The sequence below is a fragment of the Streptomyces sp. NPDC058619 genome, from assembly GCF_042717785.1.
Classification (GTDB): Bacteria; Actinomycetota; Actinomycetes; order Streptomycetales; family Streptomycetaceae; genus Streptomyces.
Map to the genome: position 1 here is coordinate 56185 of NZ_JBHXQN010000013.1, position 111664 is coordinate 167848.

110 protein-coding genes, 1 tRNA gene and 1 pseudogene (2 of these 112 running past the window's edge) are annotated in these 111664 nt (G+C 71.9%); 74 read left to right on the top strand and 38 right to left on the bottom strand.

Going from position 1 to position 111664, the window contains the following annotated elements:
- Positions 1-4: the 5' portion of an ATP-binding protein gene (locus ACFWTC_RS15455; protein ID WP_384026861.1), read on the bottom strand. The gene continues 1106 nt to the left of window position 1, outside the view; only the first 4 of its 1110 coding nucleotides appear in the window; the start codon lies at positions 2-4; its stop codon lies off the left edge, out of view.
- Positions 1-741: a response regulator transcription factor gene (locus ACFWTC_RS15460; RefSeq protein WP_351271439.1), complete on the bottom strand. Its 741-nt coding sequence runs from the start codon at positions 739-741 to the stop codon at positions 1-3. Before ACFWTC_RS15460 ends, ACFWTC_RS15455 begins: the two co-directional genes overlap by 4 nt.
- Before the next feature lie 66 nt (positions 742-807).
- Entirely contained in the window at positions 808-1551 is a 744-nt protein-coding gene (locus ACFWTC_RS15465) for a hypothetical protein (protein ID WP_384026859.1), read from the bottom strand.
- Positions 1552-1588: 37 nt separating this feature from the next.
- Between ACFWTC_RS15465 and ACFWTC_RS15470 the strand changes: the two genes are divergently transcribed.
- Positions 1589-3052 carry a hypothetical protein gene (locus ACFWTC_RS15470; protein ID WP_384026856.1) on the top strand — a complete coding sequence of 488 codons (1464 nt, stop codon included), beginning with the start codon at positions 1589-1591 and terminating at the stop codon, positions 3050-3052.
- Positions 3053-3158: 106 nt separating this feature from the next.
- Positions 3159-3911, top strand: coding sequence for a DUF4097 domain-containing protein (locus ACFWTC_RS15475; protein WP_383917475.1), 753 nt, complete (start codon positions 3159-3161; stop codon positions 3909-3911).
- An 18-nt stretch (positions 3912-3929) separates the two neighbouring features.
- On the opposite strand, the gene ACFWTC_RS15480 is transcribed toward ACFWTC_RS15475, so the two are convergent.
- Positions 3930-4736, bottom strand: coding sequence for an SGNH/GDSL hydrolase family protein (locus ACFWTC_RS15480; RefSeq protein ID WP_384026853.1), 807 nt, complete (start codon positions 4734-4736; stop codon positions 3930-3932).
- Positions 4723-5292, bottom strand: a complete 570-nt coding sequence (locus tag ACFWTC_RS15485) for a PadR family transcriptional regulator (RefSeq protein WP_384026850.1) — start codon at positions 5290-5292, stop codon at positions 4723-4725. Before ACFWTC_RS15485 ends, ACFWTC_RS15480 begins: the two co-directional genes overlap by 14 nt.
- Before the next feature lie 86 nt (positions 5293-5378).
- Here ACFWTC_RS15485 and ACFWTC_RS15490 point away from each other — a divergent pair, with 86 nt between their 5' ends.
- From ACFWTC_RS15490 to ACFWTC_RS15500, 3 genes are all read left to right on the top strand, one after another.
- The gene (locus ACFWTC_RS15490) at positions 5379-5807 is read left to right on the top strand and encodes a nuclear transport factor 2 family protein (protein ID WP_384026847.1); all 429 of its coding nucleotides are present in this window, start codon (positions 5379-5381) and stop codon (positions 5805-5807) included.
- A gap of 146 nt (positions 5808-5953) precedes the next feature.
- On the top strand, positions 5954-8365 hold the full coding sequence (lon, locus tag ACFWTC_RS15495) for an endopeptidase La (RefSeq protein WP_383917466.1): 2412 nt from the start codon (positions 5954-5956) through the stop codon (positions 8363-8365).
- Between the two features lie 159 nt (positions 8366-8524).
- On the top strand, positions 8525-8965 hold the full coding sequence (locus ACFWTC_RS15500) for a MarR family winged helix-turn-helix transcriptional regulator (protein ID WP_267717866.1): 441 nt from the start codon (positions 8525-8527) through the stop codon (positions 8963-8965).
- Between the two features lie 101 nt (positions 8966-9066).
- Here the strand turns inward: ACFWTC_RS15500 and ACFWTC_RS15505 are convergent, their stop codons facing one another.
- Positions 9067-9840 (bottom strand): hypothetical protein, encoded by a 774-nt coding sequence (locus ACFWTC_RS15505; RefSeq protein WP_384026844.1) that lies wholly within the window; start codon positions 9838-9840, stop codon positions 9067-9069.
- Positions 9841-10239: 399 nt separating this feature from the next.
- On the opposite strand from ACFWTC_RS15505, the gene ACFWTC_RS15510 reads away from it, so the two are divergent.
- Genes ACFWTC_RS15510 through ACFWTC_RS15530 form a run of 5 tightly spaced genes read left to right on the top strand, consistent with a single transcriptional unit; the run spans position 10240 to position 16227 of the window.
- On the top strand, positions 10240-13386 hold the full coding sequence (locus ACFWTC_RS15510) for a nitrate- and nitrite sensing domain-containing protein (protein WP_384026841.1): 3147 nt from the start codon (positions 10240-10242) through the stop codon (positions 13384-13386).
- Complete coding sequence (locus ACFWTC_RS15515; protein ID WP_383917458.1) at positions 13383-13856, top strand: roadblock/LC7 domain-containing protein; 474 nt, start codon at positions 13383-13385, stop codon at positions 13854-13856. Before ACFWTC_RS15510 ends, ACFWTC_RS15515 begins: the two co-directional genes overlap by 4 nt.
- The gene (locus ACFWTC_RS15520) at positions 13853-14257 is read left to right on the top strand and encodes a DUF742 domain-containing protein (protein ID WP_383917456.1); all 405 of its coding nucleotides are present in this window, start codon (positions 13853-13855) and stop codon (positions 14255-14257) included. The genes ACFWTC_RS15515 and ACFWTC_RS15520 overlap by 4 nt, the downstream gene beginning before the upstream one ends.
- On the top strand, positions 14238-14858 hold the full coding sequence (locus ACFWTC_RS15525) for an ATP/GTP-binding protein (RefSeq protein ID WP_383917453.1): 621 nt from the start codon (positions 14238-14240) through the stop codon (positions 14856-14858). The genes ACFWTC_RS15520 and ACFWTC_RS15525 overlap by 20 nt, the downstream gene beginning before the upstream one ends.
- Positions 14859-14886: 28 nt before the next feature.
- Positions 14887-16227: a styrene monooxygenase/indole monooxygenase family protein gene (locus tag ACFWTC_RS15530; RefSeq protein ID WP_384026838.1), complete on the top strand. Its 1341-nt coding sequence runs from the start codon at positions 14887-14889 to the stop codon at positions 16225-16227.
- On the opposite strand, the pseudogene ACFWTC_RS15535 reads toward ACFWTC_RS15530, so the two are convergent.
- Positions 16203-17330 (bottom strand): annotated as a pseudogene (locus ACFWTC_RS15535) (NlpC/P60 family protein); the annotation flags it as partial. The gene ACFWTC_RS15530 and the pseudogene ACFWTC_RS15535 sit on opposite strands and share 25 nt — an antisense overlap.
- 288 nt (positions 17331-17618) lie before the next feature.
- Here ACFWTC_RS15535 and ACFWTC_RS15540 point away from each other — a divergent pair.
- On the top strand, positions 17619-18983 hold the full coding sequence (locus ACFWTC_RS15540) for an FtsW/RodA/SpoVE family cell cycle protein (RefSeq protein ID WP_384026835.1): 1365 nt from the start codon (positions 17619-17621) through the stop codon (positions 18981-18983).
- Positions 18980-20482: a penicillin-binding transpeptidase domain-containing protein gene (locus ACFWTC_RS15545; RefSeq protein WP_384026832.1), complete on the top strand. Its 1503-nt coding sequence runs from the start codon at positions 18980-18982 to the stop codon at positions 20480-20482. The genes ACFWTC_RS15540 and ACFWTC_RS15545 overlap by 4 nt, the downstream gene beginning before the upstream one ends.
- 77 nt (positions 20483-20559) lie before the next feature.
- On the opposite strand, the gene ACFWTC_RS15550 is transcribed toward ACFWTC_RS15545, so the two are convergent.
- Positions 20560-21666 (bottom strand): ferritin-like domain-containing protein, encoded by a 1107-nt coding sequence (locus ACFWTC_RS15550; protein WP_384026825.1) that lies wholly within the window; start codon positions 21664-21666, stop codon positions 20560-20562.
- A 169-nt stretch (positions 21667-21835) separates the two neighbouring features.
- Between ACFWTC_RS15550 and ACFWTC_RS15555 the strand changes: the two genes are divergently transcribed.
- From ACFWTC_RS15555 to ACFWTC_RS15565, 3 genes are read left to right on the top strand one after another with little or no spacing between them, the layout of a single operon-like run.
- Positions 21836-22765 carry a diiron oxygenase gene (locus ACFWTC_RS15555; protein WP_383917438.1) on the top strand — a complete coding sequence of 310 codons (930 nt, stop codon included), beginning with the start codon at positions 21836-21838 and terminating at the stop codon, positions 22763-22765.
- A gap of 29 nt (positions 22766-22794) precedes the next feature.
- A complete protein-coding gene (locus tag ACFWTC_RS15560) occupies positions 22795-23508 on the top strand; it encodes a TetR/AcrR family transcriptional regulator (RefSeq protein WP_383917435.1) in 714 nt (237 codons plus the stop codon).
- Positions 23509-23518: 10 nt separating this feature from the next.
- Positions 23519-23791 carry a hypothetical protein gene (locus ACFWTC_RS15565; RefSeq protein WP_383917433.1) on the top strand — a complete coding sequence of 91 codons (273 nt, stop codon included), beginning with the start codon at positions 23519-23521 and terminating at the stop codon, positions 23789-23791.
- Between the two features lie 132 nt (positions 23792-23923).
- Here ACFWTC_RS15565 and ACFWTC_RS15570 read toward each other — a convergent pair whose 3' ends face one another.
- From ACFWTC_RS15570 to ACFWTC_RS15580, 3 genes are all read right to left on the bottom strand, one after another.
- Entirely contained in the window at positions 23924-25162 is a 1239-nt protein-coding gene (locus ACFWTC_RS15570) for an ATP-binding protein (RefSeq protein ID WP_384026822.1), read from the bottom strand.
- A complete protein-coding gene (locus ACFWTC_RS15575; protein WP_383917427.1) occupies positions 25159-26037 on the bottom strand; it encodes a hypothetical protein in 879 nt (292 codons plus the stop codon). Before ACFWTC_RS15575 ends, ACFWTC_RS15570 begins: the two co-directional genes overlap by 4 nt.
- A 143-nt stretch (positions 26038-26180) precedes the next feature.
- Complete coding sequence (locus tag ACFWTC_RS15580) at positions 26181-26873, bottom strand: hypothetical protein (RefSeq protein WP_383917424.1); 693 nt, start codon at positions 26871-26873, stop codon at positions 26181-26183.
- Between the two features lie 185 nt (positions 26874-27058).
- Between ACFWTC_RS15580 and ACFWTC_RS15585 the strand changes: the two genes are divergently transcribed.
- Positions 27059-28294 (top strand): nuclease-related domain-containing protein, encoded by a 1236-nt coding sequence (locus ACFWTC_RS15585; RefSeq protein WP_383917421.1) that lies wholly within the window; start codon positions 27059-27061, stop codon positions 28292-28294.
- A 525-nt stretch (positions 28295-28819) separates the two neighbouring features.
- Here the strand turns inward: ACFWTC_RS15585 and ACFWTC_RS15590 are convergent.
- The gene (locus ACFWTC_RS15590) at positions 28820-29980 is read right to left on the bottom strand and encodes a Ku protein (protein WP_384026818.1); all 1161 of its coding nucleotides are present in this window, start codon (positions 29978-29980) and stop codon (positions 28820-28822) included.
- A 31-nt stretch (positions 29981-30011) separates the two neighbouring features.
- Here ACFWTC_RS15590 and ligD point away from each other — a divergent pair, with 31 nt between their 5' ends.
- The gene (gene ligD, locus ACFWTC_RS15595; protein WP_383917415.1) at positions 30012-30923 is read left to right on the top strand and encodes a non-homologous end-joining DNA ligase; all 912 of its coding nucleotides are present in this window, start codon (positions 30012-30014) and stop codon (positions 30921-30923) included.
- On the top strand, positions 30923-31840 hold the full coding sequence (locus ACFWTC_RS15600) for an ATP-dependent DNA ligase (RefSeq protein ID WP_383917538.1): 918 nt from the start codon (positions 30923-30925) through the stop codon (positions 31838-31840). The genes ligD and ACFWTC_RS15600 overlap by 1 nt, the downstream gene beginning before the upstream one ends.
- 63 nt (positions 31841-31903) lie before the next feature.
- Here ACFWTC_RS15600 and ACFWTC_RS15605 read toward each other — a convergent pair whose 3' ends face one another.
- On the bottom strand, positions 31904-32299 hold the full coding sequence (locus ACFWTC_RS15605; RefSeq protein WP_383917412.1) for a DUF6479 family protein: 396 nt from the start codon (positions 32297-32299) through the stop codon (positions 31904-31906).
- A 137-nt stretch (positions 32300-32436) separates the two neighbouring features.
- On the opposite strand from ACFWTC_RS15605, the gene ACFWTC_RS15610 reads away from it, so the two are divergent.
- Positions 32437-32763, top strand: coding sequence for a plasmid stabilization protein (locus tag ACFWTC_RS15610; RefSeq protein ID WP_383917409.1), 327 nt, complete (start codon positions 32437-32439; stop codon positions 32761-32763).
- Positions 32764-32861: 98 nt separating this feature from the next.
- On the opposite strand, the gene ACFWTC_RS15615 is transcribed toward ACFWTC_RS15610, so the two are convergent.
- Positions 32862-33845 (bottom strand): XdhC family protein, encoded by a 984-nt coding sequence (locus tag ACFWTC_RS15615; protein WP_384026815.1) that lies wholly within the window; start codon positions 33843-33845, stop codon positions 32862-32864.
- 499 nt (positions 33846-34344) lie between these two features.
- Between ACFWTC_RS15615 and ACFWTC_RS15620 the strand changes: the two genes are divergently transcribed.
- A complete protein-coding gene (locus ACFWTC_RS15620) occupies positions 34345-36825 on the top strand; it encodes a helicase-associated domain-containing protein (protein WP_384026812.1) in 2481 nt (826 codons plus the stop codon).
- Here the strand turns inward: ACFWTC_RS15620 and ACFWTC_RS15625 are convergent.
- On the bottom strand, positions 36809-37012 hold the full coding sequence (locus tag ACFWTC_RS15625; protein WP_383917402.1) for a DUF397 domain-containing protein: 204 nt from the start codon (positions 37010-37012) through the stop codon (positions 36809-36811). The genes ACFWTC_RS15620 and ACFWTC_RS15625 overlap by 17 nt on opposite strands.
- The gene (locus ACFWTC_RS15630) at positions 37009-37881 is read right to left on the bottom strand and encodes a helix-turn-helix transcriptional regulator (RefSeq protein ID WP_214943192.1); all 873 of its coding nucleotides are present in this window, start codon (positions 37879-37881) and stop codon (positions 37009-37011) included. The genes ACFWTC_RS15625 and ACFWTC_RS15630 overlap by 4 nt, the downstream gene beginning before the upstream one ends.
- Before the next feature lie 184 nt (positions 37882-38065).
- Between ACFWTC_RS15630 and ACFWTC_RS15635 the strand changes: the two genes are divergently transcribed.
- Together ACFWTC_RS15635 and ACFWTC_RS15640 are read left to right on the top strand one after the other, a co-directional pair.
- Positions 38066-38680 (top strand): ATP-binding protein, encoded by a 615-nt coding sequence (locus tag ACFWTC_RS15635; protein ID WP_383917400.1) that lies wholly within the window; start codon positions 38066-38068, stop codon positions 38678-38680.
- Between the two features lie 81 nt (positions 38681-38761).
- Positions 38762-39355 carry a Uma2 family endonuclease gene (locus ACFWTC_RS15640; RefSeq protein WP_383917397.1) on the top strand — a complete coding sequence of 198 codons (594 nt, stop codon included), beginning with the start codon at positions 38762-38764 and terminating at the stop codon, positions 39353-39355.
- Positions 39356-39822: 467 nt separating this feature from the next.
- Here ACFWTC_RS15640 and ACFWTC_RS15645 read toward each other — a convergent pair whose 3' ends face one another.
- Together ACFWTC_RS15645 and ACFWTC_RS15650 are read right to left on the bottom strand one after the other, a co-directional pair.
- The gene (locus tag ACFWTC_RS15645; RefSeq protein ID WP_384026809.1) at positions 39823-41679 is read right to left on the bottom strand and encodes a serine protease; all 1857 of its coding nucleotides are present in this window, start codon (positions 41677-41679) and stop codon (positions 39823-39825) included.
- Positions 41680-41703: 24 nt separating this feature from the next.
- Positions 41704-42018: a trypco2 family protein gene (locus tag ACFWTC_RS15650; protein WP_384026806.1), complete on the bottom strand. Its 315-nt coding sequence runs from the start codon at positions 42016-42018 to the stop codon at positions 41704-41706.
- Positions 42019-42263: 245 nt separating this feature from the next.
- Here ACFWTC_RS15650 and ACFWTC_RS15655 point away from each other — a divergent pair, with 245 nt between their 5' ends.
- Both ACFWTC_RS15655 and ACFWTC_RS15660 read left to right on the top strand, forming a co-directional pair.
- Positions 42264-42710: a GntR family transcriptional regulator gene (locus ACFWTC_RS15655; RefSeq protein ID WP_384026803.1), complete on the top strand. Its 447-nt coding sequence runs from the start codon at positions 42264-42266 to the stop codon at positions 42708-42710.
- A gap of 11 nt (positions 42711-42721) precedes the next feature.
- Positions 42722-43291, top strand: a complete 570-nt coding sequence (locus ACFWTC_RS15660) for an HD domain-containing protein (RefSeq protein WP_384026800.1) — start codon at positions 42722-42724, stop codon at positions 43289-43291.
- Here the strand turns inward: ACFWTC_RS15660 and ACFWTC_RS15665 are convergent.
- Both ACFWTC_RS15665 and ACFWTC_RS15670 read right to left on the bottom strand, forming a co-directional pair.
- Positions 43279-43752, bottom strand: coding sequence for an NUDIX hydrolase (locus tag ACFWTC_RS15665; RefSeq protein ID WP_266970533.1), 474 nt, complete (start codon positions 43750-43752; stop codon positions 43279-43281). The two genes, ACFWTC_RS15660 and ACFWTC_RS15665, sit on opposite strands and share 13 nt — an antisense overlap.
- Positions 43749-44519 (bottom strand): helix-turn-helix domain-containing protein, encoded by a 771-nt coding sequence (locus tag ACFWTC_RS15670; RefSeq protein WP_384026797.1) that lies wholly within the window; start codon positions 44517-44519, stop codon positions 43749-43751. Before ACFWTC_RS15670 ends, ACFWTC_RS15665 begins: the two co-directional genes overlap by 4 nt.
- 563 nt (positions 44520-45082) lie before the next feature.
- Here ACFWTC_RS15670 and ACFWTC_RS15675 point away from each other — a divergent pair.
- The 17 genes from ACFWTC_RS15675 to ACFWTC_RS15755 all read left to right on the top strand — a co-directional run bounded on the left by ACFWTC_RS15675 (position 45083) and on the right by ACFWTC_RS15755 (position 57381).
- Entirely contained in the window at positions 45083-45553 is a 471-nt protein-coding gene (locus tag ACFWTC_RS15675; protein ID WP_384026794.1) for a transcriptional regulator, read from the top strand.
- An 81-nt stretch (positions 45554-45634) separates the two neighbouring features.
- A complete protein-coding gene (locus ACFWTC_RS15680) occupies positions 45635-45955 on the top strand; it encodes a hypothetical protein (protein WP_384026791.1) in 321 nt (106 codons plus the stop codon).
- Positions 45952-46596 carry a GGDEF domain-containing protein gene (locus ACFWTC_RS15685; protein WP_384026788.1) on the top strand — a complete coding sequence of 215 codons (645 nt, stop codon included), beginning with the start codon at positions 45952-45954 and terminating at the stop codon, positions 46594-46596. Before ACFWTC_RS15680 ends, ACFWTC_RS15685 begins: the two co-directional genes overlap by 4 nt.
- Positions 46596-47696: a conjugal transfer protein gene (locus tag ACFWTC_RS15690; protein WP_384026786.1), complete on the top strand. Its 1101-nt coding sequence runs from the start codon at positions 46596-46598 to the stop codon at positions 47694-47696. The genes ACFWTC_RS15685 and ACFWTC_RS15690 overlap by 1 nt, the downstream gene beginning before the upstream one ends.
- Positions 47693-48082: an RRQRL motif-containing zinc-binding protein gene (locus ACFWTC_RS15695; protein ID WP_384026783.1), complete on the top strand. Its 390-nt coding sequence runs from the start codon at positions 47693-47695 to the stop codon at positions 48080-48082. The genes ACFWTC_RS15690 and ACFWTC_RS15695 overlap by 4 nt, the downstream gene beginning before the upstream one ends.
- Before the next feature lie 101 nt (positions 48083-48183).
- Positions 48184-50370: a cell division protein FtsK gene (locus ACFWTC_RS15700; RefSeq protein WP_384026780.1), complete on the top strand. Its 2187-nt coding sequence runs from the start codon at positions 48184-48186 to the stop codon at positions 50368-50370.
- A gap of 140 nt (positions 50371-50510) precedes the next feature.
- Complete coding sequence (locus tag ACFWTC_RS15705) at positions 50511-50762, top strand: hypothetical protein (RefSeq protein WP_384026777.1); 252 nt, start codon at positions 50511-50513, stop codon at positions 50760-50762.
- A 25-nt stretch (positions 50763-50787) separates the two neighbouring features.
- Positions 50788-50988 (top strand): hypothetical protein, encoded by a 201-nt coding sequence (locus tag ACFWTC_RS15710; protein WP_384026775.1) that lies wholly within the window; start codon positions 50788-50790, stop codon positions 50986-50988.
- Entirely contained in the window at positions 50985-51590 is a 606-nt protein-coding gene (locus ACFWTC_RS15715; protein ID WP_384026773.1) for a hypothetical protein, read from the top strand. The genes ACFWTC_RS15710 and ACFWTC_RS15715 overlap by 4 nt, the downstream gene beginning before the upstream one ends.
- Positions 51587-51811 carry a hypothetical protein gene (locus ACFWTC_RS15720; protein ID WP_384026770.1) on the top strand — a complete coding sequence of 75 codons (225 nt, stop codon included), beginning with the start codon at positions 51587-51589 and terminating at the stop codon, positions 51809-51811. Before ACFWTC_RS15715 ends, ACFWTC_RS15720 begins: the two co-directional genes overlap by 4 nt.
- Before the next feature lie 8 nt (positions 51812-51819).
- The gene (locus ACFWTC_RS15725; RefSeq protein ID WP_384026767.1) at positions 51820-52122 is read left to right on the top strand and encodes a hypothetical protein; all 303 of its coding nucleotides are present in this window, start codon (positions 51820-51822) and stop codon (positions 52120-52122) included.
- Positions 52123-52134: 12 nt separating this feature from the next.
- Positions 52135-52425: a hypothetical protein gene (locus ACFWTC_RS15730; protein WP_384026764.1), complete on the top strand. Its 291-nt coding sequence runs from the start codon at positions 52135-52137 to the stop codon at positions 52423-52425.
- 87 nt (positions 52426-52512) lie between these two features.
- Entirely contained in the window at positions 52513-53442 is a 930-nt protein-coding gene (locus ACFWTC_RS15735; protein WP_384026762.1) for a bifunctional DNA primase/polymerase, read from the top strand.
- Positions 53439-54986: a YfjI family protein gene (locus ACFWTC_RS15740; RefSeq protein ID WP_384026759.1), complete on the top strand. Its 1548-nt coding sequence runs from the start codon at positions 53439-53441 to the stop codon at positions 54984-54986. The genes ACFWTC_RS15735 and ACFWTC_RS15740 overlap by 4 nt, the downstream gene beginning before the upstream one ends.
- A gap of 344 nt (positions 54987-55330) precedes the next feature.
- Complete coding sequence (locus ACFWTC_RS15745; protein ID WP_384026957.1) at positions 55331-55501, top strand: helix-turn-helix transcriptional regulator; 171 nt, start codon at positions 55331-55333, stop codon at positions 55499-55501.
- Positions 55502-55521: 20 nt separating this feature from the next.
- On the top strand, positions 55522-56964 hold the full coding sequence (locus ACFWTC_RS15750; RefSeq protein ID WP_384026955.1) for a tyrosine-type recombinase/integrase: 1443 nt from the start codon (positions 55522-55524) through the stop codon (positions 56962-56964).
- Positions 56965-57033: 69 nt separating this feature from the next.
- Complete coding sequence (locus tag ACFWTC_RS15755) at positions 57034-57381, top strand: hypothetical protein (protein ID WP_384026757.1); 348 nt, start codon at positions 57034-57036, stop codon at positions 57379-57381.
- Positions 57382-57542: 161 nt separating this feature from the next.
- Here the strand turns inward: ACFWTC_RS15755 and ACFWTC_RS15760 are convergent.
- Positions 57543-57614: transfer RNA gene (locus tag ACFWTC_RS15760), tRNA-Arg, on the bottom strand.
- 106 nt (positions 57615-57720) lie between these two features.
- Here ACFWTC_RS15760 and ACFWTC_RS15765 point away from each other — a divergent pair.
- The 25 genes from ACFWTC_RS15765 to ACFWTC_RS15885 all read left to right on the top strand — a co-directional run bounded on the left by ACFWTC_RS15765 (position 57721) and on the right by ACFWTC_RS15885 (position 83934).
- Positions 57721-58194, top strand: coding sequence for a PleD family two-component system response regulator (locus tag ACFWTC_RS15765; protein WP_383917392.1), 474 nt, complete (start codon positions 57721-57723; stop codon positions 58192-58194).
- 94 nt (positions 58195-58288) lie between these two features.
- Positions 58289-59260 (top strand): ArgS-related anticodon-binding protein NrtL, encoded by a 972-nt coding sequence (nrtL, locus tag ACFWTC_RS15770; RefSeq protein ID WP_383917389.1) that lies wholly within the window; start codon positions 58289-58291, stop codon positions 59258-59260.
- 19 nt (positions 59261-59279) lie between these two features.
- On the top strand, positions 59280-60671 hold the full coding sequence (gene lysA, locus ACFWTC_RS15775; protein WP_383917386.1) for a diaminopimelate decarboxylase: 1392 nt from the start codon (positions 59280-59282) through the stop codon (positions 60669-60671).
- 127 nt (positions 60672-60798) lie between these two features.
- Positions 60799-62100 (top strand): homoserine dehydrogenase, encoded by a 1302-nt coding sequence (locus ACFWTC_RS15780; RefSeq protein WP_383917533.1) that lies wholly within the window; start codon positions 60799-60801, stop codon positions 62098-62100.
- Positions 62101-62106: 6 nt separating this feature from the next.
- The gene (thrC, locus tag ACFWTC_RS15785; protein WP_383917383.1) at positions 62107-63177 is read left to right on the top strand and encodes a threonine synthase; all 1071 of its coding nucleotides are present in this window, start codon (positions 62107-62109) and stop codon (positions 63175-63177) included.
- A gap of 286 nt (positions 63178-63463) precedes the next feature.
- Positions 63464-64390, top strand: a complete 927-nt coding sequence (thrB, locus tag ACFWTC_RS15790) for a homoserine kinase (protein WP_383917380.1) — start codon at positions 63464-63466, stop codon at positions 64388-64390.
- A gap of 436 nt (positions 64391-64826) precedes the next feature.
- Positions 64827-67001, top strand: coding sequence for a transcription termination factor Rho (gene rho / locus ACFWTC_RS15795; RefSeq protein WP_383917377.1), 2175 nt, complete (start codon positions 64827-64829; stop codon positions 66999-67001).
- Between the two features lie 341 nt (positions 67002-67342).
- Entirely contained in the window at positions 67343-68443 is a 1101-nt protein-coding gene (locus ACFWTC_RS15800; RefSeq protein ID WP_383917374.1) for an LCP family protein, read from the top strand.
- Between the two features lie 237 nt (positions 68444-68680).
- On the top strand, positions 68681-68899 hold the full coding sequence (gene rpmE, locus ACFWTC_RS15805; RefSeq protein ID WP_267717831.1) for a 50S ribosomal protein L31: 219 nt from the start codon (positions 68681-68683) through the stop codon (positions 68897-68899).
- Between the two features lie 133 nt (positions 68900-69032).
- Positions 69033-70112, top strand: a complete 1080-nt coding sequence (gene prfA, locus ACFWTC_RS15810; protein WP_383917371.1) for a peptide chain release factor 1 — start codon at positions 69033-69035, stop codon at positions 70110-70112.
- A gap of 53 nt (positions 70113-70165) precedes the next feature.
- On the top strand, positions 70166-71011 hold the full coding sequence (gene prmC, locus ACFWTC_RS15815; protein WP_383917368.1) for a peptide chain release factor N(5)-glutamine methyltransferase: 846 nt from the start codon (positions 70166-70168) through the stop codon (positions 71009-71011).
- A 61-nt stretch (positions 71012-71072) separates the two neighbouring features.
- On the top strand, positions 71073-71720 hold the full coding sequence (locus ACFWTC_RS15820; RefSeq protein ID WP_351271317.1) for an L-threonylcarbamoyladenylate synthase: 648 nt from the start codon (positions 71073-71075) through the stop codon (positions 71718-71720).
- Positions 71717-72400, top strand: a complete 684-nt coding sequence (locus tag ACFWTC_RS15825; protein WP_383917365.1) for a protein-tyrosine-phosphatase — start codon at positions 71717-71719, stop codon at positions 72398-72400. The genes ACFWTC_RS15820 and ACFWTC_RS15825 overlap by 4 nt, the downstream gene beginning before the upstream one ends.
- 148 nt (positions 72401-72548) lie before the next feature.
- Complete coding sequence (glyA, locus tag ACFWTC_RS15830; RefSeq protein ID WP_383917363.1) at positions 72549-73781, top strand: serine hydroxymethyltransferase; 1233 nt, start codon at positions 72549-72551, stop codon at positions 73779-73781.
- Between the two features lie 116 nt (positions 73782-73897).
- The gene (locus tag ACFWTC_RS15835) at positions 73898-75232 is read left to right on the top strand and encodes an MraY family glycosyltransferase (protein WP_383917359.1); all 1335 of its coding nucleotides are present in this window, start codon (positions 73898-73900) and stop codon (positions 75230-75232) included.
- 275 nt (positions 75233-75507) lie between these two features.
- On the top strand, positions 75508-75945 hold the full coding sequence (locus ACFWTC_RS15840) for a hypothetical protein (protein WP_384026754.1): 438 nt from the start codon (positions 75508-75510) through the stop codon (positions 75943-75945).
- Positions 75946-76186: 241 nt separating this feature from the next.
- Complete coding sequence (atpB, locus tag ACFWTC_RS15845) at positions 76187-76996, top strand: F0F1 ATP synthase subunit A (protein WP_384026952.1); 810 nt, start codon at positions 76187-76189, stop codon at positions 76994-76996.
- A gap of 79 nt (positions 76997-77075) precedes the next feature.
- A complete protein-coding gene (atpE, locus tag ACFWTC_RS15850; RefSeq protein ID WP_030386954.1) occupies positions 77076-77303 on the top strand; it encodes an ATP synthase F0 subunit C in 228 nt (75 codons plus the stop codon).
- Between the two features lie 40 nt (positions 77304-77343).
- Complete coding sequence (locus ACFWTC_RS15855; RefSeq protein WP_384026750.1) at positions 77344-77895, top strand: F0F1 ATP synthase subunit B; 552 nt, start codon at positions 77344-77346, stop codon at positions 77893-77895.
- Entirely contained in the window at positions 77892-78707 is an 816-nt protein-coding gene (locus tag ACFWTC_RS15860) for a F0F1 ATP synthase subunit delta (RefSeq protein ID WP_384026748.1), read from the top strand. Before ACFWTC_RS15855 ends, ACFWTC_RS15860 begins: the two co-directional genes overlap by 4 nt.
- A 129-nt stretch (positions 78708-78836) precedes the next feature.
- The gene (atpA, locus tag ACFWTC_RS15865; protein ID WP_267717820.1) at positions 78837-80432 is read left to right on the top strand and encodes a F0F1 ATP synthase subunit alpha; all 1596 of its coding nucleotides are present in this window, start codon (positions 78837-78839) and stop codon (positions 80430-80432) included.
- Between the two features lie 20 nt (positions 80433-80452).
- A complete protein-coding gene (locus tag ACFWTC_RS15870; protein ID WP_383917349.1) occupies positions 80453-81370 on the top strand; it encodes a F0F1 ATP synthase subunit gamma in 918 nt (305 codons plus the stop codon).
- Positions 81370-82812, top strand: coding sequence for a F0F1 ATP synthase subunit beta (gene atpD / locus ACFWTC_RS15875; RefSeq protein ID WP_383917346.1), 1443 nt, complete (start codon positions 81370-81372; stop codon positions 82810-82812). The genes ACFWTC_RS15870 and atpD overlap by 1 nt, the downstream gene beginning before the upstream one ends.
- Positions 82813-82952: 140 nt before the next feature.
- Entirely contained in the window at positions 82953-83324 is a 372-nt protein-coding gene (locus ACFWTC_RS15880; protein ID WP_351271292.1) for a F0F1 ATP synthase subunit epsilon, read from the top strand.
- 163 nt (positions 83325-83487) lie between these two features.
- The gene (locus ACFWTC_RS15885) at positions 83488-83934 is read left to right on the top strand and encodes a DUF2550 domain-containing protein (RefSeq protein WP_267717815.1); all 447 of its coding nucleotides are present in this window, start codon (positions 83488-83490) and stop codon (positions 83932-83934) included.
- A gap of 91 nt (positions 83935-84025) precedes the next feature.
- On the opposite strand, the gene ACFWTC_RS15890 is transcribed toward ACFWTC_RS15885, so the two are convergent.
- The 3 genes from ACFWTC_RS15890 to ACFWTC_RS15900 form a co-directional block, all read right to left on the bottom strand.
- On the bottom strand, positions 84026-85930 hold the full coding sequence (locus ACFWTC_RS15890; protein WP_384026745.1) for a glycosyl hydrolase family 18 protein: 1905 nt from the start codon (positions 85928-85930) through the stop codon (positions 84026-84028).
- Positions 85931-86043: 113 nt separating this feature from the next.
- Positions 86044-86697, bottom strand: coding sequence for a response regulator (locus tag ACFWTC_RS15895; protein ID WP_383917340.1), 654 nt, complete (start codon positions 86695-86697; stop codon positions 86044-86046).
- Positions 86694-87878 carry a sensor histidine kinase gene (locus tag ACFWTC_RS15900; RefSeq protein ID WP_383917337.1) on the bottom strand — a complete coding sequence of 395 codons (1185 nt, stop codon included), beginning with the start codon at positions 87876-87878 and terminating at the stop codon, positions 86694-86696. Before ACFWTC_RS15900 ends, ACFWTC_RS15895 begins: the two co-directional genes overlap by 4 nt.
- Positions 87879-88044: 166 nt before the next feature.
- Between ACFWTC_RS15900 and ACFWTC_RS15905 the strand changes: the two genes are divergently transcribed.
- Entirely contained in the window at positions 88045-88617 is a 573-nt protein-coding gene (locus ACFWTC_RS15905) for a hypothetical protein (protein WP_383917334.1), read from the top strand.
- A 24-nt stretch (positions 88618-88641) separates the two neighbouring features.
- On the opposite strand, the gene ACFWTC_RS15910 is transcribed toward ACFWTC_RS15905, so the two are convergent.
- Complete coding sequence (locus ACFWTC_RS15910; protein ID WP_383917331.1) at positions 88642-89214, bottom strand: cob(I)yrinic acid a,c-diamide adenosyltransferase; 573 nt, start codon at positions 89212-89214, stop codon at positions 88642-88644.
- Between the two features lie 247 nt (positions 89215-89461).
- Between ACFWTC_RS15910 and ACFWTC_RS15915 the strand changes: the two genes are divergently transcribed.
- The 3 genes from ACFWTC_RS15915 (at position 89462) to ACFWTC_RS15925 (ending at position 93724) form a co-directional block, all read left to right on the top strand.
- Entirely contained in the window at positions 89462-90310 is an 849-nt protein-coding gene (locus ACFWTC_RS15915) for a 3-hydroxyacyl-CoA dehydrogenase family protein (protein WP_384026742.1), read from the top strand.
- Positions 90311-90483: 173 nt separating this feature from the next.
- Positions 90484-90807: an STAS domain-containing protein gene (locus ACFWTC_RS15920; RefSeq protein WP_267717808.1), complete on the top strand. Its 324-nt coding sequence runs from the start codon at positions 90484-90486 to the stop codon at positions 90805-90807.
- Between the two features lie 184 nt (positions 90808-90991).
- A complete protein-coding gene (locus ACFWTC_RS15925) occupies positions 90992-93724 on the top strand; it encodes an ATP-binding protein (RefSeq protein ID WP_384026739.1) in 2733 nt (910 codons plus the stop codon).
- Positions 93725-93781: 57 nt separating this feature from the next.
- Here ACFWTC_RS15925 and nucS read toward each other — a convergent pair whose 3' ends face one another.
- Positions 93782-94453 carry an endonuclease NucS gene (gene nucS / locus ACFWTC_RS15930; RefSeq protein WP_031150502.1) on the bottom strand — a complete coding sequence of 224 codons (672 nt, stop codon included), beginning with the start codon at positions 94451-94453 and terminating at the stop codon, positions 93782-93784.
- Positions 94454-94673: 220 nt separating this feature from the next.
- On the opposite strand from nucS, the gene ACFWTC_RS15935 reads away from it, so the two are divergent.
- Entirely contained in the window at positions 94674-95066 is a 393-nt protein-coding gene (locus ACFWTC_RS15935) for an SCO5389 family protein (protein WP_243336246.1), read from the top strand.
- 44 nt (positions 95067-95110) lie between these two features.
- Here the strand turns inward: ACFWTC_RS15935 and ACFWTC_RS15940 are convergent, their stop codons facing one another.
- Positions 95111-96142 (bottom strand): LLM class flavin-dependent oxidoreductase, encoded by a 1032-nt coding sequence (locus ACFWTC_RS15940; protein ID WP_383928701.1) that lies wholly within the window; start codon positions 96140-96142, stop codon positions 95111-95113.
- 230 nt (positions 96143-96372) lie between these two features.
- On the opposite strand from ACFWTC_RS15940, the gene ACFWTC_RS15945 reads away from it, so the two are divergent.
- Positions 96373-96699 carry an ATP/GTP-binding protein gene (locus ACFWTC_RS15945; protein WP_383928698.1) on the top strand — a complete coding sequence of 109 codons (327 nt, stop codon included), beginning with the start codon at positions 96373-96375 and terminating at the stop codon, positions 96697-96699.
- Between the two features lie 44 nt (positions 96700-96743).
- On the opposite strand, the gene ACFWTC_RS15950 is transcribed toward ACFWTC_RS15945, so the two are convergent.
- The 7 genes from ACFWTC_RS15950 to mce all read right to left on the bottom strand — a co-directional run bounded on the left by ACFWTC_RS15950 (position 96744) and on the right by mce (position 106992).
- The gene (locus ACFWTC_RS15950; RefSeq protein WP_384026736.1) at positions 96744-97625 is read right to left on the bottom strand and encodes an ABC transporter permease; all 882 of its coding nucleotides are present in this window, start codon (positions 97623-97625) and stop codon (positions 96744-96746) included.
- The gene (locus tag ACFWTC_RS15955; protein ID WP_384026733.1) at positions 97622-98737 is read right to left on the bottom strand and encodes an ABC transporter ATP-binding protein; all 1116 of its coding nucleotides are present in this window, start codon (positions 98735-98737) and stop codon (positions 97622-97624) included. Before ACFWTC_RS15955 ends, ACFWTC_RS15950 begins: the two co-directional genes overlap by 4 nt.
- A gap of 152 nt (positions 98738-98889) precedes the next feature.
- The gene (locus ACFWTC_RS15960) at positions 98890-99669 is read right to left on the bottom strand and encodes an ABC transporter permease (RefSeq protein ID WP_384026949.1); all 780 of its coding nucleotides are present in this window, start codon (positions 99667-99669) and stop codon (positions 98890-98892) included.
- A gap of 2 nt (positions 99670-99671) precedes the next feature.
- Complete coding sequence (locus tag ACFWTC_RS15965; RefSeq protein ID WP_383928689.1) at positions 99672-100700, bottom strand: ABC transporter ATP-binding protein; 1029 nt, start codon at positions 100698-100700, stop codon at positions 99672-99674.
- Between the two features lie 113 nt (positions 100701-100813).
- Positions 100814-101752: a cellulose-binding protein gene (locus ACFWTC_RS15970; protein WP_267838814.1), complete on the bottom strand. Its 939-nt coding sequence runs from the start codon at positions 101750-101752 to the stop codon at positions 100814-100816.
- A gap of 194 nt (positions 101753-101946) precedes the next feature.
- Positions 101947-106383, bottom strand: a complete 4437-nt coding sequence (scy, locus tag ACFWTC_RS15975; protein ID WP_384026730.1) for a polarized growth protein Scy — start codon at positions 106381-106383, stop codon at positions 101947-101949.
- A 180-nt stretch (positions 106384-106563) separates the two neighbouring features.
- Positions 106564-106992 (bottom strand): methylmalonyl-CoA epimerase, encoded by a 429-nt coding sequence (gene mce / locus ACFWTC_RS15980; RefSeq protein WP_267717796.1) that lies wholly within the window; start codon positions 106990-106992, stop codon positions 106564-106566.
- 137 nt (positions 106993-107129) lie between these two features.
- Between mce and ACFWTC_RS15985 the strand changes: the two genes are divergently transcribed.
- Complete coding sequence (locus ACFWTC_RS15985; RefSeq protein WP_383928683.1) at positions 107130-108329, top strand: acetyl-CoA C-acetyltransferase; 1200 nt, start codon at positions 107130-107132, stop codon at positions 108327-108329.
- A 105-nt stretch (positions 108330-108434) separates the two neighbouring features.
- Positions 108435-109397, top strand: coding sequence for a methylmalonyl Co-A mutase-associated GTPase MeaB (gene meaB, locus ACFWTC_RS15990; protein WP_383928680.1), 963 nt, complete (start codon positions 108435-108437; stop codon positions 109395-109397).
- Positions 109398-109528: 131 nt separating this feature from the next.
- On the opposite strand, the gene ACFWTC_RS15995 is transcribed toward meaB, so the two are convergent.
- From ACFWTC_RS15995 to ACFWTC_RS16010, 4 genes are all read right to left on the bottom strand, one after another.
- Positions 109529-110089 (bottom strand): PepSY domain-containing protein, encoded by a 561-nt coding sequence (locus tag ACFWTC_RS15995; RefSeq protein ID WP_383928677.1) that lies wholly within the window; start codon positions 110087-110089, stop codon positions 109529-109531.
- A gap of 139 nt (positions 110090-110228) precedes the next feature.
- On the bottom strand, positions 110229-110732 hold the full coding sequence (locus ACFWTC_RS16000) for a MarR family winged helix-turn-helix transcriptional regulator (protein WP_383928707.1): 504 nt from the start codon (positions 110730-110732) through the stop codon (positions 110229-110231).
- 75 nt (positions 110733-110807) lie between these two features.
- Complete coding sequence (locus ACFWTC_RS16005) at positions 110808-111611, bottom strand: AIM24 family protein (protein ID WP_384026946.1); 804 nt, start codon at positions 111609-111611, stop codon at positions 110808-110810.
- Positions 111612-111622: 11 nt separating this feature from the next.
- Positions 111623-111664, bottom strand: the final stretch of a protein-coding gene (locus tag ACFWTC_RS16010; RefSeq protein WP_384026727.1) for an AIM24 family protein. The gene runs 609 nt beyond the window's last position; the window shows 42 of its 651 coding nt (coding positions 610-651); the start codon falls outside the window, past its right edge; its stop codon occupies positions 111623-111625.

Genomic DNA, 111664 nt, shown 5'->3' on the forward strand with positions numbered 1-111664 from the left:
TCACGCCTGCGCCGGGGTCTCCAGGGCGTACCCGACGCCGTGGACCGTACGGATGCGCTCCGCGCCGATCTTGCGGCGCAGGGCCTTGATGTGGCTGTCGACCGTACGGGTCCCGGACGCGTCGGCCCAGTCCCAGACCTCCGCCAGCAGCTGCTCCCGCGAGAGCACCGCGCGCGGGGTCCCGGCCAGGCACACCAGCAGGTCGAACTCGGTCGGCGTCAGGTGTACGTCCTCGGCCTGCACCCGGACCCGGCGCTGCGCGTGGTCGATCTCCAGGTCGCCCAGGCGCAGGGTGGCCCCGCGCGGGGCGTGCGCGGCGAGTGTGGCGCGTTCCACGCGGCGCAGCAGGACGTGGACGCGCGCGGCGAGCTCGCGCATCGAGAACGGCTTGGTCATGTAGTCGTCCGCGCCGACCCCGAGCCCGACCAGCAGGTCGGTCTCGTCGTCCCGGGCGGTGAGCATCAGCACCGGCACAGGCCGCTGGGCCTGGACCCGGCGGCAGACCTCCAGCCCGTCGAAGCCGGGCAGCATGATGTCCAGGACCAGCAGCTCGGGCAGCCAGCTCTCGGCCGCGGCGACGGCGGCCGGACCGTCCGCGGCCGTCTGCACCTGGAAGCCCTCGGCCCGCAGCCGGGCCGCGATGGCCTCCGCGATGGTGCGGTCGTCCTCGACGACGAGTACGCGCCGCTGGGCGCCGGGTGTCGCCGATGCGCCGTTGTGGGTGGTGTGCGTCTGTTCCATGTCCCGGTCCCGCCCCGTGAAGATCTGCGTGGTGGGGTGCAGCGTAGAGGAGCCACAGGGCTGCGGCTATGCGGGGTTCGGACAGGGCATTTGTGCGGAAAACCCTGGTCGGAGGAGGAATGTGCCGGGTGGGGACGTCCCCGCGGGACCGGCCGGCGGACGGCTGCGTTCCGCTCGTGCGGGCGGCAGGCGGGGCCCCGGCGGGACGGACTGACGCGCCTCCTCCGCGGTGAACGGGGGCAGCGCGTCCAGCACTCTGGCGAGGGCCGGGGGCTCGGCCCCCTGCACGGCGGCCACCTCGTGGCCGCCGTGCACGACGGCGTGGACGAACCCGTCGTAGACCGTGGTCGCGTTCTTCGAAAACCGCGGCAGCCGGGCGAAGTCCGCCTCGCGCAGCGCGGCGGACAGGGCGGCGAGCCGGTCCGGCGCCAGTCGGCCGGAGCCCTCGGGGTTCGCCCTGCCGTCCAGCCGGGTCCAGGATCCGTCGCCCTTGACGATCAGGGTGTGGGTCTGGCCGGCGAAACCGCCGGACCGCGTGGCCCGCACGAGGGTCTCGCCGGCGGGGACGGTACGGCCGGGAACCGGCGCGGGACTCGCGCTCGCGGCCGGGTCCGGCGTGGCGCCCGGGGGCGCGCCGGTGGCCGGGGAGGAGGAGGCGGCCGCGGTCGCGGAACCGGTCGCGCCGGTCGGGGAACCGGGCCCGCCGGAGGGGGCGTCGGGCGCGGCCGGCCCGGAGGGGCCGCACCCGCCCAGGAGCACCGCGCCCAGCAGCGCGGCGGCCGTCACCGGCACCGTTCCCCGTGCTCGCATGCCCCACCTCCGCGGGTACTCGGGCCGAACCCCGAGTATGGAGTGCCCGCACCCGATCCGACAGCTCCCGGAGGCCGCCATCCGCAGCATCGCGCCCTGGCGCGTCGTACCCGCGCTGACCGCCCTGCTCCTCGGCCTCTGGGGCCTGGAGCGCGGCGGCAGCCTGTGGCGCGACGAGTCCGTCACCTGGCAGGTGGCCCACCGGCCGCTGGGCGGGCTCTGGGAGCTGCTGGGCCAGGTGGACGCCGTGCACGGGCTGTACTACCTGCTCATGCACGGCGTCTTCCTCGCCTGGGACGGCGGCCTGTGGGCCCTGCGGCTGCCCTCCGTCGCCGCCACGGCCCTCGCGGCCGCCGGGGTGGCCGCGCTCGCCCGCCGGCTCGCGGGGGAGCGGGCCGCGCTGATCGCCGGGGTGGTGTACGCCGTGCTCCCGCCGGTGCAGATGTACGCGCAGGAGGGGCGCTCGTACGCCCTGGTCGCGGCCGCGGTGGTGTGGGCGACGTACCTGATGCTGCGCGAGCGGTGGACGGCCTACGCGGCGGTGCTGCTGCTCGGCTGCTGGCTGCACGAGTTCGCCGTACTGGCGCTGCCCGCCCACGCCTTCACCGCCTGGCGCTCGCGCGGCTGGCGGCTCGCGGCCGGGGCCGTCGCGGCCCTGCTGCTGCCGCTGGCGCTAATCAGCGCGCGGCAGGCCGGGCAGCAGCTCGGCTGGCTCGGGCGGCCGACCTGGCAGGACTGGACGGCGTACGGGGTGCTCGCGGGCGCGGTGCTGCTGCTCGCCCGCGGCGCCGCGGAGCGGGACCTCGTACGGGTGGCCGTGCCGCTGGCGCTGCTGCCGCCCGGGGTGCTGATGGCGGTGTCGCTGGTGAACCCCTGGTACGTGGACCGGTACGTGCTCTACTCCCTGGCCGGACTCGCCCTGCTGGCCGGGGCCCGGCTGGCGGCGGTCCGGCCTGGGGCGCTCGGGGCGGGGGTGGTCCGGGCGGGGGCCGTGCGGGGCCGGTGGACGGCCGTGCGGGGCCGGTGGCCCCGGCCGGTGGTGGCCGTGATCGCCGTGCTCCTGGTGCCCTGTGCGCTCTGGTCGGTGTGGCTGCGGACGCCCGAGAGCCGCAAGGACGACGCCCTCGCGGTGGCCGCGGCCGTCCGCGAGGCGGCCCGGCCGGGCGACGCGGTGGTGTTCCTCCCGTCGCGGCGGCGCGAGTGGCTGCTCTCCTCGCCGCGGACGTACGCCGGACTGCGCGACGTGGCCCTGGACCGCTCACCGGCGGCCTCGCGCAGCCTCCAGGGCACCGAACTGCCCTCGGCGGAGCTCCGCGCGGCGCTCATCGCGTCGCCCCGGGTGATCGCGCTGCTGGACCCGGCCGAGGAGCCGCTGGACCCGTACCCGCGGGAGGCGGTGAAGCGGCAGACGCTGGCCGCCTGGTTCGACCTGTGCTCGGTCACCGCGGTGCGGGGCGCCCGCGTCGCGGTGTACGCGGCCCCGGGCACCTGCGGGCCCTGACGGGCGGGGGGCGGCGGGCAACCGGCGGCAGGCGGGGGTTAACCCCACCCGGGGTCCGGGTACCGGCACCATCGGCCCGGGGCGCCGCGGCGCCGAGCATGGGGACATGACCCTTCACGCCGCGTCAGTCCGCCCCGCCCCCGCCGCAGCCGCCGTCCTCGGCGCGGCGCTCCTGCTCGCCGGATGCACCTTCGGAGAGGCGGTCCGCACGTCGGTCGCCGCCGACGCCACGGTCACCGAGGCCGTCACGGCGGTCCGGCTGACGGGGGTCCGGTCCGGGTCGGTCGAGGTCACCACCGGGACGGGGCCGGGGGTCGCCGTGCGGCGCACCGTCCACTACCGCGGGGCCACCGCCCCGGAGGTCGGCCAGCGGGTGACTGGCGGCGTCCTGACCTTCACCTCCGGCTGCTCACGCGACTGCTCGGTCGACTACCGCCTGGAAGTGCCGGCCTCGGCCGCGGTCACGGTCGAGGGCGACAGCGGCCGCGTCACCGTGACGGGCGTGGCCGCCGCCGACGTGGAGTCCGACTCGGGCGACGTGCGGGCCGACGCGATCACCGGCCCGCTGAAGGTCCGTACGTCCTCGGGCGACATCACCGCCACCGGGCTGGCCGGGCCGAGCGCCGAGGTCCGCTCGGTCTCCGGTGACGCCCGCCTGGACTACACCCGGGCCCCGGGCTCGGTCAGCGCCGAGAGCACCTCGGGCAACGTCGCCCTCACGGTCCCCGCCGGTCCCTACCGGGTCGCCGTGTCCACCACCTCGGGCGACCGAGACGTCACCGTTCCCGACGACCCCTCGGCCACCGCCGGCCTCGCGGCGAAGACCACCTCGGGCGACGTCCGCATCCACACCCCTTGACCATCCGGTCCGGGGGTGTCACACCTCCCGGCCGGTCCCCGGCGGGACCACGGGCAGGAGCAGCGGGCGCTTCGCCGACCGGCCGTCTCCGCTGGAGCGGCCGCGCAGGCGGCGGACGGCCCAGGGGCCCAGGAACCCGGCCGCCCAGCGCAGTTCGGCCGCCACGGCCGCCGGCGCCCCGGGGAGCGGGCGGACCGGCAGCGGGTGCGTCCAGGCGTCGCTGCTGCCGGGTACGCCCAACGCGTGCGCGGCGGCTGCGGCGATCCGCTCGTGGCCCTGGGGACCGGCGTGCAGCCGGTCGGCCGTCCACAGCCGCGGGTCGGTGCTGACGGCGTGCCCGCCGGTCTCGACGACCGTCACCCCGTGCCGGGCCGCCGCGGCGCGGACGCGGGCGTTGAGGTCGGCCACGCGGGGCGCGAGGGGGCGGGCCATGGGGGCGATCCGGCCGATGTCGGGGAAGGCGAGGGTGGCCACGCGGGCCCCGGAGGCCGTGAGCGCGGCGAACACCGCCTCCAGCTCCCCGGCCACCTCCGCCGGGTCGAACCGGGGCCGGAGCAGGTCGTTGAACCCGGCGACGACGGTGGCCAGATCGGGCCGCAGGGCCAGGGCGGGCGCCAGCTGTTCGGCGCGGACCTGCCGGGCGAGGCGGCCGCGCACGGCGAGGTTCGCGTACCGGAGCCCGGGGTCGGCGGCGGCGAGGTGCTCCGCGAGCCGGTCGGCCCAGCCGCGCAGGCCGGCGGCGTCGTCGCCGTCGCCGACCCCCTCGGTCTGGCTGTCGCCGAGGGCCACGTAGCGCCCGTACCCGGGGTATTCAGTGCTCGGCACGGGGCACCTGCCTCTCCCGCAGGACCGCGGCGGTGCTCCGGCACCAGTCCCGGTGCTCCTCCTCGAAGGCCAGGCCGCGCCGGCAGGTGAGGTACGGGCCGATCGGCCGGCCGTGGCGCAGGAACTCCTCCTCGTCCGCGTTGCCGCGCAGGCGGACCAGCAGCTTGGAGAGCAGCTCGATCTTGGCCTCGGCGGCGGCCGCGCGCGCCTCCAGCTGCCCGATCACCGGCCCCGTGCCGAGGCGGTCGACGGCCTGGACCTTGACCAGCAGGTCGTCCCGGATGAACGAGGGCTTCGAGGGGGCCGCCGCGAACCGCTCCAGCTCGGCGATGCCCGTGTCGGTGACGCGGAACAGCCGCTTGTTGGGCCGGGACTCCTGGACCACCTGCCGGCCGACGACCATCCCCTCGGCCTCCAGCTTGGCCAGCTCGGCGTACAGCTGCTGGGGCTGGGCGTGCCAGAAGTTCGCGACGCCGAGGCCGAACTCCTTGGCCAGCTCGTACCCGCTGAAATCGCCACCCAGCAGAGCCGCCAGCACGGCGTGTCTCAAAGCCACCGCGGCGCCCCCTTCCGCTCTCTCGTCCGGACCTGCATCCTACTCATGAACAAGAGTAGTCATGTTTTTGAGTATCTGGAGGGTCCATGGAAACCGCCGCACGCTTCCGCGCAGCCGTCGAGACGCGCGACCTCGCCGCGCTGACGGAGCTGTTCACCGAGGACGTCCGCCTGTACAGCCCGGTGAAGTTCACCCCCTTCGAAGGCCGGCCCGCGGTGCTCGGCCTCCTCGGCGTGCTGCTGCGCACCCTCGAGGACTTCCGCTACGTCGGCCGCCTCGACGGCGCGGCCGAGACGAGCTGCGACGGCAAGGAGGCGCCGTCGCAGATCCTGATCTTCCGGGCCACGGTCGAGGGCAAGGAGATCCACGGCATGGACCTGTTCCAGTTCGACCGGGCGGGCCTGATCGAGGAGTTGACGGTGATGGTCCGGCCCATGTCGGCCGTCCAGACCCTCGGCGCGGCGGTCCTCCAGGGCCTCCAGGCCGACGGCCTGGCCCCCCGCCCCACGGCCTGACCACCCCGGTTCCCCCGGTCGGCCCGGCACCGGCCGTCACCTCGGGTGACACCCCGTTCGCCCCGGGCGAACGGGGTGGGGGGAACATTGCAAGGCTCACGTGCATTGAGTCGGCATAGCTCAACTTCACTGCCGGAGGGAAGATCATGGCTTCGACGTCCGAAACGCTCATCCTGCCCGTACTGCCGCTGGACGACGAGGTCGTGCTGCCAGGGATGGTCGTGCCGCTGGACCTGTCCGACGCCGAGGTGCGGGGAGCCGTGGAAGCGGCCCAGGCCGCGGCCGGCAGCGGGAAGCCCCGGGTGCTGCTCGTGCCGCGGGTCGACGGGACGTACGCCGCGACCGGGGTGCTCGGGACCGTCGAGCAGGTGGGACGGCTCTCCGACGGCGACCCGGGGGCACTCATCCGCGGCCGCGGGCGCGTCCGCATCGGGGCCGGCACCACCGGGCCCGGCGCCGCGCTCTGGGTCGAGGGCGAGAGCGCCGACGAGGACGTGCCCGAGCCGCTGCCCGGGGCCGTCGCCGAGCTCGTCAAGGAGTACAAGGCGCTCGCCACCAGCTGGCTCAGGAAGCGCGGGGCCTGGCAGGTCGTGGACCGGGTCCAGCAGATCGAGGGCGTCTCCGCCCTCGCCGACAACTCCGGCTACTCGCCCTTCCTGACGGTGGCCCAGAAGGTGGAGCTGCTGGAGACGGCCGACCCCGTCGCCCGCCTCCGCATCGCCGTCAAGGCGCTCAGCGGCCACCTCGCCGAGCAGGATGTCGCCGAATCCATCGCCAAGGACGTCCAGGACGGGGTCGACAAGCAGCAGCGCGAGTTCCTGCTCCGCCGCCAGCTGGAAGCCGTCCGCAGGGAACTGCGCGAGCTGAGCGGCGAGGAGGACGGGGCCGAGTCCGACGACTACCGCGCCCGCGTCGAGGCCGCGGACCTTCCCGGGAAGGTCCGCGAGGCCGCGCTCAAGGAGGTCGAGAAGCTGGAGCGGGCCAGCGACCAGAGCCCCGAGGGCTCCTGGATCCGCACCTGGCTGGACACCGTCCTCGAACTGCCCTGGAACGAGCGGACCGAGGACCGGTACGACATCCGGGGCGCCCGGGCCGTGCTCGACGCCGAGCACGCCGGGCTCGGCGACGTGAAGGACCGCATCACCGAGTACCTGGCCGTCCGCAAGCGGCGCGGCGAGCGCGGCATGGGTGTCATCGGCGGCCGGCGCGGCGGCGCCGTCCTCGCACTGGTCGGGCCGCCCGGCGTCGGCAAGACCTCCCTCGGGGAGTCGGTCGCGCACGCCATGGGCCGCAAGTTCGTCCGGGTGGCGCTCGGCGGCGTACGGGACGAGGCCGAGGTGCGCGGACACCGCCGCACCTACGTCGGCGCCCTGCCGGGCCGGATCGTACGGGCCATCAAGGAGGCCGGCTCGATGAACCCGGTGGTCCTCCTCGACGAGATCGACAAGGTCGGCTCCGACTTCCGCGGCGACCCCGCGGCCGCCCTGCTGGAGGTCCTGGACCCCGCCCAGAACCACACGTTCCGCGACCACTACCTGGAGGTCGAGCTCGACCTCAGCGACGTGGTCTTCCTCGCCACCGCCAACGTCCTGGAGTCCATCCCGGAGGCCCTGGCCGACCGGATGGAGCTCGTACGGCTCGACGGGTACACCGAGGACGAGAAGGTCGTCATCGCCCGCGACCACCTCCTGCCGCGCCAGCTGGAGCGGGCCGGGCTCGCCGCCGACGAGGTGGTCCTGGAGGAGGACGCGCTGCGCAGGCTCGCCGGGGAGTACACCCGCGAGGCGGGCGTGCGCACCCTGGAGCGGTCCCTCGCCCGGCTGCTGCGCAAGGTGGCCTCCCAGCACGAGCTGGGGGAGCGCGAGCTGCCGCTGCGCATCGGCGCCGGCGATCTGCGCGGGCTGATCGGGCGCCCGCACCACGTACCGGAGTCCGCCCAGGACCCGGCCGAGCGGCGCACCGCCGTCCCCGGCGTGGCCACCGGCCTGGCGGTCACCGGCGCCGGCGGGGACGTGCTGTTCGTCGAGGCCTCACTCGCCGACCCGGAGACGGGAGCCGCCGGGCTCACGCTCACCGGCCAGCTCGGCGACGTCATGAAGGAGTCGGCGCAGATCGCGCTCAGCTTCCTGCGCTCGCACGGTGCGGAACTGGAACTGCCGGTGGCCGACCTGAAGGACCGGGGCGTGCACATCCACTTCCCGGCGGGCGCCGTGCCCAAGGACGGGCCGAGCGCGGGCATCACCATGACGGCGGCGCTCGCCTCGCTGCTCTCCGGACGGCAGGTGCGCACGGACGTGGCGATGACCGGCGAGGTCTCGCTGACCGGCCGGGTGCTGCCGATCGGCGGGGTCAAGCAGAAGCTGCTGGCCGCGCACCGGGCCGGGCTGACGACGGTGATCATCCCGAAGCGGAACGAGGCAGACCTGGACGACGTCCCGGCGGAGGTGCTGGAGGGGCTGGAGGTGCACCCGGTGACCGACGTACGGCAGGTCCTGGAGATCGCCCTGGTCGGGGCGGGGGCGGCGGCGCCGGCGGCGCCCGTGACCGCGGCCGCCTGACCCGGGCCGCCTGACCCGGCTCGCCTGACCAGGGCCGCTTCGCCGGGGCGGCCCGGCCGCCGTCCGGACGGCCCGGAGTCCCGCTGCGGCGGGGCCCCGGGCCGCCGGTGTGTCCGCTGCGAAATACTGGGCGCCCACCCACCACCGAAGGAGCGGTACGTGCACGGGAGCGAAGACCAGGAGTTCCTTGCCCTGGAGCGGGAACTGTCCGTCTTCCTCCGGCGGGCCCGGGCCTCCTCCGGGGAGATGGCCCGCGAGCTCCACCCGGAGCTGGAACCCGCCGCGTACGGGCTCCTCACCCGCCTGGAGGCCGCCGGCCGCCAGCGGGCCACCGAGCTCGCCGCGTACTTCGGCGTCGGCAAGGCCACCATGAGCCGCCAGCTGCGGGCCCTGGAGGTGCTGGGCCTGGTGGCGCGCGAACCGGATCCGGCCGACGGGCGGGCCTTCCTGGTCGGCCTCACGGACGAGGGCCGCGAACGCTTCCTGCGGGTGCGGGACGCGCGCCGCGAGCAGTACATGCGCAAGCTCGCCGACTGGGACCGCGGCGAGGTCGCGGAACTGGCCCGCCTGCTGAACCAGTTGAACGCCGGAGCCGAATAGCGCCCCGGCGCCCGTTCCGGCTCACTCGCCGCCGGCCCGCCCGGGCGCGTCTCCAGCCCCGCCGGCGTGCGAGGCGCGGGGTCCCCGGGGCGGACCCGCGGCTACAGCTCCGCGTACGCCGCCGAGGCGTCGTCGTGGCGTTTGTGGCGGGCCTGCGGGCGGGCCGGGTCGGACTCCACGGCGCGGACCCGGGCGATCAGGCCCTCCGCGCCCTCCTTCCGCAGGACCGCCAGGCACTGCGCCCAGTCGCCCTCCCCGAACGTGTCCGTCCACCGGCTCGCCCCGTCCGTCAGCGCGGCCACCGCCCGGACCTCACCGCGCGGGGTGCGCCCCGTCACCGCGCGGGCCGCCACCGCCGGATCCGCGGCCGCGGTGAAGAAGCCGCCCTCCGTGTTCCGCAGCGCGTCCGTCGCGGCCACCGACCGCAGCAGCTCCCGCGGCACCCGGTCCAGCCGGTCGTCGAGCACCGCCGTCACCGCGCCGTCGGGCGCCTGGAGGAGCAGTACGGAGTCCGAGAGCACCAGGTGCTCCACGTACGCCGCGTCCCACCGGACGACGACCACCGTAGCCTGGGGCGTCCGTACGTGAGAAAGGTCACAGGCGTCGCCGTGGGCCCCGGCCGTGGCGCGGACGGCCTCCGCCAGGATCCGGTCCAGCGGCAGGTCCGGCCGCGACCCGGACAGTTCGGTCAACCGGCCGCCGAGCCGCGACGCGAACCACGGCACCCCGTGCACGCACCCGCCCCCGTCCCGCGGCGGGGTGACCCCGTCCAAGGCCACCAGGACGCCCCCGCCCGCGGCGGGGATCGCGGCCGACAGCCAGTCCTCATTGGGGCGTTCCGGGTCACCGGGGGCCGAGGCGAGGTCGATGCGCATACGGACATACTGCCTCTCGGCGACCCGGGGAGCGCAGACAGGTCCGTACCAATGTCGGGGCCCGTCCGGCGGTCCCGCCGGGTGCCGCCGCGGGCCCGGCCGGCCCGGGGGAGCGGCGGCGGCGGAGCTGTGGGCGGGCATACTGCCAAAGCCCCCGTCGATCTTTCAACCGCCTGCCCACGGAAGCGCTCTGACACCGGGTGCCCGAGTTGGTCGCCAACTCATCCGTGATGTTCACTCGTTCGAGTGGCCAGGTGGGCGATGGGCGGCTCTCTCCCCAACACACTGCGAAGGTCTGTGGCGGTACGAGGAGGCAGGGGGCGTTTACTTGTTGACCGGCCGTTACCTCGGCCACACGAGTAGACGAGCAAGAGCACACGTACAGGATTGCGAGCACCGGTGCAGAAGAAGCGGTCTCGGAAGAACGGCACCGCCATCGACGGCCCGGCACCCGCAGGACGCCGCGTCCGCGTGCGCCGCAGGCTGGTCGTAGGCGTAGCCGTCGCCGGCCTCACCGTCCTCGTGGCCGGCGCGCCAGCCGTCGTCTCCGCCACGAGAGAACTCAACGACTCCCAGAACCTGGTCGTCCTCGCGGAGCAGACCCGGCAGAGCCTCACCCTCGCGCACCTCCTCGGCGACGAGCGCGACGCGGTCGTCGAATACGCCGCCAAGGGCCGCCCCGGCTCCGCCAAGGCGCCCGTGGACGAACGCACCGCCCGCACCGACCGGCAGATCACCGAGGTCCAGGCCGACGCCGACGAGCAGACCGCCCGCGCCCTCGGCCGGATCCGGGCCGTCCGCACCGAGGCCGTCGACGGCAAGGGCAGCGCCCTCGCCGCGCACCAGGCGTACGCCGGCCTCATCGCCGAACTCCTCGCCCCCGGCGACCGGCTCACCGAGCTCACCCCGCCGCGAGCCGTCGGCGCCCTCGCCACCACGCGGCCCATGGCCCCCCTCGGCCAGGCCGTGGAGCAGGCCTCCGCCACCCGCGGACTGCTGCTGGCCGCACTGTCCGTCCCGAAGGGCGAGCAGTCCCCCAACTCCGCGGTCGTGGACGAGCTCACCACCGCCGCGCAGCGGGCCCGGGTACGGGAACAGGCCGCCCTGGAAGACTTCGCGCGAGCCGCCCGCCCCGACGTGCGCCAGACGCTCGCCGCCACCGTCACCGGCCCCGAGGTCAAGACGGCCGACGACTACCTCAAGCGCCTCACCGACCGGCCCACCCTGACGCCGGCCGACCGCAGGACCGACGGCGCCGCCGTCGGTTCCGCGCTCACCTCCCGCCTCGACCGCATGCGGTCCGTGGAGTCGACGCTCGCGGGCCAGCGGGCCACCGCGCTCGCCTCCCTGCGCGACGACGACGTCACCCGGCTGGAAACCGTGGTCGCCCTGCTGGGCGTGCTGTTCCTCTTCACCGTCGGCTTCTCCACCGCCATCGCGCGCTCGCTGACCCGGCCGCTGTCCGTCCTGCGCCGCGGCGCGGAACGGCTGGCGACGGCGGAGGGCTCGGTGGAGCCGGTCCGGTTCACCGGCCGCAACGACGAGTTCGCGGAGGTCGTCCGCCACCTCAACGCCGTACGGGACCAGACGGTCTCCCTGCACACGCGGATCGCCGGGCTCGACGCCGACCGCCGCCGCCTGATCGGCCGCAACGAGGCGCTGACCGGCGGCCGCGAGGTGCTGGAGGAGGAGCTGACGAAGCTCCGGGCGGGCCTGGAGGAACACCGCCGCGTCATGTCGACGACCTCGGTCTCCCTGTCGCTGCGGACCCTGGGCCTGGTGGAACGCCAGCTCGCGGTCATCGAGGAGCTGGAGTCCAAGGAGCAGGACCCGGACCGGCTGGCGACCCTGTTCAGGCTCGACCACCTGGCGACCGTGATGCGCCGCCACAACGAGAACCTGCTGGTCCTCGCGGGCCAGGAGTACGGACACGGCCAGGCGGCACCGGTGCCGCTGATCGACGTGATGCGGGCCGCCGTCAGCGAGATCGAGCGCTACGAGCGCGTCGACCTCGCGGCGCTGCCCTCCTTCACCCAGGTCGCCGGGCACGCCGCCGACGACATCTCGCACGTGGTCGCCGAACTGCTGGAGAACGCCACCACGTTCTCGCCGCCGGAAGCCAAGGTGAAGGTCTCCGGCTGGCTGCTGGAGTCCGGCGACGCGGTGCTCTCCGTCGTCGACGAGGGCATCGGGATCACCGCGGACCGGTTGGAGGCGCTGAACTCCCGGCTGTCCACCCCCGAGGCGTACGACGAGGAGCCGGAGGCGGAACACGGCCTCGGCCTCGGCCTGTACGTGGCCGGGCGGCTGGCCGCGCGGCACGGGGTCACCGCCGAACTGCGGGCCCCCCGGCACGGCGGCACCGAGGCGCTGGTGGTCGTACCGGCCGCGCTGCTGCCCGCCACCCCGCCCACCTCGACGGTCCACGCGCTGGGCACGCCGGGAGCGTCCGCGCTGCACCTGCCGGGTGTGATCGCGGAGGCGAACGAGAACACCCTGCCGACCCGCCGGCGCGGCGAGGCCCCGGCCGAGGAGGCCCAGGCGGCCGCCTCGGCGGAACCCGCGGAGCCCGGCACGCCCGGCTGGGCCGTCGACCACGCCGACCGCGTGGACCAGGCCGGGCACGTCGAGCACGCCGACCGCGCCGGGTACGTGGACCACGCGACGGAGTCCGCGGACGCCACCGCGGCCCCGTTCACCGACCCGGCCCCGGAGGCCGACGAGGCCGGCGCGGAGCCGGAGGACGGGCCGTTCCCGGCCGCCGCCCGGCCCGAGGCGACCGCGGCCGTACTGCCGCTGTCCGCGATGCCCGCCGCCGCGGAGGCGCCGGGTACCGCCCCGGCACAGGACGCCGACGGGACCTTCACCGTTCCGGCCCCGGCCCCGGCCCCGGCCCCGACCCCGGCCGCGTACGCCGCCGACGCCGCGTACGCCGAGCCCGCCGGGAAGCCGCCGGCCCGGGCGGTCCCGGACGCCGACGGCCCGGCGGAGCAGCTGCCCCCGGCCGACCAGGTGTTCACCGTTCCGGCCGGCCCCGAGCCCGCCGAGCAGCTCCTCGCCCGGCTCGTCCCCGACACGGAACCCACCGCGCCGGAACCCACCGCGCCGGAGCCCGTACCGGAGTCCGCGCCCGCCCCGGAGCCCGTGTCCGACCCCGTACCGGAGCGGGTGGCGGAGCCCGCCCCCGCGCCGGAGGCGGACCCGCACACCCACGCCGCCGCCGAGGGCAACTGGCTGCCCCGCCAGGGCAGCCACCCCGCCGACCCCGCCGAGACCGTCACCGACAAGGGCCTGCCGAAGCGGACCCCGCGCGCGGTGGCCGGCGCCCGGACCGAGGAGGCGCGGCCCGAGCCGCCGCGCCGGGTCGACGCCGACGAGCTGCGCCGCCGGCTCGGCGGGTTCTACCAGGGCACCCAGGACGGACGCCGCGTCGTCGCGGCCGAACTCGCGGGCGACCAGGACCACACGCAGGACCAGGACCACACGCAGGACCGGGGGCAGGGTCAGACCGACCAGGGGGACACCGCACAGGAGGCACGCACATGACCGCGCCCAGTACGTACGGACTGAGCACCCAGGCCCGCAACCTGCAGTGGCTGCTGACCGACCTGGTCGAGGAGGTGCCCGGCGTCAACTCCGTCGCCGTCGTCTCCTCGGACGGGCTCCTGCTGCTCTCCTCCGAACCAGGAACGGAGTCCCCGCAGGGCAGGCCCAAGGGCCCGCGCGGGGCCTCGGCCGACCTGGCCACCATCGTCTCCGGCCTGGGCAGCCTCACCACCGGCGCCGCCGCCCTCATGGACGGCGGCTCCGTCAAACAGACCATGGTGGCGATGGAGCACGGCTCCGTCTTCGTCATGGCCATCAGTGACGGCTCCCTGCTGGGCGTGCACGCCACGCCCGACTGTGACATGAGCGTCGTCGCCTACCACATGGCCCTGTTCGTCGGCCGCGCCGGCCACGTCCTGACCCCCGAAGTCCGCAGCGAGCTGCGCCAGTCGATGGAGAAGTCCCCGTGAGGAGCCCGGCCCCCGACCTGTTGCAGATACCCGGCCTGCCCGTACGCGGCGCCGATCGCCGCCCCGCCCGCGTCCGCCCGTACTCCCTCACGGGCGGCCGCACGCGGTTCACGCACGTCCTGCTCGTCGAGACCTTCGTCGCGGCCCTGGACACCAAGGCGTCGGAGCCGCAGAAGCCCGACCGGATGCCCGAGATGCCCGCCATAGTCGAGGTGTGCCGCCGCATGCGCACGATCGCCGAGATCGCGGCGCTGCTCAAGCTGCCCCTCGGCGTGGTCCGCGTCCTCGTCAGCGACCTCGCCGACCAGGGAAGGCTCCGCGTCTACGGCAGCGGCCACGGCACCGGCCGGCCCGAACGCGCGCTGCTGGAAAGGGTGCTCAGTGGGCTCCGCCGTCTCTGACCGTCCGGCGCCGGCCGACGAGTCCGTACAGGCCTGGCAGTACGACCGCTCCCGCGCCCCCGTCGCCGTCAAGGTGCTCGTCGCCGGCGGCTTCGGCGTCGGCAAGACCACGTTCGTCTCCTCCGTCTCCGAGATCGCCCCGCTGCGCACCGAGGCGGTGATGACCGAGGCCAGCGTCCCGACGGACGACCTCTCCGCGACCCCGGAGAAGAACACCACCACCGTCGCGATGGACTTCGGCCGCGTCACCCTGGACGACGACCTCGTGCTGTACGTGTACGGGACCCCGGGCCAGGAGCGGTTCTGGTTCATGTGGGACGACCTGGTGCGCGGCGCCGTCGGGGGGATCGTGCTGGCCGACACCCGCCGGCTGCGCGACTGCTTCCCCGCGCTCGACTACTTCGAGAGCTGCGGCCTGCCGTACGCCGTCGCCGTCAACCACTTCGAGGGCACCCGCCCGTACGAGCCGGACGACGTGCGCGAGGCGCTCACCGTCCCGCCCCACGTCCCCGTGGTGATCATGGACGCGCGACGTCGCACGACGGTCGTCGAGGCCCTGCTGACGCTGGTGTCGCACGCGCTCGACAGCACTCCCGCATAGCACCGACCAGACGCGAATCGAGAACGACATGCGCAAGATACTCGTCGTCGGAGCCGGTCAGTCCGGTCTCCAGCTCGCCCTCGGACTCCAGTCGAAGGGCTACGACGTCACCCTCATGTCCAACCGGACGGCGGACGAGATCCGCACCGGGCGGGTCATGTCCACGCAATGCATGTTCGACACGGCGCTCCAGCACGAGCGGGACCTCCGGATCAACTTCTGGGAGCAGCAGGCCCCCCGGATCGAGGGCGTGGGCGTCTCCGTCGGCGCCCCCGACGCCAGCCGGCCCGTCGACTGGCTCGGCCGCCTGAAGGGGTACGCGCAGTCCGTCGACCAGCGCCTGAAGATGGCGGGCTGGCTCGACGCCTTCGTCCAGCGCGGCGGACAGCTGGTCATCCACGGCGCCTCCGTCGCCGACCTGGACTACTTCTCCCGTACGTACGACCTGGTGCTGGTCGCGGCCGGCAAGGGCGAGCTGGTCTCCATGTTCGGCCGGAACGCCGCCCGTTCCCCGTACGACGCCCCGCAGCGCGCGCTCGCGGTCAGCTACGTGCACGGGCTCGGGCCGCGCCCGGAGCACCCGGAGACGGAGGCGGTCCGCTGCAACCTGGTCCCGGGCGTCGGCGAGCTGTTCGTCATGCCGGCCCTCACCCTGTCGGGCCGCGCGGACATCCTGTTCTGGGAGGGCGTGCCGGGCGGCCCGGTGGACGCGTTCAACGGCGTCAAGGACCCGGAGGCGCACCTGGCGCTCACGCTGGAGCTGATGCGGACGTTCACGCCGTGGGAGCACGCCCGGGCGACGGACGTGGAGCTCACGGACGCGGGCGCCACCCTCGCCGGCCGCTACGCACCGGTGGTCCGCAACCCGATCGGCCGGCTGCCGGGCGGGGGCCTGGTGCTGGGCGTCGCCGACGTGGTCGTGGCCAACGACCCGATCACCGGCCAGGGCTCCAACTCCGCCTCGAAGTGCGCGGCCTCGTACCTGTCGTCGATCCTGATGCACGGGGACAAGCCGTTCGACGAGGCGTGGATGAAGGCCACCTTCGACAAGTTCTGGTTCACCACCGGCAAGCCGGTCACCCAGTGGACGAACGCGATGCTGGGCGTCCCGCCGGAGCACGTGCTGAACCTGATCGGTGCGGCCGGGCAGCTCCAGCCGGTGGCGGACCGCTTCGCCAACGGCTTCGACAACCCCGCCGACTTCGACGGGTACTTCTACGACCCCGAGGACACGGCGGACTACCTGGCCGACGTCTCGGCGGCGGTGGCCGGTCCGGCAGCGGGCTCCCACGCCGCGGCCGCGGGCCCGGCCCCGGCCTCCGACGGCTCGGGCGACCCGGCCCCCTCGGGCGCCTCCTCGGCCGAGTAGCCGGTGTCGTCGCCCCCCGCCGCGTCCGCCCCGGGCAGCGGCGGCGGGACGAACCGGTCGAGCGGCGCTCCGTCCGGGTCCGGCCGCACCGCGCCCAGCAGCGGGTTCGCCGCGATCGGCGACACCTTGACCCGCGCTCCGGGGCGCGGGGCCTGGATGACCTTGCCGTCGCCGACGTACAGCCCCACGTGCGTGGCCTTGGGGAAGTACACGACGAGGTCCCCGGGCCGCAGCTGCTCCAGCGGCACCCTGGGCAGCCGGGCCCACTGCTCCTGGCTGGTACGGGGGATCGCGCGGCCGGCGTGCGCCCAGGCCTGCGAGGTCAGCCCGGAGCAGTCGAAGGACGCGGGCCCCTCGGCTCCCCACACGTACGGCTTCCCGATCTGGGCCGCCGCATAGGTGAGCGCCGCGCCGCCGGCGGCGGTGGGCGTACCGGTACGGGCCGGGAGGCGACCGGAGTCCACCAGCGCGCGCTGTGCGCCGGCGGTGTTAGCGGCCTCGCGCGCGCCGAGCTGCGCGAGCTGCTCGGCGGTGAGCGAGGCGAGCAGCCGCTCGACCTCCTTGAGCTGCACCGCGACCTCCTCCTTCTGGCGCTTCTGCCGCGCGGCCAGCGCCCGCTGGTCGTCCAGGGCCTTGCGGGCCCGGGCGGCCAGCGAGCCGGCCCGCTGCTCGCCGCGGGCGAGCCGGTCCAGCACGCCCGCGCGGCGGTTGCCCTCCCGGGCGGCGAGCCGGTGCTGGTCGAGGGCGGCGCGCGGGTCCCGGGCGAGCAGCATGCGGGCGTACGGGGCGAAGCCGCGGGCGGCCTGGTACTGCTCGCGGGCCAGCCGCCCGGCGAGCGCCTTCTCCGCTTCGAGCGCGCCGCGGGCCCTGCCGAGCTCACCGCTGAGCCGGTGCTCCTCGTCGAGCCGCGCGCCGAGCGCGCTCTCGGTGGCGTTGTACGCCTCCGTGGCCTCCTCGGCCCTCTGGTAGAGACCCTGGAGCCGGGTGAGCAGGACGCCGACGGGCTCGGCGGAGGGGAGGGGCTCGGCGGTGGCGGCGGGGGTCGGGCAGGCTGCGAGGAGCAGCGCGGCGATACAGGCGGCGCGGAGCGGCCGATGTGACATGGGATCACCTCCGGGGCGCCCGATGCTGCCACGCCCGGTATGACAAATCCCCCAACGGAGTCGGCGGGGCCGGCCGGGATCACCCGGGTGGCGGGGGCGGGGTGGGGCGCTCGCGCCGCCCCGGCCTTCGCCCGCACGGCCGCGGGACCCGTCGCCCCGCAGGGGGCGGGGGCGATCGGTGTCACGGTCCCGCGGGGCTCCGCCGCTGATTCCGACCGCTTGTGACGACTCTTCGGCGCCCTATGACATAAACGGACATACCATCCGTCCGCTTGCTACGTTTCCCCCATGACCGCTCTGACGGCGAAGGTGGCGGAGCCCGCGCCGCCGCCTCCCGACGCCCGCGCCCCCCGGCGCCGCGGCGTCGAGCTGACGCTCCTCGCCGGGGCCGTCCTGATCGCCGCCCTCGGTCATCTCCACGTCGGCCTCGCGACCACCGGCCACGTCCCCCGCTCCGCCGCCCGCTACGCGGGCGGGCTGGCCGCCGCCGCGCTGCTCGCCCACCTGGCCGTCCGCCGCTGGGCGCCGTACGCCGACCCCGTCGTGCTCCCGATCGCCTTCCTGCTCAACGGCCTCGGCCTCGTCCTCATCCAGCGCCTCGACGTGACCACCCCCGCCCACCCCACCGCCGACGACCAACTCCTCTGGTCCGCGCTCGGGGTGGCGCTGTTCGTCCTCGTCGTCGTCCGGCTCCGCGACCACCGCGTGCTCCAGCGCTACGCGTACCTCTCGGTGACGGCCGCCCTCACGCTGATGCTCGTCCCCGTCTTCTTCCCGGCGGTCAACGGCGCGCACATCTGGATCCGGTTCGCCGGACTCTCCTTCCAGCCGGGCGAGTTCGCCAAGATCCTGCTCGCCGTCTTCTTCGCGGCCTACCTCGCCGCGAACCGCACCGCGCTCGCCCTCACCGGCCGCACGCTGTTCTGGAAGCTCCGCCTCCTGCCCGGCCGGGTGCTCGGTCCGATCCTCGCGATCTGGCTGCTCAGTGTCGGCGTACTGGTCCTGGAGCGGGACCTCGGCACCTCGCTGCTCTTCTTCGGACTCTTCGTGATCATGCTGTTCACCGCCACCGGCCGGATCGGCTGGATCGCGATCGGCCTGGTCCTGGCCGGGGTCGGCGCCTACGCCGTCGGCACCTTCGAGCCGCACGTGAACAGCCGCGTGGACGACTGGCTGAATCCTTTCGCCTCCATCGAGCGCGGCGAGGGCCCCGGCCAGCTCGCCCAGTCCCTCTTCTCCTTCGGCGCCGGCGGACTCCTCGGCGCCGGGCTCGGCCACGGGCAGTCCTTCCTCATCGGCTTCGCCGCCAAGTCGGACTTCATCCTGGCCACCGCCGGTGAGGAGCTCGGCCTCGTCGGCCTCACCGCGATCCTCCTGCTCTACGGGCTCCTCGTCGCCCGAGGCTTCCGCGCCGGGCTCGCGCTGCGCGACCCCTTCGGCCGGCTGCTCGCCACCGGGCTCGCCTCGATCGTCGCCCTCCAGGTGTTCGTCATCGCCGGCGGCGTCACCGGGCTGATCCCGCTCACCGGCATGGCCATGCCCTTCCTGGCCCAGGGCGGCTCCTCCGTCGTCACCAACTGGATCATCGTCGCCCTGCTGGTCCGGCTGAGCGACAGCGCCCGCAGGCCCGAACCACAGGAGGCCACCGCGTGATCCGCTACATCCGCTGGTGCGCGTACTTCTGCGCCCTGCTGCTGGTGGCCCTGCTCGTCAACATCGCCCGGGTCCAGGTCTGGGAGTCCGCCGCCTACGGCGCGAACCCGGCCAACAAGCGCCCCGTCATCGAGCGGTACGCCGAACCGCGCGGCGACATCCTGGTCGACGGAAGGCCGGTCACCGGCTCCCGCGACAGCGGCCAGCTGCTGCGCTTCGAGCGGACGTACCTCAACGGCCCGCTCTACGCGCCCGTCACCGGCTACTCCTCCCAGACGTACGGGACCAGCTTCGTCGAGCGCGCCGAGGACGCGGTCCTGTCGGGCACCGACCCGGGGCTCTCGGTCTTCCCCCTCTGGTACGACCTCACCCGCGGCCGCCCGGGCGGCGGGAACGCCGCCACCACCATCCGCGCCGGGATGCAGGAGGCCGCGTACGCGGGTCTCGCCGGCAAGCGCGGCGCGGTCGCGGCGGTGGAGCCGGCCACCGGGAGGATCCTGGCGCTGGTCAGCAGTCCCTCGTACGACCCGGCCGTGCTCTCGGGGACGGGCAGCCGGGTCAAGGCGGCCTGGGAGCGGCTGAACGCGGACCCGGCCAAGCCGATGCTGAACCGGGCGCTGCGCGAGACGTACCCGCCGGGCTCCACCTTCAAGATCGTGACGGCGGCGGCCGCCCTGGACTCGGGCGCGGTCACCGACGTGGACGCGCCGACCGAGACCCCCGACCCCTACCCGCTGCCCGGGACCAGCACCCTGCTGCCCAACGCGGGCACGGGCTGCCAGGACGCCTCCATGGCGGACGCGGTGCAGTGGTCCTGCAACACGGTGATGGCGAAGATCGGGGTGCGCGTGGGGCTGCGGGGGATGGTGGAGGCGGCGCGGCGGTTCGGGTTCAACGACGAGGGGCTGCGGGTGCCGTCGTGGGTGTCCCGGTCGAACTTCGACACCGACATGAGCCAGGACCAGCTGGCCCTGTCCTCGATCGGGCAGTTCAACACCAAGGCGACGCCGCTGCAGATGGCGATGGTGGCGGCGGCGGTCGCCAACGGCGGCGACCTCAAGGCCCCCTACCTGGTGGACCGCACCACCCAGGACGACGGCTCCCAGGTCCGGCGCGGGGACCAGCGCACCCTGGGCCGGGCCATGACCCCGGCCACCGCACTGCGGATGCAGGAGCTGATGGTGAAGGTCGTGGAGAGCGGTACGGGCCGCAACGCGGCCATCCCCGGGGCGGTGGTCGGCGGCAAGACCGGCACCGCGCAGCACGGCGTCGGCAACGCGGGGACCCCGTACGCCTGGTTCATCTCCTGGGCGAAGGCGGAGGGCGGCGCCGCCCTGCCGGCGGTCGCGGTCGCGGTCGTCGTCGAGGACGCGTCGGCGGTGCGCGGCGACATCAGCGGCAACGGGGCGGCCGCGCCGATCGCCCGTTCGGTGATGCAGGCGGCCCTGTCGGCACCGCCCGCGTCCGCTCCGCGAATCGGGGGCCGCACCGCGCCTTGACGGCGCGGCGGCGCGACCGGGTGTCAGGTTTCGGGTGCCGGGTGCCGGGGTCAGGTTTCGGGCGTCGGGGTCGGGTGTCAGGTTTCGGCGCCCGAGGCGATCGCGGCCCCGACCTCCGCCACGCGCTCGGCCTCCTCCGCCGCGAACCGCTCGCGGTCCAGCGCCTCCGCGATCTCCTCGTCCTGGCTCATCAGCAGGTCCAGGTTGGAGTTGCCCATCTCGAAGACGCCCATGTCCAGGTACGCCTTCTGCAGCCGCTCGCCCCACAGCCCGATGTCCTTGACGCACGGCACGATCCGGCTGAACAGCAGCTTCCGGAACAGGTGCAGGAACTCCGACTGCTCACTGAACTCCTCCGCCTCCTTCCTCGGGATCCCGAAGTTCTCCAGCACCTCGACCCCGCGCAGCCGGTCCCGCATCAGGTAGCAGCCCTCGATCACGAACTCCTCGCGCTCGCGCCGCTCGGTGTCCGTCAACTGCCGGTAGTAGTCCCGCAGAGCCATCCGCCCGAAGGCCACGTGCCGGGCCTCGTCCTGCATCACGTACGCCAGGATCTGCTTCGGCAGCGGCTTGTCGGTCGTGTCGCGGATCATGCCGAAGGCCGCCAGGGCCAGCCCCTCGATCAGCACCTGCATCCCGAGGTACGGCATGTCCCACCGGGAATCGCGCAGGGTGTCGCCGAGCAGCCCCTGGAGGCTGTCGTTGATCGGGTACAGCATCCCGACCTTCTCGTGCAGGAACCGCCCGAAGACCTCCGCGTGCCGGGCCTCGTCCATGGTCTGCGTGGCGGAGTAGAACTTCGCGTCCAGGTCCGGCACCGATTCCACGATCCGCGCCGCGCACACCATCGCGCCCTGCTCGCCGTGCAGGAACTGGCTGAAGTTCCACGACGCGTAGTGCCGGCGCAGCTCGCCCTTGTCCTTCTCCGTGAGCTTGGCCCAGTGCCGGGTCCCGTACAGGGTCAGGACGTCGTCCGGGGTGCCCAGCGGGTCGTACGGGTCGACCTCGATGCCCCAGTCGATGCGCTTGGCACCGTCCCACTGCTTGTCCTTGCCCTTCTGGTAGAGCGCGAGGAGCCGCTCGCGGCCGCTGTCGTACTCCCAGCTGAAACGGGCCGAGCCGGAGGCGGGGACTTGCCAGACTCCCGCGCCCGGGTCGCTGGTGTAGAGCTCGTGCGTCGACACTGGCACCACCTCGTGTCACGTACTTCCGTACAGGACTGGACAGTTGGCAGCGTCACACGTTGGTAGACGCGGGGTCAACAAGTCGTGCGCGGGGGATTGACGGCCTTGCTGACAAGCAGTCTTATAAGCAGTGACCGCCGGCAACCCAACGAACGAGGTGTCCGAAGCCATGACGACGGTGACCGATCGAGCCGCCCTGAGGGACGCTCTCGGCCTGCTCAAGGACCGCGAGCAGATCGCCGAGCGGCTCCTCGAATCCTCGGCCAAGCACTCCTTCGACCCCGACAAGGAACTGGACTGGGACGCCCCGCCCATCGAGGGCAAGTACTACTGGCCCCCGGAACTCCTCTCCCTCTACGACACCCCGCTCTGGAAGAAGATGGGGGAGGAGCAGCGCATCGAGCTCTCCCGCCACGAGGCGGCGGCGCTCGGCTCGCTGGGCATCTGGTTCGAGATCATCCTCATGCAGCTCCTGGTCCGGCACATCTACGACAAGTCGCTGACCAGCAACCACGTCCGCTACGCCCTCACCGAGATAGCCGACGAGTGCCGCCACTCGATGATGTTCGCCCGCATGATCCACAAGGGCGGAGCCCCCGAGTACCCGGTCTCCCGCACGAACCACAACCTCGCGCGCATCCTCAAGACGGTCTCCACCACCCCCGGTTCCTTCGCCTGCACCCTCCTCGGCGAGGAGATCCTCGACTGGATGCAGCGCCTGACCTTCCCGGACGAGCGCATCCAGCCGCTGGTCCGCGGCGTGACCCGGATCCACGTCATCGAGGAGGCCCGGCACGTCCGCTACGCCCGCGAGGAGCTGCGCCGTCAGATGCTCACCGCCCCGCGCTGGGAGCAGGAACTCACCCGGATCAGCTGTGGCGAGGCCGCCCGCGTCTTCTCGCTGGCCTTCGTGAACCCGACCGTCTACGACAACATCGGCCTGGACCGCCGCGAGGCCGTCGCCCAGGTCAAGGCCAGCGGCCACCGGCGCGAGGTCATGCAGAGCGGCGCCAAGCGGCTCACCGACTTCCTCGACGACATCGGCATCCTGCGCGGCGTCGGCCGGAAGCTGTGGAAGAGCTCCGGACTCCTGGCCTGAGGCCACCACCGCCGGGCTACCCTGCGGTCATGACCGTACGCGCCTACCGCAGACTGGGCGTCGAGGAGCGGCGAGCCCAACTCCTCGACGCCGCCCTCTCGCTGTTCGCGCACCGGGCGCCGGAGGACGTCTCGCTGGACGACGTCGCGGAAGCCGCCGGGGTGTCCCGCCCGCTCGTGTACCGCTACTTCCCGGGCGGCAAGCAGCAGCTCTACGAAGCCGCCCTGCGCTCCGCGGCGGACGTCCTCGAACTGTGCTTCGCCGAGCCCCAGGAAGGGCCCCTGACCCAGCGCCTCTCCCGTGCCCTGGACCGCTACCTGGCCTTCGTCGACGAGCACCACGCCGGCTTCTCCGCGCTCCTGCAAGGCGGCAGCGTCGTCGAGACCTCCCGTACGACGGCCACGGTGGACGGCATCCGCCGGGCCGCCGCCGGGCAGATCCTCTACCACCTGGGCACCCCGGCTCCGGGTCCGCGGCTGCGGATGATGGTCCGTACGTGGATCACCGCGGTCGAGGCCGCCTCGCTGATCTGGATCGACGAGGGCAAGCAGCCGGACGTCGACTCGCTCCGGGACTGGCTGCTCGACCAGTTCATCGCCCTGCTGACCGCCACGGCCGCCACCGACCCCGAAACGGCGGCCGCGGCCCGCGCCGCCCTCGCCCTGGAGTCGGCGGACGGCCCGGTCGGGGTCCTGGCCCGCCGCGTGATCCCCGTGGTCTCCGAGGCCGCCCACCTGCTGTGACACTGGTGGCGTGAGAAGCCAACCGACCCCCTTCGAAGGCGGCCCGATGGACGGCAGGGTGCTGCCGGTCATCCTCGGCCTGACCGGTCACCCCCCGAAGTGGTACGAGATCCCGGTCCCCGCGCCCGACGCCCCGCCCACGGTGCTGCTCTACGAGCGGGTCCCGTCGGGGTACTCGAAGCGGCTCGGGCTCCAGAAGGGGTGGAAGTACGAGTTCCGCCCGGGCGGGGAGAAGCCGAAGCTGAAGCCGCGCTGGCCGTGGACGAAGACCCCGCGCCCGTAACGGCCGAAGGCGGAGCGACGGGGGCTTGAGCGGCGGGGCCAAGTGGCGGGGCCGGGAACCCGCCCGGCCAGGGTCCGACCGGGCCTCCGCCCCGCCAGGGTCCGCCCGGGCCTCCGTCCCGTCAGGGCCGGCTTACGGGGGTGTCGTCGGGAGGGTCAGGATCGCCGCCGCGCCGCCGCCCTCCGCCGGGCGGAACGCCAGCCGTGCCCCGATCGCCTCCGCCTGGCCCACCGCGATCGTCAGGCCCAGGCCGTGCCCCTTGCCCCCGCTGCGGAACCGCTGAGGGCCGTGCGCCGCCAGGTAGTCCGGGAAGCCGTCCCCGTGGTCCCGTACCGTCACCACCGGCCCGTCCACCGTCACCACCACCGGGGCCCGCCCGTGCTTGTGGGCGTTCGCCACCAGGTTCCCCAGGACCCGCTCCAGCCGCCGCCGGTCCGTCTCCACGTGCGCGTCCCGGACCACGACCACCTCCGTGTCCGTCCCGGACGCCCGCACCACCCGCCGCACCAGCCGCTCCAGCTGGTGCAGGTCCGTGTCCACCTCCTCGCCGCCCGAGTCCAGCCGGGAGATCTCCAGCAGGTCCTCGGTCAGCTGCCGCATCGTGTGCACCCGCTCCCGCACCAGCTCCGTCGGCCGCCCCTCCGGCAGCAGCTCCGACGCCGCCTGCAAACCGGTCAGCGGCGTGCGCAGCTCGTGCGCCACGTCCGCCGTGAACCGCTGCTCGCTCTCCAGCTTCGCCTGCAGGCTCCCCGCCATCGTGTCCAGGGCCCCGGCGACCGTCGCCACCTCGTCCTGGCGCCGCGCGGGGTCCTTCGTACGGGGGTCGCCCACCCGCGCGTCGAGGTCGCCCTGCGTGATCCGCCGCGCCACCGTCGCCGTCTGGTGCAGCCGCCGCGTCACCCGCGTCACCGCGAAGGCACCCACCAGCAGCGTTCCGCCGATCGCCAGCACCGAGGACCCGATGATCGCGTTGTCGAGCCCGCTGATCGTCCGCGCGCTCTGCGCGTAGTCGACGGCGGTGGCCAGCACCCGCCCGTCCGCCGGCGCGGCCGCCCACATCGTCGGACGGCCCCGGTAGTCGCCCACGACCGTCCCGCGGTGGCCGCCGAGGGCCAGCTCCCGCAGCTCCGGCGGGAGCGCCTCCGGATCGAGCCCGGACTCGGGCGGCAGGGGCTCGCCCGCCTCGTAGGCGTGGGAGACGTCGTGCAGTTTGGCGAGTGCCTTCTCCCGCGCCGTGGACACCGTCTGCCGGGTCACCTCCACGTGCACGAGCGCACCCAGGACGGCCGCCAGCGAGCAGCACATCACGACGATGAAGCACGCGGACTTCCAGGTCAGCGTGGCCGTCCACGCGGGCAGCCGCAGGCTCACGGCGCGCTGGACCCGGCCGCCGTGCCCGCTGTCGCGGGCGGTGTGGCCGGTGTGGCCGTCGTTGGCGTCGCGGGCGTCGTCCGCGGAGCCGAGGGCACCCGTACGATCTGATCGCGCGTGGGCAGCATGGTGCGCTGCTTCTCGTCGTAGGACCAGGCGGTGATCAGCTCGTACCCGTTGTTCCCGCTGGGCACCCGCAGGACCACGTCCCGCCCGGCCAGCTCCACGCCGATGACCGTGTCCGTGGTCGCCATGATCCGGTTGAGCCGGCCGTCGGGGTCCGCCGTGTACACGCGTACGGACATCATCCGGTCCGGCAGCTCGATGCCGACGATCAGCTCGTCCCGGCCGTTGCCGGTCAGGTCCCGGTAGTACGGCTCCAGGACCGGGCACTTCGTCCCCTCGCCTCCACCTCCCCCTCCACCGCCACCGCACGCCGCGATCGCCGCCGCCGTCTCCGCGGGCATCCCGTCGGCGCCGACATCGGCGTTCGCGTGGGCGCGCACCTCCGCCTGGACGATGGCCACCGGATCCACCTCGCGCACGTTCTGGTTCCGGACGGGCGTGATCCCCTGTACGTACTCGGGCGGCGCGCCACCGGGGTCGGCGGGAGGTACGGCCGCCCCCTGCCGCCCGGGCCACAGGTCGACGGGGCCGCTCGCCGTGGGCGTGGAACCCGCCGCGGCCAGCCCGCCGCCGTCGCCGCAGCCCGCCAGTACGGGCAGCAGGCAGCCCACCAGCAGCACGGCACCCGCGGCCCTGCGCCGGAACACCCCGGAAGGCCGGGCGGGTGCGGCGGGCACGGCGAAGGTGGCGGGAGTGGGGAACGGCGGGTACGGGGGGTACGGGTGCGGCGGGTACGGGTACGGCTTCACGGGGCCCTGCATCCTCCTGTCCACGGCGTGGGCGATGGGGCACCAGAGGGATGCGGCACCCGCAGCGTCAACCTTATGCGGAGGTACGTCCTTTTTGCCCACCGCCCCCGTCCGGGTGGACGGAGGTGCCCGTGACCTGCGCGTCAGCCCTCGGTACGCCCGCGCCGCAGCATGGCGAAGCCCAGCCCGGCCGCGCCGACGGCCGCGATCCCGCCGCCCGCCGCGAGCAGCAGGACACCCTCGCCGGGCTCGTCGGCCAGCGTGTTCAGGCGCAGCGCGTCGACCGGCCCGGTGGCCACGACGCGGTTGCCGCCGGCCTCTCCCGCACGCGGCGAAGATCCCGGGCCGGACGCGGAACCCGACGCGGAGCCGGAGCCGGACCCCGACGCCGGGAGCGAGGCCGGGACGACCTGTCCGCTCCGGGTCCCGGTCTTGTGTCCGTCGCCCGCGACGGCGTGCCCGGCGCCCCGTGCCGGAGCGTCGCCCACCCAGGAGGTCAGCCGCCCGTCCGCGTCCAGCGAAGCGCGCAGCTCCCCGGCGCCGCCGGTGCCGGCGACTCCGTCGCGGCTGGTCAGGGTGGCGGCCTTGTGGCCGTCCGCGGTCAGGATGTCGGCCTCGTACGCGCCCTTGCCGACGCGGTAGACCTTCGCCGTGGACATGCCGTCCGCCAGCGAGAGGCTCTTGAGCAGCGTCCGCTGGGGGCCCGCCGAATGCGCCGCCGCGGCCGCCGGCACACCCTCGGCCAGCGCCGCGGCCGCGGGGAGGGCCAGCAGGCCTCCGGCGCAGACGGTCACGGCGGCGGCGCGAACGAGAGTGCGGCGGCTGACGGTGCTCACGGGAAGTCCTTCGGTGCGGGCCGGGGCCTGGCGGGTCCAGGTGGGACCAACGTAGGCGGCGGCCGTTGCGGCAGGGCCCCGTTCGTGTAACAGCGGCGTCGCAGGGTTCCGTCGGAGTCGTTACACCGCCGGGGGATTGCCCCCGGGCAGCCCGGCTGCTCCCATGGACGGCGGGGGTGAGGGCGATGAGGGGACTCAGGGTCGTACCGAGCGGGAGGCCCGGCCGCGGGCGGCTGTACGTCAACCTGCCGGATGGTCGGGCGGTGGCCTGGTACGACCGGCAGGCCAACCGGATCAGCGTCCTCGCGGACGACCAACGCGACGCGGTGGTACGGGTGTTGCGGCCGTTCCTGACGGCCGGCGTCTCGATCGGTCCGCCCCCGGTGCCCACGGCGGCGGAGCTGCGGGGCCTCGCGCTCCCGCCGGACGAGGACCTGGCGCCCAACCGCCCCGGCGAGAGCCTGCTGGGCGAGCTGGACCACGGAACGGCGGGCACCCGGGCACGCCACCGGCTCCGCCAGGACCTGGCGGCCCAGCAGCGGTCGGGGGACGCCTTCGACGCCCTGGAGGCGCACGGCTGGCGGGTCCTGCACTGCGTCCCGCTGCCCGGACTCGGCCGCATCGACCACCTGCTCATCGGCCCGGCGGGGATCTTCTGCGTCCGCACGGTCCCGGGCCGGCGCCAGCGCGCCGCGGTCGGCGACCTCCTCATCGCCGTCGGCCGCGCGGAACCCCGCCCGGACCCCCGCTGGGCCCGCCGCGCCGCCGCCCGCGCCGAACTGGCCCTGACGACCCGCGCCGCCGCGGACGGTACGGCGGGGCGGTCGGCCGCCCGGCCCGCCGGAGGCCGCGCGGGGCGCGCCCTGAGCGGCCGTTCCGCCGCGGACGGTACGGCGGGGCTACCGTCCACCCGGCCCGCCGGGGATCGCACGGAGTGTGCCCGGACTCCCCGGACCGCCGGCGTCGCCGGGGCCGCCGGGGTCGCCGGGGTCGCCGGGGACCGCACGGAGCGGGCCCCGCACCCCCGGACCGCCGGCGCCGCCGGGGAGCGTACCGAGCGGGCCCTGAGCGGCCGTTCCGCCGCGGACGGTACGGCGGGGCCGGTTTCCACCCGGCCCGCCGGTGACCGTACGGAGGGGCCGCTGTCCACCCGGCCCGGTGGGAACCGTACGGCGGGACCGTCGGCCGCCCGGGCCATCGGAGGCCGTACCGACCGCGTCCTGACGCCCCGCGTCACCGTCACCGGGGCCCTGGCGGTGGCCGACGCCTCCCGCGTCGAGGTCGCGCCCACCGTCCGGGACCTCCGTGTCCTCCAGCCCGGGACGGCCGCCCCGGAGCTCGGCAGCCTGCCCGTCGTCCTCGAACCCTCGGAGGTGGAAGCCCTGTTCACCCTGGCCCGCGACACCAGAACCTGGCTCTAGGGGGTGTCGTCACACTCGCTCCTGCCACGCGGCGTTCCTGGCCCGCACGCTCGCCGCGTTGTCGGATCGCCCGTGGCGCCGGGGTTCGGCCCGCCCTCCCCGGCAACGGGACCCGCTCCCGGGCAGGGGGCACCGGCCCCGGCTCGCCCCGGCAACGGGATCCCGCCTCCGGGCGCCGGGGTTCGGGCCGCCCTGTGCGCCGGGGTCCCGCCTCCGGCCCCCGCGGCGCGCCGCGGTTCCCCGGCACCGGACCGCGCTCCCGAGCAGCGGGGTTCCGCCTCCGGACCCGAGGCGGTGCCCCGTGCCGCGGCGCCGAGGCCCCCGCCCCGCCCCCGGGGCCAAGGTTCCGAACCCGTACGCGGAGGCGCCGCCCAGGCGCGCACATCGGGATCCCGCACCGGGGCCATCGGTCCCGGCGTCACACCGACCCGCCTCGGGCGGACCGGCCGCCCCCGGGCGCTCAAACGCTCAGGCGCTCCGCGACCCGGGCCGTACCGGCCCCGGGTGTCAGGAAGCGGCCACCCGTCAGGCGGAGGTTCGCTTCCGGGCCGCCGGGGTTGCCTTCTTCGCCGTGGAGGCCTTCTTCGTGGATCCCGCCGACTTCGCCGAAGTGGGTTTGGCCGCCGTGGACTTGACCGCGCCCGCCTTCGCCGGCGCCGACTTCGCGGACGACTTCGTCGCCTTGGCCGCCGTCGTCGCGGTGGTCTTCTTCGTCGCCGCCGACGCCGTCTTCTTCGCGGACGCCGCCGTCGACTTCTTCCCGCCGACCGCCTTCGGCGACGCGGCCGCCGCCTTGCGCCGGATCGGCGTCACCTCGGCCCCCGCCCCGGACTCCGCACCCGACCCGGACCCCGCGTCCGGTCCCGCGCCCGCCGTCGCGTCCGGCTCCGCGCCGGACCCCGGTTCGCCGCGGGAGGCCTTGGCCGCCCGTACGCTCTTCTCCAGTGCGGCCATCAGGTCGATCACCTGCCCGCCCGCCGGTGCCGCCGCCACCTCCGACGGCTCGAAGGCCCCGCCCGCCTTCGCCGTGACCATCGCCTCCACGGCCTCCCGGTAGTCGTCGCGCAGCGAGGCCATCTCCACCTCCCCGAGCGTCGCCATCAGCGCGTCCGCCAGGTCGAGTTCGGCGTCCCGTACCGACACCGAACCCTCCGGGGCCACGCCCTCGGGCGCCCGGATCTCGTCCGGCCACAGCAGGCCGTGCATCGCGATCACGTCGTCGACCACCCGCAGCATGCCCAGCCGCTCCCGCCCCCGCAGCGCGTACTTGGCGATCGCGACCTTCCGGCTCCGCTTCAGCGCCTCCCGCAGCAGCGTGTACGGCTTCGCCGCCGTGGCCCCGTTCGCCGCGAGGTAGTACGCCGCGTCCATCTGCAGCGGATCGATCTCCTCCGCCGGCACGAACGACATGATCTCGATCGTCTTGGCGGTGGCCAGGGGCAGCTGGGCCAGGTCGTCGTCGGTGATCGGGATGATCGACCCGTCGGCCTCCTCGTACCCCTTGCCGATCTCGGCGCCCGAGACCTCCTCGCCGTCCAGTTCGCACACCTTGCGGTAGCGGACCCGCCCGCCGTCGGCGAGGTGGATCTGGCGGAAGGAGATCGAGTGGCTCTCGGTGGCGTTCACGAGCTTGATCGGAATGCTGACCAGGCCGAAGGAGATCGCCCCATTCCAAATGGATCGCACGGTTCCTCCTGTTTCGTGGCAATCTCATCGTATGACGCCGATCACTTTGGTGGAGGGCCGTCGCATCGCGCTCAGCAATCTCGACAAGGTCCTCTACCCGGAGACCGGCTTCACCAAGGGCGAGGTGCTCCACTACTACGCCACGGTCGCGGGCTCCCTCCTCGCCCACATCCACAACCGGCCCGTGTCCTTCCTGCGCTATCCCGACGGTCCGGACGGCCAGCGCTTCTTCACCAAGAACCCGCCGCCCGGTACGCCCACCTGGGTGAAGACCACCCCCGTGCCCCGCTCCGAGGACGCGTCCGCCGAACAGGTCGTCGTCGCCGACATGGCCACCCTCATGTGGTCCGCCAACCTCGTCGTGGAGTTCCACACCCCCCAGTGGACCGCCGGCAGCCCCGCCGTCGCCGACCGGATGGTCCTCGACCTCGACCCCGGCCCGCCCGCCACCGTCGTCGAGTGCTGCGCCGCCGGCCTCTGGCTGCGGGAGCGCCTCGCCGCCGACGGACTGCACGCCTACGCCAAGACCTCCGGCTCCAAGGGCCTCCACCTGGCCGTCCCCCTGGAGCCGACCCCCTCCGGGCAGGTGTCGGCGTACGCCAAACAGCTCGCGCAGGAGGCCGAGCGCGAGCTCCCCGACCTGGTCGTGCACCGCATGGCCAAGGCCCTGCGCCCGGGCAAGGTGTTCGTCGACCACAGCCAGAACGCCGCCGCGAAGACGACCGCCGCCCCCTACACGCTGCGCGCGCGGGCGCGCCCCACCGTCTCCGCGCCCGTGTCCTGGGACGAGGTCGCGGACTGCCGCACCGCTTCCGACCTGGTGTTCCTCGCCGACGACATCGCGCCGCGGCTGGCCCTCGACGGAGACCTCTTCGGGCCCCTGACCAACCTCAACCAGGCCGGCCGGCTTCCGGGCCGGCAGCCCGGCCGGCCCCGGCCGTGATCCGCGTCGCGCTGGCCGCCGCCGTACGGACCCTGCCCCGCGGGGCGGGCCTCGCGTACGAGCCGAAGTTCGACGGCCACCGCCTCGTCGTCCTGCGGTCGGAGGCGGACGTCGTGCTCCAGGCGCGTTCCGGCCGGATCGTCACCGCGGCCTTCCCCGACCTGGCCGCCGCCGCCCGGCAGCTGCCGGCTGGGACGGTCCTCGACGGGGAGGTGGTGGTCTGGCACGCGGGCCGCACCGACTTCGCGCTCGTCCAGCGCCGGGCCGCGGCCACGGCGGCGCGCGCCGCCGTCCTGGCGCGGAGCCTGCCGGCCTCGTACGCCGCCTTCGACGTCCTGGAACTGGCCGGGCTGGACCTGCGCGGGCGCCCGTACGAGCGCCGCCGGGCGCTGCTGGTGGAGCTGCTGCTGCCGCTGGGCCCGCCGCTGCAGCCCGTCCCGATGACGACCGACCCCGAGCTGGCGGCCACCTGGTACGAGACCCTGCCCGCCAGCGGCATCGAGGGCCTGGTCGTCAAACGGCTGGACCAGTCCTACCCGGCGGGGCGGCGCGGCTGGAGCAAGCTCCGGCATACGAACGTGCGGGACGCGGCGGTCGTCGGCTACACGGGCACCCCGCGCCGCCCGCTCGCCCTGGTCCTCGCGCTGCCGGGCGGGGACGAGGCCCCGCTCGTGTCGAGCCCGCTGACCGCGGCCCTGCGCGCCGAGGTGGCGCGGGCCGTGGCGGGGCGGGAAGCGGAGGCGGGGGAACGGGAAGGGGAGGCGGGTCAGGAGGACGCGTCCCCGGCGACGGTCACCGCCATCGGCCTCGGCGAGATCCCCTTCCGGCCGCTGGACCCTCCGCTCGCGGCGGAGGTCCGCCACACATCGGCCCGCCACCCGCCACCGGAGGTCCTCCGCCTCCGGACGGACCTCTGACCCGCGCGGGGGCGGGTCAGAGGTCGGACAGAGGTCCGTCCGGGAGGCCGGCCCGGCCCCGCTCTAGTCGTGGGCGCCGCGCCCCGAGTTCGGAGGAGAGCCCGGCTGCGGGTGCGGTCCAGGCCCCTCCACGTGCCCGTATCCGGACTCCCGCTCCGCCCGCGCCTCTTCCTGATGGCTGTGGGTGGTGGAGCCGAAGTTCCCGTAGCCCTGCATCTCGTGCGGGCGCAGGCCGCTCTCCGGGAACTCCACGTGCTCCCGCTCCTCGCGCACCTCGTACACCGCCCCTCCCTCCGGGAGATGGGGCTGGCTCTCCGCCGACGGTGGGGCGGGCTCCTGCGCCCGGACCTTCTTGCCCAGCCAGAAGGCGCCGAGCAGAAAGCCCACCACGACGAGCCCGACCACGAGGAACCATGCGATGTCGGTCAGGGTCGAGTCCACGCTCAGGGTCGAGTCCATGTGAGTATTTTCTCGCACTTTGATGTGTTATGCGCTGTTCGGGAGCGGATAGCTTGCTGCATCCGGGGTAAGCGACGAAGGCACCGAACGGACAGCGACGGCGCCGCAAGAACGCCGAGCGCCAGAGGAGGGCGGCCATGCCCCGCGGATCTTCCCCCAAGCGTGAACGCCAGTACGAGCACATCAAGGAGAGCGTCGAGCGGCGCGGCGAGTCCGAGAAGAAGGCCGAGGAGATCGCGGCCCGGACCGTCAACAAGGAACGCGCCCGCGCCGGCGAGTCCAAGACCGCCAGCAAGGAGTCCCTCGACGACTTGTCCTCGTCGCGGCGCGGCGGCCTGCACTCCCACTCCGGGGCGCAGGGGCCCACGTACGACCAGCTCTACGCGGAGGCCAAGCGCCGCAACGTGCACGGCCGCTCGGACATGAACAAGGCCCAGCTCAAGCACGCCCTGGGCGACACCTGAGCCGCACCGCACTTCGCGTCGGACCGGCCTCGCGTCGGACCGGCCTCGTGCTGTACCGCACCGCGTGCCGGACCGGCCTCGTACCGGGCCGGAGGGCATCAGCCGCGCAGCGGACCGTCCGAGTCGCGCAGGGCCCGGGCCTCGCGCCCGCCGAGCACGCCCAGGATCTCGGCGCAGATCGCCAACGCCGTCTCCGCGGGCGTCCGCGCCCCCAGGTCCAGCCCGATCGGACCGTGCACCAGCGCCAGCCGCGCCTCCCCCACCCCGGCGGCGACCAGCCCTTCGCGGCGCCGCGCGGTCGTCCGCCGCGAACCGAGCGCCCCCACGTACGGGACGCCGAGCGTCAGCGCGTCCCGCAGGGTGGGGACGTCGAAGGCCGGGTCGTGGCTGAGCATCACCAGGCAGGCGGCGTCCCGGTGATCGGCCAGGAGCTTCCCGGCCGCCGCCCCGTCCTCCACGGTCACCGCGCTCCAGCCCAGCAGGGCGGCCTGCCGCCCGATGACGTCGGCCAGCTCCCCGCCCCCGCCGACGACCAGGTACGGAGCCGAGGGGTAGGCCTCCACGAACACCAGCCCGGACTGCCCGTACAGCGCGTCCCGCCCGGGCCGCCGGGTGGCCAGCAGCTCCCCGGCCCGCCGCGCCGCATCGTCACGGGGGGTGTCGACGGCCCGTACGACCTCGCTGACCGCCTGGTCGGCGGCCTCGTTCAGCCGGGTCACCAGCGCCACCCCGGCCCCCTGCCCGAGCAGCTCCCACCACTCGGCGGGTACCGCGGACAGCGGCTGGAGCAGGATCTCGGCGGACCCGCCGCAGGTCAGCCGGGCCTCGACCGCCTCGGCTCCGGCCACCGACACCTCGCACACCCGCGCGGTCCGCCCCTCGGGCATGGCGGCCGCGTCGGCGGTCAGCTCCGCGTCGAACACCCCGTTGTACAACGCCCCGACACACGCGCCGCGGCCGTCCACCAGCACGGCACCGGCGGGGTCCCGCGGCCCGAAACCCTGCTCCGTGACGGGCCTGGCCAGGAACCCGCCCCGACCCTCGGCCACCCACCGCTGCGCCGTCTCCACCAGCTCACGCATCCGCGCCGCCCCATCCCTCTGCGAGCTCACTCCCCGCAAAGCGCCAGGTCAACGGCACGATGCGGCCTCGTGAACCACCCTATGCACACCCCCGGCCCCACCCCACCCCCCAAACCCACAGACCCCACCCCACCTCCCTCGTACAGACCACCGGAACGCCCCGGCGATCACCGCACGGCAGCCGCGAAGGGGAGGTCCCCCCTCGCCCTCGTCCATCGGAACGGCGTCGAGCCAGAACAGGTGGTGGCGCAACTGCCGAAACTCCCAGCCGCCCACGGGCAGTTCGACGTACTCGGCCGGAGGCAGGCGATCGAGGACGCGAACCCTCCCGGCCAACCTCCCCAGGGACTCGGCGGGCTCCGCCGACCCCGCCGCCTCGGAGGTGCGCAAGGTGCCGGGCAGGTCCGCGGGCAGGTGCCTGCGCCGGTGTTGGGCGGGGCTTGAGGTGACGCCGCTGGTTCACCCCTGCGGGGTGGCCGGCCGGCGCTACGCTGGCTGGGTGAACGCGCGTACCGCCCTGGCGAAATGGCTCGGCACCCTGGATGCCGAGCGGCTGACTGCCCTGCTGGAGGAGCGGGATCTGCCGCTCGCCGCCGAGTACCGGCAGATCACCACCCTCCCCGAGCTCGCCGAGCACCTGCTCACCGACGCGTCGGTGGGCCACGGCCTGATGGCAGGCACGGCAGGGGAGTTGGCGCTGCTGGCCTCCATCGCCGCGCTTGCTCTGGAGCGGCACGGCCCTGTCGCGGGCGGCGATGCCGAGGCCGGCCCCCGGTATCCCTGGCAGCAGCACCGGCCCGTGGCGCCGGTGGAGCCCGCGGACCGGCTGGTGGCCGAGCGGGACGTACTGGCCTGGTTCGAGCCGGGGGAGAAGCGGCGGCGGGCGGAGCGCACGCTCACCCGACTGCGGGAGCGCGCGCTGTTGCTTCCCGCGCCCAAGGGCGAACTGGCGCTGCCGCCGCTGCTGCACGTCCGGGCCGCCGGGTTCGACGGCTACGGGCGCACCGCCGCCCGGCTGCTGACCTCCGCCTACAACGCCCCCGAGGTCAAGCGGATTGCCGCGACCCTCTTCGGCGAGGGGGCGGCCCGTACCCGCGACCAGGCCCAGGAGCTGATCACCGAGATCCTCGCCGACCCCGCCCATGTACGGGCGCTGGTTGCCGACGCCCCGTCTCGCGCCCGGGAGCTGCTGGATCACCTGGTGCCCGGTCCGCCCCTGCTGCGCACCCACTGCTTCGTCAGCCGGTCCGGGACGCAGTACGCGGGCCCGGACTCCAAGTACGTCTTCCGGGACGCCGGCAGCGGCGACGAGGGCACCGACTGGCTGGCCGCGCGTGGGCTCGTGGTCCCCGTAGGGGCCGACCTGGTGGAGCTTCCGTACGAAGTCGCGCGTGCGCTCCGCGACGAGGGCACGGCACCCATGCCCCGCCTGGAACCGGAGCCGCTCACGGCCACCGCGCCGCTGCCGTCCGGCTGGGAAGGCGAGGGCGGCACGGCCGCTGCGGCGGCCGCCTGGCGGGCCGAACTGGTCCTGCGGGCGCTGGCCGCCCAGCCGGTCGCCATCCGCAAGGCGGGTGGGATCGCCGTCCGGGACACCCGGCGGCTGGCCAACGCGGCCGGGGCGGACGAGGCCGACACCCGGCTGTGGCTCGACCTCGCCGTGAACGCCGGGCTGGCCGCGCCCCAGAACGAGGAACCGGCCCCCGCGGCCCGGGGTCGCCGGAACCCCAAAACCCCCAAGCCCTCGGCCCGGCTCCTGCCCAGTGACCGCTACGACGCCTGGGCCGCCGCCCCGCCCGCGGGCAAGCTGCTGCCGCTGCTGGCAGCCTGGGCGGTGGTCCCCGAAGTCCTCAGCCACTGGCCGGACCCCGACGAGACCCCGGTCGCGCTCATCAGCCCGAGCGACGAGGACGCCGTGACCCTGCGCACCGGAGTGTTGCGGGCTCTCGCCACCCTCCCCGAAGGACAGGGCCTCACCGGCAACGCGCGGGGATACGCCGAACTCCTCGTCCTGGCCGCATGGTTCCGGCCCGCCCTGCGCGCCCACCTGGCCGAAGACGGCACCGGAACCCTGACCGGAGGCGACGAACTGCTAGACCGGCTGGCCGCCACCCTGGAGGAGGCGGCCCTGCTCGGCGTGGTCGCCCACGGCGCGCTCACCCCCGTCGGGCGGGCCCTGTGCCACCTGCTGGAGGCGGGCGCCGCCCACCACTACCCGGCCGTGCCCGGAGCGGGCGCCGACCCGGCCGCCCGCGGCTCCGAGGGCCTGGGCGAGGACCTGGCCGACCGCCCCGCCCTGACCCTGGCCGTGACCAACCTGCGCGAAGCGCTCTACGCGGCCCTGCCCGAGCCCAGCGACACGGCCCGCTTCCAGAGCGACCTGACCGCCACCGTCACCGGCGCGCCCGCGCCCGCCCTCGCCGACCTGCTGTCCGCCGTCGGCGACATCGAGTCCGAGGGTCACGCGGTGGTCTGGCGGATCACCGCTGCCTCCATCCGCCGGGCCCTGGACGCGGGCTGGGGCGCGGACGAACTCCTCGACCGCCTCACGGCGGCAAGCGAACAGGGGACCCCACTGCCCCAGCCGCTGGCCTACACGATCAAGGACACCGCCCGCACCCACGGACAGCTCAAGGTCGTCCGCTCCGCCTGCTGCGTCCGCTCGGACGACACCGCCCTGATCGCCGAGGTGGCCCAGGCCCGCGGCCTGGCCAAACTCCGCCTCCGCCGGATCGCCCCGACCGTCCTGATCTCCACGGCCCCTCCGCAGGAGACGTTGTCAGTCCTCCGCGCAGCCGGCTACGCCCCCACCCAGGAAGCCGAAACCGGCACCACCGTCCTCGACCGCGCCCCGGCCGAACGCACGCGCAGCCTCCTCCCCACCCTGGACCAGGCCCACCCCCGGTACGGCGAACCGCGCCGCGGCGTCCCGGCGAGCGCCCGCACCCTGGCGGCCCGGCTCCTCAGCACACCTGGGTGACGAACACCTGCCAAGCGCCGGGCCCGAACCCGATCACGGGCCCGGCGGGCCGCTTGCTGTCGCGGACGGGGACGATGCCGGGGACGCCGTCGGCGACCTCGACGCACTCGCCCTGGCCGCCGCTGTAACTGCTGCTGCGCCACGACGCTTCGGTGAGGTCGGGTACGGGAGAGTGGGCCTGGTTCATGGTCTGTGCTCCTTGGCGATGCGGCGAATCAGCCCGAGCGATTCCGTGGGTGGCAACGCGGACGTACGGGCATCGTCGAAGAGCTCCCGGTACCGGGCGACCTCGGACTCCTGTTCCATCCAAATATTGCCCGTCGGAGTCTCCGTCAGTACGAGGCTCTGCGCCGCGATCCGCGGAAAGCTCATCAGCAGGTATGGCCCGAACATACCGGAGTGCGCCCCACGCGAGAACGGCAGCACCTGGACAGTGATGTTGGGCTGTTCCGCCATGTCTGCCAAGTGTTCCAGCTGGTCACGCATCACGGTCGGGCCGCCCACCTGCTGGCGGAGCACGCCTTCGGCGAGGATGGCCCAGAGTTCGACTTTCCTCTCACCGGCGAGTCGTTCCTGCCGAGCCAGCCGCACCTGTACGAACTGGTCGACCTCCTCCGCGCTGTGCCACGCGCGTGAGGCGACGGTGACGGCCCGACCGTACTCGGCGGTCTGGAGCAGCCCCGGTACCAATTGGGCCTGGAAGGTCCTGATGCTGTCGCAGATGTCTTCCATCTCGATGTAGTCGCGGTAGGCGTCGGCGAGAACCGATCCGTACTGATGCCACCAGCCCTCTCGCCGACGGCGGTTGGCCCTCCGAGCCAGGGCGCCCAGGCGCTCACGAGTTTCTGGGGCGCTCACGCCGTACGCGTCCATGAGTGCGACGAGATCAGGTGTCCGAACCGGCACGTGGCCGTTCTCGATCCGACTGATCTTGCCGCCGGTGCAGTCGAGGGCCTTCGCCGCTGCGGCGGTGGTGAGACCCGCCGCCTCGCGCAGGCGGCGGAGTTCGTCGCCGAGTTGACGACCGAGGACAGTGGATGGCTTCACGTTCGGCATGGACACCTCCCTATCAGAGCAGCGCCCTTCAGGTCGGTGCTTTGCTCGTAGGAGTGAATGAGGCGATTCTGCTGCATTCAATATTGCACGAATCGCGTGGAGTGCGGCACGCTCGTCGGGCCGGGGCCAACCCGGCCCCTGTCGACGTGACTTGATCGCCAGCCATCAACCTCAAGGGGCTGCTGTGACCGCACTGAACGAAGCCGCGTTCCGTCTCTCCCGCCACGCGCGCAGCGCGCCAAGGGCCCGCGCGGCACTGCACGCCGTACTCGCGGACTGGGGCGCGGCGGACGATCTCCTGCACACCGCCGAACTCGTCCTCTCCGAGCTCGTGACCAACGCGCTGCGCGCACCGGCGCCCAGCGACCGCCAGGTCGGCGTCCGCATCGCACACTCATCGGCGGACGGGCTGCTGCGCCTGGAGGTGAGCGACGCGGGCTCCGGCCGACCCGAGGTCAGGCGTCCAGAAACGGACGACGAGCACGGCCGTGGGCTGGCGGTGGTGGACGCGCTCAGCCACCGCTGGGGCGTCAGTGACCGCGCTGGCGGCATCGGCAAGACGGTCTGGTCCGAGCTGAAGGCCGCAGGCCTCGTCCCCACCCCCTCAACGAGGGAGATCGCGGCGATCGCGGTCCGCCCCGGCCAGCACATCCGCGTCTGGGGCGCCTGGCACGCGGTCCGCAGCGTGCGAACGGCCCACCACGCCACCGGCGGCCTGTCGGTCGTCCTCGCCCTGACCGAGGGCCCACCCCTCCACCTCCCACCGGCGGAACCAGTGGCGGTACGGGGGCTGCCGTAATGTGAAACGCGCCGTGCGTGTGCCGAGGCTCCCGTACACCTGGGCCCCGCACTCACTTTCCGCAGGCAAGGAGGCGACACAGTGGCGGACCCTGCCCACCACTCCATCCCCGTCCGCCGTGGCCACCTGCGGGACGCCGCTGAGCGGATCGAACAGGCCACCGGACTGCGTGTGGAGATCATCGGGGGCACTCTCATGATGTCCCCGAGCCCGAGCGGCAAGCACGCCGGGACGGTCATCGACCTCCGCGACGCGATCCGGCCCAGTCTCGCCGCCGCATATGAGGCGTACGAGAACGTGTCCGTCCCGATGCCCGATGATCCGGACGACTACGCGACTCCGGATCTGACCATCGGACCGCGCGCCTTCAAGGAGGACGACGACTGGCTGCTGGACGCGGACGCGGTCGCCCTCGCGGTGGAGGTCATCTCGCCGAACGAGCGGCTGAGGGGGATCAACGAGAAGACCGCGTGGTACGCGGCGGCACGCGTCCCCCGCCTCCTCCAGATCGATCCCCGCACCGGCACGTGGTCCCTGTTCACCCGCCCCTCAGAAGGCGAATACAAGGGTGTCGTCCACGGAAAGTACGGCGAGCCCATCCCCCTCCCCATCGACCTCGGCGGAGACCTGCCCACCCCTGACCTCCCCGTGTATGGCAGGTCACCGCGCTCTTGAGAAGTGCAGGGCACTACGGACAACAGTCCGCACAGCATGTCCGCACAGGGGTTGATGTTGGTAGAGGACCCCGAAGTTCGGTGATCCCTTCGCGAAATCGCGAAGCCTGTCGTCCACGGTGGTGTCCCCCGAAATCTGGTCTGCGGGTATCCACGGTGCGAAATACAAGAAGACCCTCCGAACAGCAATGGCACTGTTTGGAGGGTCTCTCTGGCACTTCCTGCGAAGTGCCTCCGGCAGGATTCGAACCTGCGCACACGGCTCCGGAGGGCATACGTAGATTGCAACGGGAACCAGTTCTGATCTGCATAGACATGGATTTGCGTTCTGGCGAGTGGTCGACTCACACGTCGCTCACACGAATGGTGCCTGGGGGTTGGCCCAGGCATGGTGCTCCGCCGGCACGAAAGCCGAAACGCACTGATCTGGGTCGGCGACCCTGGACTGCGTGCCGATATGGACGCGTCTTAGGTCATATCGGGCGAGTATGGTACGTATAGCCAGGCGTCAATCTGCCCTTCCATGCCATTTTCCGGTACCTGTATAAAACGAGACGAATCGATGAAGTCCGCCAGGTTATCTGCATCGGATGAACGTGCCCGGCTGGAGACAAGGCATGCAGTAATGATCTCACCCTCCCTGAGGCCTGGCCGTATCTTCTCTGCGCATGCTGCTAGGCGAGCCGAAGTGATAGCGGTATCGGCGGCTCCCTCTTCAGTCAAGTGGATTCCTGCATTCATTCGAACAGCGGCTGGTCTGCGGTGGTTGAATATCGCGAGATTCTTTGTCATGTGCGGCAGTAGGAAGCCCGTCAGGAATATTGCCGACTTTTCTGTTGTGGCTGTGACCGACACCCCGTGCGTTCCCCAAGATTCAACTCGCAAGTCGAGTTCAGGGAATCCTTTAGGAGGATACTTCGAAACCTCTTGAAGGATGATTTTCATGTGTGATGCTGCACTATCACGATGGTCTGGCGTGAAGGGTTCGTCGCTCGCAAAGGAGGCTATTAGGAGACATGTCGCATGTGGGGATTTCTTTACTGTGGCGGAGTCCTGGGGCTTCGGAATGGAGACTCTGATCCATGTTTTCATGGGAGTTCCGGAATCAGGAATACTGGTAAAGTTGATCCACTTTCCGGGGCTGTTGCGTAGTGGGTTTGCCTGAGAGTTATATGCGGCATCGCTCGCAATGCAGATTACCCCTACAGGGTCACCGTTTAGTGCGTCCTGGATGGATTCAGTCTGACGATGCTGGTGTAGTTCATCAAAAATCCCGCCCGTGTACTCTCCGTCGCTGTCCCTGTAGGTGAATCCGGAATGTATGAAGACTCTAAGTTGGGGGCGAATTCGAGTGTACTCGGTACGCTCCCAGTCATTGCGGATTTCCTCATCGAATCTCTCGATTAGGTGCGCGGACAGGGAGTGATTATTCTCGCTCGATGCGGGGAATACGAGGAGGGTGCCGTCGATATCGCTGTCTCTGCGATAGGGGGCAGATTCGCTTGAGTCGAATTCCAGTAGGGCGGAGTCCAGGATCTCTCGCAGCCGCCTCTTGGCTGGAAATGGTAGAAGCGGAGCATTGATCCACTCGACTGTGCATGCCAGCACTTCGACGATGCTGAGGGGCGTAGATGCCGCGATAGGCCTGATAGTCTGAGCTGAGGAATTAAGTGCGAATCCTGCTTCCCCGCCGAATCTGGAAACTGCACTCTTAAAGCCTGGGTTCTCGCTGAAGTGCAAGGCCGGGACCGCGTGCAGAACATTTGCAGTGTCAGAGATCATGTGATCGGTAATTGTGACTGCGGTCAAGCGATCCTGGCAGAAGAGCGCGGTTCCCGATGCTCCGCCCCAGCTTGATCCGCGTTGCGTGGTTCTTGGTACGATCCCCGCATTGACGTGTACTGTCAGAATGCCGCTTCTGATCGTGTGAAGTGGATCGATGTCGCCTCTCACGGCAAAGCTCTCGCGCCGTGTTTCCGTGGCATCTGCCTCAGGAAATCCGACCCCTACGCAGGCAATGCGGTCATGGCCTGCGATCTCGCCCCAGCGGACAGGGGTGATCCCCTCGGACTTCCATGGATTGCCCTCGACTAGAAGAAGGGCTACATCTGACAGTTCATCGGATTCGTATGGAGGCCTGTCGTTAGGCCAGATCACCGAAGCTGATTTCCAAGACTGATCCTCGTGCCCCACGCGGCGGACCTCGGCGCTTCCGTCGCCGTCGACCACGTGATAAGCGGTGAGCACAAGCCGATCCGAAACTAGATATCCGGAGCCGTTGCGGTTGCACCAGATTTGTACAACTCTACTCGGATCGAAAGTCACCTGTGCTCACCTCTGGTTAGCGAATTATTCAGGCCGTGCCGTTGACTGAGACGAGATTCGAATACCCTTACCGCTTGCGTCCTCTGGGAGCAGGGTGAGCTTAAGTTTGCTCGCTTCTCCGGACGCGATGGCTGCCTTCGCTTCGGCACTGCCGAAGGTTAGAACGCGAACCTTGATGTTCCCGCTGGCGTCCTTCTTCACATCGACGCTCAGCTCTAGCTCTACAGGCCCAAGGGCGAATACGAGATCTTGTCCCGCACCCGCCTGCATGGCTTGCTGAAGCTCCTGGCGGATCGACCCGATCGATTCGGCTAGCCCTGCCCATGATGATTCCGACAAGATGGCTCCTTGGTCAGTTCTCGTGAGTGGTGATCCTATCTATGAATGCGGGCGAGTGGCAGACGGTTCCCCTTAACTTAAGCGGGTTCAATCGTGGCTTCGGAGGATCCAAACCTGCGGACCAAAACCCGTGCATACCCGTGCATATCCGTGCATACCCAGGCCCCCTGGCCCCGTAGGCAAGTCGCGTGGTCGTTCGGCCGTGCGACGCTGGAGCCAGGCAACGAGACATGGGAGGAGCCCAAGTGACGGGGGCCAGTCCGCGTGGTACATACCTGTTCATCTCCGAGGCGCTGCGGAGTGGGATTGTCGGTGGTGAGATCGACGGAGCCTTGAGCTCCGAAGCCGCCCTCATGGTCCTGCATGGCGTCTCGCGAAATACGATCCGGCGAGCTCTCAAAGTCCTCGAAGCTGAAGGACTGATTGAGTCTGTCCCCGGCGTCGGTTGGCAGGTAGCCCGGGCGGGCGACCGTAGATCTCTCGTGGAGCGGATGACCGCCCTGGTCTCTGAGGACTCCTTGGGTGTTGGTGACAACTACCCCTCCGAGGCGAAGCTGTGTGAGCGGTTCGGTGTCTCCCGTACGGCTGTGCGTCGTGCCCTTGCCCAGATGGAAGGCAGCGGCCTGCTCGACACTGTCCACGGTAAGGGGCGCACCGTACGCGCCCTCCCCACTCAGACCGGCCGGCCGTAGCCTTGGCCGTCATGGGACTGACCACGTGGGCGTACTCGCTCTCCGAATCGATGCTGTCTGATCCGCTACCGCGCCGATGGGTGCACTCGCTCGGGGTCGCCGAGCGCGCTCGCTCCTTGGGTCCGATCCTCAGCGTCGATGCGGAGCTGCTGGAGGCAGCCGCGGTGCTCCATGACATCGGCTACTCGCCTAACCTCGCCACTACCGGCTTTCACCCGCTGGACGGGGCCCGGTTCCTCCGCGACCAGGAGGGCGCGGACGAACGGGTTGTCCGCCTAGTGGCCCATCACTCCTGTGCTCTCCTGGAGGCCGAGGAGCGAGGACTCCGGCATGAGCTGGAGAGCGAATTCGAGCTGGAGCGCCCCGACCTCGTGGACGCGCTGCTGTTCTGCGACATGACGACTACGCCGGACGGGCTCCACACCACGCCGGCGCGGCGGCTGGCCGAGATCGTGGAGCGGTACGGGCCGGACACGATCGTCGGCCGCTTCATCCAGCGGGCGGCACCGGAGATCCATGCGGCGGCGGAGCGGGTGGAGTCCCGCTTGGCCAAGGTGGCCGCCGGAGATCAGCCGATGTAGGGCTCAGACCGCGAGTCGTCCAGGCCGTGCTGGATGCGCAGCCTCATGGACGGGTGGATGTCCAGGTCGTCGAGGTCCGCCGGATCCATCCAGCGGACCTCTTTCGACTCGCTGCTCGTCCGAAGTGAACCGCCGGTCGGGTGGGCGCGGAAGCAGATCGAGAACTGCTGCCGCACCTCGCCATCGTCGTACGCGAGCACGTGCTGAGGGTCGGTGTAGAGCCCCGAGATGCCGTCGATCTCGACCGTGATCCCCGTTTCCTCCTCCACCTCCCGCACGACCGTGTCGCCGATGCTCTCGCCGATGTCGTGGCCGCCCCCGGGTAGTGCCCACAGGTCGTTGTCGGTCTTGTGGATGATGAGCAGCCGTCCGGCGTCGTCACGGACGACCGCGGTCACCGAGGGGACTACGGAGTTGGCCGCCGGCGCGTTGGGGTCGCGGAAGTAGTCGATTCGGCTCATGCGTGTGGACCTCCGAAGTCGACGGGCGAGGCGATGGGCCTGGCCGTTTCCCAGACCCGTTCGATGCTCTCAGCGTACGCATCGAACAGTTCACCCCCCGGCACCCGCTGGATGTGCAGGACAGGGGCCATGTACGCGCCGACGCCGTACAAGTGGCCGTTGGTCAGCATCTCGCCGTCAGCCCGGTAGATCGAGTTGTAGAGGGTCGTGGCGTGCAGCCTGAACTCGACCCCCGGGAGACCGAAGAGGGGCCCGTAGTTGACGAGTGCGTTCCGAACCTTGCTGGCCATGGCGGACCCGATGCCCTCATCAGCACCACGCACCGCGACGGCCGGGCTCTCCGGTTCGCCGAGCATGAAGCGGATGGAGACGCCGGCCGCTGACTTCTCCTTCACGACCTGGTGGAACGTGGAGTCTTCGGTGAGCCAGAAGCCGGAGTAGACGAGCACGTCGAAGTGCTCCTTCGCCTTCGCATAGAGCTGCAGCCACAAGCGGTTCGGTACGACGGAGCGGTGTGGGTACAGCTTGATCAGTTCTGCATTCCCCGCCTCCGTCACCTCGGCAGATGTCCGTTCCTCCGGCCAGAGGTATGACATCTCACACTGAAGCAGCGAGGCTGCGGCGTACTGGAAGCGGCGGTAGGGCTTGCGCTTCGGATCACCGATCCAGCGCTCCACGGTCTTCGCCGATACCCCTAGGCGGGCCCCTACTTGATCGAGCGTCAGGCCGCTCTCAATGATCGCGCCGCGCAGTCGTTCGTTGGCCATGCCGTGCTCTCCCCCCTGGGACGACTTGGTGCGACTTCACCGTAGCGAAGTCGTCCACAAGTCGTACATGTGCGGGGTCGATCGTCTTCGGCGCTGAGGCCAATCTGTAAGCAGATCGAGCGAGGGACTCGCAGAACCCCAAACGGCCGAAGGGCTTGACGGAGCGAATCCTTCTCTGCAAGATGAGGAACATGTAACACATGTTCCTCACAGAGCGCCCGGAGGAAAGCCCCCAGGGGTGAGTACGAAGGCCGCGTCCGTTGCTTGAGAACTGAAGAGCGTGCCGACCCAGCCACATGCACAGGTGTGGTGATGGGTGCAGGCCACCACCCCGACCTCCCATGTCGGGCCAGGTGCCTGCCCGGATCCGCCGTCGCGGTGGATCCGGCATTGCGTGATCGGAGGGCCTAGCCCTCCATGTTGCTCCGATGGTCGAAGGTCAGGTTCGACTCCTGGCCGGAGCACGGCCCCGCCTGCTGGGGCTCTGCCTGCACCCCTTGGGGCGGTCGTCTCTCACCACCAGACCGCGACCGCCCCGGCTTCCCCTCGACCAAGGAGTTCTTGTGGATGCTGCAACGTTCGCGGCCGTGTTCGTCGCCCTGTACGTCGCTCACAGCGTGGGCGACCACTGGGTCCAGACCTCCCACCAGTCGGCCCACAAGGGCAAGCCGGGCTGGACTGGCCGCCTGGCCGACACCCGCCACGTCGCCACCCTGACCGCCACCAAGCTCGCCTTACTCCTCCCCGTGGCCTTCCTGCTGAGCCTGGACCTCTCGGTTCTCGGCCTGGTAGCGGGTCTCGGACTGGACGCGGTGAGCCACTGGTGGGCCGACCGACGCAGCACCCTCGCTTGGCTCGCCAAGGTCACCGGCAAGGGCGAGTTCTACAGCCTCGGCACCCCTGCCCACGCCGCGCACCCGGTTACGACCGAGGGGACGCCGGCCGCTCACCTCGGCACCGGCGCTTACGCGCTTGACCAGTCCTTCCACCACCTGTGGCTGCTGATCGCCGCGCTCCTCATCACCACCGTCTGACCCCCGTGCACCCCCGGGGCGCTGCCTCTCACCACGGACCGAGGCGCCCCGGGTTCCCTTCGCTGATCAGGAGAGATCCACATGCGTTCGTACATCGGTAACCACCAGATCGTGAACCCCGGCGAGTTCGAAGAGCTGGCCCTCGGCTTCGATGAACTGCCCCTGGGGCTGGACCGGGACCTGTTCCGCGGCCCGCTCACCCCGGAAACCGCCCAGGAGCGGGCGGCCCGCGAGGCGGTCGCCCGTGAGGTCATCGCCGAGCTGGCCGCCCTCGGCGAGGGCGGGGACGAGATCGCCGCGTGGGACGCGCTCTACGCCGACGCGCTCACCCGCACCGTCCCCTTCCTGCGGAGCGCGGCCCGCGACGCCGCCCGCTCCACCCGGACGGGGGAAGCGGCATGAGCCACACCATGACGGCCCTGTCCGCGGCGCTTCCCCTGATGTCCGGCTGGTCCGTGCACAGCCTGTGGATGCGGCGCCGGATCGAAGCGGCCCACCGCGACCCGCTCACCGGGTTGTGGACGCGGGCCCCCTTCGAGGAGCGGGCCCACAAGAGCCGGGCCCGAGGGGGCCAGCGTGCCGTGCTCGTCTTGGACCTCAACCGGTTCAAACAGATCAACGACACCCACGGCCACGCGGCCGGAGACGCAGTTCTCCGCGAAACCGGCCGCCGCCTCGGGCTGTGGGCCGCGGAACACGCCGGAGTGGCCGGGCGCCTGGGTGGCGACGAGTTCGCCGCCATCATCCCCGGCTACGGCATCGACAAGCTGCGCGCCGACCTGTTCACCCTGGCCGGCCGACTCAACCAGCCGGTGCTATTCGACGGACACGCCATCGAGGTGAGCGCCTCGATCGGCGCGGCCTACTACCGCACCGGCCCCGGCGACCTTTCCACCCTGCTGCGCCGCGCGGATGAGCAGATGTACCGGGCCAAGCAGCGCGGGGGAGGCTGGCGCATCGCCCAGCGGCTCACCGTCCCCGAGATGGCCACGGTCAACGGCCGTCGTGACGGGCGCCGCGGCACCAGCGGGGAGGCGGCGTGATGGCGACCCGCAACGCGCTGACCCGGGCGCAGAAGATCGTGCTGACGGCCGCGTTCGTTCCCATGCTCGCCACCGGCATCGCCGGTGGGGTCGGGACGTTCAGCAACATCAGCCGCGCGTACGGCTCGGGCACGGCGCTGGGCGCGGTCGCGGCCGGTGAGGGCGCGACCGCCGTTCTGGCGCTCGTGCTGCTCGGTCTGACCATGCTGGGCCAGTCCTCCCCGGCGATCATCCGGATAGGGCTGTGGGCCCTGCCGGCCGCCGCATCGGTGATGGCCGCAATGGCAGCCGATGACCCGGGCCGCACCGTGATCTACGCCGTGACCCCGATGGGCATGTGCGTCGCAGCCGAGGGCATGGCGTTCCTCGCCCGGCGGATCGTCGTCCACCAGGACGGCCGCGACATCGAAGCCGAAGCCAAGGCAGCCGCCGTGGTGCGGGCCCTGGCCTACCACCGGGCCCGGGCGGCGAACCACCCGCAGGCACGGGTGCGGAAGTCATCCGACCGCACGTCCTGGAAACTGGCCCGCAAGGTCGGGCTGGGCGACGCGTCGCTGGGCGCGCGGCTCCTGGACGTCCAGCGCGACCGGCTCACCAGCGGTGCGGACGCCGCCCTGGCCGCCATGTTCACCGCATCTGCAAACCAGGAGGAAACATCAGAGTTCACCGTAAATCGGTTGGGGTCTGACCTGCACGAGTCGGCCCCCGAGGCTCTGCCCCCGGCGGCCGAACTCACCGTCTCCGAGTCGGCCGACTCGGTACCGGTGATCGAGCCGGTGAAGGTGCCCGAGTCGGTTCCGGCAGTCGAGCCGGTTGAAGTTCCGCAGTCGATTCCGGTGAAGTCGGTGGCGGCTGTGGAGTCGGCTCCGCGCCGGGCGACCGGTCGGGTACCTCAGTCGGCCCGTACGCCCCGACCGACGCGTGACTCGGATGAGCTGCTGGACGAAGCACGGTCGGTCACCGCGAACTGGTCCGATGGCCAGCTGACGGCCGAGGCCATCCGCAAGGCGGTCCGTACGTCGTCCGCCAACGGCCGTCTGTTGCGCGACACGCTCAAAGCCGAGCGTGCTGTACCGGACGCTGAGGCGACGGCCGCGTGACGGCCGGCCGTCTCCACGATCCGACCGGTGCCCGGTACGGCATCCCCACCTACCCGTGGCGGATGGCCCCCAAGGAGTACGCCACGCACCGGCAGCTCCGCGCCCGCGGCTTACGCCCGGGCGGGCAGGGCGTCGCCGCACAGGTCCTGTGGTACTCGCGCCGCTACTGGCGCAAGGGCAAAAGCCCGATCCGTGTCGCCTACCTCTACCGCCTGGACCGCGCGAAGCCGGTCCGGCCGATGACCCCCGCGAAATGGGCCGCGCTCGCCAAGGCGAACGCCGCCCAGCAGGTGTGCCCCGAGTGCCGACGGGACGCCGGATACCGCATCCCGACATCGCTCGGCATGTGCGTGACCTGCGCCGACGCACCCCAGATCCCCGCCTGAACTCCCCGCAGCCCTGCCCCTTGCGGGGCCCGGACGCCGCCCACCGGCTAAGTGCCGTCCGGACCCCTTCCAACCCCTCCCGTTTCCGGAAGGAACCAGCAGTGAACCACGACGACGAAAGCGAACTGTTCCACCGCCTCGAAGCCGACATGGCCGACGACGGCGCCGAAGTAGTCGACCTCGACAAGGTCCGTACGGCCCGCGAAGCGGCCGCCGAGGAAGCCCCCCAGCCGACCACCGGGCCGGAGGAGCTGGACCCGACCGCCCGGGTCCGGGTGGACGGCCCGGAGCAGAAGGGCCCCGGCTACCTCGGGCGTCTGGCCGGGGCGAGGCGTCGGCGGGTCGTACCGGAGTGGCTGAAGTCGAGTTCCGAGCTGAAGACCGCCGCCGGTTGGGTGGCCCGTCACTACGGCCACATGGTCGGCTTCCACGCCTTCCGCTCCCCGGCCTACGCCGCCCGGCTGGCCTTGCAGTCCCCCCGCGGGGCGGCGAAGTTCATCGGGGGAACGCTGCGTTGGGTGGCCGATAAGGAGGGCGAGCCGGTACGCCTGGCCATGGTGCAGAAGGAAGACGCCGCCACCTACCTGAAGCTGTCGCGGCAGCGTGACGGGCGCGTGCGGCTGCGGACCCTGGTGGTGGTGCTGGCCTCGTTCATCGGCCTGGGATCCGCGCTTGCCCTGTACGTACTGGCCCCGGCCTGGCTGATGACCGTCTCGGTCGGCGCCGTGCTGATGGCGCTCGGCTATGCCGGGGAGTCGCCGGACGCGCCGGTCATCAACCGGGCGGTGGAACTGCCCAAGGCACAGAAGCTCACCAGCGACATTGTGCTCCGCGCGCTGGCAGCACTGTCGATCTCCCAGATCAACCAGGCGGTAGCCAAGGGCCGGGAAGGGTTCGTGTTCACCGCCCCGATCACCCGGGACGGGCCGGGCTGGCGCGCGGAAGGCGACCTGCCCTACGGCGTGACCGTCTCGGACGTCATGGACCGCCGCGACCGCCTCGCCTCAGGGCTGCGCCGGCCGCTGGGCTGCGTCTGGCCCGAAGCGGTACCGGATGAACACACCGGCCGCCTCGTGCTGTGGGTGGGGGACCAGGACATGTCCAAGGCCAAGCAGCCGCTCTGGCCGCTGGCCACGTCGGGCAGCGTGGACCTGTTCAAGCCCACCGCGTTCGGCACCGACCAGCGCGGACGCTGGGTCAGCCTCTCCCTCATGTACATCGCGGGCATCGTCGGAGCCATCCCGCGCATGGGCAAGACGTTCCTGCTGCGCCTGCTCCTACTGATCGCAGCTCTCGACCCCCGCGCCGAGCTGCACACCTACGACCTCAAGGGCACCGGCGACCTCGACCCGGTGGGCGAGAAGTGCTCGCACCGCCACCGCGCCGGTGAAGACGAGGAAGACATCGAGTACGCCATCGCGGACCTGCGGGCCCTGCGGGAGGAGCTGCGCCGGAGGGCGAAGATGATCCGCTCCCTGCCTCGCGACATCTGCCCCGAGTCCAAGGTGACGTCCGAGCTGGCCAGCAAGCCCAAGCTCGGTCTCCACCCGATCGTGATCGGCGTGGACGAGTGCCAGGTGTGGTTCGAGCACCCCAAGTACGGCGGGGAGTTCGAAGAGATCTGCACCGACCTGGTCAAGCGGGGACCGGCCACCGGGATCACGCTGCTGCTTGCCACCCAGCGCCCCGACTCCAAGTCCCTGCCGACCGGGATCAGCGCCAACGCCTCCACCCGGTTCTGCATGAAGGTCATGGGCCAGATCGAGAACGACATGGTCCTGGGCACCGGCTCCTACAAGCGGGGTGTGCGGGCCACGATGTTCGCCTGGGGAGACAAGGGCATCCACTACTTCGTCGGTGAAGGCTCGGACGCGCGGATCGTCCGGAGCGTCTACGTGGACGCGGTAGCCGCCGAGGTCATCGCCTCCCGCGCCCGCGCCCTGCGCGAGGACGCCGGCACCCTGACCGGCCACGCCGCCGGGCAGGCACCCGAGGCCGACAAGACGGCCAGCTTCGACCTGCTGCGCGACCTGCTCGCGGTCGTGCCGGTGGAAGAGCCGAAGGTGTGGAACGAGGTGGCCGTTGCACGGCTGGCAGGGCTGCGGCCGGAGGTCTACGGCGGCTGGGAGAGCGAACAGCTCACCTCCGCACTCAAGCCCTACGGCGTCCCTACGGGCCAGGTGTGGGGCAAGACCGAGGACGGCAAGGGCGCCAACCGACGTGGCTTCGAACGCGTCAAGGTCACCACCGCCATCGCAGAGCGTGACGAAAAGCGGGACGCGAGCTAGCCCCACCTCGCCGCTAGACCTAGCGGCAGACCCCGCTAGGTCTAGCACCCCCGCTAGCACCCCAAACAATCCCTGATCAGCCCGCTAGTACCTAGCGGGCAGCCCCCGCACGCCCTCAAAACCGGCCTGGGAGGCCCCTTGTGACCCTCGCACTCGCCGCTAGCCTGCTCGCCCTGCTCTTCACGCTCTGTTACGTCGCTCTGTGTGTGTCCAGCCCGTTCGGCAACTGCCGCAAGTGCAAGGGCTTCGGCTACGCCCTCAAGCAGGACCGCCGCGGACGCCTCAAGCCCGGCAAGACCTGCCGCCGCTGCCACGGCGACCGCAAGCGCATCCGGATCGGCCGCCACCTGCTCAACGTCGCCATGCGCCTCCACCGCGACGGCACCCGCTGACCCCACCACCAAAGGGATAACCATCGTGGCCATCACCCTCTCGCTCGTCGCCCTGTTCGGTCTGGTCCTGTTCTTCCTGCTCCGGTCCAAGACCCTCGGTTACGGCTCCGCGTTCATCGCGATCATGTTCGGCTTCTTCCTCGCCTCCACCGGAGCGTCCGGCCCCATCAACCAGCTCACCACGGCCGTCATCAAGGCCGTCTCCGACCTCGGGAGCCAGGGATGAACCAGCCGCTCGCCTACCGGCACTGGGCCATCGACCTCGCCCCCAAGGCGGCCCCCGCCCTGGCCACCACGACCGTGCTCATCCTGGGCCGGATCTGGAACGCCAACGGCGCCGAGCACAGCATCGGCAACGCGGCCCTCATGGTCGTGCTCGCCACGGGCGCCGCGGCGGCCGGCGCGTTCTCCGCCGGGAACCGCTCCGGTGGCAGCGTCATCGCCGGGACCGCGTTCGCCACGTCCGGCGGTCTGGCCCTGGCCGGAGTCGCCGGATACGCCGATGGCCTCTCCCTGCCGATCCTGCTGTGGGCGCTGGCCACCGCCGTCGCCTACGGACTCGCCGCCCGCTACTGGCGCACCGACCGCCGCGAGGGAGTCGCGCACGAGCGGCAGACCCTCGGCCGCCGCGAAGACCACGCTCACATCGAGCGCGTCGAAGCGCTGCGCGCCGGAGCACAGATCGAAGTCGCCCGGTCCGGCGCGATCTACGCCGAACAGCTCGCCAACGCACTCATCACCCGCTCCACCCTCCCCGGCTACAACCCGCACGCCATCACGGACGCGGGACTCCCGCAGCTTCCCTCCGAAGAAAGGAAAGACCGATGACCGGACCCGAGCACTACCGCCAGGCCGAGGAACACATTGAGGAGTCGTTCGGCACCGTAAGCGGCTCCGACATGGAGCGGTTCTACCTCGCGGCCGCGCAGGTTCACGCCACCCTCGCCCTTGCCGCCGCCACGGCCTTTGCCCCGCACCGCCTCGGCGTGAACCGCGCCGAGTGGAAGGCCTGGCAGGCCGCGGCCTGGACGCCCGAGGACAGCGAGTGAAGGGCCACATGCCCGCACCAGAGGCCGCATACGCCAAGGCGCCGAGCGTCATCAGCGAGATCGGATGGACCGCGCGCGGAGCCCGCGACTGCCTGCACGGCGTCCACGTCCGGGAGTTCTGGCTCCGCAAGGCCGCACTCCTGGACCGCATCGCCCTCACCGACGACGACCCCGTAGGCGGCGACGCCGCGACCTGTGCCGTTGAAGCGGCTCGCTGCCTGATGGAGATCGACTACGCGGACGGCCCCCACACCGCAGACCCCCGCAGCTACGTCCGCCAGGAATACGCCCTCTGGATCCGCCACCATTGAGGAGAGATCACCTTGAACTCCAGTCCCGCCCTGAGCACCGCGCAGCACCCCACGATGCACACGCTGGTCGACGGGGCGAGGTACCGGCCCGAGCGCATCAGCGTCATCGCGGCCCTGTCCCACATCCGCAGCGCCCGCAAGAGCCCCAAGAACGTCGACGCGGTCAACGTCTACGCCTTCACCGGCCGCGACGGCATCCCGCTGCACGTGGTCTACATCCACCACACCCCGGGCCGCTGGCACGGCGTCCGCGACGTCATCGACGTCTACGAGATCCCCACCGCCGCACTCACCGACCTCTAGCTACGCCCGGGGCGGTCGCCTCTCACCACAAGACCGCGACCGCCCCGGCTTGCCCAGTCCCTTCGCAGAAACAGGAGCACCCCCAGCATGACACCAACCCCCACCCCCGCGCTGCTGCATGCCGCCCTGGCCGCCGCAGAACGCGGCTGGCCCGTCTTCCCGCTCCGCCCCGGAGACAAGCGGCCCGCCGGGCACCCCGAACGCAACTGCCCCCGCACCGGCCGCTGCACGGACGGCCACCGCACCCCCGAACAGCGCGCCACCCTCGACCCCGGCCAGATCACCGCCTGCTGGCAGGCGGCCCCCTACAACGTCGGCATCGCCACCGGCCCCGCCGGACTCCTGGTCGTGGACCTCGACATCCCCAAGGCCGAGGACGGACCCGCGCCGGCCGAATGGGCGGGGGCGACCGATGGCCTGGACGTGTTCGCGATGATCTGCGAGCGCGCGGGTGAGCGGCTGCCAACTGAGACGTTCACGGTGCGCACCCGCCGTGGCGGACAGCACCTGTACTTCACCGCCCCCGCAGAAAAGCAGCTACGTGGGAGCGCAGGGCGGTTGGGGTGGAGGGTCGACACGCGAGCCTGGGGCGGGTACGTGGTCGCGGCCGGCAGCACCGTGGGTACCGGCTCGTACGAGATCATTCACGAAGCGCCCCCGGCCCCCCTCCCCACGTGGCTCGGTGACCTGCTCATCACCCCGCCCGCACCCGCCCCCGTCCCCGTGGCCGTTCTCCGCGCCCGCATCGGGAAGGGCGACCGGTACGCGACAGCCGCCCTGAACGGCGAAGTCGCCAAGGTCACGGCCGCCGCCACCGGCACCCAGAACACGACGCTCTACAACGCGGCCTACGCCCTCGGCCGCCTCGTTGCCGTGGGGACCCTCACCGAGCACGAGGTGACCGACGCGCTCACCGAAGCGGCTCTGCCCAAGGGACTCGCACCCTCCCGGATCGCAGCCAGCATCCGCGACGGCATCCACCGCAGCGCCCGCAATGCCATGGGCGGGGCGGCATGACCGTGCAGCCCACAGAAGGCGACCTGTGGGCGGGAATGAATACGAGCGGTGAGCCCGTGCCCGCGGACGCGGCGTGGGAGGAGCCGATCCCGCTCAGCGGGCGCCGCGAGCTACCCCCTTTCCCCGCGCACGTCTTCCCGGAATGGCTCTGCGCGTTCGTCAGGGCCGTCGCCGAGGAGACGCAGACCCCCATCGACCTGCCCGGGTCCATCGCCCTGTCGGTGCTCGCGGCGGCGGCCGGCGGTCGGTCGGTCGTCCACGTGCGGGGAAGCTGGCGGGAGCCAACCAATCTGTACGTGGTGTGCGCCCTGCCCCCGGCCAATCGCAAGTCCGCCGTCTTCTCCCTGCTGACGGATCCGCTGTACGAGGCGGAGAAGAAGCTTCAGGTGACCATGGCCCCGGCCATCGTGGAAGCGGCGATGACTGCCCGGCTGGCGAAGGAGGCAGCTGACAACGCCGCCGCCAAGGCTGTGAAGGCCGAGGGCGGGAAGCGGGAAGAGCTGATCGCCGAGGCGATCGGGCTGGCGCAGACAGCCGAATCGGTGGCCGTGCCGGTCGAACCCCTGCTGCTCGCCGACGACTCCACCTCCGAGACGGTCACCTCGCTGATCGCGGAGCAGGGCGGCAGGCTCGCCGTGATGTCGGCCGAGGGCGGGATCTTCGACATCATCGCCGGACGCTACTCCGGGGCCCCCAACATGGAGGTCTTCCTCAAGGGCCATGCCGGAGACCGGCTCCGGGTCAACCGGCAGACCCGCCGCGAGTACATCGACCGCCCGGCCCTGACCATCGGGCTGGCCGTTCAACCAGACGTGCTTCGCGACATCACGAGGGTCAAAGGCTTCGACGGGCGCGGCCTGCTGGCCCGGTTCCTGTACTCGATGCCCCGCTCGCTGGTCGGTGAGCGCGAGGTCATCACGGACCAGATCCCCGAAGACATCGCTGCCACCTACGCCGGTAACGTCCTGGCGCTCACCCTCTGGTTGGCCGAGTGGACCGACCCCGCCGTCATCCAGCTCAGCCCTGAGGCGGACAAAGCACTGATCACCTACCAGCAACGGGTGGAACCGCAGCTCGCCGCCCGCGGCGGCGCACTGGGGCACATCGCCAACTGGGCGGGGAAACTCGCGGGCGCTGTAGCCCGCATGGCCGCCCTGCTGCACCTGGCCGAGCACCTGGAGGGCGGGCATACCAAGCCGGTCTCCGAGGCCACCATGTCGGCGGCGATCACCCTGGGGGAGTACTTCACCGCCCACGCCCTCGGCGTCTTCGACGTCATGGGCGCCGACCCCACCGTCGGCCGCGCCCGCGCCGTGCTGGAGGCCCTGAGGGGAACCGGCTGGGCGGACGTCAGCCGTCGAGATCTCTTCACCAAGCTGTCCCGATCCGAGTTCCCCAACGTTGCCGACCTCGAACCGGCGACCGCGCTGTTGGAAGAGCACGGCTACCTCCGTGCCTACCAGCCCGAGCGCACCGGAGCGCGGGGCCGGCCGCCAGCGCCCCGCTACCGCGTCCACCCCAACCTGCTGGAGGAAGCCGGATGACGGGGCGCTTCCCTCCCAACCCGCCCGCACAAACCGCACAAAAGCAGAAAGATGCGCACCCTGCCGCTGACCTGCGGGAAATCCCATCACGCCGCCCCGGCAGGGCCCAACCGCACAAATCCCAAGTAATTCCGCAAAAATCCCCGGCCCGCCCCCTGCTGCTGCGGGCCACTGAATATTGCGGATTTTCGCGGATTTCTGCGGAGGGCCCCGCCGCACAAAACCGCACCACAGACATGCAGGTCAGAGGGCCGTACAGGCTTTCTGCGGTTTGTGCGGCGGACATCTGCCCGTACCTGACCGCTCTGCCCCGTGGAGGAACCGTGGCCGCGCCGCGTGACGAGATGCTGACCATCCCGCAGGTGATCGAAGAGATCGGCGTTCCGCGAGCGACGTTCTACCGCTGGCGACAGCTCCGGAAGGGCCCCAAGGCCATCAAGCTTCCGAACGGCGCGGTGCGAATCCGGCGCTCGGACTTTGAGCGCTGGATCGCAACCCTGGAGGAAGCCGCGTGAGCAACCGCAAGACCAAGCAGGTGCCGGGCCCCCGCGATGGCGAGGGCCCGGTTCCGCCGGCCGAGCTCACCCTTACCGCAGATGTCCGAATCTGGAAGATCACCAAGATTTCCAGCAAGTCCGCGCCGTACCAACTGCGCTGGGTCGTGGCCGGGAAGGTGTGCCACGCCAGCTTCGCCACGGTCGCGCTCGCCGATAGCCGCCGCTCAGAGCTGTGGAAGGCGATGACCAAGGGCCAACTGTTCGACGTGGATTCGGGGTTGCCTGAGTCCGAACTCCTCGCGGCGGCCGCGAAGGAGAACGTCAGACCGGATCCCACCTGGTGGGACTTCAGTCGCGAGTACATGGCTGTCCGGTGGAAGACGGCCGCGGCGAAGACCCGCGAGGGACTGGCCGACAGCCTCGCCACGGTGGCCATCGCCATGACGGGCGATGGCGCCAAGGCCCCGACTCCGGAAGAGGTCCGGCTCGCCGTGCGCTGGGCCGTCGTACCGGCGCACGAAGGCGAGGAGCCCCCGCCTGCCCTTGCGGCTCCCTGTGCGTGGCTCTCGCGCCGCTCGCGGCCACTCTCGGACCTCATGGACCCGAGGGTGCTCCGGGACGTCCAGTACCGGCTGGCCTTCAAGCTGGACGACACCCCGGCCGCGGGAGAGACCTACAAACGGCGCCGCCGAGGTTTCAACACCGCCATGGAGTACGCGATCGAGGCGGGTTACCTGGACGCCAACCCGCTCGCCGGTGTCAAGCGAGCCGGGCCTAAGGGCGGCGACGTGGTGGACCCCCGAGTGCTGGTCAACGCTGTCCAGGGAAGCCAGCTCCTGACCGCCGTCTCCTACGTCGGCTCCGTCCACCGGAACAGGGGGCGGCGGCTGGTCGCCTTCTTCGGCTGCCAGCTCTACGCGGCGATGCGGCCGGCGGAAGCGGTCGGGTTACGCGAGAGGGACTGCTACCTACCGGAGACAGGGTGGGGCATGCTCACGCTCCGGGAGACGCTGCCGGTCTCCGGCAAGAGGTGGACGGACTCCGGGAAGCGCCACGACAAGCGGGGGCTCAAATCGCGCGAGGCCAAAGCGGACCGACCGGTGCCCATCCCACCACTCCTGGTAGCGATGCTCCGCGACCACGTAGCGGAGTTCGGCACGGCCGAGGGCGGCAGGCTCTTCGCTAACGAGCGCGGGGGTGTGCTCGGCACCTCCAGCTACTGGAGGGTCTGGCAGGAAGCGCGACCCTTCGCGCTCCCTCCGGACCGGGCCGCCGCACCGCTCGCGCGCCGGCCGTACGACCTCAGGCACACCTGCATCACCAACTGGCTAAACGCGGGGGTGCCGGTGGCCGAGGTAGCTCGCCGCGCGGGCAACTCACCGGAGGTCATTCACCGGCGCTACGAGGGCTGCATCGACGGCCACGAGGAGCTGAACAACAGGAAGATTGAGGAGGCGATGGGCTGGGGGCCCGGTGTGTGATTATGCCCGCCGCCAGCCCAGTGGCGTAAACAGGTGATGTCAAAGTGGCCGAACAGCTAATTTCTTTGCATGCTCATGCTCTCGATAACTCTGACTTGCCTTGGTGCGGCTTCTTCAGTGCTTGGCGTCTACTGGGGCGCCGTCGACATCGTTCGTAGCTACCGCACCCTGCAGCGGGATCTCGATCAGCTGGAGGCCATCAGTCAGGACCCTGGCATTTCGGATGAGGACAAGACGCCTAGGCGCTACGCGCTCCGGTCACCGACAGGGAATTGGGGGAAGTTGGAGTACTTCGAAGAAAACGCGCAGCTCGCAGCGCTTTCTCTAGTGGTCAACAACCTGAAGTGGCCTGCCCTCCTGACAGCGCTCGGTGTCTTGATCAGCGCCGCGGCCAGTGTGGTCTCACTGTGGGCGTAGCCGCCGTCGGAACCTGACGCGAGCACCGCCGGCCCACACGCTGCTCACACGGGACCTGTGCGTGACAACGACAAAGGCCCGGACTCAGTGGGACTGAGTTCGGGCCTTCATGCTTGGCACTTCAGCTGGTCAACGTGGTGATCGCGTTGTTCCGGCTGGAGTGCCCCCGGCAGGATTCGAACCTGCGCACACGGCTCCGGAGGCCGTTGCTCTATCCCCTGAGCTACGGGGGCGCGTCCGCCGACTTGCGGCGACGGGTTGAACACTACCAGCTTCCCCGGGGTGATCAGGAACCTATTCGGCGGCGGGAGGAGGGGTGCGTCGCCCGGTGGGGTGGAAGTGGCGAAAGCCCGGACGCGGGGGCCCCGGCGGACCTACTCTCGAGTTGTGCCAGGCGTCTCGGGCCGGGTGCTTGTTGTCGATGACAACAAGGTCATCCGGCAGCTGATCAAGGTCAATCTCGAGCTGGAGGGCTTCGAGGTCGTGACCGCGAACGATGGTGCCGAGTGCATGGACGTCGTGCACCGCGTGTGTCCTGATGTGATCACGCTCGATGTGGTCATGCCGCGGCTCGACGGGTTCGGGGCCGTCGCCCAGTTGCGGGCCGATCCGCGGACGCGGCACCTGCCCGTCGCCATCGTCAGCGCCTGTACGCAGTACGAGGTCGAGGCCGGCATCGTCGCCGGGGTGGACGCCTTCGTCGCCAAGCCCTTCGAGCCCGCCGAGCTGGTGCGGGTCGTGCGGCGGCTGGTCGAGCGCAAGGACCGGCGCGACGGGAGGAAAGGGGCCCCCGCCGGGAGGGGCAGGGGGTAGTTCCCCGTGACGGCCGGGCCGCCCGCGAGCGGCACCTGTTCACATGGCGAAACCCTTGGCGTGACGCCGGGGTGTCTCCCCTAGGCTGGGTCCCGTGAACCCCGCCGACCTCCCCCGTACCGTCGCGCACGCCGTGCGCTGCGCCGTCGAGGACGGGGAGCTGGGCGGGGTCCCGCCCGAGCGGGTGGTCGTCGAGCGGACGCGGCCCGGGGGAGTGGGGGAGTACGCCTCGCCCGTCGCCTTCCAGATCGCGAAGGGCGCCCGGATGCGCCCCGCCGACGTCGCGGCCGTACTGGCCCGCCGGCTGGGTGGTGTCCCCGGGATCGAGCGCGTCGAGGTCACCGGCCCCGGGTTCGTGAACTTCGTACTGCCGGCCCTCTCCGCCCCCCGGGTCATCGACTCCGCAGCCGCAGCCGCAGCCGCAGCCACAGCCGTGTCCGCGCCGCCCCCCACCCCGCCCGCCGCCGCCCCCGGGACGGCCGGGCTGCGTGAGCGGGCCGTGCGCGAGGCCGTCGTACGGATCCTGCACACCCAGGGCCCGCCGCCCTACGACGCACCAGGCACCCCCGCCGCGCCCCTCGCCCAGCGGGACGGCGACGTCCTCGCCCGGTACGGGGCCGACGCCGCGCTCTGGGCCGTGCTCGCCGTCCCGGCCCGCGAGACGCCCGCGTTCTCCGACCGGCTCCTCGTCCAGGGCGAGGACAGCGAGTTCTTCCGGGTGCGGTACGCCCACTCCCGCAGCCGCGCCCTCCTGCGCAACGCCCGTGACCTGGGCTTCGGCCCCGCCGTCGGGGAGGTGGACGACGCCCCCGCGCTGCTGCGCGTGCTCGCCGACCACCCGCTGGTCCTCGAAGCCGCCGCGCACCACCGGGCGCCCGAACGCCTCGTCCGGCACCTCGTCGAGCTGGCCGACGCGTTCCTCGACTTCCAGTACCGCGTCCTGCCCCAGGGGGACGAGAAACCCTCGGCCGCCCACCGCGCCCGGCTGGCCCTCGCCGAAGCCGCCGGGACGGTGCTGGCCGGCGGCCTGGCCCTGCTCGGCATCGACGCACCCGAACGCCTGTGACCCGCGAAGAGAGATACCGATGAGCCGTTCCGCGCACCCCGCCGGGCCCCGCCACGCCGACGTCATGCCCGAAGGGCACTACTCCCCGCCCGCAGCCGACCTCAACGTCCTCGACGAGAAGGTCTGGGCCCGGACCGTCCACCGCAACGCGGACGGGGTCGCCGTCGTCGGCGGGATCGAAGTGACCAGGCTCGCCGAGGAGTTCGGGACCCCCGCCTACTTCCTCGACGAGGAGGACTTCCGCGCGCGCTGCCGCGCCTGGGCCCTCGCGTTCGGCAAGGACGCCGACGTCTTCTACGCGGGCAAGGCGTTCCTCTCCAAGGCCGTCGTGAAGTGGCTGGGGGAAGAGGGGCTCAACCTCGACGTCTGCTCGGGCGGCGAGCTGGCCACCGCCCTCGCCGCCGGCATGCCCGCCGCGCGCATCGCGCTCCACGGCAACAACAAGTCCGTCGCCGAGATCACGCGTGCCATCGAGGCCGGTGTGGGCCGCATCGTCCTCGACTCCTTCCAGGAGATCGCCCGCGTCGCGCACATCGCCCGCGAGCTCGGCGTACGCCAGCCCGTGCAGATCCGCGTCACCGTCGGCGTTGAGGCGCACACCCACGAGTTCATCGCGACCGCGCACGAGGACCAGAAGTTCGGCATCGCCGTGGGCGACGGGTCCGCCGCGGAGGCCGTCCGGCGCACGCTGGGCCACGACAGCCTGGAGCTGCTCGGCCTCCACTCCCACATCGGCTCGCAGATCTTCGACATGGCCGGCTTCGAGGTCTCCGCCAAGCGCGTCGTGCGGCTGCTTGCCGCCGTACGCGACGAGCACGGCGTCCAGCTCCCCGAGATCGACCTCGGCGGCGGGCTCGGCATCGCGTACACCCCCGCGGACGACCCCGCCGAGCCGCACGACATCGCCAAGGCCCTCCACGAGATCGTGGCGCGCGAGTGCGAGGGCGCCGGCCTGCGCGCCCCGCGGATCTCCGTCGAGCCCGGCCGGGCCATCGTCGGCCCGACCGCCTTCACCCTCTACGAGGTCGGCACGATCAAGCCGCTGGAGGGCCTGCGGACGTACGTCTCCGTCGACGGCGGCATGTCCGACAACATCCGGACGGCCCTGTACGACGCCGAATACTCCATCGCGCTCGTCTCCCGCACCTCCGACGCCGAGCCCATGCTCGTCCGCGTCGTCGGCAAGCACTGCGAGAGCGGGGACATCGTCGTCAAGGACGCGTTCCTGCCGGCCGACCTGGCCCCCGGCGACCTCCTCGCCGTCCCCGCGACCGGCGCGTACTGCCGCTCGATGGCCAGCAACTACAACCACGCGCTGCGTCCGCCGGTCGTCGCCGTGCGTGACGGAGCGGCCCGGGTGATCGTCCGCCGGGAGACGGAGGAAGATCTCCTGCGACTCGACCTCGGATGATGAAATCGGTGTCTCACTCAATGGACCGAGGATGGAAAGTGCTGTCCATTGAGTGAGACTGGTTCACGACCGCCGTGCAATCCGCGCGCGGTTTCATGCTGGAAGATCGAAAGGCGTAGGTCGAATGATGCGTACGCGTCCGCTGAAGGTGGCGCTGCTGGGCTGTGGAGTGGTCGGCTCAGAGGTGGCGCGCATCATGACGACGCACGCCGACGACCTCACGCAGAGGATCGGCGCGCCCGTCGAGCTCGTGGGCGTGGCCGTACGCCGCCCCTCGAAGGTGCGCGAGGGCATCGACCCCGCGCTGATCACCACGGACGCGACCGCCCTGCTCAAACGCGGTGACATCGACGTGGTCGTCGAGGTCATCGGCGGCATCGAGCCGGCCCGCACCCTCATCACCACCGCCTTCGAGAACGGCGCGTCCGTCGTCTCCGCGAACAAGGCGCTGCTGGCCCAGGACGGTGCCGCGCTGCACGCCGCCGCCGAGCAGCACGGCCGGGACCTCTACTACGAGGCCGCCGTCGCCGGCGCCATCCCGCTGGTCCGCCCGATGCGCGAGTCCCTCGCCGGCGACAAGATCAACCGCGTGATGGGCATCGTCAACGGCACGACGAACTTCATCCTCGACAAGATGGACTCCACCGGCGCCGGCTACCAGGAGGCCCTCGACGAGGCCACCGCCCTGGGGTACGCCGAGGCCGACCCGACCGCCGACGTGGAGGGCTACGACGCCGCCGCCAAGGCCGCGATCCTCGCCGGCATCGCGTTCCACACCCGGGTCCGCCTCGACGACGTGTACCGCGAGGGCATGACCGAGGTCAGCGCCTCCGACTTCGCCTCGGCCAAGCGGATGGGCTGCACCATCAAGCTCCTGGCGATCCTGGAGCGGGCCGCCGACGGCGCGTCCGTCACCGCCCGCGTCCACCCCGCGATGATCCCGCTCACGCACCCGCTGGCCTCCGTCCGCGAGGCGTACAACGCGGTGTTCGTCGAGGCCGAGGCCGCCGGGCGGCTCATGTTCTACGGGCCCGGCGCGGGCGGCGCGCCGACCGCGTCCGCGGTCTTGGGCGACCTCGTCGCCGTCTGCCGCAACAAGCTCGCCGAGGCGACGGGGCCGGGTGAGTCGGCGTACACCCAGCTGCCGGTCAGTGCCATGGGCGAGGTCGTCACCCGCTACCACATCAGCCTCGACGTGGCGGACAAGCCGGGCGTCCTCGCCCAGGTGGCGACCACCTTCGCCGAGCACGGCGTGTCGATCGACACGGTACGACAGCAAGGACGTCCGGACGGGGTCGGCAATGAGGCCTCCCTCGTCGTCGTCACCCACCGTGCGCCCGACGCCGCCCTCTCCGGGACCGTCGAGGCGCTGCGGAAGCTGGACACCGTCCGCGGTGTCGCCAGCATCATGCGTGTAGAAGGGGAGTAAGGACCCATGAGCAGCAATCCCACCCACCAGTGGCGCGGCATCATCGAGGAGTACCGGGACCGCCTGCCGGTGACGGACAAGACTCCCGTGGTCACACTCCGCGAAGGCGGCACCCCGCTGGTCCCCGCGCAGGTGCTCTCCGAGCGCACGGGCTGCGAGGTGCACCTCAAGGTCGAGGGGGCGAACCCCACCGGGTCCTTCAAGGACCGCGGCATGACCATGGCGATCACCCGGGCCAAGGAGGAGGGCGCCAAGGCGGTCATCTGCGCCTCCACCGGCAACACCTCGGCCTCCGCCGCCGCCTACGCGGTGCGCGCCGGAATGGTCTGCGCGGTGCTCGTGCCCCGCGGCAAGATCGCGCTGGGCAAGATGGGCCAGGCCCTGGTCCACGGCGCCAAGATCCTCCAGGTGGACGGCAACTTCGACGACTGCCTCGACCTGGCCCGCGCACTGTCCGACAACTACCCGGTGGCGCTGGTCAATTCGGTCAACCCGGTCCGCATCGAGGGTCAGAAGACGGCCGCGTTCGAGATCGTGGACGCGCTCGGCGACGCCCCCGACATCCACGTCCTGCCCGTCGGGAACGCCGGCAACATCACGGCGTACTGGAGGGGCTTCAAGGAGTACAAGGCCGACGGCCTCGCCTCCCGCACCCCCCGCGTGTGGGGTTTCCAGGCCTCCGGCTCCGCGCCCATCGTGCGCGGCGAGGTCGTCAAGGAGCCGCACACCATCGCCACCGCGATCCGCATCGGCAACCCGGCCTCCTGGGACTACGCGCTCGCCGCGCGCGACGAGTCGGGCGGCTTCATCGACGAGGTGACGGACCGTCAGATTCTGGCCGCGTACCGGCTGTTGGCCTCCCAGGAGGGCGTCTTCGTCGAGCCCGCTTCGGCCGCTTCCGTGGCCGGCCTGATCAAGGCCGCCGAGCTGGGCCTGGTCGACCCCGGCCAGAAGATCGTGTGCACCGTCACCGGCAACGGCCTGAAGGACCCCGACTGGGCCGTCGCCGGCGCCCCGCAGCCCGTCACCATTCCGGTGGACGCCGAGGCCGCGGCCATCCGCCTCGGTCTCGTCTGAGGCTCGGCCCGAGAGCCGGGTTCCGGGGGTCCCCGCGACCCCCGGAACCCGGCAACTCACCCCGTACGACGTCATAACCGCCGCCGGAGTTCGCGACACGCATCGTGCGCCTCCTGTGCGCCCTATGTCGCGGGGGAACCTTCCTTCGATACGCTGTACCCACATCCGCCACCGCGCATATGACGTGCGGTGCTGCCCCGGGGGCCTTCGGGTGTCGTACGTTCTGCAGTACATTCGCAGCGAGCCAGCGTAGATCTCGCACAGTCACAAGGAGTGTCATCGGACGATGGCCGGTCCAGCGTTCCGCGCCGCCGCCGTACGGGTGCGCGTTCCCGCCAGCAGTGCCAACCTCGGCCCGGGCTTCGACGCCCTGGGCCTGGCCCTGGGGCTCTACGACGACGTCGTCGTCCGGGTGGCCGATTCCGGCCTGAACATCGACATCGCGGGCGAGGGAGCCGACACCCTCCCGCGGGACGAGCGCCACCTGCTCGTACGCTCCATGCGCACCGCCTTCGACCTGCTGGGCGGGCAGCCGCGCGGCCTCGAGGTCGTCTGCGCCAACCGCATCCCGCACGGGCGCGGCCTCGGGTCCTCCTCCGCCGCGATCTGCGCCGGCATCGTCGCCGCCCGCGCCGTGACCATAGGCGGCGAGGCCAAGCTCGACGACGCGGCCCTGCTGGAGCTCGCGACCGAGATCGAGGGCCACCCCGACAACGTCGCCGCCTGTCTGCTCGGCGGCTTCACCCTGGCGTGGATGGACGGGGGCAGTGCCAAGGCGATCCGTATGGAGCCCGCCGATTCCATCGTTCCGGTGGTCTTCGTCCCCTCCAAGCCGGTTCTGACCGAGACCGCGCGCGGCCTGCTGCCGCGCACCGTCCCGCACGTGGACGCGGCCGCCAACGCGGGTCGTGCGGCCCTGCTCGTGGAGGCCCTGACCAGGCGTCCCGAGTTCCTGCTGCCGGCCACCGAGGACCGTCTCCACCAGGACTACCGGTCCCCGGCGATGCCCGAGAGCGTGGCGCTCGTCGCCCGGCTGAGGGCGGACGGCATCCCCGCGGTGATCTCCGGCGCGGGGCCCACGGTCCTCGCGCTGGTCGACAACGGTGCGGCCGACAAGGTCGCGCAGCTCGCGGGCGAGGGGTGGGCCGCGAACCGGCTCGCCCTCGACGCCGCGGGCGCCAGCGTGCTGCCCCTGGGCACCCAGGGAGGCTAGGCCGCGTCCGCGCAGACGCGGCCGGTCAGGGGCGGGCGGCCGGGGCAGGCCGCCCGCGCCGAAGGGCGCTGTTGCCGGTGATTGAGAGGGGGAATGTCTGTTGGATCCGGTAGTGTTAGTCTCAAGTGAGCATCCGAAGCCGCCATGGCTCGGTGCTCAGTGTCCCCATTCGGGACCACCTTTCCTCCGGGAGCCTCCCCGACTGCTTTGATCACTTCCAGCAGTTTCGAGCACGCTCCGGAATCGGCGTGACATTCCCACGCTTCCAGCTCGGGGGCTTCTCGCCGGAACACCCACGCACTTGCACGTTTCTCTCCGCCGTATCTCTCTCGGCGGACCACCGCCCCGGCACGGTCCACACCTAGGACTGCTGTCGGACAGCACAACCGGTCGCCGAGCCAGACAGGCCGACGTCCGCTCCAGGGAAGGACCCTTCGTGAGCGACACCACCGATCTGATGGGCGCTGCCGACACCTCTGTCGACGCCAGTGCCCCCGCCGCGGGCGCCGCTACCAAGCGCCGCCGCACCGGCACCGGCCTTGACGGCATGGTTCTGGCCGAGCTGCAGCAGGTCGCGTCGGGCCTCGGTATCAGGGGCACCGCGCGGATGCGCAAGAGCCAGCTGATCGAGGTCATCAAGGAGGCGCAGGCGGGCGGCAGTGCCCCCAAGGCCGCGCCCTCCGCGGCGGCGGGCGCCGCCGACACCGCCGAGGCCAAGCCGAAGCGCCGTGCCACCAGCAAGGCCCGTACGGGTGAGGCCGCCGCCGAGGCGCCCGCCGAGAAGCCCGCCGCCGCGCAGGCCCAGATCGAGATCCCGGGCCAGCCCGCGGGGGGCCCCTCCCGCGCGAGCGAAGCCGAGCGCGGGGGAGAGGACGCCCCGGCCGGCGAGCGACGCCGCCGCCGGGCCACGGCCCCCTCCGGCAGCCCGGAGTCCTCGGCTCCCTCCGCCGTACAGGTCGAGCAGAAGACCGAGGCCCCCGCGGCCGAGGCCGCTCCGCAGGCCGAGGCCGACGCCAGGGCGGATGCGGCCACCGCCGTCTCCGCGCAGGGTCAGGACGGCGAGGGCCGCGGCCGACGCGAGCGCCGGGACCGCGGCAACGACCGCGGTGACCGTGCCGAGCGCCAGCGCGACCGCCGCGACCGCGGTGCCAAGGCCGACGACCAGGGCCAGGGCGGCCAGGGCCAGGGCGGACAGGGCCAGGGTGCCCAGGGCGGCCGTCAGGACCGTACCGACCGCGCCGACCGTACCGACCGCGCCGACCGCCAGCAGCAGGGCGGCCGGGGCCAGGGCCAGGGCGGCCAGGGTCAGAACCAGGGCCAGCAGGGCCGTCAGGACCGTCAGGACAACGGCCCGCAGGACGACTTCGACGGTGAGGACGGCCGTCGCGGCCGGCGCGGCCGCTACCGCGACCGCCGTGGCCGTCGCGGCCGCGACGAGTTCGCCCCGAGCGAGCCGCAGGTCGCCGACGACGACGTCCTGATCCCCGTCGCGGGCATCCTCGACATCCTCGACAACTACGCGTTCATCCGGACCTCGGGCTACCTGCCCGGCCCCAACGACGTGTACGTCTCCCTCGCGCAGGTCCGCAAGGCCGGGCTCCGCAAGGGCGACCACACCACCGGTGCCGTGCGCCAGCCCAAGGACGGCGAGCGCCGCGAGAAGTTCAACGCCCTCGTGCGTCTGGACTCGGTGAACGGCATGGCGCCCGAATCAGGCCGCGGACGCCCGGAGTTCCAGAAGCTGACCCCGCTGTACCCCCAGGACCGGCTCCGTCTGGAGACCGACCCGGGCGTGCTGACGACCCGCATCATCGACCTCGTGTCGCCGATCGGAAAGGGCCAGCGAGGCCTGATCGTGGCCCCGCCGAAGACCGGCAAGACCATGATCATGCAGGCGATCGCCAACGCGATCACCGTCAACAACCCCGAGTGCCACCTGATGGTCGTCCTGGTCGACGAGCGTCCGGAAGAGGTCACCGACATGCAGCGGTCGGTCAAGGGCGAGGTCATCTCATCGACCTTCGACCGCCCGGCCGAGGACCACACCACCGTCGCCGAGCTGGCCATCGAGCGCGCCAAGCGCCTCGTCGAGCTGGGTCACGACGTGGTCGTCCTGCTGGACTCCATCACCCGTCTGGGCCGCGCGTACAACCTCGCGGCGCCCGCCTCCGGCCGCATCCTGTCCGGTGGTGTCGACTCGACCGCGCTGTACCCGCCGAAGCGCTTCTTCGGTGCCGCGCGCAACATCGAGGACGGCGGCTCGCTGACCATCCTGGCCACCGCGCTGGTCGACACCGGCTCGCGCATGGACGAGGTGATCTTCGAGGAGTTCAAGGGCACCGGCAACATGGAGCTCAAGCTCGACCGGAAGCTCGCCGACAAGCGCATCTTCCCGGCTGTCGACGTCGACCCGTCGGGCACCCGCAAGGAGGAGATCCTCCTCAACGCGGAGGAGCTCGCCATCGTCTGGAAGCTGCGCCGGGTGCTGCACGCGCTCGACTCGCAGCAGGCGATCGAGCTGCTGCTCGACAAGATGAAGCAGACGAAGTCGAACGCCGAGTTCCTGATGCAGATCGCGAAGACGACCCCGTCGGGCAAGAACGACGACTGATCGCCCCCGGCCACGGCCGGAGGAGTCCCGTCCCGCGTGACCACAGCCGCCCCCGCCGCACCCGCGGCGGGGGCGGCTGTGCGTCGTCCTGTCCGCATTGCGACCTTCGCCACATTGTGAATCCGCTTGAACCCGGGGCTTCCGGGCCGCGTTCCCGGGTAAAAGCCCAGGTGGGTGCGGCAGGGCGCACCGCGAGAGTCCCGCGGCGCCCCGCACGGCGCGGACCGGGAGGGCCCCTGGGCCGTGGAACCCTGGGCGGCGTTCGTCCGTCTGTGTCAGGAGACCGCAGGCCGGAGACGGACCACAGGGGGCCGGTGACCGGACTCAGGACCGAGGAGAGCATGAGCGAGGACAGCACGGGACGCGGACGGCGCGACGCCGGCCGGCGCCGACGCAAACCGCCGAAGCGCCGCAAGGCCCTGGCCGTCGCCGCGTGGAGCGCCGCGGTCGTGGTGCTGCTGGGCGGGGCGGGCCTCGGCTACTTCTACTTCAAGTTCAACGGCAATCTGAAGACCGTCGACATCGACGCCGCCCTGGGCAAGGACCGCCCGGAGAACGTCGACAACGGCTCGATGGACATCCTCGTGCTGGGCTCGGACTCCCGCGGCGGCGCCAACGGCGAGTACGGCAAGGACGACGGCGGCTCCGCCCGCTCCGACACCGCGATGATCGTCCACCTGTACGAGGGCCACCAGAAGGCCAGCGTCATATCGATACCCCGCGACACCATGGCCCCCCGCCCGCCCTGCGCCACCGCGAACGGCAAGACCGACCCGGGCGGCCAGCGCCGGCAGTTCAACGAGGCGTACACCACCGGCGGGGCCGCCTGCGCGGTCAAGACGGTCGAGAAGATGTCCGGCATCCGCATGGACCACTACCTCGAGGTCGACTTCACCGGCTTCAAGAAGATCATCGACGACCTCGGCGGCGTCGAGGTGACCACGACCAAGCCCATCAAGGACGACGCCAGCCACCTCGACCTCGCGGCCGGCACGAACAAGCTCAACGGCGAGCAGGCCCTCGGCCTCGTCCGGACCCGCAAGAGCGTCGGTGACGGCAGCGACCTGGGCCGGATACAGCTCCAGCAGGCCTTCATCAAGGCCCTGATCAAGCAGGTCAAGGGCATCGGGCTGTTCGACAACCCCAAGAAGCTGCTCAGCCTCGCCGACTCCGGGACCAAGGCGATCACCACGGACAAGGCGCTCGGCGACGTGAAGTCCCTCATGGGCTTCGCCCAGGGCATGCAGGGCATCGACGCCCAGGACATGCAGATGATCACCCTGCCGGTCTCCCCGGACCCGCGCGACAAGGACCGCGTCGCCCCGCTCGCCAAGGAGTCCAAGCTGGTCTGGGACGCCCTGCTGGCCGACCAGCCGATTCCCGCCGAGGCCACCGAGAACTCGATGGGCGACAAGGGCTCCGCAGGCAAGATCGTGCAGTAGAGCCCCCGGCCACACGGGTTCCGCAGGGGCCACGCCCGGCGGAAGCGGCGGCTCCGCACGGCGCCGGCGGGGGTTCGCGCAGCGCGCGGAATAGATGCCGCCCCCTCCCCGTTGAATCAGGCGTCCTCAGAATTTTGACAGGCAGCCCGGTCCTGGCAGACTGGTCTGTCGGCCCCGGTTCACGCAGCGCGCAATTCGGCTCCTGCGACCCGGCGCCCTCCCAATCTAGGAGACACCTTGAAGAGCGAGATCCACCCCCAGTACGTCGAGACCCAGGTCAGCTGCACCTGTGGCGCCGCGTTCACCACCCGTAGCACCCTCACCGAAGGCTCCATCCGAGCCGAGGTCTGCTCCGAGTGCCACCCGTTCTACACGGGCAAGCAGAAGATCCTCGACACCGGTGGCCGCGTGGCCCGCTTCGAGGCCCGCTTCGGCAAGGGTGCGGCCCAGAAGTAGCGCCACCCAGGCGCCGGTCTCCGGCCGCCCCCTGTCCACGCGGGGGCGGCTGGACCGGCGCCTTTGTCGTCGTTCCAGGCCACTCATAGTCACCCCGCAGTCCCTTTCTTACTTTCACCCCAGGAGTCCCCCGATGTTCGAGGCGGTCGAGGAACTGATCGGCGAGCACGCCGATCTTGAGAAGAAGCTCGCCGACCCTTCGGTGCACTCGGATCAGGCCAACGCGCGCAAGCTGAACAAGCGCTACGCGGAACTGACCCCGATCGTCGCGACCTTCCGGGCGTGGAAGCAGTCGGCCGGGGACATCGAGACGGCCAAGGAGTTCGCGGCCGTCGACCCCGACTTCGCGGCCGAGGCCAAAGAGCTGGCCGTGCAGCGCGAGGAGCTCACCGAGAAGCTCCGCCTGCTGCTGGTCCCGCGCGACCCCAGCGACGACAAGGACGTGCTCCTGGAGGTCAAGGCGGGCGCGGGCGGCGACGAGTCGGCCCTGTTCGCCGGAGACCTGCTGCGCATGTACCTGCGCTACGCCGAGCGCGTGGGCTGGAAGACCGAGATCATCGACGCCACCGAGTCCGAGCTCGGCGGCTACAAGGACGTCCAGGTCTCCGTCCGCACCAAGGGCGGCAACGGCGCCACCGAGCCCGGCCAGGGCGTGTGGGCCCGCCTGAAGTACGAGGGCGGCGTGCACCGCGTCCAGCGCGTGCCGGCCACCGAGTCCCAGGGCCGCATCCACACCTCGGCCGCCGGCGTGCTCGTCACCCCGGAGGCCGAGGAGGTCGAGGTCGAGGTCAACATGAGCGACCTGCGCATCGACGTGTACCGCTCCTCCGGCCCCGGCGGCCAGTCCGTCAACACCACCGACTCGGCCGTGCGCATCACGCACCTGCCCACCGGTGTGGTCGCCTCCTGCCAGAACGAGAAGAGCCAGCTCCAGAACAAGGAGCAGGCCATGCGCATCCTGCGCTCGCGGCTGCTGGCCGCGGCTCAGGAGGCCGCCGAGCAGGAGGCCTCCGACGTGCGCCGCAGCCAGGTGCGCAGCGTCGACCGCTCCGAGAAGATCCGTACGTACAACTACCCGGAAAACCGGATCTCGGACCACCGGACCGGTTTCAAGGCGTACAACTTGGACCAGGTGCTCGACGGCGACCTCGACCCGGTCATCCAGGCCTGCGTCGACACCGACTCGGCCGCGAAGCTCGCGGCCGCGCACTGAGCCCCACCGAACCCCGCACCACCCCCCGTACGACAGCAGCCCGGAGGACCAGCGTGAACTTGCTGCTTGCCGAGGTGGCCCAGGCCACCCAGCGGCTGGCCGCCGCCGGCGTGCCCTCACCGCGCTTCGACGCGGAGGAGCTCGCGGCCTTCGTGCACGGCGTCAAGCGGGGGGAACTGCACCACGTCAAGGACGCGGACTTCGACGCCCGCTACTGGGAGACCGTCGCCCGCCGCGAGGCGCGCGAGCCGCTCCAGCACATCACCGGCCGCGCCTTCTTCCGGTACCTGGAGCTCCAGGTCGGGCCCGGGGTCTTCGTACCCCGTCCCGAGACCGAGTCGGTCGTCGACTGGGCCATACATGCCGTGCGGGCGATGGACGTCGTCGAGCCGCTGATCGTCGACCTGTGCACGGGCTCCGGCGCCATCGCGCTGGCCATGGCGCAGGAAGTGCCGCGCTCGCGCGTGCACGCCGTGGAGCTGTCCGAGGACGCGCTGCGGTGGACCCGCAAGAACGCCGCGGACTCCCGGGTCACCGTCCACCAGGGGGACGCGCTGAGCGCCCTGCCCGAGCTGGACGGCCAGGTCGACCTCGTCATCTCCAACCCGCCGTACATCCCGCTGACCGAGTGGGAGTACGTCGCCCCCGAGGCCCGCGACCACGACCCCGAGATGGCGCTGTTCTCCGGCGAGGACGGCCTCGACACCATCCGCGGCATCGAGCGCACCGCGCACCGCCTGCTGCGGCCCGGCGGCATCGTCGTCATCGAGCACGCCGACACCCAGGGCGGCCAGGTGCCGTGGATCTTCGCCGAGGAGCGGGGCTGGGCCGACGCGGCCGACCACCCGGACCTGAACAACCGCCCGCGCTTCGCGACCGCCCGCAAGGCCATGCCGTGATCCGGGCCGCTTTCCCCAGTGACACCGCCACCACCCCCCTGCTGCACGAGGAGTCCCGCTGATGGCCCGGCGATACGACTGCAACGACGCGACGGACCGCAAGACGGGCCTGCGCGAAGCCGCATCCGCCGTGCGCCGCGGCGAGCTCGTCGTGCTGCCCACCGACACCCTGTACGGGATCGGCGCGGACGCCTTCAGCCCCGAGGCCGTCCACGAGCTGCTCGCCGCCAAGGGCCGCGGCCGCGGCATGCCCACCCCGGTGCTCATCGGCTCCCCGAATACCCTGCACGGCCTCGTCACGGACTTCTCCGAGCAGGCCTGGGAGCTCGTCGACGCCTTCTGGCCGGGCGCGCTGACGCTGGTCGCCAAGCACCAGCCGTCGCTGGCGTGGGACCTGGGGGACACCCAGGGCACCGTGGCCGTACGGATGCCGCTGCACCCCGTCGCGATCGAGCTGCTGACCGAGGTCGGCCCGATGGCCGTCTCCTCGGCGAACCTCACCGGGCACCCGGCGCCCGAGGACTGCGACGCCGCCCGCGAGATGCTCGGGGACTCCGTCTCCGTGTACCTCGACGGCGGCCCGACCCCCGGGATCCAGCCGTCCTCGATCGTCGACGTCACCGGCAAGGTGCCGGTGCTCCTGCGGGAAGGCGCCCTGACCGCCGACCAGCTGCGGGAGGTCGTACCCGACCTCGAGGTCGCCCCGTGAGCCCTGAGGGGCGTGGCATAGCGGGGGAGCACCTCCGGGCGAGCCCCCTCGGATGGAGTCCGGGGGAGGTGAACGGGGGGAACACCTTCCGCATACTCCACGTCAGCACGGGGAACGTGTGCCGCTCGCCCATCACCGAGCGGCTGACGCGGCACGCCCTCTCGCACCGCCTCGGGGGATTCGTCACCGGGGACCTCATCGTGGAGAGCGCCGGCACGTGGGGGCACGAGGGAGCCCCCATGGAGGCGAACGCGGCCGCGGTCCTCGCCGACTTCGGCGCCGACGCCTCCGGCTTCACCGGGCGGGAGCTGCTGGACGAGCACGTCATACGCGCCGACCTGGTGCTGACCGCCACCCGTGACCACCGGGCGCAGGTCATCTCGATGGGCCACTCCGCGGGGCTGCGCACCTTCACGCTGAAGGAGTTCACCCGGCTGGTCCGGGCGATAGATCCGGCCACCCTGCCGCCGCTGGACGACGGGATGGTGGAACGGGCCCGCGCGCTCGTCCGCGCGGCCGCGGCGCTGCGCGGCTGGCTGCTGGCACCGACGCCCGACGCGGACGAGGTGTACGACCCGTACGGGGCGCCGATCACCTTCTTCCGCTCGATCGGCGACGAGATCAACCAGGCGCTGGACCCGGTCGTGACGGCCCTGACGGGCGTCACGACCTCCCGCTGACGGGCGCGGCCTGCACGTCCCCCGACGAGCGGCGGCACCCCCTGCCGACGGGCGTGAGCGCGTGCCGCCGACCGGCTCGGGCGGCGGGAAACGGGTAGCGGGAATATCGTGGCCCTACCCGGTACACCCAGCGCGCGGGAGTCGTGCCATGACCGTCATCACCGAGCAGTCGGCGGAGCTCCTGCGCCGGCAGGACCCGCAGCTGGCCGACATCCTCGACGGGGAGCGGCTGCGGCAGGCCACCACCCTCCAGCTGAGCGCCGCGGAGAACTTCACCTCCGCCGCCGTGCTCGCCGCACTCGGGTCACCGCTCGCCAACAAGTACGCCGAGGGCTATCCCGGCGCCCGCCACCACGGCGGCTGCGAGTACGCCGACCTGGCCGAGCGGGCCGCCGTGGAGCGGGCGATGGCGCTGTTCGGCGCCGAGCACGCCAACGTACAGGCGCACTCCGGCTCCTCCGCGGTGCTGGCCGCGTACGCCGCGCTGCTGCGGCCCGGGGACACGGTGCTGGCCATGGGGCTCCCGTACGGGGGGCACCTCACGCACGGGTCGCCCGCCAACTTCTCCGGCCGCTGGTTCGACTTCGTCGGGTACGGGGTCGACGCCGAGACCGGACTCATCGACTACGAGCAGGTGCAGCAGCTGGCCCGCGCGCACCGGCCGAAGGCCATCGTCTGCGGGTCGATCTGCTACCCCCGCCACCCCGAGTACTCCGCCTTCCGCGAGATCGCCGACGAGGTCGGGGCCTTCCTGATCGCGGACGCCGCCCATCCGATCGGGCTGGTGGCCGGCGGGGCGGCCCCGAGCCCCGTCCCGTACGCCGACGTGGTGTGCGCGACCACGCACAAGGTGCTGCGCGGGCCGCGCGGCGGCATGATCCTGTGCGGCGCCGAGTTCGCCGAGCGGATCGACCGCGCGGTGTTCCCCTTCACGCAGGGCGGCGCCCAGATGCACACCATCGCCGCCAAGGCGGTCGCGTTCGGGGAGGCGGCGGCCCCGGCCTTCACCACGTACGCCCACCGGGTCGTCGCGAACGCCCGGTCGCTGGCCCGGGAGCTAGGCGAGCAGGGGCTGGCGGTCACCACCGGCGGGACCGACACCCACCTCCTCTCGGCCGACCCCGCGCCGCTGGGCCTCGACGGTCCGGCCGCCCGCGCCCGGCTCGCGGCCGCCGGCATCGTGCTCGACACCTGCGCGCTCCCGTACGGGGACCAGCGCGGGGTGCGGCTCGGGACGGCGGCCGTGACCACCCAGGGGATGGGGGAGGCGGAGATGGTCCGGATCGCCGCCCTGTTCGCCGCCGCACTGCGCGGGGAAGCCGCGCGAACGCGTATCGAGGTCAACGAGCTGGCATCGGCATTTCCCCCGTACGGGGAGTAAGAGTGACAAGAGGGGTGTACCGCAACCGGGATACCGCCCCCTCGCGTCCTCGGCACTGGTGACATCGCAGCTAATGTGTGGGGCTGAGATGGCCGGCGATACATCTGGGGCAGCCCGTGCGTGAATATCTGCTGACGCTATGCGTCACGGTCGCGGTGACCTACCTGCTGACCGGGCCCGTGCGGAAGTTCGCGATCGCGGCCGGGGCCATGCCGGAGATCCGTGCCCGCGACGTGCACCGGGAGCCCACACCGCGGCTCGGCGGCATCGCCATGTTCGGCGGACTGTGCGCGGGACTCCTGGTCGCGGACCACCTGCGGAACCTGAACGGCGTCTTCGAGCTGTCGAACGAGCCACGGGCGCTGCTCTCCGGGGCGGCCCTGATCTGGCTGGTCGGCGTGCTCGACGACAAGTTCGAGCTCGACGCCCTGATCAAGCTCGGCGCGCAGATGATCTCCGCCGGCGTGATGGTGATGCAGGGTCTGACCATCCTGTGGATCCCGGTCCCCGGCGTCGGGACGGTGCCGCTCACGCAGTGGCAGGGCAACCTGCTGACCGTGGCCCTCGTCGTGATCACCATCAACGCGGTGAACTTCGTCGACGGCCTCGACGGCCTGGCCGCCGGCATGGTGTGCATCGCCGCCGCCGCGCTCTTCCTCTACGCGTACCGGATCTGGTTCGGCTACGGCATCGAGGCGGCCGCGCCCGCCACCCTCTTCGCCGCGATCCTGATGGGCATGTGCCTCGGCTTCCTGCCGCACAACATGCACCCGGCCCGCATCTTCATGGGCGACTCCGGCTCCATGCTCATCGGCCTGGTGCTGGCCGCCTCCGCGATCTCGATCACGGGCCAGGTCGACCCCGACGCGATGGCGCTCTTCGCGGGCGGCGAGCGGAACGCCACCCACGCGATGCTGCCGGTCTTCATCCCGCTGCTGCTGCCGCTGACGATCATCGCGATCCCGATGGCGGACCTGATCCTCGCCATCGTGCGGCGTACGTGGAAGGGACAGTCGCCGTTCGCGGCCGACCGCGGGCACCTCCACCACCGGCTGCTGGAACTCGGACACTCGCACAGCCGCGCGGTCCTGATCATGTACTTCTGGTCGGGACTGATCGCCTTCGGCGCCGTCGCGTACTCCGTGCACTCCGCCTCGATGTGGATCGTGCTGGCCATCGCCGCGCTGAGCGCGCTCGGCCTGATCATGCTCCTGCTGCCGCGCTTCACCCCGCGGGCCCCGCGCTGGGCGGAGGGCCTGGTCCCGCCGCGCTACCGGCACGCGGGACGGGCCGCGGAAGCCGCGGCCGAAGCGGCCGCGCGGGACACCTCGGGCCGGGAGCCGGAGCCCGCCAGGCCGATCGCGGCGGGCGTCTCCGGCGTCAACGGGGCGACGGCCGTAGGCCCCCGTTCGCGCTTGCCCGACCGGCGCAAGGCCGAGTCCGCCCGGTAAGGCTCAGGGGGCATGTCGGACATCAAGCCCCTTTATCAGGCAAGCCGCCTCGCTGTCCTGCACACACGCGCAGGGTCACTCTCATGTGTGACAGTGAGCACACCCTGAGGGTAAAGCTCTCATCAAATACTTTGTGATACCGTTCACTAAACCCGGCGACAGAGCCGAAGGACCGTAGTGCGACGGTCCATTGGCCCGAGGTCTTCCCTCGGACCGGGCTTACGCTCGTCCCGTACGAGTCCCTTGCCCCCCACCATCACGCGGAGCAAACCGCCATGCGGTCAGATGACGTCCGACTCCTCCTGCAAGCCGCCGTACCCACCGCTGCCGCCGGCGCTCTCGCCGCGGTGATCAGCGCGTTGGTCGTCGGGGGCAAGGGTGCTGTCGGGGCCGTCGTCGCGACGTTGTTGGTGATTCTGTTCATGGGTATCGGGTTCATCGTTCTGCAGCGCACGGCGAAATCACTTCCGCACCTGTTCCAGGCCATGGGGCTCATGCTCTACGCGGCCCAGATCCTGCTGCTCTTCGTCTTTCTCGCCGCGTTCAAGAACACGACCCTGTTCCACCCCAAGGCTTTCGCGATCACGCTCGTCGCAACCACCCTCGTGTGGATCGGCGCACAGACGCGTGCTCATATGAAGGCCAAGATCCTTTACGTCGAACCGGACTCGACCAAGGGCGCCAAGCCCGAGAATCAGGGCCCGACATCGTGAAGGGTAGGGCCGGGATAAGTGGTCGTTCGAGATCCTGCTATCGTCCGGTGCCAACTGCGGCACTGCGGGCGCGGGCATCTGAGCTGACGCCTGTTCCATCGCGAGGCTCGATGCCTGATTGCCGCCCCACCATCCGAAACACCAGTCCAGTGCCGAACCGCGGCTGCTCGCCGCGCCGACACAACGAGGTTGCCGTACCTATGCGCCACGCTGAAGGAGCCCTGCGGTGAGTGCTGCTGACATGACGCTCGCCTTCGATATCAACTGTCATTTCGAAGACGGCACTGGCTGTGGCTTCCCGGGCCCGACCCTGTACTCGTTCCTGTTCAAGCCGATGTTCGGCGACGCGGACAGCAACCTGTACTTCAACAAGACGATGCTGCTGGCCCTGCTGGGCTCGGTCGTCATCGTCGCCTTCTTCTGGGCCGCGTTCCGGAAGCCGAAGGTCGTCCCGGGCAAGCTGCAGATGGTCGCCGAGGCGGGCTACGACTTCGTGCGCCGCGGCATCGTCTACGAGACGCTCGGCAAGAAGGAAGGCGAGAAGTACGTCCCCTTCATGGTCGCGACGTTCTTCTTCGTCTGGATCATGAACCTGTGGTCGATCGTGCCGCTCGCCCAGTTCCCGGTGACCGCGGTCATCGCGTACCCGGCCGGCCTCGCGCTGGTCGTCTACGTCATGTGGATGTCGGTGACCTTCAAGCGCCACGGCTTCGTGGGCGGCTTCAAGAACATCACCGGTTACGACAAGACCCTCGGCCCGGTTCTGCCGATGGTCATGGTGATCGAGTTCTTCTCGAACGTCATCGTCCGCCCCTTCACCCACGCGGTCCGACTGTTCGCGAACATGTTCGCCGGTCACACCCTGCTGCTGCTGTTCACCATCGCCAGCTGGTACCTGCTGAACGGGATCGGCATCGCGTACGCCGGTGTCTCGTTCGTCATGGTCATCGTGATGACCGCGTTCGAGCTCTTCATCCAGGCCGTCCAGGCTTACGTCTTCGTGCTTCTGGCCTGCAGCTTCCTGCAGGGCGCGCTCGCCGAGCACCACTGAGCACGGCCCGCCCCAGAAAATCCCCCAGTCGTCCGGTGGCCAACCCCCACCGGTCCGTGAAAGAGAAGGAAGAACTGGCATGTCCCAGACCCTTGCTGCCGTCACCGGTTCCCTCAGCTCCGTTGGCTACGGCCTCGCTGCGATCGGCCCCGGCGTCGGCGTCGGCATCATCTTCGGTAACGGCACCCAGGCGCTTGCCCGTCAGCCCGAAGCTGCCGGTCTGATCCGCGCCAACCAGATCCTCGGCTTCGCCTTCTGTGAGGCGCTCGCCCTCATCGGTCTGGTCATGCCGTTCGTCTACAGCTGACGAACCCCACGACTAGTCCGATTCGACGAAAGGCACTGATGTGAACCTCCTGGTTCTCGCGGCCGAGGAGCCTCAAAACCCCCTCGTCCCGCCGATCCCCGAGCTCGTCATCGGTCTTATCGCCTTCGTCATCGTTCTCGGCTTCCTCGCGAAGAAGCTCCTCCCGAACATCAACAAGGTTCTGGACGAGCGCCGCGAGGCGATCGAGGGCGGTATCGAGAAGGCGGAAGCCGCTCAGACCGAGGCCCAGAGCGTGCTGGAGCAGTACAAGGCCCAGCTCGCCGAAGCCCGGCACGAGGCCGCGCGCCTGCGCCAGGACGCGCTGGAGCAGGGCACTGCGCTCAAGGAAGAACTGCGCGCAGAGGGCCAGCGGCAGCGTGAGGAGATCATCGCTGCCGGCCACACGCAGATCGAGGCCGACCGCAAGGCCGCCTCTCACACGCTGCGTCAGGACGTGGGCAAGCTCGCCACCGACCTGGCCGGCAAGCTCGTCGGCGAGTCCCTCGAGGACCACGCCCGGCAGAGCCGCACCATCGACCGCTTCCTGAGCGAGCTCGAGGAGAAGGCAGCGTCGAACGGGGCTGCCCGATGAACGGAGCGAGCCGCGAGGCACTGGCCTCCGCGCGCGAGCGTCTCGACGCGCTGACGGACAACACGTCCGTCGACGCGCCGAAGCTCGCCGGTGAGCTGGCTGCCGTCACCACGCTGCTCGACCGTGAGGTCTCGCTGCGTCGGGTCATCACGGACCCGGCGCAGTCCGGCGAGGCCAAGGCCGAGCTGGCCGGGCGCCTGCTGAGCGGCCAGGTCGGCGGGGAAACCCTCGACCTGGTGTCCGGCATGGTCCGGTCCCGCTGGTCGCGGTCCCGCGACCTGGTGGACGCGCTGGAGGAGCTGGCGGACACCGCCGACCTCACTGCGGCCCAGCAGGGCGGCGTCCTCGACGACGTCGAGGACGAGGTCTTCCGCTTCGGCCGGATCGTCGCGTCGAGCACCGAGCTGCGTGCGGCGCTGACCGACCGCGCGGCCACCGCCTCCGCCAAGAGCCAGCTGCTCCGCAGCCTGCTCGGCGGCAAGGCGAACCCGGTCACCGAACGCCTGGTGACCCGGCTTGTCACGCAGCCGCGTGGACGTAGCCTGGAAGCGGGACTCGAGTCCCTCTCCACGCTCGCCGCCGAGCGCCGCAACCGCATGGTCGCCACCGTGACCACCGCGGTTCCGCTCAGCGACGTGCAGAAGCAGCGTCTCGGCGCGGTTCTGGCCAAGCTGTACGGCCGCCAGATGCACCTGAACCTCGAAGTGGACCCCGAGGTCCTCGGCGGGATCGTGGTGCGGGTCGGCGACGAGGTCATCGACGGCACCATCGCGGACCGCCTCTCCGAGGCGACCCGCCGCATGGCCGGCTGACCATTCACCAATAGAACAACGCATTCCTAGCGGCCCGGTTGGGCCGTGCAGAACTTGCAGAAGATTCCTGGGGGTCGCCCCCAGACCCCTAAGAAGCTTCAGGCCCAACAAGGAGAGCAGGGAACCCAGATGGCGGAGCTCACGATCCGGCCGGAGGAAATCCGGGACGCACTGGAGAACTTTGTCCAGTCGTACCAGCCGGACGCGGCCTCGCGCGAGGAGGTCGGAACGGTCAGCGTTGCCGGCGACGGCATCGCAAAGGTGGAGGGCCTGCCCTCCGCCATGGCGAACGAGCTGCTGAAGTTCGAGGACGGCACCCTCGGTCTCGCCCTCAACCTCGACGAGCGCGAGATCGGTGCGGTCGTCCTCGGCGAGTTCAGCGGAATCGAGGAGGGCCAGCCGGTGCAGCGCACCGGCGAGGTGCTCTCCGTAGGCGTCGGCGAGGGTTACCTCGGCCGCGTCGTCGACCCGCTCGGCAACCCGATCGACGGTCTCGGCGAGATCGCGACCGAAGGCCGTCGCGCCCTCGAACTGCAGGCCCCGGGCGTCATGATCCGCAAGTCGGTTCACGAGCCCATGCAGACCGGCTACAAGGCCATCGACGCCATGGTGCCTGTCGGCCGTGGCCAGCGTCAGCTGATCATCGGTGACCGTCAGACCGGCAAGACCGCTCTTGCCGTCGACACGATCATCAACCAGCGCGACAACTGGCGCTCGGGCGACGTGAACAAGCAGGTTCGCTGCATCTACGTCGCCATCGGCCAGAAGGGCTCGACCATCGCGTCCGTTCGCGGCGCCCTGGAAGACGCCGGCGCGCTCGAGTACACGACGATCGTCGCCGCCCCGGCGTCCGACCCGGCCGGCTTCAAGTACCTGGCGCCGTACACCGGTTCCGCCATCGGCCAGCACTGGATGTACGCCGGCAAGCACGTCCTGATCATCTTCGACGACCTGTCGAAGCAGGCCGACGCCTACCGCGCCGTGTCGCTGCTGCTGCGCCGTCCGCCGGGCCGCGAGGCCTACCCGGGCGACGTCTTCTACCTGCACTCCCGTCTGCTGGAGCGCTGCGCGAAGCTCTCCGACGACATGGGTGCCGGTTCGATGACCGGTCTGCCGATCGTCGAGACCAAGGCGAACGACGTGTCGGCGTTCATCCCGACCAACGTCATCTCCATCACCGACGGCCAGTGCTTCCTGGAGTCCGACCTGTTCAACGCGGGCCAGCGCCCGGCGCTGAACGTCGGTATCTCGGTCTCCCGCGTCGGTGGCTCCGCCCAGCACAAGGCGATGAAGCAGGTGTCCGGCCGTCTGCGCCTGGACCTCGCCCAGTACCGCGAGCTGGAGGCGTTCGCCGCCTTCGGTTCCGACCTGGACGCCGCTTCGAAGGCTTCGCTGGAGCGCGGCAAGCGCCTGGTCGAGCTGCTCAAGCAGGGTCAGTACCAGCCCATGCCCGTCGAGGAGCAGGTCGTCTCCGTCTGGGCCGGCACCACCGGCAAGATGGACGACGTCCCGGTCAACGACATCCGTCGCTTCGAGTCGGAGCTGCTGGAGCACCTGCGCCGCGAGCGCAAGGACCTCCTCACCTCCATCGCCGACGGCGGCAAGATGTCGGACGACACCCTGACGTCGATCGCCGACGCCATCGCCGCCTTCAAGCAGCAGTTCGAGACCTCGGACGGCAAGCTTCTGGGCGAGGACGCGCCGGCCGTCAACGTCTCCAAGTGACGACGGAAGGGACCTGACTCATGGGAGCGCAGCTCCGGGTCTACAAGCGTCGCATCCGTGCCGTCACGGCGACCAAGAAGATCACCAAGGCGATGGAAATGATCGCCGCCTCGCGCATCGTCAAGGCGCAGCGCAAGGTGGCGGCATCGATGCCGTACGCGAACGAGCTCACCCGTGCGGTGACCGCGGTGGCGACCGGCTCGAACACCAAGCACGCCCTGACCACCGAGGTCGAGGCGCCGGCGCGTGCCGCGGTCCTGCTCATCACGAGCGACCGCGGTCTGGCCGGCGGCTACTCCTCGAACGCCATCAAGCAGGCGGAGCGGCTCAGCGAGCGGCTCCGCGGCGAGGGCAAGGAGGTCGACACGTACATCGTCGGCCGCAAGGGTCTGGCCTACTTCGGCTTCCGCGAGCGCAAGGTCGCGGAGTCGTGGACCGGCTTCACGGACAGCCCGGCTTACTCCGACGCCAAGCGCGTCGCGGGGCCGCTGATCGAGGCCATCCAGACGGAGACGGCCGAGGGCGGCGTCGACGAGCTGCACATCATCTACACGGAATTCGTGTCGATGATGACGCAGAACGCGGTCGACGGCCGGATGCTGCCGCTCAGCCTCGACAAGGCTGTGGAGGAGACCAGCGCGAAGGGCGAGATCCTTCCGCTGTTCGACTTCGAACCGTCGGCGGAGGACGTCCTCGACGCCCTTCTGCCGCGCTACGTCGAGAGCCGCATCTACAACGCACTGCTGCAGTCGGCCGCTTCCGAGCACGCCGCCCGCCGCCGCGCGATGAAGTCGGCGACCGACAACGCCGGAGACCTCATCAAGAGCCTCTCCCGGCTTGCCAACGCGGCCCGCCAGGCCGAAATCACCCAGGAAATCAGCGAGATCGTCGGTGGCGCGAGCGCCATGGCTGACGCGACCGCGGGGAGTGACAAGTAATGACGACCACTGTTGAGACGGCCGCCGCCACGGGCCGCGTCGCCCGGGTCATCGGCCCGGTCGTCGACGTGGAGTTCCCCGTCGACGCCATGCCCGAGATCTACAACGCGCTGAAGGTCCAGGTCGCCGACCCGGCCGAGGACGGCAAGCTGAAGACGCTGACCCTCGAAGTCGCCCAGCACCTGGGTGACGGCGTGGTCCGCACGATCTCCATGCAGCCCACCGACGGTCTGGTCCGCCGGGCCCCGGTGACCGACACGGGCGAGGGCATCACCGTCCCCGTCGGTGACTTCACCAAGGGCAAGGTGTTCAACACCCTCGGTGAGGTGCTGAACTACCCGGAGGAGAACGCCAACGTCACCGAGCGCTGGCCGATCCACCGCAAGGCGCCCCGCTTCGACGAGCTCGAGTCGAAGACCGAGATGTTCGAGACCGGCGTCAAGGTCATCGACCTCCTCACCCCGTACGTCAAGGGTGGAAAGATCGGTCTGTTCGGTGGTGCCGGTGTCGGCAAGACCGTTCTGATCCAGGAAATGATCTACCGCGTCGCCAACAACCACGACGGTGTGTCGGTCTTCGCGGGCGTCGGTGAGCGTACCCGTGAGGGCAACGACCTCATCGAGGAGATGGCCGAGTCCGGCGTCATCGACAAGACGGCCCTCGTCTTCGGCCAGATGGACGAGCCGCCGGGCACGCGTCTGCGCGTCGCCCTGGCCGGTCTGACCATGGCGGAGTACTTCCGCGATGTGCAGAAGCAGGACGTCCTGTTCTTCATCGACAACATCTTCCGGTACACCCAGGCGGGTTCCGAGGTGTCGACCCTGCTCGGCCGCATGCCCTCCGCGGTGGGTTACCAGCCGAACCTGGCCGACGAGATGGGTCTCCTCCAGGAGCGCATCACCTCGACCCGTGGTCACTCGATCACCTCGATGCAGGCGATCTACGTCCCCGCGGACGACCTGACCGACCCGGCGCCGGCGACCACCTTCGCCCACCTCGACGCGACGACGGTTCTCTCCCGTCCGATCTCCGAGAAGGGCATCTACCCGGCCGTGGACCCGCTGGACTCGACGTCCCGCATCCTCGACCCGCGGTACATCGCGGCGGACCACTACGCCACGGCGATGCGCGTCAAGGGGATCCTGCAGAAGTACAAGGACCTCCAGGACATCATCGCGATCCTCGGCATCGACGAGCTGGGCGAGGAGGACAAGCTCGTTGTCCACCGTGCCCGTCGCGTCGAGCGCTTCCTGTCGCAGAACACCCACGTCGCCAAGCAGTTCACCGGTGTCGACGGTTCGGACGTTCCGCTCGAGGAGTCGATCGTCGCGTTCAACGCGATCTGCGACGGCGACTACGACCACTTCCCCGAGCAGGCGTTCTTCCTGTGCGGTGGCATCGAGGACCTGAAGGCGAACGCCAAGGAGCTGGGCGTCTCCTGATCCGGCGCGCTCCGCGAGGAGCGCATCGGATCCGAAGGATCCACGGAGAGGGGCGGGTGCGTCCCGTCCCTCTCCCCACGCCCATTAGAATTTGACCCAACACCCGGCTTACCCGCCGGGTGGTGACCCGAGGAGCCACCTTGGCTGCTGAGCTGCACGTCGAGCTGGTCGCGGCGGACCGCAATGTCTGGTCCGGCGAGGCCACCCTTGTTGTCGCCCGCACCACGTCCGGCGACATCGGCGTCATGCCCGGTCACCAGCCGCTTCTCGGTGTGCTGGAATCGGGCCCTGTGACCATCCGCACCAGTGACGGCGCCACTGTCGTCGCCGCGGTGCACGGCGGTTTCATCTCGTTCGCGGACAACAAGTTGTCCCTGCTGGCTGAGATCGCCGAGCTCGCTGACGAGATCGATGTCCAGCGGGCGGAGCGGGCACTGGAGCGCGCGAAGTCGGAGGCCGACGCGGCCGCCGAACGTCGCGCGGATGTCCGACTGCGCGCCGTAACGGGCTGAACGTCCGTCGGAGTTTGAATGGCTGATCACCGGAGGGCGACTTCCGGGCTCGGCAGACCTCAGCCGCGGTCCGTTCTGGAGCTTTCCAGACCGGGTCGCGGCTGAGGCGATGCAGGTCGTTTTTTCGCACGCGGTATTTCGATGAGCGAGGAGGTCGGTGAAGATGCTCCTCGCTCTGCTTGTGAGCGGCCTGGTCGTAGCCCTGGTGGTGATCGGGCTGTTTGTCTTCGGCCTGCGCCGCAGACTCATCCAGCGGTCCGGCGGCACCTTCGACTGCAGCATGCGCTGGGGCGTGTCCGAGGAGCCGGACGTCTCGGGCAAGGGCTGGGTGTACGGGGTCGCCCGCTACAGCGGCGACCGGATCGAGTGGTTCCGCGTGTTCAGCTACTCGCCGCGCCCGCGCCGCCTGCTGGAGCGCTCGTCCATCGAGGTGCTCGCCCGGCGCGCGCCCGAGGGCGAGGAGGAGCTGGCCCTGCTCTCCGACGCCGTGGTGCTCGGCGCCCTCCACCGGGGGACGCGCCTGGAGCTGGCGATGAGCGACGACGCGCTGACCGGGTTCCTCGCCTGGCTGGAGGCGGCGCCGCCCGGGCAACGGGTGAATGTGGCCTGAGCGGGTTCCGCGTACGACGTGAAGAAGCCGGGGAGACGGGGGCGGACCCGTCTCCCCGGCTTCGTCTGTCACCGGATGCGCTCAGCGGCGGTTACTGGAGCCCGGTGTGGATCGCGTGGGCGAGCTCACCGTTGGTGGTGTCGCCGCTGAACTCCCAGAAGAACGCTCCCCTGAGGCCCTGCTGCTTGGTCCAGCTCATCTTCGAGGCGACCGTGGCGGGGGTGTCGTAGCTCCACCAGTTGCTGCCGCACTTGGCGTAGGCCGTGCCGGCGATCGTACCGGTGGAGGGGCAGCTGGCCTTGAGCACCTTGTAGTCCTCGATGCCCGGCTCGTAGGTGCCGGGGGCCGGGCCGGTGGCGGTGCCGCCGGGGGTGGCCTGGGTGACGCCGGTCCAGCCGCGGCCGTAGAAGCCGATGCCGAGGTTGAGCTTGGAGCCGGGGATGCCCTTGCCCTTGAGCTTGGTGATCGCGGCCTCGGAGTTGAAGCCGTCCTGCGGGATGCCCGGGTAGGCGCCCAGCGGGGAGTGCGGGGCCGTCGGGCCCTGCGCCGCCCAGGCGCCGAAGAAGTCGTACGTCATGACGTTGTAGAAGTCGACGTACTGGGCCGCGCCGCCGTAGTCGGCCACGTCCAGCTTGCCGCCGTTGGAGCCGTCGGCGGAGATCGCGGCGGTGACCAGGTTGTTCGTGCCGAACTTGGCCCGGGTGGCCTGCATCAGGTTCTTCAGGGAGGCGGCGCCGCTGGTGTCGCAGGTCAGGCCGCAGGAGTTCGGGTACTCCCAGTCGAGGTCGATGCCGTCGAAGACGTCGGCCCAGCGCGGGTCCTCCACCAGGTCGTGGCAGGACTGGGCGAAGGCGGCCGGGTTGGCGGCTGCCTGGCCGAAGCCGCCGGACCAGGTCCAGCCGCCGAAGGACCACAGGATCTTGATGTGCGGGTACTGGGCCTTCAGCTTGCGCAGCTGGTTGAAGTTGCCGCGCAGCGGCTGGTCCCAGGTGTCGGCCTTGCCGTCGACGCTCTGGTCGGCGGTGTAGGCCTTGTCGTAGTCCGCGTAGGCGTCGCCGATGGTGCAGCGGCCGCCCTGGACGTTGCCGAAGGCGTAGTTGATGTGGGTGATCTTGGCGGCGGAGCCCGAGGTGACCAGGTTCTTCACGTGGTAGTTGCGCCCGTAGACGCCCCAGTTGGTGAAGTAGCCGAGCTTGACCTTGGTGCCGGCGCCCGGGTCGGTGCCACCGCCGCCGGGCGTGGTGACGGACAGCGCGCCGGAGGAGGGACCGGTCTGGTCGGCGCTGTCGCGGGCTACCACGGTGTAGCTGTACGCCGTGCCCTTGGTCAGGCCGGTGTCCGAGTAGCTGCGGCCGGTCACCGTGGCGATCTTGGCGCCGCCGCGGTAGACGTCGTAGTTCTTGACGCCCTTGTCGTCGGTGGCGGCCGTCCAGTTCAGGGTCAGCGAGGTCTCGGTGACGTTCGCGGCGGTGGGGGTGCCGGGAGCGGAGGGCGGGGTGTCGCCGGGCTGGGTGGTGCCGTCACAGGAGCCGCCGTTGATCTTGCAGCCGCTTGGGGCGCCGGAGCCGGCGCCGTTGAAGCCGAAGCTGATGCTGGCGCCGGGGGAGAGGGTGCCGTTCCAGCCGAGGTTCTTGCCCGTCCAGTGGGTGCCCGAGCTGGTGACGGTCGCGTCCCAGGCCGAGGTGACCGAGGTTCCGGCCGGGTAGTCCCACTCCACGGTCCAGCTGGTGAGGGTGGTGGTGCCGGTGTTCTTCACCGTCCACTTGCCCTCGAAGCCGGAGCCCCAGTCGGAGACCTTGGTGTACGTCGCGGTCGCGGCGGCGGCGGCCTGCGCCGGGCCGGCCAGCGCGACGAGCCCGCTGATCGGTACGGCGAGCGCGGCCACGACCGCCGCGACCCGCGTGAAGAACCGGGTGCGCCGGCTGCGGGGTGGGGATGCTGTGCTCAAGGGTGTTCCTCCGTAGGTCCGTCGGAGCCGTGGGGCCGGCTCCGACATGGGGGTGGGACCTGCGCCGCCCGTGAGCACGCTTTGTCATGCACGCTCACCACAGTGTTCCGGCGAGCGTAGAAAGGTCTGGACCAACCGTCAAGAGGTCCAGACCGGTGCTCCTAAATGCCCAACTCCCCGGCGAGGACGGCCGCTTGGACCCTGCTGCGCAAGTCCAGCTTCCCCAGCAGTCTGCTGACGTGCGTCTTCACCGTCGCCTCCGCCATTTCCAGCCGCACCGCGATCTCCGCGTTGGAGAGCCCCTCGCCCAGGCAGCCGAGCACCTCCCGCTCGCGGCGCGTCAGCGAGGCCACCGCCGCCGCCGTCTCCGGCGACGTCTGCGGCCGGCGCACCTGCGGCGCCGCGAACTCGGCGATCAGCCGCCGTGTCACCGCCGGGGCGATCAGGCCCTCCCCGCGCGCGACGGTGCGTACCGCCGCGATCAGCTCCGCGGCCTCCGCGTTCTTCAGCAGGAAGCCGGCCGCGCCCGCCCGCAGGGCCCCGAAGACGTACTCGTCCAGGTCGAAGGTGGTCAGGACGAGGACGTCCGCCAGGCCCTCCGCGACCACCTGGCGCGTCGCGGACACCCCGTCGAGGCGGGGCATCTGCACGTCCATGAGGACGAGATCCGGCCGCAGTTCCCGGGCGAGGCGCACCGCCTCCTCCCCGTCGGCGGCCTCGCCCGCCACCTCGATGTCGCCCGCGCTGCGCAGGATCAGCACCAGCCCGGCCCGTACGGCGCTCTGGTCCTCCGCCACCACCACCCGGATGGTCATGCCTCCACCGCCCTCTCCTCCGCGGGCAGGATCGCCCGCACCCGCCACACCGGGCCCGACCGGCCCGCCGTGAACCGTCCGCCCAGCAGCTCCGCCCGCTCCCGCATGCCGATCAGCCCGGCCCCCGAGCCGGGGGCGCGCGGGCCGGGCCGGTCCCCGTACGGGGAGTCCACCGCCACGCTCAGCTGCCCGCCCTCGCGGGCCACGCGCACCGAGACCGTGCCCGGCGCCGCGTGCTTGAGCGCGTTGGTCAGCGACTCCTGCAGGATGCGGTACGCCGCCAGCTCCACGGGCGCCGGCACGGCGGCCCCGGGCGGCCGGTCGTCGTGGAGGACGAATTCCAGCCCGCTTCCCGAACCGGTGGTGCGGGCCTGGCCGAGCAGGGCGTCCAGGCCGTCCAACGAGGGAGTGGCGATCGGTTCCCGGTCCGCCCCGGCGTCCCGCAGCAGTCCGATCAGACGGCGCATTTCGGCCAGACCCTGGACGCTGTTCTCCCGGATCACGCCGAGTGCCTCGCGGCTGGTGTCGGCCCGGTCGATGGAGAGGGCGGCGGTGGAGTGGATGGCGATGGCGGAGAGGTGGTTGGCGACCATGTCGTGCAGCTCCCGAGCCATTCGGGCGCGTTCGGCCGTGACGGCCTGGGTGCGGTCCATCTCGGCGAGCAGCGCCGTCTGCTCTGCGCGCAGCCGGGCCGCCACGGCGACCTCCCGCTGGTTGCGCAGGGTGGCCCCGGTCAGGGCTGGGCCGAAGCCGACGAGGCCGGTGACCACGCCGATCAGCAGCGCCTGCGGGTTCCGCAGCCAGGCCACCGCGACGATCGTGACGGCCACGGTGATCAGGCCGGTGGAGACCGGGAGCCGCCGGGCCATGGCAGGCGTGCCGTAGACCACGGCCGCGTACATCAGGTCGGTGAAGATCAGGACGGTGGCCAGGCTGCCCACCGTGAACTGGTCCGCGACGAGGCCGACGGTGCCGACGTTCAGCGCCACACTGGGCGCGGAGCGGCGCAACAGCTCCATCGAGCCGAGGACCACCAGGGGGATCAGGGCGGCCCAGTCGGGGAGGAAGTTGCGGCTGTCGGCCTGGTGCACGCCGAGCGACCAGAGCACGAGGCCCGTGAACACGCTGACCAGGGCGAGGAGCACGTCGTGGCGGTGGGGGCGGAGGCTTCTCGGGGTCACCCACCCATCCAACACGGTGCACGGGCCGCCGGCCTCGGCGCCGGGGCGGAGGCCGGCTACATCGAAGGGTGCAGTGGTCTTTCGTCACCTCAGATGACGATCCGGGCCCGACCGGGCGGGAGCCTGGGAGGGAACACCGAAGAACCGAGCGGAACGGAGAGCCCCCGTGATCGTCGCCCTGATCATCGCCTGCGAAGTCGGCTTCTGGGTACTGCTGGCGGCCGGCCTGGCCCTGCGCTACCTAGCGAAGAGGCCGCGGCTCGGGGCGGCCGTCCTGCTGTGCGAACCGGTGCTGGAACTCGTCCTGCTGGTCGTCACCACCGTCGACCTCGAGAACGGGGCGGCGCCGGACTGGAAGCACGGTCTCGCCGCGCTCTACATCGGCTACACCGTCGCCTACGGCCACTACACGGTGAAGTGGCTCGACGGCCACGCCGCGCACCGGCTCGCCGGCGGCCCGAAGCCGGCCGGCGCGGGATACGGCACGGTGCGGGCCGTCCACGAGTGGAAGCTGTGGGCCCGCACCGTCGTCGCCGCGGCCGTCGCGCTCGGCCTGCTCCAGGCCGCGATCCTGTACGTGGGCGACGCGGGCGACGTCAGCTCGCTGGAGGCGACGCAGTACGCCGCCCTGCGGGTGGTCGGCATCCACGCCCTCATCGCCCTCGCGTACACGGTCTGGCCGAAGAAGCCCCCGGCCGGCGCCGCGGAGCTGCCCGCCCCGGCGAAGGCCGACGGGTAGCCCCCCGGCGGTGGCCCGGTCGGGTCAGCGCTCGCCGCCCGGCACCCACAGCACGTCCCCGACCTCCTTGTTGGCCACCCGGGCCAGGATGAACAGGAGGTCGGAGAGACGGTTGAGGTAAGTGGCGGTCAGCGGGTTCATCACCTCGCCGTGCACCTCCAGCGCCGACCACGTCGAGCGCTCGGCCCGCCGGACGACCGTGCACGCCTGGTGCAGCAGGGCGGCGCCGGGGGCGCCGCCGGGCAGGATGAAGCTGCGCAGCTTCTCCACCTGCTCCAGGAAGAGGTCGCAGTCCGCCTCCAGCTTGTCGATGTAGAACTGCTCCACGCGCAGCGGCGGGTACTCGGGGTTCTCCACCACCGGCGTGCACAGGTCGGCGCCGACGTCGAAGAGGTCGTTCTGCACCCGGACCAGGACCTTCACGACCTCCTCGGGCAGCGCGCCCAGCGCGATCGCCGTCCCCAGGGCCGCGTTGGCCTCGTTGGCGTCGGCGTACGCGGAGATCCGCAGGTCGGTCTTGGCCGTACGGCTCATGTCGCCCAGGGCGGTCGTGCCCTTGTCGCCGGTACGGGTGTAGATGCGCGTGAGGTTCACCATGCCGCCAGCGTAGTGACGCCCCGCCGGAACGCGCACGCGGTGCCCCGCCGGCGGCCGGCCGCCGGAACCCGGAGCAGGGGCCGGAGCGAACTGGGCGGCTGCGCAGGGACGCTGGGCCGTACCGGTGTGATGTCCGTCAGCCGAGACGTGACGCGTGTTACTTCGCGGTCACACCGCACCGCCCAAACGCTAGTCTCCGCCGGAGAGGGCCACGAGACTGGGCCGTTTTGAGAACGAGGGGTGTGCAGTGGCTGGGAAGCTCGCCGTCATCGGTGCCGGACTGATGGGTTCCGGGATCGCTCAGGTCTCCGCTCAGGCGGGTTGGGACGTCGTGCTGCGCGACGTCACCGATGCCGCGTTGACCCGCGGTACGGACGGGATCAAGGCCTCGTACGACAAGTTCGTCTCCAAGGGCAAGCTGTCGGCCGAGGACGCGGAGGCCGCGCTCGCGCACATCACCACCACCACCGACCTGGACGCGGTCGCCGACGTGGACATCGTCGTCGAGGCCGCCTTCGAGAAGATCGAGATCAAGCACGAGATCTTCCGTGCCCTCGACAAGATCGTGCGCGAGGACGCGATCCTCGCCTCCAACACCTCCGCCATCCCGATCACCAAGATCGCGGCCGTGACGGAGCGTCCGGAGCGCGTCGTCGGCGCCCACTTCTTCTCGCCCGTCCCGATGATGCAGCTGTGCGAGCTCGTGCGCGGCTACAAGACGAGCGACGAAACCCTCGCCACCACCCGGGCGTTCGCCGAGTCCGTCGGCAAGACCTGCATCGTCGTCAACCGCGACGTCGCCGGCTTCGTGACGACCCGTCTGATCTCCGCACTGGTCGTCGAGGCCGCCAAGCTGTACGAATCGGGCGTCGCCTCCGCCGAGGACATCGACATCGCCTGCAAGCTGGGCTTCGGGCACGCGATGGGCCCGCTGGCCACCGCCGACCTCACGGGCGTCGACATCCTGCTCCACGCCACGAGCAACATCTACACCGAGTCGCAGGACGAGAAGTTCGCGCCGCCGGAGCTGATGCGCCGGATGGTGGACGCCGGGGACATCGGCCGCAAGAGCGGTCAGGGCTTCTACAAGCACTGACACGGTCGGGCCACTGAGCACCACCGTTCGAATGCCTTCACCCCACGGAGTGAATTAGGTATCGGTTCGCTCACGGTCGGCAACTTCCCTGCCCGCGAGGCAGTCAGTTGCAGTGAGAGTTGCCGACCACGGACCAGTCGGACCATACGTACGCAGTACTGCCGGGAGTACACATGCACATCAGGGGCGACCACGCCGAACTCGCTGTCGGGGGCCGCCTCGACGTGCGGAGCGCGGCGGACGCCCGGACGGTCCTCCACTCCGCCCTCGACGACGGCCACGGCGACCTCGTGCTCGACCTCACCGGACTCGACTCCTGGGACGCCACCGGCCTCGGCGTGATCATGGGCGCGCACCGGAGGGCCGGCCGGACCGGACGGCGCCTCGTCCTGCGCGGGGTGCCGCCGCAGATGCAGCGGCTCCTCGTCGCCACCCGGCTCCACCGCATCCTCGCGATCGAGGGCGGACTGGAAGCGGAGTCCCTGCCCAGGGTGTGATCCACCCGGCCGCCGTTTCCTGCGGAAACGTAACGGTCCGGTGGTGATGGCACCCCGGCGGTTCCGGCGCGACCGGCCACGGTCTAGGGTTCGGGCGGAAACCGGACCAGTGGCGACAGCGGAGTGTGCGACGGCCGGGCGGTACGACGGCGAGGCGCACGGCCCGCGATCGGGGGACTTGGTCATGGACCGTACACAGGGGCAGACGGCCGGGCCGGCGGACCGGTCCGAGGGCGCACCGGCCGCGCCCGCGCGCATCGTCACCCTCACCGCGGGGGACTTCTCCCTCACCGTCAACCCCGTCGACGGCAGCGAGATAGAACCCCACCGCCCCGGCGCCGACACCGGCCGCCTGCCCGCCAAGCGCGGCTCGGCCGCCCGCCGCGCCCGCGACGCGGGCGCCCGTCCCCCCGCCCTGCCCGGCCAGCCCGTCCCCGGACGGCTGCTGCCGGCCCGCGAGGAGGAGCGGGAGCGCCTCGTACGGCTGCTGGGCCGGGGACGGTCCGTACGGCTGACCGGCCCCGCCGGATCGGGACGCACCACGCTGCTCGACGCGGTCGCCGCCGAGTGCGCGGACCTCGCGCCGGACGGCGTCGTCCGGCTCAGCGGGTACGGGCACCAGCAGCCCGCGGAACTGCTGCACGCGCTGTACGCGGCCGTCTACGAGGCCCCTGAGGACCGGCCCGACCGCATCGAGCTCCTCTCCCGGGTACGAGACATAGGCGCCGTCGTCCTCCTCGACGACCTGGAGATGGGCGGCGTCGCCCTCGACGAACTGCTGCGCGCCACCCCCGAGTGCGCCTACCTGCTCGCCGCGACCCCCGACACCCGGGCCCCCTCCGACGACTCGCACCTGGAGGAGGTCTTCCTCTCCGGCCTCGGCAAGGCCGAGTGCCTGGACCTGCTGGAGGCGCGCGCGGGCCGGCCGCTGACGGACGAGGAGACCGCCTGGGCGGACGACCTGCGGTTCGCCTCCGAGGGCCTGCCGCTGCGCTTCGTCCAGGCCGCCGCCCTGCTGCGGCAGCGCGACGAGCTCAACCGCACCGACGAGGACGACGACGAGGAGGAGCCCGGCGTCTTCGAGGGGCGCCCGCGCGACACCGTCGAGGTGCCCCTGCCCACGCTCGCCGAGGGCGCGGCCCCCGCCGAGCTGCTGGCCTCGCGGGTCAGCGAGTCGGCGCGCGCCGCCCTGCGGATCGCGTGCGCGCTGGGCGGGGAGCTGCCGCACCACGCGCACCTGCCGGCACTGGTGGGGGACACCCACGCGGACACGGCGGTCGCCGAACTGCTGGCCTGCGGGCTGCTGACGCCCGTCGGGGCGCGCTTCCGGCTGGCCGCGGGGGTCGCGCGGCAGCTGGAGGAGGTCGGGTACGGCGAGACCGCCGCGGAGGAGGCCCGCACGGCCGCCCGGCACTACGCCTGGTGGACCGGGCACGCCTCGGTGACCCCGGAGCGCGTCGGCGCCGAGGCGGAGGCGGTGCTCGCCGCGCTGGCCGGCGCGGACGTGGTGGCGGCGGTGCTGCTGGCGCGCACGGCCGCTCCGGCGTTCGCGGCCTCGCTGCACTGGGAGGCCTGGGAGCGGGTGCTGCGCTCGGGCGCCGAGGCCGCGCGCAAGGCGGGGGAGGTCGCCGAGCAGGCGTACTTCCACCACGAGCTGGGCGTGCTCGCGCTGTGCGAGGGGCGCCTCGACCGGGCGCGGGCCGAGCTGGAGACCTCGATCGGGCTGCGGGGCGCGCTCGCCGACAAGCGGGGCACGGTCGCGGGGCGGCGGGCGCTCGCGCTGGTCGTGGACGGGGAGTCGGCGGGGGTGGCGGCCTCGCCGCCGCTGCGGCTGGAGGCACCGGCGGCCCTCCCGGCGGGCCCGGGCGGTACGGGCACGGACGGTGGCGCGGCCGCCCTCGCGGCGGGCACGGGCACGGGCACACGCATAGGGACGGGCACGGGCACAGGCACGGATACGGGCAAGGCCGGTGCCGCGGGCGGCGTGTCCGGCGCTTCCGCGGCCGCCGCCGCGGTGGCCGCCGCGGCCGCAGGCGCCGGGGGCGCCGCACGCACGGCCGCGGGTACGGGAGCGGCGGGCGGCGCCGCGCGCACGGCCGCGGCCGGAGGAGCCGCCACGGCCACCGGCGCACCCGCGGGAGCCGCCGGTACGCCGGCCGCGCCGGAGGCCCCGACGGCGGTCACGCCGGCCGCAGCGCCCGCGAAGGACCACGGCCCGGCGGCCACGCCGGCCGCAGGGCCCGCGAAGGACCACGGCCCGGCGGTGGCACCGGTCGCCGGCGCCCGACGCGACGCCTCGGAGGCGGTGACGCCGCTGACCCCGGTGGTGCCGGTCATCCGCCGCCCGGAGCCGCCCACGACGCTGTCGGAGGTGTTCGAGGAGGCCTTCCCGCTCACGCCGAAGCAGTCGGCCCCCGCCGCGCCGGTGCCCGCGCCCGCCCCGCGGGCCGGCCGGCGGCGCGTGCTGCTGCTCGCCGGGTCGGGGGCGCTGGCGGTGGTGGCGCTGGGCACGGTGGTGGCGCTGGCCCTGAGTTCGTCGGACGCGCCGTCGCCGGCCGATGACGGGCCGGCCGTCTCCACGTCCCCGACGGCGCCCCCGACGGTCCTGCCCGGGACGAGCGGTAACGATCCCGCGCCGACGGCGCCCGCCGAACCGGCCGCTCCCGTGGAGTCCACCGGACCCGGGGAGAGCGCCGTACCCGGGCAGACGCTCGCGCCGGCCCCGGGCCGGACCCCGGTGCGCACCCCGTCCCAGCGGCCGTCCCCGAGGCCGACGAAGACCACGCCGATGCCGGCCACGACTCCTCCCACGACCTCGGCGGAGCCGACGGCGCCGACCGGGACGCCCACGGAGGCCGGCACGCCGACGGCCACCGTCCCGCCGCCCACGGAGGCCATGCCGCCCGGCGGTGTCTGACCGCCGCCCGCCGGGGCCGGGACGCCGTCCCGGGCCCGCCGGGGCCGGTCAACCGGCTCAGAACAGGCGGAGCTTGTCGTCCTCGATGCCGCGCATGGCGTTGTAGTCCAGCACCACGCAGTCCATCCCGCGGTCCGTGGCCAGCACCTTGGCCTGCGGCTTGATCTCCTGCGCCGCGAACACGCCGCGGACCGGCGCCAGGTGCGGGTCGCGGTTCAGCAGCTCCAGGTAGCGGGTCAGCTGTTCCACGCCGTCGATCTCGCCGCGCCGCTTGATCTCCACCGCCACCGTCGCCCCGGAGGAGTCCCGGCACAGGATGTCCACGGGGCCGATGGCCGTCATGTACTCGCGCCGGATCAGGGTGTAGCCCTCGCCCAGCGTTTCGATGCGGTCGGCGAGGAGCTCCTGGAGGTGGGCCTCGACGCCGTCCTTGATGAGCCCCGGGTCGATGCCGAGCTCGTGGGAGGAGTCGTGGAGGACTTCTTCCATCGTGATGATGAGCTTCTCGCCCGCCTTGTTGACGACCGTCCACACACCGGCCTCGTCCCCGGTCCCCTCTTTGAGGGTGCAGGGCGGCGACATCCAGTTGAGCGGTTTGTACGCCCGGTCGTCCGCATGGATCGAGACACTGCCGTCGGCCTTCACGAGGATCAGACGGGGTGCCGAGGGCAGATGGGCGGTGAGCCGGCCCGCGTAGTCGACGGAGCAGCGGGCGATGACGAGACGCATGGTCGGCAACGCTACTCGACGGGACGGCCTCCACGCGATTCGCCCCTGAAAGCCCCGTTCGCCGATGGCGCGTTGTATGCGCATTCGCCTGGTGCGGCACCCACCGGGCGCCTACCGTGGTGAGCAGGAGGTTGCGGAGCGTGCACGCTGCGTCGCGATCTCCTTCCCTGCCCGTAAGGCTCCGGCAACCCAATCGGCCGGGGTCGCGAGAGGAGAACCCATGTCGCTCGACGTCTCACCGGCCCTACTCGAACAGGCCGAGCGAGGCGAGGTCGACGAAGCCGCCTTCGTCGACTGCGTCCGGACCTCCCTGCCCTACGCCTGGGAGATGATCAGCTCGCTCGTGGCCCAGCTGAAGGTGGACGGCGGCCAGTTCGCCGACAACCAGACGCCGCCGCCAGACGAGCAAGCGCGCGGGCAGCTGCTGCGCGCCCTCGCGAGTGACGCGATACGCGGTGCCCTGCAGCGGCACTTCGGAGTGCGCCTGGCGTTCCAGAACTGCCACCGGGTAGCGGTCTTCCCGCTGGATTCCTCGGTGGACGACCGGCTGGCCAAGTTCACTTCGATCCGCGGTCAGCTGCTCAACCAGTCCCCGGAAATGCGGGACTGCTAGCACCTGCCGGCGGGCACCCGCCGGCAGGCACCCGCCGGTCGATCTCAGCCGAGGCGGGGCAGGACTTCGGCGCCGAGGCGTCGTACGTTCTCCTCCGTCGCGGCGAGGTCGCCGGAGCCCTCCGTCAGGAGGGCGAACCGGGTGATGCCGGTCCGTTCCGCGGTGGCCGCCAGCCGGTCCGCCGCCAAGGCCGGGGTACCCACCGGGTGCAGGTCGCACAGCAGTTCCGTATAGGCGACCGGGTCCCGCATCGTGCGCGCGCGGCCGTCCACAGTGACGTGCGCGTCCAGGCCCTGCCTGAACCAGCCGGGCATCGCCTTCAGCAGGGTCTCGCGGGCATCCGCCGTGCGGTCCGCAAGCTGGCACACCCCGGCGGAGACGTGCCCCGCCGCCGCCACGTGCTCCGGCGCGTGCCCCGCGGCCCGGGCCGTACGCCTCCACAGCGCGACCATCGCCGCCTTGTCCTCGTCCCCGCAGTGCATGCCCAGCAGCATCGGCAGCCCGCGCTCCGCGGCCGACCGCACCGACGACGGCGACGTGCAGGCCACGATCACCTCCGGACCCGGCCCGTCCCCGTCCAGGGCCTCCGAGGGCCTCGGTACGACGGCCACCTCGCGGAAGCCGTACCGCTCGCCGGCGGCGCCCACCCGCGCCCGGGTCAGCCAGTCCCGCAGCAGGTCCAGGGCCTCCGGGAAGCCGTTCTCGTACGCGTCCAGCCCACCGCCGAACACCTCCAGGTCGACCCACGGCCCGCCGCGTCCCACCCCGAGGGTGAACCGACCGCCCGAGGTCAGGTGCAGCAGCGCCGTCTGCTCCCCGAGGGCCACCGGGTGCGTGCTCGGCAGCACGCTCACCGCCGTGCCCACCCGCAGCCGCCGGGTCCGGCCCAGCAGCAGGGCCGCCAGGGTCACCGCCGAGGGGCAGACCCCGTACGGGACGAAGTGGTGCTCGGCCAGCCAGACCGAGTCGAGTCCGGCCTCCTCGGCCACCTCCCCGGTCCGCACCGCCCGGTGCAGTGCCTCGCCCGCTCCCTGGCCCGGGAACTGGGCTGCCAGTACAAATGCTCCTACGCGCATCGCCTTTAGCCTCCTCGCGGCTGACGCGGCCTCCCCCAGGTGGACCGGTTCTTCCTATGGCAACAACGTCTGACACGTGCCAAAGGCACGGGCCGACAGGAAAGTTATTGGGATTGTCGGGCCAGTCGCCGGTGCGCGGTCCGCCCCCGGTAGACACCCTGCGGGTACCCGTGCCCGCGGCGCGTAGTCTGGGAGAAAGTCACTGCCGTCCGCCCTTCCGTGAGGTATACGTGCCACCGCGCCACAACCGCCCCAGGGGCGGCGAGACTCCGGACGAACCACCCAGCACCGGTCTCGACCGGTACGGCCTGGAGCGGACGGAGGAGTACCAGGGCGAGGAGTGGAAGATCCGGCACGTCGCCGGCGCGAGCGCGGCGGGCAAGCGCTACCGCTGCCCCGGCTGCGACCAGCAGATCCCCTCCGGAACCCCGCACCTGGTGGCCTGGCCGGAGTACGGCGGCGTGGACGACCGGCGGCACTGGCACAAGGCCTGCTGGAACGCGAAGGACCGCCGCACCTCGCGGGTGCAGCGGTCCCGTAACGCTCCCAGGCACTAGGCCCGGGCCGCGGGGTCCGGGGCGCGGAGGCCCGGCGCCCGGCGTCACACGTCCCGGCGGCCGACCGTCACGTACGAGGCGATCACGGCGGCGCCGGTGACGACCACGATGACCAGCATGTGGATGGCCGGCCCCGGCATGTCCAGGGAGACGTCGACCTCCTGCAGGCCGAACAGCGTCATCAGGGCCACCGGGGCGTTGTGTTCGAGGATCACCTGCCCGGCGGGCGCCGCACCCTCCCAGATGTTGAGCACGGCCCCTATCACCGGCGGCAGCGTGACGACCCCGAGCATCACGGCGATCGCCCCGGCCGAGTGCCGGATCAGCGCCCCGACGGCGAGCGCGAGCACGCCGAGCAGGGTGACGTAGAGGCTGCCCAGCAGCGCGCCGGACCACTCGTTCGCGGGGTGGGCGCCGGCGGCGCTCCCGCCGTGCACGATCTGCCCGGCCAGCCCGACCACGAAGACGGCGCAGGCGATGACGGTGAAGGCCGTGGCGCTGAAGACGAGGTACTTCGCGGTGAGCACGCGGTGGCGCTCCGGGGACGCGGTGAAGGTCGTGCGGACCAGACCGGTGGCGTGCTCGGAGGTGATCGTCAGGACGCCCAGCACCATGACCGCGATCTGCCCGACCAGCAGCCCGAAGAGCGCGGGCGTGGCGAAGGTGATCCCGGTGTACTCCTGGTCGGTGCTCTGCACCACGAAGAGCATCCCGATGCCGACGACCACCAGCACGAGGGAGCCCAGCGTCCACAGGGTGGAGCGGACGGACACCATCTTGGTCCACTCCGAGGCCAGGGCGTGCCCCAGGTGCGGGCGGGGCGTGGGCAGCGGGGAGCTGTAGCCCGCCGGCCGGGCCGCGGTGCGCGTCGCGCCGCCGGGCGAGGCGGCGCCGGGCACGGGGCCGCTGGGGGTGGGGCCGGTCATCGGGATTCCTCGGGGTTGTTCATCGCCGCCGCGGCGAGCTCGCCGGCGCTGCCGGGCATCAGGAAGGGCTGCCCGCCCGCCGCGGGCGGCGGGGGAGCGTAGAAGGCCGCGGCGGGGGCCTGCGGGGCCTCCTCCTCGTCCTCCCAGGCCGGGACGCTCGGGGGGTCGGGCTCCCACAGCTCGGCGCGCGGGTCCTCGGTGGAGGCGTACTCGACGGAGGACTGGGTCATCCGCATGTACGCCTCCTCCAGCGAGGCCCGGTGCGGTGACAGCTCCCACAGCCGTACGCCGGCCCCGTGCGCGAGGTCGGCGATGTGCGGCAGCTCCAGTCCGGTCACGCGCAGTGCTCCGTCGTGCTCCTTGAGGACCCGGGCGCCCGCCGCGGTGAGGGCGGCGGCCAACGTGTCCCGGCCATCCGGGCGGGTGTCGGCCGCACGGACCCGAGCGAATCCGGCCGAGTTGTGGGTGATGAACTCCTGGGTGCCCATTTCGGCCAGCAGCCGGCCCCGGCCGATCACGATCAGGTGGTCGGCGGTCAGTGCCATCTCGCTCATCAGGTGCGAGGAGACGAAGACGGTGCGGCCCTCGGCGGCCAGCTGCCGCATCAGGTTGCGGACCCAGAGGATGCCCTCGGGGTCGAGTCCGTTGACCGGCTCGTCGAAGAGCAGCACCTGCGGGTCGCCGAGCAAGGCGGTGGCGATGCCGAGCCGCTGGCCCATGCCGAGCGAGAAGCCCTTCGTGCGCTGCCGGGCCGTGTCCTGGAGGCCGACCACGGCCAGCACCTCGTCCACCCGCTTCTCCGGGATCCCGGAGAGCTGGGCGACGGCGAGCAGGTGGGTGCGCGCCCTGCGGCCGCCGTGCACCGCCTTGGCGTCGAGCAGGGCGCCGACGTGCCGCTGGGCGTTCGGCAGGTCCCGGAAGGGGAGGCCGTTGATCGTGACGTGACCGGACGTGGGCCGGTCCAGGCCGACGATCATGCGCATGGTGGTGGACTTCCCCGAGCCGTTGGGCCCGAGGAATCCGGTGACGTGCCCCGGCTTGACCTGGAACGACAACTGGTCGACGGCGGTCTTCGCGCCGAAGCGCTTGGTGAGTCCGACTGCCTCGATCATCTTGCTGCCCCTTACCAGGCCGGGACGACTTTCGCCCGCGTAAGGATTAAGAGGATAACGAGTCCCGGGTGGTTCCGTCCCGGGCATGATCCCTGAGCCGCCCCTGAGACCGGCTCGGGGATCACCCGTAGTACGTCAGGAGGACCCGGTGCTCAGGCGTCCCTCTTCTTGAGGACCAGGTAGCCCCCGAGGACGACGGCGGCGGTCCACAGGGCCATGATCCCGAAGCCGCCCCAGGGGCCGTACGGGGTCGTGCCGCTGTCCATGGCGCCCGGCACCACCTGCATGATCTTGGCGCCCGCCTGGTCCGGGAAGAACCGGGCCACCTTCCGGGTGGCCTCGACCCCTCCGAGGATGTTGGAGATCAGGAGGAAGAACGGGATCAGGATGCAGATCGCCAGGACCGAGCTGCGCAGCAGCGCGGCCGTGCCCATGGAGAACAGCGCGATCATCGCCATGTAGAGGCCGGCGCCGATGACCGCGCGCAGCACGTTGTCCTCGCCGAGGCCGATGGACCGCTCGCCCAGGATGGCCTGCCCGAGGAAGAAGGACAGGAAGCTGGTCGCGAGGCCCACGATCAGCGCCAGGGCGGTGGCGACCGTGAGCTTGCCGAAGAAGAAGCTCGCGCGGCGCGGCACGGCGGCCAGCGAGGTGCGGATCATGCCCGAGCTGTACTCGCTGCCGACCACCAGCACGCCGAAGACGATCATCGCCAGCTGGCCGAGGGTCATCCCGGCGAAGCTCGCGACGGTCGGGTCGAAGGTGAGCTGCTGCTCCGGGGGCATGTCCTTGAAGGACGCGTTGATGAACGAGCACAGCGCGGCGCTGAGGCCGACGGTGACCACCAGGGCGGCGACCAGGGTCCAGACCGTCGAGGCGACGGTGCGGATCTTGGTCCACTCGGACTTGAGGACGGCGGGGAAGGAGGACACGGTCACTCGCCGCCCTTGCGCGTCGCGTCGAACCCGGTGCCCCAGGCGGGGACGTCGGCGGGCCGGGCCGGGTTGTCGGCAGCCGCGCCGGGTGCCGCGGGTCCGCCGGGGAGGCCGGCTCCCGGGGCGTGGGCGTGGTACTCGACGGAGTCCGCCGTCATGCGCATGAACGCTTCCTCCAGTGAAGCCCGTTGCGGGCTGAGTTCGTGCAGCACGATCTGGTGCCGGGCGGCCAGCTCGCCGAGCCGCTCCGACTCCACGCCGTCGATCTCCAGCGCGCCGGACGCCGGGACGCTGACGGCGCTGATGCCGGCTTCGTGCAGGACGTCCTTGAGCCGCTCCTGCTGCGGCGAGCGCAGCCGGACGTAACTGCGGGAGTTCTGCTGGATGAAATCGGCCATCGACAGGTCCGCCAGCAGCCTGCCCTGCCCGATGACCACCAAATGGTCCGCGGTCAGCGCCATTTCGCTCATCAAGTGGGAGGAGACGAAGATCGTCCTCCCCTCCGAGGCCAGGCCCTTCATCAGATTGCGGATCCAGAGAATTCCCTCGGGGTCCAGACCATTGACGGGTTCGTCGAACATCAGGATTTCCGGATCACCGAGCAGGGCGGAGGCGATTCCCAGCCGCTGCCCCATCCCCAGCGAAAATCCTTTCGACTTCTTCTTGGCCACGGCCGTCAGGCCGACCATGTCCAGGACCTCGGCCACCCGCCGCTCCGGGATCCGGTTCGACTGGGCCAGGCACAGAAGGTTGTTGTACGCGGTGCGGCCGCCGTTCATGGACTTGGCGTCCAGCAGCGCTCCGATGTACTTCAGCGGTTCCGGCAGTTCCCGGTAGTGCTTGCCGTCGATCCGGACCGTTCCGCTGGTCGGGTTGTCGAGGTCGAGCATCATGCGCATGGTCGTGGACTTACCCGCCCCGTTGGGGCCGAGGAAGCCGGTCACCACCCCCGGTCTGACCTGGAAGCTGAGGTGGTCCACGGCGGTTTTCGCGCCGAATCGTTTCGTAAGGCCCTCAAGCTCGATCATGTGGCCACGCTAGAACGCCGAAGGGCCGTACGCCACCTCGAACAGGGGACATACGACCCTCAGACATCACCATGACGCATCGTGCGCGCCGCCCGCGCGTGGACCGCGGCGTTCTAGCGGCTCTGCTGCGCCGGAACCCCGCGCGAGACCGGCTCGTCGTCGACGATCGGGGTGGCCGCCGCGACGGCCGCACCGGTCAGCGTCGCCAGCATCTCGCGGACGTTGGTCAGCTGCGCGTTGATCGAGTCGCGGCGGTTGGTGAGCGCCGCCAGCTCGCGCTCGGACTCGCTGCGGATGCGGTCGGCCTTGGCGTTGGCGTCGGCGACGATGTCCTCGGCCTGGCGCTGCGCGGTCTCCACGGTCTGGCGGGCGCGGCGCTCGGCGTCCGTACGGAGCTTCTCGGCCTCCAGGCGCAGCTGCTCCGCGCGGTGCTCGATCTCCGCGAGGCGCTTCTCGGCCTTGGCCTGACGGCCGGCCAGGTCGCGCTCCGACTGCTCGCGGCGCTTGGCCAGGTTGGTCTCGAAGTCCGCGGCGGCCTGGGCGGCCTTGGCGCGGGTCTCCTCGAAGAGCGCGTCGGCCTCCTCGCGCTTGGAGGCCGCGTCCTTCTGGGCCTCGGTGCGCAGGGCGGAGGCGTCGCCCTTCGCCTTCTCGACGATCCGGACACCCTCGTCCTCGGCCGTCGACTTGCGGTCGGCGGCGAACGACTCGGCGTCGTTGCGCACCTGCTGGGCGGCCGACTCGGCCAGCTCGCGGTGCTGCTCGGCCGCGCGACGGGCCTCCTCGCGCAGGTCCTTCGCCTCCTCCTCGGCCAGCCGCAGGATCTTCTCGACCCGGGCGCCGAGGCCGGCGTACGACGGCTCGGCGTCGTTCACCTGGGCCTGGGCGTTCTGCGTCTCGAGGTGTAGTTCCTCGATCCGCTTTTCCAGAGAGTTGATACGTCCAAGGGCGCTGTCGCGGTCGGAGACCAGCTTGGTAATGCGGTCGTCCACCTGACCGCGGTCGTAACCACGCCGCACGAGCTCGAAGCCGAAGGGGGAGGAAGTGTCGCTCATGGGGTTCCTGTCGAATGAGACCGATGAGGTGCTACGTGAGGTGTTAGGGGGAATCCTAGGCGCCCGGACGGCGTGTCATCGAGTCAATCCGCGTTTGATCCGGACAATGACACCCCTTTTGAGTGGCAAGGCGACAGAATGCTTGTCACTCGTTCGCCTGAACCTCCATCAGGAGCACACATCACAGCGCCTGGCTAGCTCTCTGACGTCTTGCCACCCGAACGATTCGATCCCGCTGCCGCTCCGGCCTTCACGCCCCCCGCACCCTGGCCGCCGATCGCGGGCTTCCCGCCGCCCGAAGGCGCCTCGAATGATTCCAACGCCTCAAGAACGTCCTGGACACGGGAGATCTCCGCCTGAATGTCCTCGCGCCTGCGCACCAGGACCTCCAGCTCGCGGCGGCCCTCGTCGACGAGCCGTTCCGCCTCCGCCTTCGCCTGCGCGAGCGTCTTGTCGGCCTCGCGGGACACCTCGGCCTTCTTCTGCTCGGCCTCCTTCAGGAGCGCCTCGGCCTTGCGCACCGCGGCGATGCGGACCTTGCTCGCCTCGCTGCTCGCGTCCGACACCAGCTCCTTGGCCTTCGCCTCGGCCTCGACGCTCTGCTCGGTCGCCGCCCGCACCAGCTTGTCCACGCGCTCGCCGGCCGACTTCATCTGCTCGGCCGACTCCCGGCGGGCCCGCTCGTGCAGCTCCTCGACCTCCGCCTCGACCCGGTTGCGCAGCTCCTCCGCCCGCTCCCTTATGGCCGACGCGTCCGTACGCGCCCCGACCAGCAGCTCGTTCGCGTCCGTACGGGCCTTCTCCACCAGGGAGTTGCCCTCGACGGTCGACTCCGAGGTGATGCGCGCCGCCTCCTTGCGGGCGGCGTCGACCATCGCGTCGGCCTGCTCCTCGGCCGCCGTGGTGGCGGCGAGCGCCTGCTTCTGGGCGTCGGCCGTGAGCTTCTCCGCTTCCGCGAGGGCCTCGGTGACGAGCCGGTCGACCTGCTCCGCGGCCTCGCTGCGGCGCTTGTTGCCCTCCTCGCGGGCCTCGTCCAGCACGCGCTCGGACTCCGTACGGGCCTGCGACCTGATGCGCTCGGCCTCGTTCGCCGCCTCCGCCTTGACCCGCTCTGCCTCCGAGCGGGTACGCGTGGCGTGCTCCTGCGCCGAGGACAGCGCCTGCGCCGCCTCCGTGCGCAGCCGCTCGGCCTCGTTCGCGGCCTCGCCGACCGTGCGCTCGTTGTCCTTGCGGGTCCGCTCGGTGAGCTTCTCCGCCTCCGCCGTGGCCTCCGCGACGAGCCGGTCCGCCTGCTCCGCGGCGTCGCCGCGCAGCCGGTTCGCCTCGGCGCGCGCCTCGTCGCGGGTCTGCTCGGACTCCCGCTCGGCGCTCGCCAGGGTCTCGCCGGCCGCGACCGTGACGCGGTCCGCCTCCGCGGTGGCCTCGCCGACGATCCGGCCGCCTTCCGCCCGGGCGTCGTCCAGGGCCCGGGCCGCCTCGGCCCGCAGCCGCTCGGCCTCGGCCGCGGCCTCGCCGACGGTGAGTTCGTTGGCCGCGCGGGTCTCCTCGACGAGCCGGTCGCCCTCGGTACGGGACTCCACCAGGATCCGGGTCGCGTCGCGCTCGGCGCCGGCCAGGGTCTCGGCCGCCTGCTTCGTGAGCTTCTCCGCCTCCGACGCCGCCTGACCGATGAGCCGGTCCGCCTGCTCGGCCGCCTCGCCGCGCAGCCGGTTCGCCTCGGCGCGGGCCTCGTCCACGGTCGTGGCGGCCTCGGTGCGCAGCGCCTCCGCCGCGGCCTCGGCCTCGGCGACCGTGACGGCGTTCGCCGCGCGGGTCTCCTCGGTGACGAGCTCCGCCGCCGCCATCGCCTCGGCGGTGATCAGGGCGCCCTCGGCGCGGGACGCCTCCAGAGCCTCCGCCGCCTCGCCGCGGATCCGGTTGGCGTCGTCGCGGGCGTCCGCCCGGGTCCGGGCCGCGTCCCGCTCGGAGGCCGCCAGGGCGTCCGTGGCCTCCGTACGCACCCGCTGCGCGTACTCGGCGGTGTCGGTGCGCAGCTGCTCGGCCTCGGCGATCGCGTCGCCGACCGTGCGCTCCGCCAGGGCCTTCGCCGCGTCCGTCTCGGCCCGCGCCTCGGCGCGGATGCGCAGGGCGTCCCCGGTGGCCCGCTCGCGCTCCTCGTGAGCGTCGGCGCGGACGCGCGACGCCTCCTCCTCGGCCTCGGTCCTCGTCCGCTGCGCCGCGTGCTCGGCTGCGCTGCGCAGTCCGGTGACCTCTTCCTCGGCCTGCTCGTGCAGCCCGGCCACGGAATCCCGTACCTGCTGCGCGGTGGCCTCCGCCGCCGCCACGACCTCCGACGCGCGCCGCTCCGCCTCCTCGGTCAGCCAGACCGCCTCGGCCTGCGCCTCCTCGGAGCGCTTGCGGGCCTGCGCCAGCAGCTCTTCGCTCTCCTGGCGGGCCTGGGCCCGCTCGTTCTCGGCGTCGGTCCGGGCCGACGCCAGGGTCTCCTCGGACTCCCGGCGGCGCCGGGCCGCCTCCTCCTGCGCGGCGGCCAGCGCCTCGGCGGCCTCCGCGGCGACCCGCTCGGCCGCGGCCTTCGCCTCCGCGCGCAGCCGGTCCGCGGTCTCCTGTGCCTCGGAACGCACGCGCTCCGCCTCGGCCTCGGCCTCGCCGCGCAGCCGCACGGCGATCTGCTCGGCCTCCGCGCGCACCCGCCCGGCGTCCTCCGCCGCGTCGTCACGCAGCTGGTCGGCCTCGGCCTCGGACTGCGCCTGGAGGGCGCGGATGCGCTCCGCCGCCTCCGCGCGCAGCCGGTCGGCCTCCTCGGTGGCCTCCTTGCGGACGGCCTCCGCCGCCGTGCGGGCGTCGCGCAGCGTCTGCTCGGCCGTGGTCAGCCGGCCCTCGGCGTCCGTGTGCAGCCGTACGAGCTCCTCGTCGGCCTCCGCCCGCTTCGCGGCGAGCGCCTGCTCGGTCTCCTCGCGCCGCGCACGGGCCGCGGCGTCCGCCTCGGCGCGGACGGCCTCCGCCTGCTCCTCGGCCTCGGCGCGCAGCCGCTCCGCCTCGGCGCGGGTCCGGTCCAGCGTCTCCTCGGCCTGCTTGCGCAGCGTGGTGGCGCGCTCCACGGCCTCGCCACGGACCCGCTCGCTCTCGGCGGTGGCGCTGCCGCGCACCTCGTCCGCGTCGGCCCGGGACTTGCCCAGCAGCTCCTCGGCGGTCCGGGCCGCCTCCTCGATCTGCTGCACGGCCTCGCGGCGGGCCTCGCCGCGGATCCGCTCGCCCTCGGCGACGGCCTCGGCGCGCAGCTGCTCGGCCTCGCCGCGCAGCCGTCGGGCCTCCTCCTGGAGCTCGACGGTGCGGGCCCGGTACTCCTCGGTGTCGTCCTTCGCGGCGCCCTTGAGCTCGTCCGCCGTGGTCGCCGCCTGGAGGCGCAGCCGGTCGGCCTCCGCCTCGGCCTCGCGGCGGATGCGCTCGGCCTCCTCGGACGCGGCCCGGGTGGTGGCGCGGGCGTCCTGCGACGCCTTGGTCAGTACGTCCTCGGCGGTGCGGGCGGCCTTCGCCAGCTGAGCCGCCGTGTCCTCGGCCGCGGCCGTACGGGCCTGCTCGCCGGCCTCGGCGCGCAGCCGCTCGGCCTCGCCGCGGGCGTCGGCGAGCGCCTGCTCGGCCTCCGCCTTGAGCGCCTCGGACTCCTTGGTGGCCTCTCCGACGAGACGGGCGACCTGCTCCTTCGCGGTGCGGGTGCGCTGCTCGTTGACCGACTCGGCCGACGCGAGCTGGCGGGCCGCGCTCTCCTTGGCCTCGGCGAGGACCTTCTCGGCTTCGGCGCGGGCCCCGCGCAGCGCGGTGTCGGCCTCCTGCACGCGGGACTCGGCCACCCGGCCGAGGTCCATGGTCTGCTGCCGGGTCTGCTCGGCCTCGGCGGACGTGGTGGAGCGCAGCCGCTCCGCGTGCTCGGTGGCCTCCTGGGCCTGCGCGGACGCGGCGCCGAGCAGCCGCTCGGCCTCCTTGCGGGCGCGCAGCAGCATGGCCTCGGCCTCGGCGCGGCCGGTCTCGGAGGCCTCCGCGAGCCGCCGGCGGGTCTCCTCGGCGATGCGCGCGGCCTCGGCGCGGGCCGCGTTCAGGGACTGCTCGGCCTCGGCGCGGGACTCCTCCAGGAGCCGGCGCGCCTGGGACTCCGTACGGGCCCTCAGCTGCTCGGCCCAGGCCACGTTCTCGTTGACGTGGGCCTCGACGGTCTGGCGGCGCTCGCCCAGCTCCTGGTCCAGGCGCTGGCGGCGGTTGACGGCCTCGGCGTGCAGTTCGGCCTGCAGGCGCGCCTGGTGCTCGGCGTGCTCCTGGAGGATGCGCTGGGTCTGTGCCCGGGTGTCACGCAGCTCGCGCTCGGCGTCGGAGCGCATCTGGTCGGCCTGGATCTGGGCATTGCGGAGCAGCTGCTCCGCCTGGTAGCCCATGTCCGCGCCGTCGTAGGCGGGGCGGGACGCCAGAGACCGGCGTACCTCGTGGAGCTTGGCGCGCAGCACCTCGACCTGGTATCCCAGGTCCTCGGCGTGCTGGACGGCCTTCCCGCGTTCCTTCTTCAGCCGCTCCATCTCGGCTTCGAAGAGCGAGAGATGGTCGGCCTCCGCCTGATGGCTCTCCTGGCTTTCGTAGCCCCGCACAGCGCGGTCCCATCCGTCCCCTGGTCGCAAGCTCACTCCCAAGAGCATCGTCCGCCCGCTGAACGACGCCCCCGGGGAATGGTGTCAGATACCGGGGCAGGGGTCACAGGCCCCGACCCCGTCTCCGCACCGAAACCCCGGCCGAGCCATGGCCACTGTACCGGCCGGGGAATCGGGACATCAGTGCTCAGGGTGGGAGGTGACGAGTTCGGTGAGTACGCCGCCGCAGTCCTTGGGGTGCAGGAAGGTGATCTGGGAGCCCATCGAGCCCGTCCGGGGCTGGTCGTAGAGCACGCGGACGCCCTTGCCGCGGATGGCCTCCGAGTCACCGAGGACGTCCTCGGTGCCGAAGGCGATGTGGTGGACGCCCTCGCCGTTCTTGGCCAGCCACTTGGCGACCGTGGAGTCCTCGCGGGTGGGCTCCAGGAGCTGGAGGTACGAGGCGCCGCCGTCGGACGTCCCGTTGATCTTGAGCATGGCCTCGCGCACGCCCTGTTCTTCGTTGATCTCGGTGTGGAACACCTCGAATCCGTACGTGGCACGGTAGAACTCGACGGTCTTGTCGAGGTCGAAGCAGGCGATCCCGATGTGGTCGATCCTTGTCAGCATGAGACCAGTGCACCGCCCCGGGGGGTGGTCACGCAACGTGCCAGCGATCACACCGACAGCCCGGTGACGGCGCCGGTACCGCTCAGTACATTCAGGTAAACCCTCGTTCACTCCTCATCCTCAAGGGGCTGTGCCTCATGTCCGGATCGAACAACACCACCTCAGTGATCGTCGCCGGGGCCCGCACGCCCATGGGACGGCTGCTCGGCTCGCTCAAGTCCTTCTCGGGCGCCGACCTCGGCGGCTTCGCCATCAAGTCCGCGCTGGACCGGGCCGGGATCTCCGGCGACCAGGTGCAGTACGTGATCATGGGCCAGGTGCTCCAGGCCGGCGCGGGCCAGATCCCCGCCCGCCAGGCCGCCGTCAAGGCCGGCATCCCCATGAACGTGCCCGCGCTCACCATCAACAAGGTGTGCCTCTCGGGCCTGGACGCGATCGCTCTGGCGGACCAGCTCATCCGCGCCGGGGAGTTCGACATCGTGGTCGCGGGCGGTCAGGAGTCCATGACCAACGCCCCGCACCTGCTGCCCAAGTCGCGCGAGGGCTACAAGTACGGCGCCATCGAGATGCTCGACGCGATGGCCTACGACGGCCTCACCGACGCCTTCGAGAACATCGCGATGGGCGAGTCCACGGAGAAGCACAACACCCGCCTCGGCATCGAGCGCGCCCCGCAGGACGAGTTCGCGGCCACCTCCCACCAGCGGGCCGCCGCGGCGCAGAAGAACGGCGTCTTCGAGGCCGAGATCGCCCCGGTGGAGATCCCGCAGCGCAAGGGCGACCCGCTGGTGTTCTCGCAGGACGAGGGCATCCGCCCGGAGACCACGGCGGAGTCCCTCGGGAAGCTGCGCCCGGCCTTCGCGAAGGACGGCACCATCACCGCCGGTACGTCCTCGCAGATCAGCGACGGCGCGGCCGCCGTGGTCGTGATGAGCAAGGCCAAGGCCGAGGAGCTGGGCCTGGAGTGGCTCGCGGAGATCGGCGCCCACGGCAACGTGGCCGGTCCCGACAACTCCCTCCAGTCGCAGCCGTCCAACGCGATCCGGCACGCCCTGGGCAAGGAGGGCCTGGACGTCGCCGACCTGGACCTCATCGAGATCAACGAGGCCTTCGCCGCGGTCGCCGTGCAGTCAATGAAGGACCTCGGCGTGACCCCGGAAAAGGTGAACGTGAACGGCGGCGCCATCGCGCTCGGCCACCCGATCGGCATGTCCGGCGCCCGCGTGGTGCTGCACCTGGCGCTGGAGCTCAAGCGCCGCGGCGGCGGGGTCGGCGCGGCCGCGCTGTGCGGCGGCGGCGGGCAGGGCGACGCGCTGATCGTGCGCGTTCCCCGGTAGGAGCGGTACGGGTGCGGGGGCCGGGACCCCGGCCCCCGCACCCCTGCCCGTACGCATTCGTACCCGTACCCGTACCCGTAGCGAGAACCGAGGAGTGCAGCACGTATGACCGCGGTGGACGTCCCCCAGCTGGTGGCCCAGGCACGTGAGGGCCGGCCGAGAGCGGTGGCCCGGCTGATCTCGCTGGTCGAGGGGGCGTCCCCGCAGCTGCGCGAGGTGATGGCGGCGCTGGCACCGCTGACGGGCGGGGCGTACGTGGTGGGGCTGACGGGCTCGCCCGGTGTCGGCAAGTCGACCTCGACCTCGGCGCTCGTCTCCGCGTACCGCAAGGCGGGCAAGCGGGTCGGCGTCCTCGCCGTCGACCCGTCCTCGCCCTTCTCGGGCGGCGCGCTGCTCGGCGACCGGGTGCGGATGTCGGACCACGCCGGGGACCCGGGCGTGTACATCCGGTCCATGGCCACCCGGGGGCACCTGGGCGGGCTGGCGTGGGCGGCGCCGCAGGCGATCCGGGTGCTGGACGCGGCCGGCTGCGAAGTGATCCTGGTCGAGACGGTCGGCGTCGGGCAGTCGGAGGTGGAGATCGCCTCCCAGGCGGACACCTCGGTGGTGCTGCTGGCCCCGGGCATGGGCGACGGCATCCAGGCCGCCAAGGCGGGGATCCTGGAGATCGGCGACGTGTACGTGGTCAACAAGGCCGACCGGGACGGCGCCGACGCGACCGCCCGGGAGCTGAACCACATGCTCGGCCTGGGCGAGGCCCGGGGCCGGGACGACTGGCGGCCGCCGATCGTCAAGACGGTCGCGGCCCGCGGCCAGGGCATCGACGAGCTGGTCGAGGCACTGGAGAAGCACCGGGCGTGGATGGACGGGCGGGGCGTGCTGGCGGAGCGGCGCGCCGCCCGGGCCGCGCGCGAGGTGGAGACCATCGCGATCACGGCGCTGCGGGCGAGGCTCGCGGACCTGCACGGGGACGCCCGGCTCGACGCGCTGGCGGTACGGGTGGCCGCAGGCGAGCTGGACCCGTACGCGGCGGCCGACGCGCTGCTGGACGGCCTGACGGAGGGCTGAGAGCGGGCTCCGGAGCCGGTCCGGCCCGTCCGGGGGCCGGTCCCGGAGCCGTCCGGTGCGGGCCGGGGGTGCGTGCGGCCCCCCGGACCCGCCCCGGACGTGTCCGGGCGCGGGTCGGGCGGCGCCGGCGGTCAGTTGTTGTCGCTGTCGTCCGAGTCCGTGGTGGACGCGGTGACCTTGCCGGTGGTGGGGTCGATGTGCACGTTCTGGGTCTTGCCGCCGGTGGTCTTCACCTCGACGTCCCAGTAGGTCTTGCCGTTGTCGTCGTCATCGGCCCAGTTCACCGACCGGACCTGGCCGGAGTGGGCGGCGAGGGCGGCCTTGACGGCCTGCCCGGCCTTGACCTTCGCGGCGAGCAGCGCGGCGTTCTCGTTGCCGCCGTCGTTGTCGCTGTCGTCCTGGTTCTCCTTCGTGACGCTGCCGGTGGCCGCGTTCACCTCCAGCTCCGCGTGCTTGCCGTCCTTGGAGATCACGTCGACGTGCCAGACGGATCCGTCGCGGTCGACGGACTGGACGACGCCGGGGTGGGCCTTGAGGGCCGCCGCGATGGCTGCCTCGGCCGTCACGTCGGCGCGGGCGGCCGCGGGGACGGTTCTCGCGGTGTCGGCGGTCGCCGCTGCCGCGGCCGCCACCGGGCCTCCGAGCAGCAGGACCACGGATGCGGCCGTCGCGATGTGCGCAGTGCGCTTCATGGGCTGGACCTCCTCAGGCCGGCCGGCACGCGCTTACGGTTGCTCGGCGCGTGCGGGGGCCGGCGGCGGGCGTACCGACCATTGTCCGGTCGATCACCCGGCCCGGCGATCGGAGCCCCGACTTGCGCGGGGCCCCGTCTCAGGCCTTGCCGCGGTTCTCCCGCAGGTGCTCGGCGACCGGGCGCAGGGACGCGCGCAGCGCCGCCAGGGCCTCCGGCGGCAGCAGGTCGATGAAGTGCCGGCGGACGGACGCCACGTGGTGCGGGGCGACCTTGCGCATCGTCTCCATGCCCTCGTCCGTGAGCACCGCGTACAGGCCGCGGCGGTCGGACTCGCAGTTCACCCGGCGGACCAGGCCGGCCGTCTCCATGCGCGTGATCTGGTGGGAGAGGCGGCTCTTGGACTGCAGGGTCGCGGTCGCGAGGTCGCTCATCCGCATCCGGTTCTCGTCCGACTCCGAGAGGTTCACGAGGATCTCGTAGTCGTTGTTGGTGAGTCCGAAGGGCTGGAGGTCCTTTTCCAGCTGGTGCATCAGCAGCCGGCTGACGTCCAGGTGGGTGCGCCAGGCGCACTGCTCGGATTCGGTCAGCCAGGGGGTCTCCTCGGACGGGGTCCGGGGGATCGCGGCCGTCTGGGTCTCCATGGTCTCCATGAGTGAACTCTACCTAAAAAGTTGAATTGCGTACAAAGGTCGGGCGTACGGGACGGGTCCCCGGGGTCACAGTCCGAAGCGGCGCTGGAGATCACCCAGCTGCCCCGGCATCCGCGGCACGCCCACCTGTCCCAGCGGGCCCTGGCCGGCCCCGGGGACGCCCTGGGCGTTGCCCGTGGCCGCGCCGGCGCCGACCGCGCCGACCGCCTTCTCCGCCATCAGCATCTCGGACGACTGGAGCAGCACCGTGCCGGCTCCGACGAACTCGAACTGGTGCTCCTCGCCCGAGGTGCCCCCGATGCCGGTCAGCGAGCGCAGCCCGCCCATCACGCCGGACATGTAGGCGTGGTCGTAGTGGTGGCACGGCGAGGGGCAGTCCGCCCAGCCGACCAGCGCCTGCGGGTCCACGCGCAGTGGCGGCTCCATGAACACCACCGGCCCGTTGGACGCCGCCACGAACTTGCCCGTCCCGATCAGCGTCAGGAACCCAGGGACGATCGACTGCTTCAGCGCCAGGGTGGGCTGGTACGCGAGCAGGTTGCCCGACCGGATCGTCAGGTTCCCCTTGTCCAGGTCGAACGAGTTCACGTCGAAGGCCCGGTCGGCCAGCAGCATCTTGCCCTGGCCCTCGGCCACGACCCAGTCTGCGGCGTGCAGCGGCGAGTGGAAGCTGGTGCGCAGCAGCCGGTCGAAGCGGCCGTTGCCGACGCCGTTGAACTCGATGCTCCCGTAGTACGAGATCATCTTGCCCTTCTGCAGGAACCACTGGCTCCCCTTGAGCTCCACGCAGAAGGTGTACGGGTTCACGTTGTCGTCGGAGGGCAGGGTGTACGGGTCGAAGACCGTCGGGCCGCCGGGTCCGCCCGTCACGGGGCCAAAGTTCACAGCTTCTCCTCCGAGGCCTGTACGTACACCGCGCCCTG

What these genes read in the sequence shown, in the direction of transcription:
- ACFWTC_RS15460 (WP_351271439.1), bottom strand. Translation starts at nt 741, where the DNA reads ATGGAACAGACGCACACCACCCACAACGGCGCATCGGCGACACCCGGC.
- ACFWTC_RS15465 (WP_384026859.1), bottom strand. Translation starts at nt 1,551, where the DNA reads ATGCGAGCACGGGGAACGGTGCCGGTGACGGCCGCCGCGCTGCTGGGC.
- ACFWTC_RS15470 (WP_384026856.1), top strand. Translation starts at nt 1,589, where the DNA reads ATGGAGTGCCCGCACCCGATCCGACAGCTCCCGGAGGCCGCCATCCGC.
- ACFWTC_RS15475 (WP_383917475.1), top strand. Translation starts at nt 3,159, where the DNA reads ATGACCCTTCACGCCGCGTCAGTCCGCCCCGCCCCCGCCGCAGCCGCC.
- ACFWTC_RS15490 (WP_384026847.1), top strand. Translation starts at nt 5,379, where the DNA reads ATGGAAACCGCCGCACGCTTCCGCGCAGCCGTCGAGACGCGCGACCTC.
- lon (WP_383917466.1), top strand. Translation starts at nt 5,954, where the DNA reads ATGGCTTCGACGTCCGAAACGCTCATCCTGCCCGTACTGCCGCTGGAC.
- ACFWTC_RS15505 (WP_384026844.1), bottom strand. Translation starts at nt 9,840, where the DNA reads ATGCGCATCGACCTCGCCTCGGCCCCCGGTGACCCGGAACGCCCCAAT.
- ACFWTC_RS15515 (WP_383917458.1), top strand. Translation starts at nt 13,383, where the DNA reads ATGACCGCGCCCAGTACGTACGGACTGAGCACCCAGGCCCGCAACCTG.
- ACFWTC_RS15530 (WP_384026838.1), top strand. Translation starts at nt 14,887, where the DNA reads ATGCGCAAGATACTCGTCGTCGGAGCCGGTCAGTCCGGTCTCCAGCTC.
- ACFWTC_RS15540 (WP_384026835.1), top strand. Translation starts at nt 17,619, where the DNA reads ATGACCGCTCTGACGGCGAAGGTGGCGGAGCCCGCGCCGCCGCCTCCC.
- ACFWTC_RS15555 (WP_383917438.1), top strand. Translation starts at nt 21,836, where the DNA reads ATGACGACGGTGACCGATCGAGCCGCCCTGAGGGACGCTCTCGGCCTG.
- ACFWTC_RS15560 (WP_383917435.1), top strand. Translation starts at nt 22,795, where the DNA reads ATGACCGTACGCGCCTACCGCAGACTGGGCGTCGAGGAGCGGCGAGCC.
- ACFWTC_RS15585 (WP_383917421.1), top strand. Translation starts at nt 27,059, where the DNA reads ATGAGGGGACTCAGGGTCGTACCGAGCGGGAGGCCCGGCCGCGGGCGG.
- ligD (WP_383917415.1), top strand. Translation starts at nt 30,012, where the DNA reads ATGACGCCGATCACTTTGGTGGAGGGCCGTCGCATCGCGCTCAGCAAT.
- ACFWTC_RS15605 (WP_383917412.1), bottom strand. Translation starts at nt 32,299, where the DNA reads ATGGACTCGACCCTGAGCGTGGACTCGACCCTGACCGACATCGCATGG.
- ACFWTC_RS15610 (WP_383917409.1), top strand. Translation starts at nt 32,437, where the DNA reads ATGCCCCGCGGATCTTCCCCCAAGCGTGAACGCCAGTACGAGCACATC.
- ACFWTC_RS15615 (WP_384026815.1), bottom strand. Translation starts at nt 33,845, where the DNA reads ATGCGTGAGCTGGTGGAGACGGCGCAGCGGTGGGTGGCCGAGGGTCGG.
- ACFWTC_RS15625 (WP_383917402.1), bottom strand. Translation starts at nt 37,012, where the DNA reads ATGAACCAGGCCCACTCTCCCGTACCCGACCTCACCGAAGCGTCGTGG.
- ACFWTC_RS15630 (WP_214943192.1), bottom strand. Translation starts at nt 37,881, where the DNA reads ATGCCGAACGTGAAGCCATCCACTGTCCTCGGTCGTCAACTCGGCGAC.
- ACFWTC_RS15660 (WP_384026800.1), top strand. Translation starts at nt 42,722, where the DNA reads ATGGGACTGACCACGTGGGCGTACTCGCTCTCCGAATCGATGCTGTCT.
- ACFWTC_RS15665 (WP_266970533.1), bottom strand. Translation starts at nt 43,752, where the DNA reads ATGAGCCGAATCGACTACTTCCGCGACCCCAACGCGCCGGCGGCCAAC.
- ACFWTC_RS15670 (WP_384026797.1), bottom strand. Translation starts at nt 44,519, where the DNA reads ATGGCCAACGAACGACTGCGCGGCGCGATCATTGAGAGCGGCCTGACG.
- ACFWTC_RS15680 (WP_384026791.1), top strand. Translation starts at nt 45,635, where the DNA reads ATGCGTTCGTACATCGGTAACCACCAGATCGTGAACCCCGGCGAGTTC.
- ACFWTC_RS15685 (WP_384026788.1), top strand. Translation starts at nt 45,952, where the DNA reads ATGAGCCACACCATGACGGCCCTGTCCGCGGCGCTTCCCCTGATGTCC.
- ACFWTC_RS15690 (WP_384026786.1), top strand. Translation starts at nt 46,596, where the DNA reads ATGGCGACCCGCAACGCGCTGACCCGGGCGCAGAAGATCGTGCTGACG.
- ACFWTC_RS15715 (WP_384026773.1), top strand. Translation starts at nt 50,985, where the DNA reads ATGAACCAGCCGCTCGCCTACCGGCACTGGGCCATCGACCTCGCCCCC.
- ACFWTC_RS15720 (WP_384026770.1), top strand. Translation starts at nt 51,587, where the DNA reads ATGACCGGACCCGAGCACTACCGCCAGGCCGAGGAACACATTGAGGAG.
- ACFWTC_RS15725 (WP_384026767.1), top strand. Translation starts at nt 51,820, where the DNA reads ATGCCCGCACCAGAGGCCGCATACGCCAAGGCGCCGAGCGTCATCAGC.
- ACFWTC_RS15735 (WP_384026762.1), top strand. Translation starts at nt 52,513, where the DNA reads ATGACACCAACCCCCACCCCCGCGCTGCTGCATGCCGCCCTGGCCGCC.
- ACFWTC_RS15740 (WP_384026759.1), top strand. Translation starts at nt 53,439, where the DNA reads ATGACCGTGCAGCCCACAGAAGGCGACCTGTGGGCGGGAATGAATACG.
- ACFWTC_RS15745 (WP_384026957.1), top strand. Translation starts at nt 55,331, where the DNA reads ATGCTGACCATCCCGCAGGTGATCGAAGAGATCGGCGTTCCGCGAGCG.
- ACFWTC_RS15755 (WP_384026757.1), top strand. Translation starts at nt 57,034, where the DNA reads ATGCTCATGCTCTCGATAACTCTGACTTGCCTTGGTGCGGCTTCTTCA.
- lysA (WP_383917386.1), top strand. Translation starts at nt 59,280, where the DNA reads ATGAGCCGTTCCGCGCACCCCGCCGGGCCCCGCCACGCCGACGTCATG.
- ACFWTC_RS15780 (WP_383917533.1), top strand. Translation starts at nt 60,799, where the DNA reads ATGCGTACGCGTCCGCTGAAGGTGGCGCTGCTGGGCTGTGGAGTGGTC.
- thrC (WP_383917383.1), top strand. Translation starts at nt 62,107, where the DNA reads ATGAGCAGCAATCCCACCCACCAGTGGCGCGGCATCATCGAGGAGTAC.
- thrB (WP_383917380.1), top strand. Translation starts at nt 63,464, where the DNA reads ATGGCCGGTCCAGCGTTCCGCGCCGCCGCCGTACGGGTGCGCGTTCCC.
- ACFWTC_RS15800 (WP_383917374.1), top strand. Translation starts at nt 67,343, where the DNA reads ATGAGCGAGGACAGCACGGGACGCGGACGGCGCGACGCCGGCCGGCGC.
- prfA (WP_383917371.1), top strand. Translation starts at nt 69,033, where the DNA reads ATGTTCGAGGCGGTCGAGGAACTGATCGGCGAGCACGCCGATCTTGAG.
- ACFWTC_RS15820 (WP_351271317.1), top strand. Translation starts at nt 71,073, where the DNA reads ATGGCCCGGCGATACGACTGCAACGACGCGACGGACCGCAAGACGGGC.
- glyA (WP_383917363.1), top strand. Translation starts at nt 72,549, where the DNA reads ATGACCGTCATCACCGAGCAGTCGGCGGAGCTCCTGCGCCGGCAGGAC.
- ACFWTC_RS15840 (WP_384026754.1), top strand. Translation starts at nt 75,508, where the DNA reads ATGCGGTCAGATGACGTCCGACTCCTCCTGCAAGCCGCCGTACCCACC.
- atpB (WP_384026952.1), top strand. Translation starts at nt 76,187, where the DNA reads ATGACGCTCGCCTTCGATATCAACTGTCATTTCGAAGACGGCACTGGC.
- atpE (WP_030386954.1), top strand. Translation starts at nt 77,076, where the DNA reads ATGTCCCAGACCCTTGCTGCCGTCACCGGTTCCCTCAGCTCCGTTGGC.
- ACFWTC_RS15860 (WP_384026748.1), top strand. Translation starts at nt 77,892, where the DNA reads ATGAACGGAGCGAGCCGCGAGGCACTGGCCTCCGCGCGCGAGCGTCTC.
- atpA (WP_267717820.1), top strand. Translation starts at nt 78,837, where the DNA reads ATGGCGGAGCTCACGATCCGGCCGGAGGAAATCCGGGACGCACTGGAG.
- ACFWTC_RS15870 (WP_383917349.1), top strand. Translation starts at nt 80,453, where the DNA reads ATGGGAGCGCAGCTCCGGGTCTACAAGCGTCGCATCCGTGCCGTCACG.
- atpD (WP_383917346.1), top strand. Translation starts at nt 81,370, where the DNA reads ATGACGACCACTGTTGAGACGGCCGCCGCCACGGGCCGCGTCGCCCGG.
- ACFWTC_RS15885 (WP_267717815.1), top strand. Translation starts at nt 83,488, where the DNA reads ATGCTCCTCGCTCTGCTTGTGAGCGGCCTGGTCGTAGCCCTGGTGGTG.
- ACFWTC_RS15890 (WP_384026745.1), bottom strand. Translation starts at nt 85,930, where the DNA reads ATGTCGGAGCCGGCCCCACGGCTCCGACGGACCTACGGAGGAACACCC.
- ACFWTC_RS15895 (WP_383917340.1), bottom strand. Translation starts at nt 86,697, where the DNA reads ATGACCATCCGGGTGGTGGTGGCGGAGGACCAGAGCGCCGTACGGGCC.
- ACFWTC_RS15910 (WP_383917331.1), bottom strand. Translation starts at nt 89,214, where the DNA reads ATGGTGAACCTCACGCGCATCTACACCCGTACCGGCGACAAGGGCACG.
- ACFWTC_RS15920 (WP_267717808.1), top strand. Translation starts at nt 90,484, where the DNA reads ATGCACATCAGGGGCGACCACGCCGAACTCGCTGTCGGGGGCCGCCTC.
- ACFWTC_RS15925 (WP_384026739.1), top strand. Translation starts at nt 90,992, where the DNA reads ATGGACCGTACACAGGGGCAGACGGCCGGGCCGGCGGACCGGTCCGAG.
- nucS (WP_031150502.1), bottom strand. Translation starts at nt 94,453, where the DNA reads ATGCGTCTCGTCATCGCCCGCTGCTCCGTCGACTACGCGGGCCGGCTC.
- ACFWTC_RS15935 (WP_243336246.1), top strand. Translation starts at nt 94,674, where the DNA reads ATGTCGCTCGACGTCTCACCGGCCCTACTCGAACAGGCCGAGCGAGGC.
- ACFWTC_RS15940 (WP_383928701.1), bottom strand. Translation starts at nt 96,142, where the DNA reads ATGCGCGTAGGAGCATTTGTACTGGCAGCCCAGTTCCCGGGCCAGGGA.
- ACFWTC_RS15950 (WP_384026736.1), bottom strand. Translation starts at nt 97,625, where the DNA reads ATGACCGGCCCCACCCCCAGCGGCCCCGTGCCCGGCGCCGCCTCGCCC.
- ACFWTC_RS15955 (WP_384026733.1), bottom strand. Translation starts at nt 98,737, where the DNA reads ATGATCGAGGCAGTCGGACTCACCAAGCGCTTCGGCGCGAAGACCGCC.
- ACFWTC_RS15965 (WP_383928689.1), bottom strand. Translation starts at nt 100,700, where the DNA reads ATGATCGAGCTTGAGGGCCTTACGAAACGATTCGGCGCGAAAACCGCC.
- ACFWTC_RS15970 (WP_267838814.1), bottom strand. Translation starts at nt 101,752, where the DNA reads ATGAGCGACACTTCCTCCCCCTTCGGCTTCGAGCTCGTGCGGCGTGGT.
- mce (WP_267717796.1), bottom strand. Translation starts at nt 106,992, where the DNA reads ATGCTGACAAGGATCGACCACATCGGGATCGCCTGCTTCGACCTCGAC.
- ACFWTC_RS15985 (WP_383928683.1), top strand. Translation starts at nt 107,130, where the DNA reads ATGTCCGGATCGAACAACACCACCTCAGTGATCGTCGCCGGGGCCCGC.
- meaB (WP_383928680.1), top strand. Translation starts at nt 108,435, where the DNA reads ATGACCGCGGTGGACGTCCCCCAGCTGGTGGCCCAGGCACGTGAGGGC.
- ACFWTC_RS15995 (WP_383928677.1), bottom strand. Translation starts at nt 110,089, where the DNA reads ATGAAGCGCACTGCGCACATCGCGACGGCCGCATCCGTGGTCCTGCTG.
- ACFWTC_RS16000 (WP_383928707.1), bottom strand. Translation starts at nt 110,732, where the DNA reads ATGGAGACCCAGACGGCCGCGATCCCCCGGACCCCGTCCGAGGAGACC.